99 protein-coding genes, 12 pseudogenes and 1 riboswitch (2 of these 112 running past the window's edge) are annotated in these 115,343 nt (G+C 72.9%); of the genes and pseudogenes, 55 read left to right on the top strand and 56 right to left on the bottom strand.

The genetic code is table 11. The features are described 5' to 3' along the window. A protein-coding gene (locus BJF80_RS07595; protein ID WP_143554027.1) for a carboxyl transferase domain-containing protein crosses the window boundary here: on the top strand, positions 1-432 show its 3' portion. 366 nt of this gene lie to the left of the window's left edge; 432 of the gene's 798 nt are visible here — the last part of the coding sequence; its start codon lies beyond the left edge, outside the window; it ends in the stop codon at positions 430-432. Between the two features lie 57 nt (positions 433-489). Here BJF80_RS07595 and BJF80_RS07600 read toward each other — a convergent pair whose 3' ends face one another. Both BJF80_RS07600 and BJF80_RS07605 read right to left on the bottom strand, forming a co-directional pair. After that, positions 490-2,439 (bottom strand): ABC transporter ATP-binding protein, encoded by a 1,950-nt coding sequence (locus BJF80_RS07600; protein ID WP_143554028.1) that lies wholly within the window; start codon positions 2,437-2,439, stop codon positions 490-492. Beyond that, on the bottom strand, positions 2,436-4,394 hold the full coding sequence (locus tag BJF80_RS07605; RefSeq protein WP_083673522.1) for an ABC transporter transmembrane domain-containing protein: 1,959 nt from the start codon (positions 4,392-4,394) through the stop codon (positions 2,436-2,438). The genes BJF80_RS07600 and BJF80_RS07605 overlap by 4 nt, the downstream gene beginning before the upstream one ends. 106 nt (positions 4,395-4,500) lie before the next feature. Between BJF80_RS07605 and BJF80_RS07610 the strand changes: the two genes are divergently transcribed. The 7 genes from BJF80_RS07610 (at position 4,501) to BJF80_RS07635 (ending at position 13,112) form a co-directional block, all read left to right on the top strand. Continuing rightward, the gene (locus BJF80_RS07610; RefSeq protein WP_075812630.1) at positions 4,501-4,722 is read left to right on the top strand and encodes a hypothetical protein; all 222 of its coding nucleotides are present in this window, start codon (positions 4,501-4,503) and stop codon (positions 4,720-4,722) included. 43 nt (positions 4,723-4,765) lie between these two features. Then, on the top strand, positions 4,766-5,605 hold the full coding sequence (locus BJF80_RS19970; RefSeq protein WP_237767486.1) for a DEAD/DEAH box helicase: 840 nt from the start codon (positions 4,766-4,768) through the stop codon (positions 5,603-5,605). Beyond that, positions 5,602-9,939: an Lhr family ATP-dependent helicase gene (locus BJF80_RS07615; protein WP_237767487.1), complete on the top strand. Its 4,338-nt coding sequence runs from the start codon at positions 5,602-5,604 to the stop codon at positions 9,937-9,939. Before BJF80_RS19970 ends, BJF80_RS07615 begins: the two co-directional genes overlap by 4 nt. A 159-nt stretch (positions 9,940-10,098) precedes the next feature. Next, a complete protein-coding gene (locus tag BJF80_RS07620; RefSeq protein WP_075812632.1) occupies positions 10,099-10,947 on the top strand; it encodes a phosphotransferase in 849 nt (282 codons plus the stop codon). Between the two features lie 44 nt (positions 10,948-10,991). Continuing rightward, positions 10,992-11,255 (top strand): hypothetical protein, encoded by a 264-nt coding sequence (locus BJF80_RS07625; RefSeq protein ID WP_075812634.1) that lies wholly within the window; start codon positions 10,992-10,994, stop codon positions 11,253-11,255. Beyond that, on the top strand, positions 11,252-12,262 hold the full coding sequence (locus tag BJF80_RS07630; RefSeq protein ID WP_075812636.1) for a hypothetical protein: 1,011 nt from the start codon (positions 11,252-11,254) through the stop codon (positions 12,260-12,262). The genes BJF80_RS07625 and BJF80_RS07630 overlap by 4 nt, the downstream gene beginning before the upstream one ends. Further along, positions 12,255-13,112: a DNA-formamidopyrimidine glycosylase family protein gene (locus BJF80_RS07635; RefSeq protein ID WP_022924933.1), complete on the top strand. Its 858-nt coding sequence runs from the start codon at positions 12,255-12,257 to the stop codon at positions 13,110-13,112. The genes BJF80_RS07630 and BJF80_RS07635 overlap by 8 nt, the downstream gene beginning before the upstream one ends. Here BJF80_RS07635 and BJF80_RS07640 read toward each other — a convergent pair. Further along, on the bottom strand, positions 13,106-14,500 hold the full coding sequence (locus BJF80_RS07640) for a DUF6395 domain-containing protein (RefSeq protein ID WP_075812638.1): 1,395 nt from the start codon (positions 14,498-14,500) through the stop codon (positions 13,106-13,108). The two genes, BJF80_RS07635 and BJF80_RS07640, sit on opposite strands and share 7 nt — an antisense overlap. 86 nt (positions 14,501-14,586) lie before the next feature. Here BJF80_RS07640 and BJF80_RS19245 point away from each other — a divergent pair, with 86 nt between their 5' ends. Together BJF80_RS19245 and BJF80_RS19250 are read left to right on the top strand one after the other, a co-directional pair. Continuing rightward, positions 14,587-15,000 carry an alpha-amylase family protein gene (locus tag BJF80_RS19245; protein WP_075812640.1) on the top strand — a complete coding sequence of 138 codons (414 nt, stop codon included), beginning with the start codon at positions 14,587-14,589 and terminating at the stop codon, positions 14,998-15,000. Between the two features lie 150 nt (positions 15,001-15,150). Next, on the top strand, positions 15,151-15,390 hold the full coding sequence (locus BJF80_RS19250) for a hypothetical protein (RefSeq protein ID WP_527251116.1): 240 nt from the start codon (positions 15,151-15,153) through the stop codon (positions 15,388-15,390). A gap of 58 nt (positions 15,391-15,448) precedes the next feature. Here BJF80_RS19250 and BJF80_RS07655 read toward each other — a convergent pair whose 3' ends face one another. From BJF80_RS07655 to rimO, 4 genes and pseudogenes are all read right to left on the bottom strand, one after another. Then, positions 15,449-15,784, bottom strand: a complete 336-nt coding sequence (locus BJF80_RS07655) for a helix-turn-helix domain-containing protein (RefSeq protein ID WP_033418823.1) — start codon at positions 15,782-15,784, stop codon at positions 15,449-15,451. A gap of 2 nt (positions 15,785-15,786) precedes the next feature. Then, entirely contained in the window at positions 15,787-16,383 is a 597-nt protein-coding gene (locus tag BJF80_RS07660; RefSeq protein ID WP_237767488.1) for a CinA family protein, read from the bottom strand. Positions 16,384-16,390: 7 nt separating this feature from the next. Continuing rightward, the gene (gene pgsA / locus BJF80_RS07665; RefSeq protein ID WP_321166370.1) at positions 16,391-17,038 is read right to left on the bottom strand and encodes a CDP-diacylglycerol--glycerol-3-phosphate 3-phosphatidyltransferase; all 648 of its coding nucleotides are present in this window, start codon (positions 17,036-17,038) and stop codon (positions 16,391-16,393) included. Further along, positions 17,016-18,512 (bottom strand): annotated as a pseudogene (gene rimO, locus BJF80_RS07670) (30S ribosomal protein S12 methylthiotransferase RimO); the annotation flags it as partial. The gene pgsA and the pseudogene rimO, both read right to left, overlap by 23 nt. Positions 18,513-18,587: 75 nt before the next feature. Between rimO and BJF80_RS07675 the strand changes: the two are divergent. Continuing rightward, positions 18,588-19,730 carry a dipeptidase gene (locus BJF80_RS07675; RefSeq protein WP_075812907.1) on the top strand — a complete coding sequence of 381 codons (1,143 nt, stop codon included), beginning with the start codon at positions 18,588-18,590 and terminating at the stop codon, positions 19,728-19,730. 43 nt (positions 19,731-19,773) lie between these two features. Here the strand turns inward: BJF80_RS07675 and BJF80_RS07680 are convergent. Together BJF80_RS07680 and BJF80_RS21545 are read right to left on the bottom strand one after the other, a co-directional pair. Beyond that, positions 19,774-22,429, bottom strand: a pseudogene (locus tag BJF80_RS07680) (DNA translocase FtsK). Between the two features lie 20 nt (positions 22,430-22,449). Continuing rightward, positions 22,450-22,635: a hypothetical protein gene (locus tag BJF80_RS21545; RefSeq protein ID WP_143554029.1), complete on the bottom strand. Its 186-nt coding sequence runs from the start codon at positions 22,633-22,635 to the stop codon at positions 22,450-22,452. 295 nt (positions 22,636-22,930) lie between these two features. Here BJF80_RS21545 and BJF80_RS18780 point away from each other — a divergent pair, with 295 nt between their 5' ends. From BJF80_RS18780 to BJF80_RS07695, 4 genes are all read left to right on the top strand, one after another. Continuing rightward, entirely contained in the window at positions 22,931-23,074 is a 144-nt protein-coding gene (locus tag BJF80_RS18780; RefSeq protein WP_158068495.1) for a hypothetical protein, read from the top strand. Positions 23,075-23,076: 2 nt separating this feature from the next. Further along, a complete protein-coding gene (locus BJF80_RS07685) occupies positions 23,077-23,463 on the top strand; it encodes a M91 family zinc metallopeptidase (protein ID WP_075812646.1) in 387 nt (128 codons plus the stop codon). Continuing rightward, on the top strand, positions 23,463-24,230 hold the full coding sequence (locus BJF80_RS07690) for a hypothetical protein (RefSeq protein ID WP_075812648.1): 768 nt from the start codon (positions 23,463-23,465) through the stop codon (positions 24,228-24,230). The genes BJF80_RS07685 and BJF80_RS07690 overlap by 1 nt, the downstream gene beginning before the upstream one ends. Positions 24,231-24,347: 117 nt before the next feature. Continuing rightward, entirely contained in the window at positions 24,348-24,722 is a 375-nt protein-coding gene (locus BJF80_RS07695; protein ID WP_075812650.1) for a 2TM domain-containing protein, read from the top strand. Positions 24,723-24,908: 186 nt separating this feature from the next. Here the strand turns inward: BJF80_RS07695 and BJF80_RS07700 are convergent, their stop codons facing one another. Together BJF80_RS07700 and BJF80_RS07705 are read right to left on the bottom strand one after the other, a co-directional pair. Beyond that, positions 24,909-25,871 carry an endonuclease/exonuclease/phosphatase family protein gene (locus tag BJF80_RS07700; protein WP_075812652.1) on the bottom strand — a complete coding sequence of 321 codons (963 nt, stop codon included), beginning with the start codon at positions 25,869-25,871 and terminating at the stop codon, positions 24,909-24,911. A 22-nt stretch (positions 25,872-25,893) separates the two neighbouring features. Beyond that, positions 25,894-27,578, bottom strand: a pseudogene (locus BJF80_RS07705) (ribonuclease J). A gap of 58 nt (positions 27,579-27,636) precedes the next feature. On the opposite strand from BJF80_RS07705, the gene BJF80_RS19255 reads away from it, so the two are divergent. The 4 genes and pseudogenes from BJF80_RS19255 (at position 27,637) to BJF80_RS07720 (ending at position 30,395) form a co-directional block, all read left to right on the top strand. Then, positions 27,637-27,990, top strand: coding sequence for a DMT family transporter (locus tag BJF80_RS19255; RefSeq protein ID WP_202817167.1), 354 nt, complete (start codon positions 27,637-27,639; stop codon positions 27,988-27,990). A 93-nt stretch (positions 27,991-28,083) separates the two neighbouring features. After that, on the top strand, positions 28,084-28,473 hold the full coding sequence (locus BJF80_RS19260; RefSeq protein ID WP_202817168.1) for an EamA family transporter: 390 nt from the start codon (positions 28,084-28,086) through the stop codon (positions 28,471-28,473). 70 nt (positions 28,474-28,543) lie between these two features. Further along, positions 28,544-29,364 (top strand): annotated as a pseudogene (locus BJF80_RS07715) (thymidylate synthase). Then, the gene (locus BJF80_RS07720) at positions 29,361-30,395 is read left to right on the top strand and encodes a dihydrofolate reductase (protein WP_083673527.1); all 1,035 of its coding nucleotides are present in this window, start codon (positions 29,361-29,363) and stop codon (positions 30,393-30,395) included. The pseudogene BJF80_RS07715 and the gene BJF80_RS07720 overlap by 4 nt, the downstream one beginning before the upstream one ends. A gap of 36 nt (positions 30,396-30,431) precedes the next feature. Here the strand turns inward: BJF80_RS07720 and BJF80_RS07725 are convergent, their stop codons facing one another. From BJF80_RS07725 to BJF80_RS18785, 5 genes are all read right to left on the bottom strand, one after another. Further along, positions 30,432-31,157 carry a DUF6177 family protein gene (locus BJF80_RS07725; protein ID WP_143554030.1) on the bottom strand — a complete coding sequence of 242 codons (726 nt, stop codon included), beginning with the start codon at positions 31,155-31,157 and terminating at the stop codon, positions 30,432-30,434. Between the two features lie 388 nt (positions 31,158-31,545). Next, positions 31,546-35,649: a type VII secretion protein EccCa gene (gene eccCa, locus BJF80_RS07730; RefSeq protein WP_075812656.1), complete on the bottom strand. Its 4,104-nt coding sequence runs from the start codon at positions 35,647-35,649 to the stop codon at positions 31,546-31,548. Continuing rightward, positions 35,646-36,398 carry a hypothetical protein gene (locus BJF80_RS07735; protein ID WP_075812658.1) on the bottom strand — a complete coding sequence of 251 codons (753 nt, stop codon included), beginning with the start codon at positions 36,396-36,398 and terminating at the stop codon, positions 35,646-35,648. Before BJF80_RS07735 ends, eccCa begins: the two co-directional genes overlap by 4 nt. Beyond that, on the bottom strand, positions 36,398-37,699 hold the full coding sequence (locus BJF80_RS18350) for an EsaB/YukD family protein (protein WP_075812660.1): 1,302 nt from the start codon (positions 37,697-37,699) through the stop codon (positions 36,398-36,400). Before BJF80_RS18350 ends, BJF80_RS07735 begins: the two co-directional genes overlap by 1 nt. Beyond that, positions 37,696-37,935, bottom strand: a complete 240-nt coding sequence (locus BJF80_RS18785) for a hypothetical protein (protein WP_158068496.1) — start codon at positions 37,933-37,935, stop codon at positions 37,696-37,698. The genes BJF80_RS18350 and BJF80_RS18785 overlap by 4 nt, the downstream gene beginning before the upstream one ends. A 269-nt stretch (positions 37,936-38,204) precedes the next feature. Between BJF80_RS18785 and BJF80_RS07750 the strand changes: the two genes are divergently transcribed. The 14 genes from BJF80_RS07750 (at position 38,205) to BJF80_RS07815 (ending at position 49,187) form a co-directional block, all read left to right on the top strand. Then, complete coding sequence (locus tag BJF80_RS07750; RefSeq protein WP_075812664.1) at positions 38,205-38,540, top strand: hypothetical protein; 336 nt, start codon at positions 38,205-38,207, stop codon at positions 38,538-38,540. A gap of 39 nt (positions 38,541-38,579) precedes the next feature. Beyond that, positions 38,580-38,888 (top strand): pore-forming ESAT-6 family protein, encoded by a 309-nt coding sequence (locus BJF80_RS07755; RefSeq protein WP_075812666.1) that lies wholly within the window; start codon positions 38,580-38,582, stop codon positions 38,886-38,888. An 82-nt stretch (positions 38,889-38,970) separates the two neighbouring features. Then, positions 38,971-39,321: a DUF6507 family protein gene (locus BJF80_RS07760; protein WP_075812668.1), complete on the top strand. Its 351-nt coding sequence runs from the start codon at positions 38,971-38,973 to the stop codon at positions 39,319-39,321. Then, on the top strand, positions 39,321-40,967 hold the full coding sequence (locus BJF80_RS07765) for a restriction endonuclease fold toxin-2 domain-containing protein (RefSeq protein ID WP_075812670.1): 1,647 nt from the start codon (positions 39,321-39,323) through the stop codon (positions 40,965-40,967). Before BJF80_RS07760 ends, BJF80_RS07765 begins: the two co-directional genes overlap by 1 nt. Continuing rightward, on the top strand, positions 40,964-41,392 hold the full coding sequence (locus BJF80_RS07770; protein ID WP_075812672.1) for a hypothetical protein: 429 nt from the start codon (positions 40,964-40,966) through the stop codon (positions 41,390-41,392). The genes BJF80_RS07765 and BJF80_RS07770 overlap by 4 nt, the downstream gene beginning before the upstream one ends. Before the next feature lie 102 nt (positions 41,393-41,494). Beyond that, the gene (locus tag BJF80_RS07775) at positions 41,495-42,526 is read left to right on the top strand and encodes a Tox-REase-5 domain-containing protein (RefSeq protein WP_143554032.1); all 1,032 of its coding nucleotides are present in this window, start codon (positions 41,495-41,497) and stop codon (positions 42,524-42,526) included. 786 nt (positions 42,527-43,312) lie between these two features. Beyond that, positions 43,313-43,765 (top strand): TNT domain-containing protein, encoded by a 453-nt coding sequence (locus BJF80_RS07785; protein WP_075812678.1) that lies wholly within the window; start codon positions 43,313-43,315, stop codon positions 43,763-43,765. A gap of 38 nt (positions 43,766-43,803) precedes the next feature. Further along, positions 43,804-44,202: a hypothetical protein gene (locus tag BJF80_RS18355; protein ID WP_143554033.1), complete on the top strand. Its 399-nt coding sequence runs from the start codon at positions 43,804-43,806 to the stop codon at positions 44,200-44,202. A gap of 13 nt (positions 44,203-44,215) precedes the next feature. Next, positions 44,216-44,782 (top strand): glycohydrolase toxin TNT-related protein, encoded by a 567-nt coding sequence (locus BJF80_RS07795; RefSeq protein ID WP_158068497.1) that lies wholly within the window; start codon positions 44,216-44,218, stop codon positions 44,780-44,782. 323 nt (positions 44,783-45,105) lie between these two features. Further along, a complete protein-coding gene (locus BJF80_RS07800; RefSeq protein ID WP_075812684.1) occupies positions 45,106-46,182 on the top strand; it encodes an IS110 family RNA-guided transposase in 1,077 nt (358 codons plus the stop codon). Between the two features lie 23 nt (positions 46,183-46,205). Then, positions 46,206-46,628 (top strand): hypothetical protein, encoded by a 423-nt coding sequence (locus BJF80_RS07805; protein WP_075812686.1) that lies wholly within the window; start codon positions 46,206-46,208, stop codon positions 46,626-46,628. A 206-nt stretch (positions 46,629-46,834) separates the two neighbouring features. Next, positions 46,835-47,191, top strand: a complete 357-nt coding sequence (locus BJF80_RS18790) for a hypothetical protein (protein ID WP_158068498.1) — start codon at positions 46,835-46,837, stop codon at positions 47,189-47,191. A gap of 231 nt (positions 47,192-47,422) precedes the next feature. Beyond that, on the top strand, positions 47,423-47,848 hold the full coding sequence (locus BJF80_RS18795) for a TolB family protein (protein WP_083673531.1): 426 nt from the start codon (positions 47,423-47,425) through the stop codon (positions 47,846-47,848). 91 nt (positions 47,849-47,939) lie between these two features. After that, on the top strand, positions 47,940-49,187 hold the full coding sequence (locus BJF80_RS07815) for an alpha/beta hydrolase family protein (protein ID WP_158068499.1): 1,248 nt from the start codon (positions 47,940-47,942) through the stop codon (positions 49,185-49,187). A gap of 463 nt (positions 49,188-49,650) precedes the next feature. Here BJF80_RS07815 and BJF80_RS07820 read toward each other — a convergent pair whose 3' ends face one another. From BJF80_RS07820 to BJF80_RS07850, 7 genes and pseudogenes are all read right to left on the bottom strand, one after another. Further along, complete coding sequence (locus tag BJF80_RS07820; protein ID WP_075812690.1) at positions 49,651-50,088, bottom strand: SRPBCC family protein; 438 nt, start codon at positions 50,086-50,088, stop codon at positions 49,651-49,653. Continuing rightward, the gene (locus BJF80_RS07825; protein ID WP_075812692.1) at positions 50,085-50,426 is read right to left on the bottom strand and encodes an ArsR/SmtB family transcription factor; all 342 of its coding nucleotides are present in this window, start codon (positions 50,424-50,426) and stop codon (positions 50,085-50,087) included. Before BJF80_RS07825 ends, BJF80_RS07820 begins: the two co-directional genes overlap by 4 nt. Before the next feature lie 74 nt (positions 50,427-50,500). After that, positions 50,501-52,450, bottom strand: coding sequence for a GNAT family N-acetyltransferase (locus tag BJF80_RS07830; protein ID WP_075812694.1), 1,950 nt, complete (start codon positions 52,448-52,450; stop codon positions 50,501-50,503). Beyond that, a complete protein-coding gene (locus tag BJF80_RS07835) occupies positions 52,447-53,046 on the bottom strand; it encodes a GNAT family protein (RefSeq protein ID WP_075812696.1) in 600 nt (199 codons plus the stop codon). Before BJF80_RS07835 ends, BJF80_RS07830 begins: the two co-directional genes overlap by 4 nt. Before the next feature lie 139 nt (positions 53,047-53,185). Continuing rightward, entirely contained in the window at positions 53,186-53,365 is a 180-nt protein-coding gene (locus BJF80_RS07840) for a hypothetical protein (protein ID WP_075812698.1), read from the bottom strand. Positions 53,366-53,424: 59 nt separating this feature from the next. Beyond that, positions 53,425-54,994 (bottom strand): annotated as a pseudogene (locus tag BJF80_RS07845) (acyl-CoA carboxylase subunit beta). A gap of 24 nt (positions 54,995-55,018) precedes the next feature. Then, positions 55,019-56,203 (bottom strand): acyl-CoA dehydrogenase family protein, encoded by a 1,185-nt coding sequence (locus tag BJF80_RS07850; RefSeq protein ID WP_075812700.1) that lies wholly within the window; start codon positions 56,201-56,203, stop codon positions 55,019-55,021. Between the two features lie 126 nt (positions 56,204-56,329). On the opposite strand from BJF80_RS07850, the gene BJF80_RS07855 reads away from it, so the two are divergent. Then, complete coding sequence (locus BJF80_RS07855) at positions 56,330-56,716, top strand: MerR family transcriptional regulator (RefSeq protein WP_075812702.1); 387 nt, start codon at positions 56,330-56,332, stop codon at positions 56,714-56,716. Positions 56,717-56,802: 86 nt separating this feature from the next. Beyond that, on the top strand, positions 56,803-58,584 hold the full coding sequence (locus BJF80_RS07860) for an acetyl/propionyl/methylcrotonyl-CoA carboxylase subunit alpha (protein WP_075812704.1): 1,782 nt from the start codon (positions 56,803-56,805) through the stop codon (positions 58,582-58,584). Here the strand turns inward: BJF80_RS07860 and BJF80_RS07865 are convergent. Beyond that, the gene (locus BJF80_RS07865; protein WP_083673533.1) at positions 58,574-60,151 is read right to left on the bottom strand and encodes an NAD(P)H-quinone dehydrogenase; all 1,578 of its coding nucleotides are present in this window, start codon (positions 60,149-60,151) and stop codon (positions 58,574-58,576) included. The two genes, BJF80_RS07860 and BJF80_RS07865, sit on opposite strands and share 11 nt — an antisense overlap. A gap of 31 nt (positions 60,152-60,182) precedes the next feature. Here BJF80_RS07865 and BJF80_RS07870 point away from each other — a divergent pair, with 31 nt between their 5' ends. The 9 genes and pseudogenes from BJF80_RS07870 (at position 60,183) to BJF80_RS07910 (ending at position 69,539) form a co-directional block, all read left to right on the top strand. Beyond that, positions 60,183-61,022, top strand: a complete 840-nt coding sequence (locus tag BJF80_RS07870; RefSeq protein WP_075812706.1) for a purine-nucleoside phosphorylase — start codon at positions 60,183-60,185, stop codon at positions 61,020-61,022. Positions 61,023-61,062: 40 nt separating this feature from the next. Continuing rightward, complete coding sequence (locus BJF80_RS07875) at positions 61,063-62,760, top strand: phospho-sugar mutase (protein ID WP_414899286.1); 1,698 nt, start codon at positions 61,063-61,065, stop codon at positions 62,758-62,760. 39 nt (positions 62,761-62,799) lie between these two features. Next, positions 62,800-63,411, top strand: a complete 612-nt coding sequence (locus tag BJF80_RS07880) for a hypothetical protein (RefSeq protein ID WP_075812708.1) — start codon at positions 62,800-62,802, stop codon at positions 63,409-63,411. A 44-nt stretch (positions 63,412-63,455) separates the two neighbouring features. Then, positions 63,456-64,022: a uridine kinase family protein gene (locus tag BJF80_RS07885; protein WP_237767489.1), complete on the top strand. Its 567-nt coding sequence runs from the start codon at positions 63,456-63,458 to the stop codon at positions 64,020-64,022. Between the two features lie 172 nt (positions 64,023-64,194). Beyond that, complete coding sequence (locus tag BJF80_RS07890) at positions 64,195-65,238, top strand: hypothetical protein (RefSeq protein WP_075816535.1); 1,044 nt, start codon at positions 64,195-64,197, stop codon at positions 65,236-65,238. Positions 65,239-65,252: 14 nt separating this feature from the next. Continuing rightward, complete coding sequence (locus BJF80_RS07895; protein ID WP_075812714.1) at positions 65,253-65,933, top strand: DUF4129 domain-containing protein; 681 nt, start codon at positions 65,253-65,255, stop codon at positions 65,931-65,933. Beyond that, positions 65,930-67,195 (top strand): DUF4350 domain-containing protein, encoded by a 1,266-nt coding sequence (locus tag BJF80_RS07900; RefSeq protein ID WP_075812716.1) that lies wholly within the window; start codon positions 65,930-65,932, stop codon positions 67,193-67,195. Before BJF80_RS07895 ends, BJF80_RS07900 begins: the two co-directional genes overlap by 4 nt. Beyond that, positions 67,192-68,216 (top strand): annotated as a pseudogene (locus tag BJF80_RS07905) (AAA family ATPase). The gene BJF80_RS07900 and the pseudogene BJF80_RS07905 overlap by 4 nt, the downstream one beginning before the upstream one ends. 12 nt (positions 68,217-68,228) lie before the next feature. Beyond that, positions 68,229-69,539: a DUF58 domain-containing protein gene (locus tag BJF80_RS07910; RefSeq protein WP_075812718.1), complete on the top strand. Its 1,311-nt coding sequence runs from the start codon at positions 68,229-68,231 to the stop codon at positions 69,537-69,539. A 104-nt stretch (positions 69,540-69,643) separates the two neighbouring features. Here the strand turns inward: BJF80_RS07910 and BJF80_RS07915 are convergent, their stop codons facing one another. Further along, on the bottom strand, positions 69,644-70,639 hold the full coding sequence (locus BJF80_RS07915) for a stage II sporulation protein M (protein WP_075812913.1): 996 nt from the start codon (positions 70,637-70,639) through the stop codon (positions 69,644-69,646). 48 nt (positions 70,640-70,687) lie between these two features. Here BJF80_RS07915 and BJF80_RS07920 point away from each other — a divergent pair, with 48 nt between their 5' ends. Continuing rightward, positions 70,688-71,494: an RDD family protein gene (locus BJF80_RS07920; RefSeq protein ID WP_075812720.1), complete on the top strand. Its 807-nt coding sequence runs from the start codon at positions 70,688-70,690 to the stop codon at positions 71,492-71,494. Here BJF80_RS07920 and BJF80_RS07925 read toward each other — a convergent pair. Both BJF80_RS07925 and BJF80_RS07930 read right to left on the bottom strand, forming a co-directional pair. Further along, a pseudogene (locus BJF80_RS07925) lies at positions 71,482-72,623 on the bottom strand (adenosine deaminase). The gene BJF80_RS07920 and the pseudogene BJF80_RS07925 sit on opposite strands and share 13 nt — an antisense overlap. Next, positions 72,616-72,966 (bottom strand): cupin domain-containing protein, encoded by a 351-nt coding sequence (locus BJF80_RS07930; RefSeq protein ID WP_022924970.1) that lies wholly within the window; start codon positions 72,964-72,966, stop codon positions 72,616-72,618. Before BJF80_RS07930 ends, BJF80_RS07925 begins: the two are co-directional and overlap by 8 nt. A gap of 24 nt (positions 72,967-72,990) precedes the next feature. Here BJF80_RS07930 and deoC point away from each other — a divergent pair. Then, positions 72,991-73,602 (top strand): annotated as a pseudogene (gene deoC / locus BJF80_RS07935) (deoxyribose-phosphate aldolase); the annotation flags it as partial. Positions 73,603-73,874: 272 nt separating this feature from the next. Here deoC and BJF80_RS07940 read toward each other — a convergent pair. Together BJF80_RS07940 and BJF80_RS07945 are read right to left on the bottom strand one after the other, a co-directional pair. Further along, positions 73,875-75,164, bottom strand: coding sequence for a thymidine phosphorylase (locus BJF80_RS07940; RefSeq protein WP_075812722.1), 1,290 nt, complete (start codon positions 75,162-75,164; stop codon positions 73,875-73,877). 15 nt (positions 75,165-75,179) lie between these two features. Further along, positions 75,180-75,929, bottom strand: a complete 750-nt coding sequence (locus BJF80_RS07945) for a hypothetical protein (protein WP_075812724.1) — start codon at positions 75,927-75,929, stop codon at positions 75,180-75,182. Positions 75,930-75,998: 69 nt separating this feature from the next. Here BJF80_RS07945 and BJF80_RS07950 point away from each other — a divergent pair, with 69 nt between their 5' ends. Next, positions 75,999-76,664: a hypothetical protein gene (locus BJF80_RS07950; RefSeq protein ID WP_143554035.1), complete on the top strand. Its 666-nt coding sequence runs from the start codon at positions 75,999-76,001 to the stop codon at positions 76,662-76,664. A gap of 404 nt (positions 76,665-77,068) precedes the next feature. Here BJF80_RS07950 and BJF80_RS07955 read toward each other — a convergent pair whose 3' ends face one another. From BJF80_RS07955 to BJF80_RS07985, 7 genes and pseudogenes are all read right to left on the bottom strand, one after another. Next, entirely contained in the window at positions 77,069-77,467 is a 399-nt protein-coding gene (locus BJF80_RS07955) for a cytidine deaminase (protein WP_022924975.1), read from the bottom strand. 14 nt (positions 77,468-77,481) lie between these two features. Continuing rightward, positions 77,482-78,788: pseudogene (locus BJF80_RS07960) on the bottom strand (ABC transporter permease). Continuing rightward, on the bottom strand, positions 78,785-80,119 hold the full coding sequence (locus BJF80_RS07965; protein ID WP_075812728.1) for an ABC transporter permease: 1,335 nt from the start codon (positions 80,117-80,119) through the stop codon (positions 78,785-78,787). Before BJF80_RS07965 ends, BJF80_RS07960 begins: the two are co-directional and overlap by 4 nt. Continuing rightward, positions 80,116-81,789 carry an ABC transporter ATP-binding protein gene (locus tag BJF80_RS07970; RefSeq protein ID WP_075812730.1) on the bottom strand — a complete coding sequence of 558 codons (1,674 nt, stop codon included), beginning with the start codon at positions 81,787-81,789 and terminating at the stop codon, positions 80,116-80,118. Before BJF80_RS07970 ends, BJF80_RS07965 begins: the two co-directional genes overlap by 4 nt. A gap of 162 nt (positions 81,790-81,951) precedes the next feature. Beyond that, entirely contained in the window at positions 81,952-83,118 is a 1,167-nt protein-coding gene (locus BJF80_RS07975; protein WP_075812732.1) for a BMP family lipoprotein, read from the bottom strand. A 144-nt stretch (positions 83,119-83,262) separates the two neighbouring features. After that, the gene (locus tag BJF80_RS07980; RefSeq protein ID WP_237767490.1) at positions 83,263-84,519 is read right to left on the bottom strand and encodes an amidohydrolase; all 1,257 of its coding nucleotides are present in this window, start codon (positions 84,517-84,519) and stop codon (positions 83,263-83,265) included. Positions 84,520-84,646: 127 nt separating this feature from the next. Next, positions 84,647-85,747: a quinone-dependent dihydroorotate dehydrogenase gene (locus BJF80_RS07985; RefSeq protein WP_083673536.1), complete on the bottom strand. Its 1,101-nt coding sequence runs from the start codon at positions 85,745-85,747 to the stop codon at positions 84,647-84,649. Positions 85,748-85,771: 24 nt separating this feature from the next. Here BJF80_RS07985 and BJF80_RS07990 point away from each other — a divergent pair, with 24 nt between their 5' ends. Together BJF80_RS07990 and BJF80_RS07995 are read left to right on the top strand one after the other, a co-directional pair. After that, positions 85,772-86,875 (top strand): mannose-1-phosphate guanylyltransferase, encoded by a 1,104-nt coding sequence (locus BJF80_RS07990; protein ID WP_075812734.1) that lies wholly within the window; start codon positions 85,772-85,774, stop codon positions 86,873-86,875. Further along, positions 86,872-88,164: a glycosyltransferase family 4 protein gene (locus tag BJF80_RS07995; protein WP_321166362.1), complete on the top strand. Its 1,293-nt coding sequence runs from the start codon at positions 86,872-86,874 to the stop codon at positions 88,162-88,164. The genes BJF80_RS07990 and BJF80_RS07995 overlap by 4 nt, the downstream gene beginning before the upstream one ends. A gap of 51 nt (positions 88,165-88,215) precedes the next feature. Here the strand turns inward: BJF80_RS07995 and BJF80_RS18365 are convergent, their stop codons facing one another. Then, positions 88,216-88,911: a hypothetical protein gene (locus tag BJF80_RS18365; protein WP_075812736.1), complete on the bottom strand. Its 696-nt coding sequence runs from the start codon at positions 88,909-88,911 to the stop codon at positions 88,216-88,218. Positions 88,912-89,012: 101 nt separating this feature from the next. On the opposite strand from BJF80_RS18365, the gene BJF80_RS08005 reads away from it, so the two are divergent. Then, positions 89,013-89,561, top strand: coding sequence for a 2'-5' RNA ligase family protein (locus BJF80_RS08005; RefSeq protein ID WP_022924985.1), 549 nt, complete (start codon positions 89,013-89,015; stop codon positions 89,559-89,561). 3 nt (positions 89,562-89,564) lie between these two features. Here BJF80_RS08005 and BJF80_RS08010 read toward each other — a convergent pair whose 3' ends face one another. Next, complete coding sequence (locus BJF80_RS08010; protein WP_075812738.1) at positions 89,565-89,855, bottom strand: LysM peptidoglycan-binding domain-containing protein; 291 nt, start codon at positions 89,853-89,855, stop codon at positions 89,565-89,567. 202 nt (positions 89,856-90,057) lie between these two features. Between BJF80_RS08010 and BJF80_RS08015 the strand changes: the two genes are divergently transcribed. Further along, positions 90,058-91,044 (top strand): malate dehydrogenase, encoded by a 987-nt coding sequence (locus BJF80_RS08015; protein WP_022924987.1) that lies wholly within the window; start codon positions 90,058-90,060, stop codon positions 91,042-91,044. Between the two features lie 48 nt (positions 91,045-91,092). Here the strand turns inward: BJF80_RS08015 and BJF80_RS08020 are convergent, their stop codons facing one another. From BJF80_RS08020 to purN, 6 genes are all read right to left on the bottom strand, one after another. Beyond that, a complete protein-coding gene (locus tag BJF80_RS08020) occupies positions 91,093-91,401 on the bottom strand; it encodes a DUF3017 domain-containing protein (protein WP_075812740.1) in 309 nt (102 codons plus the stop codon). A 70-nt stretch (positions 91,402-91,471) separates the two neighbouring features. Further along, positions 91,472-92,260, bottom strand: a complete 789-nt coding sequence (locus BJF80_RS08025) for a tetrahydrofolate dehydrogenase/cyclohydrolase catalytic domain-containing protein (RefSeq protein WP_414899287.1) — start codon at positions 92,258-92,260, stop codon at positions 91,472-91,474. A gap of 49 nt (positions 92,261-92,309) precedes the next feature. After that, positions 92,310-92,846 (bottom strand): glycine cleavage system transcriptional repressor, encoded by a 537-nt coding sequence (locus BJF80_RS08030; protein ID WP_075812742.1) that lies wholly within the window; start codon positions 92,844-92,846, stop codon positions 92,310-92,312. Positions 92,847-92,851: 5 nt separating this feature from the next. Next, positions 92,852-93,883, bottom strand: a complete 1,032-nt coding sequence (locus BJF80_RS08035; RefSeq protein ID WP_075812744.1) for a DMT family transporter — start codon at positions 93,881-93,883, stop codon at positions 92,852-92,854. After that, positions 93,873-95,474 carry a bifunctional phosphoribosylaminoimidazolecarboxamide formyltransferase/IMP cyclohydrolase gene (gene purH / locus BJF80_RS08040; RefSeq protein ID WP_075812746.1) on the bottom strand — a complete coding sequence of 534 codons (1,602 nt, stop codon included), beginning with the start codon at positions 95,472-95,474 and terminating at the stop codon, positions 93,873-93,875. Before purH ends, BJF80_RS08035 begins: the two co-directional genes overlap by 11 nt. A 50-nt stretch (positions 95,475-95,524) precedes the next feature. Next, positions 95,525-95,602: riboswitch (ZMP/ZTP riboswitch) on the bottom strand. 1 nt (position 95,603) lies between these two features. Further along, complete coding sequence (purN, locus tag BJF80_RS08045; RefSeq protein ID WP_237767491.1) at positions 95,604-96,203, bottom strand: phosphoribosylglycinamide formyltransferase; 600 nt, start codon at positions 96,201-96,203, stop codon at positions 95,604-95,606. 823 nt (positions 96,204-97,026) lie between these two features. Here purN and BJF80_RS08055 point away from each other — a divergent pair. Then, positions 97,027-99,276 (top strand): HNH endonuclease signature motif containing protein, encoded by a 2,250-nt coding sequence (locus BJF80_RS08055; RefSeq protein ID WP_075812750.1) that lies wholly within the window; start codon positions 97,027-97,029, stop codon positions 99,274-99,276. On the opposite strand, the gene BJF80_RS08060 is transcribed toward BJF80_RS08055, so the two are convergent. From BJF80_RS08060 to pcrA, 4 genes and pseudogenes are all read right to left on the bottom strand, one after another. Continuing rightward, positions 99,277-100,572 (bottom strand): cell division protein PerM, encoded by a 1,296-nt coding sequence (locus BJF80_RS08060; protein WP_143554037.1) that lies wholly within the window; start codon positions 100,570-100,572, stop codon positions 99,277-99,279. Positions 100,573-100,713: 141 nt separating this feature from the next. Then, positions 100,714-101,603, bottom strand: a pseudogene (sucD, locus tag BJF80_RS08065) (succinate--CoA ligase subunit alpha). Positions 101,604-101,643: 40 nt separating this feature from the next. Further along, on the bottom strand, positions 101,644-102,825 hold the full coding sequence (sucC, locus tag BJF80_RS08070; RefSeq protein ID WP_022924997.1) for an ADP-forming succinate--CoA ligase subunit beta: 1,182 nt from the start codon (positions 102,823-102,825) through the stop codon (positions 101,644-101,646). Between the two features lie 171 nt (positions 102,826-102,996). Continuing rightward, the gene (gene pcrA, locus BJF80_RS08075) at positions 102,997-105,570 is read right to left on the bottom strand and encodes a DNA helicase PcrA (RefSeq protein ID WP_075812754.1); all 2,574 of its coding nucleotides are present in this window, start codon (positions 105,568-105,570) and stop codon (positions 102,997-102,999) included. A gap of 73 nt (positions 105,571-105,643) precedes the next feature. On the opposite strand from pcrA, the gene BJF80_RS08080 reads away from it, so the two are divergent. From BJF80_RS08080 to BJF80_RS08090, 3 genes are read left to right on the top strand one after another with little or no spacing between them, the layout of a single operon-like run. Further along, on the top strand, positions 105,644-106,081 hold the full coding sequence (locus BJF80_RS08080; RefSeq protein ID WP_022924999.1) for a hypothetical protein: 438 nt from the start codon (positions 105,644-105,646) through the stop codon (positions 106,079-106,081). Next, positions 106,078-106,557, top strand: coding sequence for a hypothetical protein (locus tag BJF80_RS08085; RefSeq protein WP_075812756.1), 480 nt, complete (start codon positions 106,078-106,080; stop codon positions 106,555-106,557). The genes BJF80_RS08080 and BJF80_RS08085 overlap by 4 nt, the downstream gene beginning before the upstream one ends. Next, positions 106,554-107,630 (top strand): lysylphosphatidylglycerol synthase transmembrane domain-containing protein, encoded by a 1,077-nt coding sequence (locus BJF80_RS08090; RefSeq protein WP_158068500.1) that lies wholly within the window; start codon positions 106,554-106,556, stop codon positions 107,628-107,630. The genes BJF80_RS08085 and BJF80_RS08090 overlap by 4 nt, the downstream gene beginning before the upstream one ends. Here BJF80_RS08090 and BJF80_RS08095 read toward each other — a convergent pair. The 8 genes and pseudogenes from BJF80_RS08095 to guaB all read right to left on the bottom strand — a co-directional run. Further along, positions 107,603-108,400 (bottom strand): type 1 glutamine amidotransferase, encoded by a 798-nt coding sequence (locus BJF80_RS08095; RefSeq protein ID WP_083673540.1) that lies wholly within the window; start codon positions 108,398-108,400, stop codon positions 107,603-107,605. The two genes, BJF80_RS08090 and BJF80_RS08095, sit on opposite strands and share 28 nt — an antisense overlap. After that, the gene (locus BJF80_RS08100; protein ID WP_033418826.1) at positions 108,397-109,719 is read right to left on the bottom strand and encodes a Mur ligase family protein; all 1,323 of its coding nucleotides are present in this window, start codon (positions 109,717-109,719) and stop codon (positions 108,397-108,399) included. The genes BJF80_RS08095 and BJF80_RS08100 overlap by 4 nt, the downstream gene beginning before the upstream one ends. Further along, positions 109,710-111,334 (bottom strand): annotated as a pseudogene (gene guaA / locus BJF80_RS08105) (glutamine-hydrolyzing GMP synthase). The gene BJF80_RS08100 and the pseudogene guaA overlap by 10 nt, the downstream one beginning before the upstream one ends. Next, positions 111,331-111,666, bottom strand: a complete 336-nt coding sequence (locus BJF80_RS08110) for a DUF3817 domain-containing protein (protein WP_022925005.1) — start codon at positions 111,664-111,666, stop codon at positions 111,331-111,333. Before BJF80_RS08110 ends, guaA begins: the two are co-directional and overlap by 4 nt. Further along, positions 111,663-112,457, bottom strand: a complete 795-nt coding sequence (locus BJF80_RS08115) for an SURF1 family protein (RefSeq protein ID WP_075812758.1) — start codon at positions 112,455-112,457, stop codon at positions 111,663-111,665. Before BJF80_RS08115 ends, BJF80_RS08110 begins: the two co-directional genes overlap by 4 nt. Positions 112,458-112,486: 29 nt before the next feature. Then, positions 112,487-113,878, bottom strand: coding sequence for a YncE family protein (locus tag BJF80_RS08120; protein WP_075812760.1), 1,392 nt, complete (start codon positions 113,876-113,878; stop codon positions 112,487-112,489). Further along, positions 113,865-114,986: a GuaB3 family IMP dehydrogenase-related protein gene (locus tag BJF80_RS08125; protein WP_022925008.1), complete on the bottom strand. Its 1,122-nt coding sequence runs from the start codon at positions 114,984-114,986 to the stop codon at positions 113,865-113,867. The genes BJF80_RS08120 and BJF80_RS08125 overlap by 14 nt, the downstream gene beginning before the upstream one ends. Before the next feature lie 59 nt (positions 114,987-115,045). After that, a pseudogene (gene guaB / locus BJF80_RS08130) lies at positions 115,046-115,343 on the bottom strand (IMP dehydrogenase); it runs 1,216 nt beyond the window's last position.

Consider the following 115,343-nt stretch of genomic DNA (forward strand, 5'->3'; position numbering starts at 1 on the left):
GCCTCGATCCTCTACAGCGTCGCCAACCCCTCCGTCGAGCAGGTCGGCATGACCCTTGAGACGATGAAGGCCTCCGCGCTCGACCTCAAGGCCCAGGGCCTGGTCGACACCATCGTCCACGACGCCGACAACCCCGAGGCCACCGTCCGCGAGCTCCGCGCCGCGGTCGTCAAGGGCTACAACGCTCAGCACGGCCTCAACCCACGACGCCTGCGCCGTCAGGCCGACGACCGCCTCCGCCCCCGCACCCTCGGCAAGCTCGCGACGACGGACGAGCGAGGCCCCGGCGGGCACGAGGAGCAGCCGCAGCAGCAGCACCAGTTCGCCGACCGGCCGGACTCCGAGCCTGCGGCTGCGCCGGCGCCCGACCTGAAGGCGGATGCGGACACGGACGACGCTCCCGCGACGCCGCCGGAGCCGGCGTCCGACTGATCCTCCGGAGCCCCTGACCGGCCGTCGGCCGGTCAGTCGCACCGGCCCCGCGGGCGATCAGCTGGTCCAGGCACGCCAGAGAGCGGCGTACTCCCCCTCGGCGGCCATGAGCTCGTCGTGGCTGCCGAGCTCGACGACGCGGCCGTCCTGCACCACCGCGATGCGGTCGGCGTCGTGCGCCGTGTGCAGCCGGTGCGCGATGGCGACCACGGTGCGCCCGGTGAGCAGGGCGTTCATCGAGCCCTCCAGATGCCGGGCGGTGCGCGGGTCGATGAGGCTGGTCGCCTCGTCCAGCACCAGGGTGTGCGGGTCTGCCAGGATGAGCCGGGCCAGCGCGATCTGCTGCGCCTGCGCGGGCGTCACCTCGTGGTGGCCCGACCCCAGGACGGTGTCCAGACCTTGCGGCAGCGCCCGCACCCAGCCGAGCGCGTCCACCGTGGCGAGCGCGCGCCATACCCCGTCTTCGCCGGCGCCGTCGCGCGCCAGCTCGACGTTGTCGCGCACCGACCCGCGGAAGACGTGGTGCTCCTGCGTGACCAGCGCGACCTCGGTGCGCAGCAGCTCCAGCGGCAGCTCGGTCAGCTCGACGCCGCCGACCCGCACCGTGCCGCCGGTGGGCGCGTGGATGCCCGAGATCAGCCGGCCGAGGGTCGACTTGCCCGACCCCGAGGGCCCGACGATCGCCAGCCGCTCCCCCGGCTCCAACCGCAGGTCGATGCCGTGCAGCACGTCGTGGCCGGGGCGGTAGGCATACCGCAGCCCCTGCCCGACGAGGGTGCTGCCCTCGGGCCGGTCCTCGCCCGCGGTGCGGTCCGGCGGCACCTCGGCGATCCCCAGCAGGCGGGTCGTCGAGGCGACGCCGACCTGCAGCCGGTCGATGGTGCCGACGAGCCGGTCGAACGGGCCGTAGAACGTCTCGATGTAGAGCATCGCCGTGGTGATGTCGCCGATCGTCACCGCGTCGCGGGAGTAGAGCCAGGCGCCGACGACCAGCGTGATGACCCGCGGCAGCGAAAAGGCCATGTCCATCACGGGGAAGAGCACGTTGCGCAGCACCAGCCCGTAGCGCTCGGCCTGCGAGGAAACCTCGATGTCGTCGACGCCGGCGGAGCGCCGGTCCTGCTGCATCCGGTATGCCTCGACCGTCCGGGCACCCTCCACCGTCTCGGTGAGCGTGGTGTTGATGTCGCTGTAGGTGGCGCCCTCCAGCAGGTAGCCGGCCGGCGCCTGCTGCAGGTATCGCCGGATCTGGAACAGCGACAACGACGCGGTCACCAGGGTCGGCAGCGCCAGCGCCCACGAGTTGAGCACCATGAAGACCACGGTCAGCAGCACCGTGACGACTCCGATGATGAACTCGGGCAGCGCCCAGCGCACCGCCCCGCTCATCGAGCCGACGTCGCGGGTGACGCGGGTGACGAGGTCGCCGGTGCTGGCCGACTCCACCTTGCCCAGCGGCAGCCGCAGCACCGCCCGGATGACGTGCTCGCGGGCCTGCGCGAGCACGCCCTGGCCCAGCACCGCGGCGAGCCCCTTGGCGGCGTAGGTGAGGACCGCCTGCGCCACCAGGACCACGACGACGAGCAGCACGAGGTCGCGCACCACGCCCGACGCCGGGTCGCCGCCGGCGAGGTCGACCTCGTCGACGAGGTTGCCGAGCAGCCTGGGCACGGCGAGCGCGGTGGCTGCGGCCAGACCGTTGGCGAGGATGACGAGCGCGACGAGCCGGGAGCGCTCCCGCAGCAGCCCGCGCAGGTAGTCCACGACCGTGCGCGACCTCGCCACGGGCAGGCCGCGGTCCGGGTCCAGCGCCGTCATGAGGTGCGCCTGGGCCCGCTCGCGGCGCAGCGCGTGCCGCTGCCAGAGCAGCCGGTGCCGGTCCCGGAGCCTGGTGGTGCCGGGGTCCGGTGGGTGCAGGAGGTCCGGCACGACCGGGGGCCGGTCGTCCGCGTCGCGCCAGGTGCGCGCGGAGCGCGCGCGCAGCTCGGGGTCGAGCAGGTCGCTCACGGGGTCACCTCCCTGTTCTTGGCGGTCGTGCCGGTCGTCGTCGTGCCGGTCGTGCTGCCGGCCGCCGCGGCCTCGGCGTCGCCGCGCAGCACGGTCGAGCGGTATGCCGGGTGCCCGGCGACGAGCTCGTCGTGCGTGCCGGTGGCCACCACCTCGCCGTCGACCAGGAAGGCCACCTCCTCGGCGTGGTGCAGCAGCAGCGGGGAGGCGGTCATCACCACCGTCGTGCGGCCGCGCCGGTGCTCGGGCAGCCGGTCGGCGACCCGGGCCTCGGTGTGGGCGTCCACCGCCGACGTGGGCTCGACGAGCACGAGCACCGGCGGGTCGGCCGCGAGCGCCCGGGTGACCACGAGCCGCTGGCGCTGGCCGCCGGACAGGCCGCGCCCGCGCTCGTCCAGCACGCCCTGCCAGCCGCCTGGCAGGATGTCGTAGACGTCCTCGGCAGCAGCGGCGTGCAGCGCGGCCTCGGCCTGCTCGCGTCGCAGCGTGCGGTGCGGGTCGACGGCGTCCTGCAGGGTGCCGGCGAAGACGTGAGCGGCGGTGTCGCTCACGAGCACCAGGGAGCGCACCTGGTCCAGCGGCAGGTCGGCCAGGTCGGTGCCGCCCAGGGTGACTCCCCAGGCGCCCTGCGCGCGCTCGGCGTCACGGCTCTCGAGGTCGGCGCGGACCCGGGAGCGCTCCGCGGTGGCCCGGCGGGCGGCGCGCCCCGTGGCCTCGTCGTCGCCGGAGGGGACGGTGTCGCCGGCGGGCAGGTAGCGGCCCAGGCGGTCGGCCAGGCGGGCGCTCTCGTCGGGCAGCGCGCTGACGACCATCGTCAGCCGGCCGGGCCGCACCCGCAGCCCGGAGGACGCGTCGACGAGCTCGCCCTCGGCCAGGGCGCGGAGCTGGTCGGGCTCCAGCGGGGCCCGCTCCGGCCACGGGTCGGTGGTGCCGAAGACGCCGATCGTCTTGCGCGCGGAGACCACCGAGCGGGTGATCTGCTGGGCCGCCTCGAAGACGACGCGGATCGGCTGGACCAGGAAGAGGGCGTACCCGAGGAAGGTGATGAGCTCGCCGATCTGGAGGTCGCCGTCACGCACCCGCTGCACGCCCAGCACCATGAGCGCGACGACGAACAGGCCCGAGAGCAGCACGCCCACGGCCTCGACGAAGGCGCCCCACGAGCCGGCCTGCACCCCGGCCTGGCGCACCCGCTGGCTCTGCCGGGCGTAGTTGGCGCCGAAGATCCGCTCGCCGCCGATCCCGCGCAGGATGCGCAGGCCCGCGACGATGTCGGTCGCCATCGAGGTCAGCTCGGAGTCGCGGCTGCGCTCCCGGGTCTGGGCGGCGGCCATCGGGCGCAGCAGGACCGAGGAGACGAGCGCCAGCACCGGCGCCACGAGCAGCACGACGAGGCCGAGCGGCACCGAGATCTGCAGCACGATGACCGCGACGAGGACGTAGGCGACGACGTTGCCGACGAGGCGGGAGAAGATCTCGATGAAGTGGCCGAACTGTTCGCCGTCGCTGCCGTTGACGCTGAGCACCTCGCCGGTGGGCGCGCGCCGCGTCATGACGTGCCCCAGCCGGGTGACCTGGTGGGTGACCAACCGGGTCTGGCCGTAGGCGGCATACAGCCAGGAGCGCACGACGACCGTGTGGTAGAAGACGCCGCTGCTCGCGCCGACCAGGGTGATGAGCAGCAGGACGCCGCACCACAGCGCGGTGCGGCCGGCGTCGCCGGCGCGGATGCCCTCGTCGACCGCCTGCCCGAAGACCCAGGGGGTGAGCGCCGTCGGCAGCATCCAGAGCAGGCTGCACAGGCACCCGGCGAGGACGAGGTCGCCCTGCTGGCGCAGCAGCCACCACAGGAAGCGCACCGGCCCCCGGGTGTCGGGTATGCCGATGCCGGCCCGGTGACCAGACCCGTCGCGGGCCTCGGTCCAGGCGGTGACGGTGGGTGGGAAGTCGCGCATGGCGTCGCTCAGGGTATGCGGCGGGTCTGACACCGGACCAGCGAATATCGGTCGGGATGAGAGGATGTGAGCCGACTCACCGTCCCGGCGACCTGGAGGAACCCTCGTGAGCACTCGTGCGGACCTGGCCTGGTGGCAGAAGCTGCTGGTCGCGCTGAAGCTGTGGCGCCCGGAGCACCGGACCGACCATCACGCCAAGAAGGAGATGGAGCGGCCGGAGATGCCGCCGGTGACGGGGGCCTACGGCAACCGGGTCGTCACCGAGACGCGGCGCCGCCTGGTGCCGCAGCGCGGCGACGACAGGCCGATCACCAGCACGATGGACTGACGGACCACGCAGGTCTGTCGGTGCCCCGTGGCACAGTGACCGGGTGAGCGAACCCGACCCCGGCAGCGGCACCGGCACGTCCGCCGTCGACGGCGGCGTGACGGGGCAGACCATCACCGACGACACGGCCGGCTCCGACGACACCGTCGTCCCTGACGCCGCCGAGGTGCTGAGGCGCTTCTCCCCCGCCACCCGGGCCTGGTTCGACGCATCCTTCGCCGGACCGACCCCCGCGCAGCTCGGTGCGTGGGACGCGATCAGCCGCGGCGAGCACACCCTCGTCGTCGCCCCCACCGGCTCCGGCAAGACGCTCTCGGCCTTCCTGTGGGCCATCGACCAGATCACCGCCCACCCGCGCGCACCGCGACCGGCACGCCCCACCCGCGGTCGACGAGGGAAGGGCCAGGAGCCCGCCGCTCAACCGGAGGAGCCGGGCCGCTGCCGCGTGCTCTACGTCTCCCCGCTCAAGGCGCTCGCCGTCGACGTGGAGCGCAACCTGCGCAGCCCGCTGGTCGGCATCGGCCACGCCGCACGCCGCCTGGGCCAGGACGCGCCCTCGGTCAGCGTGGCGGTGCGCTCCGGCGACACCCCGGCCGCCGAGCGCCGCGCCTTCGCCAAGGACGGCGCCGAGATCCTCATCACCACCCCCGAGTCGCTCTTCCTGCTCCTCACCTCCCAGGCCCGCAGCGCCCTCACCGGGGTCGAGTCGGTCATCGTCGACGAGGTGCACGCCGTCGCCGGCACCAAGCGTGGGGCGCACCTCGCGCTGACCCTCGACCGGCTGGACCACCTCCTCCCCCGCCCCGCGCAGCGATCGGCCTGTCGGCCACGGTGCGCCCGGTCGAGGAGGTGGCGCGCTACCTCGCCGGCGGTCGCCCGGTGAGCACCGTGCAGCCGCCGTCCACCAAGAGCTGGGACCTCGAGGTCGTCGTCCCGATCCCCGACATGGCCGACCCGGGCGCCACCGAGCGGCCGGACGCACCCGGGGGCGGCCCGGCGCAGCGGGGCACGGCGTCCGACGACTGGACCGGACAGAAGGTCGACGCCGCGGACGACGACGCCGAGGGCGACGACACCGGCGACGCGACGCTCGACGAGGGTCTCGATGACACCGGGGGTGCCGACTCCGGCGACGACCTCCCCCTCGGCACCGGGCCGGTGCTGCCCGACCTGGAGAGTGGCGGGCAGCTCGAGGAGGGCGTCTGGGCACCAGCCCCCGACCCGGAGGAGCGCGCCTCGATCTGGCCGCACATCGAGCGCCGGGTGACCGACCTGGTGTCGGCACAGACCTCGACGCTGGTCTTCACCAACTCCCGGCGGGTCGCCGAGCGCTTCACCTCCCGGCTCAACGAGGAGTGGGACGAGCGGCACAGCGAGGACGAGCCGGAGGAGGAGGACGCCGGGGCCGGCGACCGGCATACCTCGCGCTCGCCCGCCCAGGTGATGGCCCAGTCCGGCTCGGGCGGGGCAGCCCCGCCGGTGCTCGCGCGGGCCCACCACGGGTCGGTGAGCAAGGAGCAGCGCGGCGAGATCGAGGACGCGCTCAAGACCGGGCAGCTGCCCGCCGTGGTCGCCACCAGCAGCCTCGAGCTCGGCATCGACATGGGTGCCGTCGACCTCGTCGTGCAGGTCGCGAGCCCGCCGAGCGTCGCCTCCGGGCTGCAGCGCGTCGGCCGCGCCGGGCACCAGGTCGGCGCCACCAGCCACGGCGCCTTCTTCCCGACGCACCGGGCCGACCTCGTGCAGACCGCCGTCGTGGTCGACCGCATGCGAGCCGGCGCGATCGAGCAGCTCTCGGTCCCCAGCAACCCGCTCGACGTCCTCGCCCAGCAGGTCGTGGCGATGCTCGCGATGGAGGACTGGTCGGTCACCGACCTCTTCGAGCTGTTGCGCCGCAGCGCCTCCTACGCCGCACTGCCCCGCTCCCTCTTCGACGCGGTGCTCGACATGCTCGCCGGGCGCTACCCCGGCGAGGACTTCGCCGACCTGCGCCCGCGGATCGTGTGGGACCGCGTCACCGACACCCTCACCGCGCGTCGTGGCGCCCAGCTGCTCGCGGTCACGTCCGGCGGCACCATCCCCGACCGCGGGATGTATGCCGTCATGCTCGCCACCGGCGAGGGCCCCGGCCGCCGGGTGGGCGAGCTGGACGAGGAGATGGTCTACGAGTCGCGCGTCGGCGACGTCTTCACGCTCGGCACGACGAGCTGGCGGATCGAGGACATCACCCACGACCAGGTGCTCGTCACGCCCGCACCGGGTCAGATCGGCCGGCTGCCGTTCTGGAAGGGCGAGTCGCTCGGGCGGCCCGCCGAGCTGGGCGCGGCCGTGGGCGAGTTCGTGCGCCGGATCGCGGGCCAGCCGCAGGAGGCCGCCCGGGGCGAGCTCGCCGAGCGTGGGCTGGACCGCTTCGCCGCCGACAACCTCGTCACCTACCTCGCCGACCAGCGCGAGGCCGTCGGACACCTCCCGGACGACCGGACCATCGTCATCGAGCGCTTCCGTGACGAGATCGGCGACTGGCGGGTCGTCGTGCACTCACCCTGGGGCAGCCCGGTCCACGCCCCCTGGGCGCTGTGCCTGGCGGCCCGGATGCGCGAGCGCTTCGGCACCGAGGTGCAGGCGCTGGCCGCCGACGACGGCATCGTGCTGCGCCTGCCCGACCTCGGCGGCTGGGACGACCCGGGCGAGGGCATACCGTCTGGCGGGACGCCGGGAGAGGGCATGCCCTCCGGCGGCGACGCACGGCGCGACGGCGGCGACGCCGCGCGGCTGGACGCCGAGATCGCCGAGCTGCTGACCCTCGACCCGGACGAGGTCGCCGACCTGGTGACCCAGGAGATCGGTGGGTCGGCGCTCTTCGCCTCGCGCTTCCGCGAGTGCGCCGCGCGGGCGCTGCTGCTGCCGCGGCGCAACCCGGGCAAGCGGCAGCCGCTGTGGCAGCAGCGGCAGCGCTCGGCCCAGCTGCTCGAGGTCGCCGCGCGCTACCCGACCTTCCCCATCGTCCTGGAGGCGGTGCGCGAGTGCGTGCAGGACGTCTACGACGTCGACGCGCTGCGGGAGCTCATGCGCTCCCTGGCCTCCCGCCAGGTGCGGCTCGTCTCGGTCGCCACCCCGCGGCCCTCGCCCTTCGCGTCCTCGCTGCTCATGGGCTACATCGCGCAGTTCCTCTACGAGGGCGACTCGCCGCTGGCCGAGCGGCGAGCGGCCGCCCTCTCCCTCGACGCCGGGCTGCTCGCCGAGCTGCTCGGCCGGGGCGAGGGCGCGGCGCTGCGCGACCTGCTGGACCCCGAGGTCGTGGCCCGGACCGAGGCCGAGCTGCAGCGGTTGGCGCCCGACCGGCAGGCGCGCGACGCCGAGGAGGTCGTCGACCTGCTGCGCGTGCTCGGCCCGCTGAGCCGCGAGGAGGTGCGCGCCCGCACCGTCGAGGAGCAGCGCGCGCAGGTGGACGGCTGGGTGGACTCGCTGGTCGAGGGGCGGCGCGTCATCGAGGTGCGGGTCGCCGGGGAGCAGCGCCTGGCGGACGCGCAGGACGCCGCCCGGCTGCGCGACGCGCTGGGCGTGGCGATGCCGGTGGGGGTGCCCGCCGCCTTCCTCGAAGGGGTGGAGGACCCGCTCGCCGACCTCGTCGTGCGGCACGCGCGCACCCACGCGCCCTTCACGCTGGAGTCGCTCGCGACCCGGCTGGGGCTCGGCAGCGCCGTCGTGCGGGACGCGGTGCGGCGGCAGGTCTCGTCGGGCCGGCTCGTGATGGGGGCGCTCGCGCCGTCGGGCACCGGGGAAGACGACGTCTGCGACGCCGAGGTGCTGCGGCTGCTGCGCCGCCGTTCGCTGGCGGCGCTGCGGCAGGAGGTCGAGCCCGTCACCCAGGCGGCGTATGCCCGCTTCCTGCCCCGCTGGCAGTCCGTCGGCGAGCTGCGTGGGCTGGACGGCACGCTGCGCGCGGTCGAGCAGCTCGCCGGGGCCCGGGTGCCGGCCTCCGCGCTGGAGTCGCTCGTGCTGCCCGCCCGCGTGGTCGACTACAGCCCGGCGCTGCTGGACGAGCTCATGAGCTCCGGCGAGGTGCTCTGGCAGGGGCACGGCTCGCTGCCCGGTGACGACGGCTGGGTCTCCCTGCACCTCGCGGACACCGCGCACCTCACGATGGCGGTGCCAGAAGGAGAGGTGGTGGAGTCCGACGGCGCCGCGGCCCCGGAGGAGGGTCCGGCCGCTGCCGTGCTCGAGGTCCTGGAGCGGGTCGTCGGCGGCGCCTACTTCTTCCGCGCGCTGAGCGACGCTGTCGGCTCGTTGGACGACCAGCGGCTCGCGGGCACGCTGTGGGACCTCGTCTGGTCCGGGCGGGTGAGCGCCGACACCTACGCCCCCGTTCGCGCGCTGCTCGCCGGTGGGCGCACCACGCACAAGGCGCGGCGGACCCCGTCCCGCGGCGGCCGCTGGTCCCGGACCTCGGTGGCTCTCTCCGCCTCCTCCGGCTCCTCAGTATCTTCGCGCCCGGGGCGTCCCTCCCGTTCCGGGCCACCGACCACGGTGGGCCGGTGGGCCCTGCTGCCCCCGGTCGAGACCGACCCGACGGTGCGCGCGCTCGCGGGGGCCGAGCAGCTGCTCGACCGCTACGGCGTCCTCACCCGCGGCTCGGTCGTCGCCGAGGGCATACCGGGCGGCTTCGCGGGGGTCTACCGCGTGCTGTCCGGCGCCGAGGAGGCCGGCCGCGTGCGCCGCGGGTATGTCGTCGAGGGCCTGGGCGCCGCACAGTTCGGCAGCACCGGCGCCATCGACCGGGTGCGGGCGCTGGACCGGCAGCGCTCCGAGACCCCGGCGCCCGGCGAGGCCGAGTCAGTGCTGCTCGCCGCCACCGACCCGGCGAACCCGTTCGGCGCGAGCGTCCCCTGGCCGACGCTGGAGGAGGAGGTCACCCACCGGCCCGCCCGCAAGGCGGGCTCGATGGTCGTCCTCGTGGACGGCTCGCTCGCGGTCTACCTCGAGCGCGGCGGCCGCAGCGCCCTGACCTTCCCGCCCCCGCCGGAGGCCCAGCCCGAGCAGGTCTGGCGCGCGGTGGCCGGGGCGCTGGTCACCGCGGTGCGTCGCGGCACCCTCGGCGGCATCACGATCGCCAAGATCGACGGTGACGGCGCCCTGTCCTCGACGCATCCGCTGACCGGGGCCCTGGCGGACGCCGGCTTCCACACCGCCCCGCAAGGCCTGCGGCTACGCCGCTGACCCGGGCGCCACCCCGGCGTGGCCCCGGTCATGCACGCCAGAGCCGGGAACTCGCCCGACCCGAGCGGCCCTGGCGTTCACGTGAACGCTGGAGCCGTTCGCGGCCCGCGAGTCGCCGGCACGATCAGTGCGCCTGAAAGGCCGCCCTAGCCTGGGGCCATGCACGAGCCGCCGCAGGACGTCAGCACCGACGAGGTGCTGCAGCGGGTGCGGACCCTCTGGGATCCCGAGGTGACGGCGCTGGAGCACCTGGCCGTCGGTTTCGGCGGCTGGCACTGGCGGGCGGACGCACAGGGAGAGCCGCGGTGGTTCGTGACCCTCGACCCGCCGCTCTGGCACACCGTGGAGTCGGCCGAGGCGACGTATGCCGCGGCCGCCTCCCTCGCGGCCACCCTGACCTGCGTGCACGCGTCCGTGCCCTCCGCGCAGGGGCGCTTCACGAGCACGCTCGGGCCGGGATGGCTGAGCCTGACCCCGTGGGTGACCGGGCGCCGACCGACGACGATCGACGCCGACGCGGTGCGGGCCGTGCGCGACCTGCACGCGGCACCGGCACCCGAGGGCATCCTGACCTGGGAGCCGGCCGTGCGCCCCGAGCTCGTCGACGAACTCGGGGCCTGGACAGCCGAGCCGTGGACCGCGGGGCCGCTCGGCGAGCCAGCCCGGCGCGCGGTGCGCGCCGGGCTGGCGGACGTCGGGCGCGGGCTCACGGCATACCTGCGCCTCCTCGACCGGCTCGACCCCTCCGCCTATGTCCCCACCCACGGCGAACCCGGCGTGCACAATCAGTGGCGGGCCGACGACGGTCGCCTGCTGCTCCTCGACTGGGAGACGCTGCGGCTCGCACCTCGAGAGCGCGACGTCCTCGCCGGGTATGCGACCTCCTCCCGCACGACCCGGCGTTGCTGGACCTCGTCCGGCTGGAGTGGCAGCTGGGCGAGGTGGGCTCCTACGCCGAGTGGCTGCGCGGCCCGCACCAGGACGACGCCGACACCCGCACCGCGCTAGGCGGGCTTCGGGAGGAGCTCGCCGGGCTGGCTGCGACGCGATGAATGCGTGGCGGCGAGCCGCCACGGCACGTAGGGTGCGGCCCATCTGGAACCGCAGGGGTCCGCGACCCCGTCGTCCAGGTCGAACGCGCCGTCGAGGCGCTGGCGCGCGGCGACGACGGCGCCAGTGCTGCCCTCGCCACCGCGCTCGAGCTCGGCCTGCCCGACTTCCCGGGCGCCGTGGTGGTGGCCAGCCACGACCGGTGGCTCGGCGAGGACTGGGTGGGTGAGCGGCTCGAGCTGTCCGGCGAGACACTGGAGCGGTGACCACGACCCCCATCACCCGGCGCACCGGGCTGAACCGCACCGTGCTGCTGCGGGCGGGTGCGCCGTGGCACGAGCACCGGGCGGGACGGGTCCTCGGTGCGACCGGGCTGTCCGGCATCGTCGCGGACGCCGCGGCCGGGGCGGCGGTGGCCCTCGACGACACCCCGCTGGTCACCCTCGACCGCGCGCTGCTGGCCGGGGAGCAGTGGGCCGAGGCCGTCGCGGAGCAGTGGACGGACGCGCTGGCGCACCTGCTGCAGACGTTGCGCTCCCCCACCGACGACGACCGGGCGGCACGGGAGGAGTGGGGTGAGGAGGACTGGGCGCGCTGGGCGTCGGTGCGGCAGGTCGTGCTCTGCGGCGGGGTCGTCGCCGGCGAGCTCGGGCGGCGGGCATCCCGAGACCCGCGCGTCGTCGCGCAGCGCGCCGAGCTGGCCCCCGAGCCCGCCCGCGCACCCCTGCTGGGTCTGGCCGCCGGGCTGGCCGACGGGCTCGTGCTCGACCTGGGTCACAGCAGCATCAAGGCCGCGGCGGTCCGCGACGGTGTCCTCGCGAGCACAACGGGTATGCCGGTGCCCTGGCGGCCGTTCGACACCAGCACGTGGCCGTCGCCGGACACCGTCCTGGGTCTCGTGGTCGAGGCTGCGCGGGACGCCATGGACCCATCCGCTCCCGACGACAGAGACCTGGAGGTGCGCGTGGCGATCGCCAACTACGTCGTCGACGGCCTGCTTGACGACGACCCGACCTACGGCACCCTGCGCTCCCGCGGGCCGGACCCGCGCCGGGTCCTCGGGCACTCGCTGACCCGGGGCCTGCGTCGCCCCTGCGCGGTGACCGTCCTCCGCAACGACGGTGCCGCCGCCGCACTCGGGGTGCGGAGCACGCAGCCCGCAGCGGACGCGCGAGAGGGCCCCGGCCGCCACGACGACCAGGGCCGGGGGGAAGCGACGACCGCCGTCATCAGCATCGGAACCTCGCTCGGTCTGGGGTTCGCCGATGCCTGAGGGTGACGCGGTGTGGCGCACCGCCCGACGGCTGCACCAGGGGCTGGCCGGCGTGGCCCTGGAGGGATCGGACCTCCGGGTGCCGGCGCACGCGACCGCCGACCTGTCCGGCCGCCGCACCCTCGAGGTCGTCCCTCGCGGCAAGCACCTGCTGCACCGGGTGGAGGGGGACATCACGGTGCACAGCCACCTGCGGATGGAGGGCTCCTGGCGGGTGCACCCGGTGGGGCGGCGGCACGCGCTGGGGCGACGGCATACCGTGCGGGCGCTGCTGTGGACGCCGCAGCGGGTCGCGGTCGGCGACTCCCTCGGGATGCTCGAGCTGGTGCGGACCAGCGAGGAGCACCGGGTCGTGGGGCACCTCGGCCCCGACCTGCTCGACCCCGCGTACGACGCGGACACGGCCCTGGCCAACGTGCGCGCAGACCCGGGCCGCACCATCACCGAGGCCTGCCTGGACCAGCGCAACGTGGCGGGCATGGGCACCATCTTCACCGCCGAACCGCTCTTCCTGCTGAGGATCAACCCCTGGACGCCCGTCGGCGACCTCGCCGAGGAGCAGGTGGTCGAGCTGCTGGCGACCGCCCGGCGGCTGCTGGTGCTGAGCTGCCGGACCGGCCGCACGACCATCACGGGCCGTGGGGACGTCAACGACGACGACGCGTGGGTGCACGGCCGGATGGGGCTGCCGTGCAAGCGCTGCGGCACGACGATCCGGCTCGCCCCGATCGGCCAGCAGCCGCAGCAGCGGGTGATGTTCTCCTGCCCGACCTGCCAGGGCGGCCTCGCCCCCACCGACGACGGTCGGCCCCAGTCGCCGCTCGGCCACGGCCGGCGCCCAACCTACTGAGGCCCGCGCCCGACACGCCCCGCGAGCGCCCGTCGCGCCCGGGCGCGCACGACCCGGCGCACCCGACCGACGGCACGCGGCACCAGGTCCTGCGGGGGGTGGGCGGCGAACCACGCCTCCAGCTCGGCCTGTGCCCGCGAGCGGTCCAGGCCGCGCACGTCGTAGGAGCGCACGGCGGCCTCCTCCTCGGCGCTCATGGGCGGCGCGACCCGGTGCAGGCGCTCGGCCACCTCCCGCCGATAGCGCTCCGGCACGAGCGCCAGCGCGGGCTCGTAGGACCGGTCCAGCCAGTCCATCGGGTCCGGGCCGGTCTTGGCCGCGACCAGCCGCATCAGAGCGCTGTCGCCGCCGTCGGCGAGGTAGCGGTGGACCGTGCGGGCGATCACCGGCTCGACCTTGATCGGGTCGGCCAGCAGATGGCCCCGCGGCTCCTGCCCCCGCCACTGCCGCTCCAGCGCCGGGGCGGAGGGCCAGGCGCCGGTGACCGCGCCGGCGAGCAGGGTCTTGCGGGCGCACTTGGCGCACCGCCCACAGGGACGCCCGAGCCGACGGCCGCGCACGCACGACTGCGCCGCCTCCCCGAGCGGATGGGTGTGCACGATGCGGCTGGTCACGACCTCGGACACCCCGGCGACCGGCACGCACACCTCCAGCCCCACCGCGGCGAAGACCCCGCCCCACTCCTTGAGGAAGGGCGAGTCGGCGAAGTCGCGGTAGTAGCCACGCTGCAGCCGGTAGGTCGCCTCCAGCGGCGCGCCCCAGGCCACGGCGTCCAGCCGGTCGCGGTCGGCGTGGAGCAGCAACGGCACCGCCGTGGTGAAGTCGTGCGGGAACCCCATGGCGGCGCGGAGGTACTCCACGTCGCTGCGGACCACCTCCACCGGCCACCCCTGGGCGCGCAGCCGCTCGCACGACTCCTCGGCTGCCCGGGTGACGAACATCGTGGCCCGCGCGTCGCCTCGCGGGGCCCGCCGCAGCAGGTGGTAGGACCGGGTGCTGCCCGGCATGACCGCGAGCGTCGCGACGCTGTCGGTGCCACCGCTGAAGCACAACCCGGGCGCCCCGTCTCCCTCGGCGGGTCTCACGCGCGGCGCCACGTCGCGGTCCACCGACGTCAACCGCAGGCCCGGCCCCTCGCGCAGCGCCCGGGCGAGGACAGGACTCGCCGGCACCGAGGTGGTCACCGGGACCTTCCGGACGATCCAGGGCCGGGCCGACAGGACGGCCGAGAGCACGAGCAGGTCGGGGTGCACCTCGCCCGGGCGCACACCCACCTCGAAGCACGCGGTATGCCGCGCCAGGGCGCCCTTGCGCTCATCCGGCTCCCCCGCGCCGGGCACCAGCCGGACCTGCACGCGGCCGGGCTCGTGCGTGATGTCGAGGTGCATCAGCGCGCTCGGGCGACGGTGGCGGGCATGGCCCCGGAGCGTACCTGCCCCGGCTGTACGACCTCGGCGTCGACATCCTCTGGCTCATGCCGATCAACCCGATCGGCGAGCAGAACCGCAAGGGCGGGCTCGGCTCCCCCTACGCCGTGCGCGACTACCTCGCGGTCAACCCCGAGTTCGGGACGCTGGAGGACCTACGCGGCTTCGTCGACTACGACCAGCCCGGGCTGCGGGAGTACATGGCCGACGCCATGGCTCACTGGGTCCGCGAGGCTGACGTCGACGGCTTCCGCTGCGACGTCGCGGGCTACGTGCCGGTGGACTTCTGGGAGGTGGCGCGGGCCCAGCTGGAGCAGATCAAGCCGGTCTTCCTGCTCGCCGAGTGGGAGAACCGCGACCTGCACGCGGGTGCCTTCGACGCGACGTATGCCTGGTCCTGGAACGAGACGATGCACCACATCGCGCACGGCCGGGCCAGCGCCACCGACCTCAAGGTCTAGGCCGGCAACGACCGGCGGCTCACCTTCTTCGACAAGGACGAGATCGTCTGGCGCGAGGACCCGCAGGGCGAGCTCTACCGTCGCCTCTTCGCGCTGAAGAAGCAGCACCCGGCGCTGTGGAACGCCGCCTGGGGCGCGCGCATGGTGCGGGTGCCCCACGACGGCGAGGACCGGGTCATCGGCTTCGTGCGGGTGCACGAGTCCGGGGATGCCGTCGTCGCGGCCTTCAACCTCAGCGACGCCCCGGCGTCGGTCACCCTCGGGGTGGCGCCGGGTCAGGACCTCGCCTACGTCGACGCCACGGACGGCAGCACGGTCGAGTATGCCGAGGGCTCGGTCTGGCAGCTCCCGGCCCGGGGCTACCGGGTGGGGGTCACTCCGCAGGAGTGAGGCACCAGCGGTCGCTCCGGCGAGGGCCGGTCAGACGAGCGTGGTCAGGTGACGTCGCTCAGGCGGCGGAGACGACCGCGTCGCGGCGCGGCATACGCCGGGTGTCGATCGTCGTGGCCAGGCCCTCGGTGAGCACCGTGGTCATCTGCGCCTCGGCCGTCTCGGTCAGGCTGACCCGGTCGGCAACCGTCGACAGCATCTCGGACAGCGGCACGTCGAGCGCCCGGCAGATGGAGGCGAGCAGCTCGGAGCTGGCCTCCTTCTCCCCGCGCTCGATCTCGGAGAGGTAGCCCAGCGAGCAGGACGCCGAGGAGCTGACCTCGCGCAGGGTGCGCCCCTGCGTCTGGCGCGTCTCGCGGAGCGCGTCACCCAGCTCACGTCGAAGTAGCACCATCGTCAACCCTCCTCGTCCTCTCTCCGGGTGTCCGTGTCGGTGGTCATCCCGTCGCCGTGCCTGCCCGGTGCGGCGGATGCCGTCGCGGCAGGTCGTGTCTCTACCGTACCCCGTGCGGCCGACAGACCCTCGGTCAGCCGTCCTCGCAGCAGCTCCAGCGCCGCCGTCACGGTGCCGGCGCGGATGTCGTCACGGTGTCCACGCAGGGTCAACACCTGGTGACCCACGACCTGTTCCCCGTGGGCGAGCGCGAGGTGGACGGTGCCGACCGGGTGGCCCTCGCTGGGGTCCGGGCCGGCGACGCCGGTGGTGGCGACGCACCAGTCGACGCCCAGCGCCCGCGCCCCGCCGAGGGCCATCGCCTCGGCGCACTCCTGGGAGACGGTGCCGTGCTCACGGACGACCTGGGCCGGGACGCCGAGCACCGCCTCCTTCACCGCCGCGGCGTAGGCCACGACCGCGCCGCGGACCGCGGCGCTCGCGCCGGGCACGTCGGTGAGCGCGGCGCAGACCAGGCCGCCGGTGAGCGACTCGGCGGTGCCCACGCTCTCGCCCCGCTCGCGCAGCGCGGCCACCACCTGGGCGGCCGGGCTCCTCACGACCCGCTCACGCGCCGGGCCGGGCGAAGGCCTGGCGCACGTAGTCGATGCCGGTGACGACCGTGACGACGGCCGCGGCATACATCACCCAGAGCCCGAGGGTGTCGAGCACGCCGCCCAGCGGGGCCAGCACGACGGCGATGCCGATCGCCTGCAGCACCGTCTTGAGCTTGCCGCCGCGGCTGGCGGGGATGACGCCGCGGCGGATGACGACGAAGCGCATCAGGGTGATGCCGATCTCCCGGACGAGGATGACCACGGTCACCCACCAGGGCAGCAGGGCCAGCAGCGAGAGCCCGATGAGGGCCATCCCGATGAGCGCCTTGTCGGCGATCGGGTCCATGAGCTTGCCGAAGGCGGTGATGAGGCCGTGCTTGCGGGCCAGGTGCCCGTCCACCCAGTCGGTGCCGATCGCGACGAGGAAGACGACCAGCGCCCACCACCGCAGGCCCACGTCCTCGCCGCCCTCGGCGAGCAGCAACCAGCCGAAGAGTGGGACGAGCAGGATGCGCAGCACGGTGAGCGCGTTGGGGAGGTTCCAGGACGAGACCCGCTCCGGCGCCGCCGCGGTCGCGATCTCCGGGCCGTCGGGGTCGTGGGGGCCGATCACTGCGCGCCCCTGCGGGTCCCTGCGGCACGGCCACGAGGTCGACACCCTCGGACCCCACCACGAGGGCGGTGACGAGGTCGCCGGGGGCGAGGTCGGGCAGACCCCCGTCGCCGGTGACGAGATAGGTCGCGCCGTCGACGTCCGGCCCCTGCTGGCCGGCGCGCCCCACCAGCCGCGGCTCGCCCTCGGGGTCGGCGTCGTCGGTCTCCACCGACTCCACGAGCACCTCGACGACAGTCCCGACGCGGTCGGCGGCACGCTGGGCGGTGAGCTCCTCGACCAGCGCCTGCACCTGCTCGACCCGCTCTCGGACGACACCCTCGTCGAGCTTGTCGGCATACCCCTCCGCCTCGGTGCCGTCCTCGTCGGAGTAGCCGAAGACCCCGACGACGTCCAGCCGGGCCTCCACGAGGAAGGCGGTGAGCTCGGCGAGGTCCTCCTCAGTCTCGCCGGGGAAGCCGACGATGACGTTAGTGCGGATCCCGGCCTCGGGGACCCGGGCGCGGACCTGCTCCAGCAACCCGAGGAAGGACGCGCGGTCGCCGAAGCGGCGCATGCGCCGCAGCAGCGGGCCGGAGGCGTGCTGGAAGGAGATGTCGAAGTAGGGCACCACGCCCGGGGTGCCCGCCATCGCGTCGAGGAGGTCGGGTCGGATCTCGGCCGGCTGGAGGTAGGAGACGCGCACCCGCTCGACCCCGGGCACCTGCGTCAGCTCGGGCAGCAGCGCGTCGACGAGGCGCAGGTCGCCGAGGTCCTTGCCGTAGGACGTGGTGTTCTCGCTGACGAGGAAGACCTCCTTGACGCCGCGCTCCCCCAGCCAGGCGGCCTCGGCGAGGATCTCCTGCGGCGTCCGCGACACGAAGGCGCCGCGGAACATCGGGATCGCGCAGAACGCGCAGCGCCGGTCGCAGCCGGAGGCGATCTTGAGCGGCGCCCAGGGGCGGCCGTCGAGCCGCGCCCGCACGACGCGGGGCCCGGTGGCCGGGGCGACCTGCTCCAGCGGGACGTCGGGCTCCGCGACGGTCCGCTCGGGCCGGGCGGGCTGCTGGTGGCCGGGCAGCGCCACGCCCGCGGCGGAGGTGTGCCGGTCGCGCGGCGTGATCGGCAGCAACCGACGGCGGTCGCCGGGCACGTGCGAGGGCACCGTCTCCCCGGCCAGGATGCTGCGCAGGTGCGTCGACATGTCGCGGTAGGAGTCGAAGCCGAGCACCGCGTCGGCCTCGGGAAGCTCGGCGGCGAGCTGCTCGCCGTAGCGCTCGGCCATGCAGCCGACGGCCACGACCTTCTGGGTGCGGCCGGTCTCCTTGAGGTCGCCCGCCTCCAGCAGCGCGTCGATCGAGTCCTTCTTGGCCTGCTCGACGAAGCCGCAGGTGTTGACCACGGCGACGTCGGCCTCGGCGGCGTCGTCGACGAGCGTCCAGTCCTCGGAGGCCAGGCGGCCGGCCAGCTCCTCGGAGTCCACCTCGTTGCGGGTGCACCCGAGGGTGACGACGGCGACGCTGCGGGTGGACGTGGACATTCCTCGAGTGTAGGTCGGCGCGGGGGTCGCGACCTAGCGGCGACGCCGTCGCGCGGGGCGTGGTCTGATGGGCCGGTGACCGACCCCACCCTCCCCGACCTGCCGGTCCTCGATGGCCACAACGACCTGCCGTGGGCGCTGCGCGAGCTCGTCGGCACCGAGCGTGCGCTCGAGGTCGACCTCGCGACGGACACCTCGGCGCGCGGCCTGCACACCGACCTGCCGCGGCTGCGGCGCGGCGGGGTGGGCGGGCAGTTCTGGTCGGTCTACGTCCCCTCCGCGCTGCCCGAGGCGGACGCGGTAGTGGCCACGCTGGAGCAGGTCGACCTGGTGCACCGCATGGTCGCGAGGTATGCCGACCGCCTCGCGCTCGCGACGACCGCGGCACAGGTGGAGTCGGCGATGGCGGGCGGCCGGGTGGCCTCGCTGCTCGGGGCCGAGGGCGGGCACTCGATCGGTTCCTCCCTCGGGGTGCTCCGGGCGCTGCACCGGCTGGGGGTGCGCTACCTGACGCTGACGCACAACCACAACACGCCCTGGGCGGACAGCGCGACCGACGAGCCGGAGCACGGCGGGCTGACCGATCTCGGACGCGAGGTCGTGCGCGAGATGAACCGGCTCGGCATGCTGGTCGACCTCTCCCACGTCGCGGCCACGACGATGCGGGACGCGCTCGCGGCGTCGGCCGCGCCGGCGATCTTCAGCCACAGCAACGCGCTCGCCCTGTGCGGCTCGCCGCGCAACGTGCCCGACGACGTGCTGGTCACCATGGCGGGCCAGGGTGGGGTCTGCATGGCGACCTTCGTGCCGCAGTTCGTGGCGCAGGACTGCTGGGAGTGGAAGGTCGAGTCGCGCGAGGCCGCCCGGGCCGCCGGCGTCGACCCCAACGACCACCCGGTGATGACCGCCTTCAGCCTGGCCCGGCAGGAGCGGCACCCCCGGCCCGAGGCGACCTTGGCGCAGGTGGCCGACCACCTCGACCACCTGCGGGAGGTCGCCGGGGTGGAGCACGTCGGCCTCGGGGGCGACTTCGACGGCACCGAGCAGGTCGTCGTCGGGCTCGAGGACGTCTCGACCTACCCGGCGCTGCTCGCCGAGCTGGCCCGACGCGGCTGGAGCGAGCACGACCTGCGCGGCCTCACCCACGGCAACGTGCTGCGCGTCCTGCGGGACGCCGAGGCGGTGGCCGGTCACGAGGGGTGTCCGGTCGGGTCCTGACCTCGCACCGGGTCACCGGGTGCGCTCGGTCCCGCCCGTGCGCTCAGTCCCGGCCGGTGAGGCCCCAGGCGTCCTCGCTCTCGGGCTCCTCGTCGTCCTCGACATAGCTGCCGCTGATCGGGTCGCCGTCGTAGCGGTCCTCGCGCGGCGCTCGCCCGGCGCCGGGCGCGGAGCCGCCGGCCGCGGCATACCGCACCTCGTCGCTGTCGTCGCCCTCACCGTCGGCGACCTCGGTCGGGTCGGCGTCGAAGGGGGAGCTGTCGCTCTCGACGTCCGGGCGCGGCGAATCCTGGCCCTGCAGCAGCGCGAGCGTGGACTCCAGGTCGTCCGGCTTGACCAGGACGTCGCGGGCCTTGCTGCCCTCGGAGGGCCCGACGATGCCGCGACTCTCCATGAGGTCCATGAGCCGCCCGGCCTTGGCGAAGCGACGCGCAGCTTGCGCTGCAGCATCGAGGTCGACCCGAACTGCGTCGTGACCACCTGCTCGGTCGCCTGCAGCAGCAGGTCGAGGTCGTCGCCGATGTCCTCGTCGATCTGCTTCTTGGCCGGGGTCGCGAGGACCTCCTCGACGTACTTCGGCTTGAGCTGACCGGTGACGTGCGCGACGACGTCGTGGATCTCGGACTCGCTGACCCACGAGCCCTGCACCCGCATCGTCTTGCTCGCGCCCATCGGCAGGAAGAGCGCATCACCCATGCCGATGAGCTTCTCCGCGCCGGGCTGGTCGAGCACGACGCGCGAGTCGGCGAGCGAGGAGGTCGCGAAGGCCATCCGGCTCGGCACGTTGGCCTTGATCAGGCCGGTGACGACGTCGACGCTGGGTCGCTGCGTCGCCAGCACGAGGTGGATGCCGGCGGCGCGGGCGAGCTGGGTGATCCGGACCACCGACTCCTCGACGTCGCGCGGCGCGACCATCATGAGGTCGGCGAGCTCGTCGACGACCACGAGCAGGTAGGGGTAGGGCTGGAGCACCCGCTCCGAGCCCGGGGGCGGGGTGACCTTGCCGGCCCGGATCGCCTTGTTGAAGTCGTCGATGTGCTTGTAGCCGAAGGCAGCCAGGTCGTCGTATCGGTGGTCCATCTCCTTGACCACCCAGGCAAGCGCCTCGGCCGCCTTCTTGGGGTTGGTGATGATCGGCGTGATGAGGTGCGGGATCCCCTCGTAGGCCGTCAGCTCGACCCGCTTGGGGTCGACGAGGATGAGGCGCACCTCGTCCGGCGTCGACCGCATGAGGATCGAGGTGATCATCGAGTTGACGAAGCTCGACTTGCCCGAGCCGGTGGCCCCGGCGACGAGCATGTGGGGCATCTTCGCGAGGTTGGCGATGACGTAGCCGCCCTCGACGTCCTTGCCCACCCCCATGACCATCGGGTGCGTGTTGTTGCGTGCCGCCTGGCTGCGCAGGACGTCGCCCAGGCTGACGTTCTCGCGGTCCGCGTTGGGGATCTCCACACCCACCGCCGACTTGCCCGGGATGGGCGAGAGGATGCGCACGTCGGCGCTGGCGACGGCATACGCGATGTTCTTGGAGAGCGCCGTGATCCGCTCGACCTTGACGCCCGGCCCGAGCTCGACCTCGTAGCGGGTGACCGTCGGGCCGCGGGTGAAGTCGGTGACCTGGGCGTCGATGTTGAAGTCCTCGAGCACGCCGGTGAGCGCCTCGACCACCTTGTCGTTGGCCTCCGAGCGCTCCTTGTGCGGGGTGCCCGGCTTGAGCAGCACCGACTCCGGGAGGGTGTAGGTGACGTCGCCGGCGAGCTGCAGCTGCTCCACCCGCTGCGGGAGCTGGGTCGTCGGAGGCGCCTCCAGCTCGGGCTTGGCGGTCTGCTTGGACTTCTCGACGACCGAGGGGGCCGCGGGACGCTTCTGGCCCGGGCGCAGCGCGGGGATCTCCTCGGTCGAGTCACCCTCGGCACGCGCGCCGCGCCGGCGGGAGCCGGCGCCGGCGGCGGGCTTCGAGGCGGGCTGAGGGGCCTCGACGGTGCGGTCGGGGTCCTCCGCCGGGCGCTGGCGAGCAGCGGCACCGCGCCGGGGCCTGCGCCCCTTCGCCGCCCGGTCGACCTCGGCAGCCTGCTCGAAGGCGACGTCGCCGTCGCGGGGGCCGTCGAGGTCGCCGGCGCACGCCGGCCGCGTGGCAGCGGGTTGCCGTCCTCGTCGACCCGGTCGAAACGGGCAGAGTCGAAGAGCTGCTGCTCGACCTCGCGGAGGCGGTCGGGGATCCGGTGCACCGGGGTGCGGGTGAGCACGAGCAGACCGAAGACGCCCAGCAGGCTGAGCACGATGTATGCCCCGGTCACGGTGATCGCCGAGGCGGGGATCGAGGAGGCGATGAAGCCGAGAATGCCGCCGGATCGCTGCAGCACGTGCGAGCCCTCGGCGTAGTCGGGGTTGCCGGTGGCCAGGTGCGTGATGCCGCTGGCCGCGACGAGCATGGCCGTGGTGCCGATGCTCATCCGGTTGGTGGCCTGCTGCTCGTCCGGCGCGCGGAAGAGGCGGACGGCGAAGAAGACGAGGACGGCGGGCAGGATGAGCGCCACCCGCCCGAAGGTGCCGGCCGCGGCCACGTGGATGACGTCCCCCACGAAGCCGTCCAGGCCCCACCACTCGCGCAGGGCGACGACCAGGGCGAGCGCGAGGAGCAGGAAGCCGGCGCCGTCGCGCCGGTGCTCGGGCTCGAGGTCGTGGGCCGTGTCGGTCATGGCACGCACGGTGCCGCCGGTCACCCCGCGATGCCGCGCATCGCCCGCCCGGGCAGCGACCGACCCTCGGAGGCGCGGGAGCGCGGCGCCGAGCTGCGGCCGGAGCCGGAGGTGCTCCGCCCCTTGGTGGACGTCGTCCGGCTCGCCGGGCGCCGGGAGGCACTGCCGGAGCCGGCACGGGTCGAGGTCGTCGCAGTCTTGGCCACGATCGCACCGTACCCAATGTTCACCTGCGTCACAGGGGTCCCACGCCGGGTTCGTTGATACAGTGACGGCACGTCGTGCAGGGGCCGCGGCGTATGCCACCAGCTCACGCCGAAGGGTTCAGATGACGGTCTACGGGGATCCTGCCGTGCTCAACGCGGTCGGTGACGACCGGATGCAGGACGGCAAGGGTGTGAGGGAGGCGCTCGGCCGCGGTGGCGAGGTGGCCACCATGCCTGCCAGGGCCACCGGCCCGGCAGGTGAGGGTCCGGCGTCGAGGCGTCCTGGAGCGAGGCGATGGACACGCTCACCCGCACGATGGACCACCTGTCCTCCACGCTGGAGAACGACGGCTACCACCTGCAGCGGGCCTCGCTCGAGATCGACGAGGCCATGAACGAGTGCAGCCCCAGCGGCTCCGCCGGACCGGCCGCCGTCTGACGATGGGCAGCACGACGGTCACCGACCTCTGGACCTTCCCCGTCGCCGGGTCGGTCAACTACAACGACACCAACCTGCTCATCAGTGGGGATGCCTCGAAGCCGTGGTACGAGAACGGTCGACCGCCGACGATCGGGCTCTACCACGAGCTCGGGCACCTCAACCAGTACGAGCAGCCCGACGCCTGGGAACGCTGGAAGGACGAGAACCGTGACTCCTACACCGACGACCAGGGCCAGCCGTTGCTCGAGCGGCAGAACGTCGGGCTCGAGTGGGACCACGACGACGACGACAGCACCAACGAGGCGATCGACCCGGACCACGACTACCGGTTCACGGAGAACGCGGTCCGCGAGGAGTGGGGCCTGCCACACCGGGAGAAGTACTGATGCGCGAGAGTCAGTCCCGTCCGGCCCTCGCCCGGCACCGCGCGGCGACGACGGTGCCGGCGACGATGCTGCTGGCGACGGCGGTGCTCGCGGCCTGCGGGCAGGAGGGAGACACCATGTCCGGCACCCCCACGAGCGGGACCGCGGCCACCACGTCGGGCCCCACGGGGTCGGAAGCCACCGGGTCCGCTGACGCCGGTTCCGCGAGCGCGGCGACCCGCGCCGCGTCGGCGCCGGTCACCGTCGAGGCCAGTGCCACGCCCGGGTCACCGACGGAGCCGGGCCTGGATTCCGCGAGCCAGGGGCTGGCCGTGGAGTACGTCGTGCGCAACGACGGCGACCGACCGGTCCTCGTGGCCCGCGACCGTGGGCACGGTCAGCACACCGGCTCCTTCGGCCCGAAGAACGACGAGGCCGTGTGGGTGGGCGTCGAGGGCGAGGTCCTCCGGCTGCGCAAGGAGCTGCTCCCGGCCCCGGACCGGATCGACGAGGAGACCGAGACCACGCTCGGTGCGGTGCAGGTCGAGCCAGGCGGGTCGATCACCGGCACCGCCTTCGTGCGGGCACCGCTCTCGGTGGACCTGCCCGACGACGCGCAGGACGGCGAGCCGGTCGGGCCGGAGGTCACGCAGTGGCAGCTCTGCCTGAGCGTGGCCGACGCCGACGGGCGTCAGGACGGGCGGACCGATGTCATCGGTCGGCTCAGCGCCGACCCGGGCACCGTCTGCACCGACCCCGCAGCACTGCCCGACGTCACGGGTCGGTGACCGCGCCTCCCCCCTCTGGCGCGCCACCCGGCGACCTGCTGACATCTGTCACGCCGCTCGGCGAGCCTGCGGGCATACCGTCGGGATCACCGCAGCCGAGGAGATCGAGGAGCCGTCATGGACACGCAGGTGCCGCGCAGCCACCCCGTCAGCCCGCTCGAAGGTTCGAGCACCCCGCCGCCCTTGCCCACCCCGGGCACCGGTGGCCGCGAGGAGCTGCCGCAGCAGAGCACTCCGACGCAGGACACCCGACCGGCCGGGTGCGGGGGCGGCCGGCTAAAGCACGGCCATGGCGGCCACGACCTCGCCTCCAGCCGGTCCCGCGTGATCCGCGCGGCCGCCTTCATCGGCATGCTCGTCGCGGTGTGGGCGCTCAGCGGTGGCGGCCACTTCTGGCCGGGCTGGGTCATGATCGGGTGGGGCATCTGCCTGGCTCCCGACGTCACGCGGCTCGTCGAGGGTCGTCACGGCCGTGGCGGCGCAGCCCGCTGAGTACGCTATCGCTGTGAGCCAGCCACCGTAGGGACCGCACGACCCGGTCGAGGGCGGTTTCCCGCTGCAGCCCTACCGAGCCCACGGAGAAGGAGATCGCCGACGAGGCCGCCAAGCTGCGCAAGCGGCTCGGCCGCCCCGACCAACCGGAGGACTGACCCGGCTGCTCCGGCGCGACCGCGGTCATCAGGGCAGACGCAGCCGCGCCCAGACCGCCGCGTGGTCCGAGCCGGTGACCGTCGCCGCGCCGGCGTCGACGACGTCCAGGCCGCGCACGAGCACATGGTCGATCTGCACGAAGGCCGGCAGGAGCCCGTCCGTCGGCCAGGTGCGCACCCACCCCGACCCCGACGCCTCGTGCGCGTCCCGCAGCCCGGCGTCGTCCTTGACCTGGCGCAGCGCGGGGTGCCCGGTCGAGGCGTTGAGGTCACCGACCACGAGCAGCGGACCCTCGATGCCGGTGGCGTCCTCACCGAGCCACCCCAGCTCCTCGCGCCACGCCGCGGAGCCGGCCAGCGCCGGAGGCCGGGTGTGCGCCCCGAGCAGCGTCACGGTCTGCCCGCCCCGGGTGATCGGGAGACGGACCTGGTCGAAGAGATACGGCTCGTCGATGACGTGCGCGCCGTCGGCGCCGGTGTCGTCGTCAGCGGACCCGACCATGCCCTCGCGGGTGAGCACGAGCGTCCCGCCCGCGTCGGACCGGAGGGTGCCGGCGCGGACCGGCAGGGCGCGGTCGAGGGCCGACCCTTCGAGCCGCGCCTGCGCCTCCGGTGTCATCTCGACCAGCACGAGGGCGTCGACCTCGCGCTCGTCGACCAGCGCGGCGAGGTCCTCCAGGCTCCCCCGCCCGTACTCCAGGTTGGCGGTCGCGATCACGAGGTCGTCGCGACCGGCGGGCACGGTGTCCGGCAGCAGCCAGGGCGCCGCGAGGGCAGCGTGCCCCAGCCCCAGCAGCACCGCCGCGCCGAGCAGCAGCCGCCGGGCCAACGCCCAGGCGAGGACCGCGAGCGGCACCAGGCTCAGGCCGACGAGCACCAGACCGGACTGCAGCACCGGCACCGGACCGGTGGCGTCGACCCAGCGCAACGCGGTGAGGCCGACCGCCGCCAGCCACCACGCCCAGGCGAGCGCGACGAGGACCCGGCGCACGGCATACCCCCCGGAGCCGGCGTCAGGCGTCGACGACGATCGGGATGATCATCGGGCGGCGGCGCAGCTTGTTGCCGACGAACGACCCGACCGTCCGACGGATGACCTGCTGGAGCTGGTGGCTGTCCTGGACGCCGTTGCGCCGCGCCTCCTCCAGCGCCGCGACCAGCTTGGGCTGCACCCGCTCGAAGACGTCCTCGCCCTCGGCGAAGCCACGGGTCTGGATCTCCGGGCCGGCCGCGATGGCCCCGGTCGAGGAGTCGCGGACGACGATGATCGTCACGAAGCCCTCGTCGCGCAGGATGCGGCGGTCCTTGAGCATCGTCTCGTCCGCCGCCCCGACGAGCGAGCCGTCGACGTAGACGTACCCGCAGTCGACGCGCCCGAGATGCGCGCCCGGCCGTCGACGAGGTCGACGACCACGCCGTCCTCGGCGATGACGACGTTGTCGCGCGGGACGCCCGTCTGGACGGCGAGGTCGCCGTTGGCGACCATGTGCCGCCACTCGCCGTGGACCGGCATGACGTTGCGGGGCCGGACGATGTTGTAGCAGTAGAGCAGCTCGCCGGCGCTGGCATGGCCGGAGACGTGGACCAGGGCGTTCTCCTTGGAGACGACCGTGGCACCCAGCCGGGTGAGGCCGTTGATGACGCGGTAGACGGCGTTCTCGTTGCCCGGGATGAGGGAGGAGGCGAGCAGGACGGTGTCGCCCTCGCCGACGTCGATCTTGTGGTCGCCGTTGGCCATCCGCGACAGGGCCGCCATCGGTTCGCCCTGGGAGCCGGTGCAGATGAGCACCTGCTGGTCGTCGGGCAGCTGGGTCAGCTTGCCGAGGTCGACGAGCACCCCGTCGGGCACCCGCAGGTAGCCCATGTCGGTCGCGATGCCCATGTTGCGCAGCATCGACCGACCGACCATGGCGACCTTGCGGCCCGACTCCTCGGCCGCGTCGAGCACCTGCTGCACGCGGTGCACGTGCGAGGAGAAGCAGGCGACGATGATCCGCCGCTCGGCGTTGTGGAAGACCCGCTCGATGGCGGGGGTGATCTGCCGCTCGGGCGTCGTGAAGCCGGGGACGTGGGCGTTGGTGGAGTCGGTCATGAACAGGTCGACCCCCTCCTCCCCCAGCCGGGCGAAGGCGCGCAGATCGGTGATCCGGCCGTCCAGCGGGAGCTGGTCCATCTTGAAGTCGCCGGTGTGCAGGATCGTGCCGCCGGAGGTGCGGATGAAGACCGCCAGGGCGTCCGGGATCGAGTGGTTGACCGCGACGAACTCGCACTCGAAGGGACCGAGCTGCTCGCGGTCGCCCTCCTTCACGCCGAGCGTGATCGGGGTGATCTTGTGCTCCTTGAGCTTGGCCTCGATGAGGGCCAGGGTCAGCTGGGAGCCGATGAGCGGGAGGTCCGGCTTGAGGCGCAGCAGGTAGGGCACCGCGCCGATGTGGTCCTCGTGGCCGTGGGTAAGGACGACGGCGACGATGTCGTCGAGCCGGTCCTCGATGGGGCTGAAGTCCGGGAGGATGAGATCGACACCGGGGTGGTGCTCCTCGGGGAAGAGCACGCCGCAGTCGACGACCAGCAGCTTGCCCCGGTGCTCGATGACCGCCATGTTGCGGCCGACCTCGCCCAGACCCCCGAGAGGTATGACGCGGACGCCCCCGTCCGGGAGGGGCGGGGGCGCGGTCAGCTCAGGGTGGGGGTGGCTCATGGGCGACAGCGTAACGGGGGAGGATGGGTCTCCCCGACTGCACCAAGGAGACCTCTGCATGGGTGTCGCGCTCGCGCTCGCCGCCGCCGTGGCCTACGGCCTGTCCGACTTCATCGGCGGCGTGGCCTCGCGCCGGACCTCGCCGTGGCCGGTGGCCGTCATGTGCGCGGTCGGGGGCATGGCGGGAGCGGTGCTCATCGCCCTCGGCCGTCCCGGGGAACCTGCCGCCGCCGACCTGGCCTGGGGCGGCCTGGCCGGGATCGGCAGCGGGCTGGGCGGCGCCTTCCTCTACCGCGGGCTCGCCGCGGGGCGGATGGGGGTGGTCGCGCCGGTGTCGGGCGTCGGCGCTGCCGTGCTGCCGGTGGCCGTCGCGCTGTTGACCGGCGAGCGCCTGGTGCGCTCGTCTGGGTAGCATCGCGGCGGCGCTGCCGGGGATCTGGCTGGTGAGCCGCGAGCGACCGGCCCCGAGGGGCCGGGTCGGCTGGCCGACGGGCTGGTCGACGGCGTGCTGGCCGGGATGGGCTTCGGGCTGCTCTTCGCCGCCATCGGGCAGGTGCCCGAGGTGGCCGGGTACTGGCCGCTCGCGGTGACGCAGTCGGTGGCGCTGGTGAGCGTGATGGTGACCGCCTCGCTGCTGGGCGACAGCTGGCGACCTCGCACCCCCCTCGAGGTCGGCGGAGGGGTGGTCGCCGGGGCCATGGCGACGGTCGCCGCGCTGTGCTTCCTGCTCGCCACCCAGACGGGCTTGATGACGGTCGCCGCCGTGCTGACCGCCCTCTATCCAGCAGTCACGGTGCTCCTGGCGGCGCTGCTGCTGCGGGAGCGGATGCAGGCCGGCCAGGCGGTCGGCCTGGCGCTGTGCCTGCTCTGCGTCGCGCTGGTGTCGGCCGGCTGACACGGACTCCTGCTGACCCACGCTCTTCCGCCGACCACCCGTGTCGGTGGCCGCGGCTACGCTGTGCGGCATGCAGGCATACCTCGATCTCCTGGAGCGGATCCGCGCCGAGGGGGTGCGCAAGGGGGACCGCACCGGCACGGGGACGCTGTCGGTCTTCGGGCACCAGATGCGCTTCGACCTGACCGAGGGGTTTCCTGCGCTGACGACGAAGAAGTTGCACCTGCGCTCGATCATCGGTGAGCTCCTGTGGTTCCTGCGCGGCGACACCAACGTGCGCTGGCTGCAGGAGCGCCGGATCACGATCTGGGACGAGTGGGCCGACGAGCAGGGCGACCTCGGGCCGGTCTACGGCCACCAGTGGCGTTCCTGGCCGGCCCCCGACGGCGGGACGATCGACCAGATCCAGCGGCTGGTCAGCGGGCTGCGGAGCAACCCGGACTCGCGGCGACACATCGTGTCGGCGTGGAACGTCGCCGACGTGGACTCGATGGCGCTGCCGCCGTGCCACACCCTCTTCCAGTTCTACGTCGCGCCCGCGGCCGAGGCGACCCGGACCAGCGTGGGTGGCTGTCGTGCCAGCTCTACCAGCGCAGCGCCGACACCTTCCTCGGGGTGCCCTTCAACATCGCGTCCTACGCCCTGCTGACGCACATGGTGGCGCAGGTGACCGACCTGCGTGCCAAGGACTTCGTGCACACGCTCGGCGACGCGCACCTCTATCTCAACCACCTCGACCAGGCGGCCGAGCAGCTGACCCGAAGCCCTGGACCGCTGCCGACGCTGTGGCTCAACCCGGAGGTGCGCGAGATCGACCGTTTCGAGCTGGAGGACGTCGAGGTGCGCGACTACGTCGCCGCGCCGACGATCACGGCGCCGATCGCGGTATGACGCAGCCGTCGACCCCGTCGTCGGTGACGGACGCCGGGCAGGGTGCACACCGCGACGAGGCGGCACGTCGGTCCCGTCCGGGTGCGCTCGTGCCCGCGACCTACGTCGTGCTGCGTCGTCAGGGACCCTCGGGGACCGAGGTGCTGCTGCAGCTGCGCCGGGGCACGCCCTACATGGACGGCTGGTGGGCCTGCGGGGCCGCAGGCCATGTCGAGCCGGGCGAGAGCTTCTGGCGCGCCGGGGTCCGCGAGGCCGCCGAGGAGATCGGCGTCGAGCTGGTCGAGGACGACCTCGAGCACGTCGCGACGGTGCACCGGACCATCGCGCTGTCAGACCCTTTCGAGCAACGGGTCGACGTCTTCGTCGGCACCGACCGGTGGGTGGGCGAGCCGCACGTCGCCGAGCCGCACCGGGCCGCGCGCTTGCAGTGGTGGCCCCTGGACGACCTGCCCGACCGCGTCGTGCCGCACGAGCGGCTGGCGCTGGAGGCGCTGGCCGCCGGTCGGCGTGCGACCCTGCTCACGCACGGCTTCGACCAGCGGCTCACGCTCGTCGCGGCCGTCGGCCGCAACGGCGTCATCGGTGACGGCGCGTCGATGCCGTGGCACCTGCCGGAGGACCTGCGCTTCTTCAAGGAGACGACGATGGGCGGGGTGCTGCTCATGGGGCGCGGCACCTGGGACTCCATCGGCCGGGCGCTCCCGGGCCGGCGCACCATCGTCGTGACCCGGCAGCACGACTGGTCCGCACCGGGCGCCGAGGCCGCGCACTCCCTGTCGGAGGCTCTGCTCATGGCCGGGGACCGTGAGGTCTTCGTCGCGGGTGGTGGCCAGATCTACGCCCAGACCATCGAGCACGCCCACCGGCTGGTGCTCACCGAGGTCGACCTCGAGCCGGAGGGCGCCACGCACTTCCCCGAGGTGGACCAGGCCCTGTGGCGCGAGGCGGCCCGGGTCGCGGGGCCTGCCGACAGCGACATCACGGCCTGGGTGACCTGGGAGCGGCAGGAGGACTCGCCCGCACCCAGGTGACTCCCGGCGCGTGGTGCCGGACCCCGACGCCGTGGGTCAGGGCAGGCGCTCGGTGACCGGCGCTTCAGCCCCGTGCGTCACCACGGACACGTAGCCACCGCCGATGTCCCGCGTGGTCAGCTCCACGTCCGGGAGGACGGTCGGATGCAGCACCGCGCCCGTGAGCTCACCGCCGCGCGTCGTGAGCATCATGAGCGGGAGCAGGTCGGACACCGCCGGCCACACCGTCTCGACGACGGCATCGACCTCGAGCGAGAGGTCCTCCAGCACGCCCCTGGGGCTCGACGTAAGCGTCACGGTCCCGGAGGCCTCACCCATTTCCACGACCCAGGTCACCGGCTCCGGGGCCGAGCTTCGCGCCGTCTGCGCGAGCAGCCCCGCATCCCACGGATGCAGAGCGGGTTCGGTCAGCCCGACCGACGCCGGGTGCCCGTCCAGACTCTCGATCACCCTCGAGGTCAGCAGGCCGATGTCCTGGGTCTCGTCGAGCGGGTGCAGCACCTGCACGCGCAGGCTCGCCGTGTCCCGGTCGGGGCGGCCGGCTGCGCGGCGGTCAGGGACGAGTGTCCCGTCCTGCCAGCGCATCGGCAGCCCGCTGAGACCCTCCACCGGTCCGCCAGGCTCCTCGCGCACCCAGATGGCCCAGTGGTCCCGCAGCAATCGACGCAGCACGGCGCTGGGCCGGCTGCCTGCGGGGGTCCGCAGCACCAGCGGGCGTTCGTGACTGCGTCCTGCGTCACGGCGTGGAACGATCTCAGCCACGGCCCCAACGTGACGACCGCCAGAGGCACCTCCAGCACGAGCAGCTCATCCGCTGGGATCTCGGCCCGCCCTGCCCACGTCTCGTCGCCACCATGGTCGAGCTCGCGGTATGCCGTGCCGCTGGCAGCTCCGAGCGTGGACCCGACCGACCTGGCGAGGTCCGGCGAGCCCACGACCTCGACGACGCCTCGGCCCGCACACGCCGGCGGTCCTGCGTCGACACTGACCCACACGTCCTGGTCCTCGTCGTGCCGGGCGAGCACGACCGTCTCGCCGGGGCCGGCAACGATCCTGAGCGCGGGGTCCGCAGCCGCGGCTGCCCGCAGCACGTCTTCCGGGGATGGGGGATGGTCGAGGATCAGCTGCACGTGGACCCGGTCGACCGGGCTCATGAGGAGCCCCCGAAGCCCACCCCTGACAGTTCCTCGTCGTCGGAGGAGGCGTCGCCATCGACCACCTGCACGGTGACGGCCGGTTGCCCGGTCCGCAGCAGAAACGCCCGGCCGACCGGGAGCGACTGCGCGCGCTGATTGCCGAGCAGTGGGCCCTCGGCTCGGTCGCCGGAGAACATCAGGCCGGTCGCGCCCGTCTCGCGCACGGTCGTCAGCACCGGTTCGTGCAGGCCCCGCGACGCTCCAGCGGTGCGCCGTGCGATGAAGGAGGACACGTTGATCTCGTGGCTCATCGCGACGAACGGCTGGAGGGGGGCCAGGGGGCTGATGCCGCTCGCTGTGAGGACGTCGTAGTCGTCGGCGAGCAGCACGATACGGGGCAGAGGTGGCGCTGAGTCTGGCTGACCGTCCACGGAGTCCGGGACACGCTTCTGCAGCTCCGGGAGGATCGCCGCCACGAGTCGCTCAGCCAGACCGGAGCTCGGCGCATACCCGCCGAGGTACTCCTCGGGCACGACGCCCTGGAAGGTGCGGCGAGGATCGAAGACCGCGAAGACCAGGTCGTCCGGGCTGTGCCGGGCGATGAGCTGGCGGGTGAGGTGCCGCAGAAGCCCCGTGCGACCGGTGCCGTTGTCGCCGAGGACGACCAGGTTGCGGTCCACACCGTCGAGATCGAGGACCGCGGTCCTCAGGTCTCGTTCGTACAGACCCAGCGGGATCATGCCTTCGCTCGCCGGCTCCAGGTCCTCCCCGCGCACCACGGCCGGCAGCAGGCGCACCTTGGAGGCCTGCTCGCGGCTGCCCTCCGCGACAGCTTCGACCAGCGCCACCAGGCCGGCTGCCGCGGTGGTCCTGCTCGCCTCACCGTCCAGACGGGGCAACGCGAGCTGGCCGAAGAGGCCTCCGGAGGTGAGGAACTGCCCGGGCCGATCCGCGCTCAGGGTCTCGGACAACTTGCGGCCCACCACCGATTCCCCCGGATCCGTCATCCGGAGCTCGAGCCGCTGGCCGAAGTAGGTCTGCAGGTTGACCCGGACCTCGTTCGCGCGGGAAGCGGTCGCCACGACGTGCACCCCGAAGCCGGCGCCGCGCCGGATCAGGTCACGCACCTGATTCTCCAGGTCCCCGAACTCCTCGGTGAGCTGCCCGAAGCCGGCGCCGCGCCGGATCAGGTCACGCACCTGATTCTCCAGGTCCCCGAACTCCTCGGTGAGCTGCCCGATGCCGTCCACCAGCAGCACGACGTCGGCCATGTCCTCGGCGGCCCAGGGGACCTCCTCGTGCCTCGCACGCTCTCGCGCGGTGGCCAGATCCGGCAGCCGGTGCTGCTGCAGCAGGCTCTCGCGGGCGTGCATGGCGACGTGCACCTCCTCCACCGTTCGACGCACGATCTCCCGGTCGAGCCGGGTCGCGACCCCGGAGACGTTGGGCAACCGGGAGATCGCGGCCAGGCCGGAGCCGAGCAGGTCGAGCCCGTAGACGATGCACTCGCGCACCCCGTGGGTCAGTGCCAGCGAGCTGGCCACCGTCAGCAGTGCGGTCGTCTTGCCTGAGCGTGGGGCGCCGATGACGAGCACGTGGCCGCCGGCCGAGGCGAGGTCGAGGTGATGCAGGCCATGCCACTGCCTGGCCGGGTCGTCGAGCAACCCGACCGGGATGGCCAGTGGCCGGTCGCGACCGAGCCGCAACCCTCTGCGGGTCGGCATCGGCTGTCCCGCTGCCTGGTCCAGGGTGAGCACATCGGGCATCGGCGGGAGCCAGATGGGCCGGGTCTCGCGCGGTTGACGGGCGAGCTGGTCGACCACGGTGCCGAGGATGGTGGGTCCTTCGTCCTCCACCTCCATGTCGCCCTCGTCCGCCGCCTCCCGCTGGACCACGACCGGTTCCTCGGGCTCGCTGAGGTCGGCGTAGTCGGGGACCGGGTGCACCTCGGGTGCGACGTCCTCGAGCAGACCCTCGTCCTCGGTCGGCAGAGCGCCAGAGACGTAGCCGGCACGGAAGCGCGTGTAGGTCGTCGTGTCCACCTTGAGGTAGCCGAAACCGGGCACGGGCGGCAGCGAGAAGGCGTCCGGCGTCTCCAGCACGGTGCGCGACTCAGCCTCAGAGAGCGTCCGGAGGCCGAGGCGGTAGGACAGGTAGGTCTCCAGGCCCCTGAGCTTGCCGCCCTCGATCCGCTGGCTCGACAGCAGCAGATGCACTCCGATGGAGCGACCGATCCGACCGATGGACAGGAAGAGATCGATGAAGTCCGGCCGTGCCGTGAGCAGCTCGCCGAATTCGTCGATGACGATCACGAGGTGCGGCAAGGGCTCGGTGGTCACCTGGCCGCGGGCCCGGGCCTGACGGTATGCGGTGATGTCGGCGAGGTTGCCCGCGTCCTTGAGGAGCTGCTGGCGTCGTTGCACCTCACCCGCGAGACTGGCGTAGACCCGCTCGACCAGGTTGGCGTCGTCGCCGAGGTTGGTGATGACGCCCGCGACGTGCGGCAACGACTCGAAGGGCGCGAAAGCGGCACCGCCCTTGTAGTCGATGAGGACGAGGTTGACGTCGGACGGCCCGTGGCCGGTGCACAGGCCCAGCACGAGGGTGCGCAGCAGCTCGGACTTGCCCGATCCGGTGGCCCCGATGGCCAGCCCGTGGGGGCCCATTCCGAACTGCGCGGACTCCTTGAGATCCAGCATCACCGGGTCACCCTGGTCGTCGGTGCCGATCTGGACGCGCAGGAAGCTCGAGCGTGGGCGAGGCGCCCACGCGCGGCCCAGGTCGATGTCCTCCAGGTCCGCCACGTCGAGGAGGTCGGCGGCACGCAGCGCCTGTCGGGACGAGTCGTGCTCGAGCGAGTCCGGTGAGAGTCGAAGCCCTGCCAGGTAGCGGCACAGCGCCTCCGCCGAGGATGCGCTGAACTCGTCGAGCACCGCGGTCCGCTCCGTGGGTGCTTGGTCCCGCCGGGCATACCGCTCGATCCTCACCACTCCCGGCCGGGCCCCGTCTTCGGTGATCCGCACGGTGATGTCATCAGGCTCGTGCTGGCGGTCGGAGAGCAGGTGCACCACGGTCAGCGCGAGTGCTCCGGGCCCGATCTCCCGGTCGCCCAGGGGCAGTTCAGCGGGCCGCGCGTCGTGGGTGTCGAGCACCACCCACAGCCGGGAGAGGACACCAGCCACGTCGGCTCCGCGCAGGTTCCGCCGCATCTCGGCCGCGGTCGAGAGACGTCGGTGCAGCTCGGGGCGGAGCACCTCGGCCAGACGGGATCCGTCAGGAGCGATCCGACGTAGCGGCCCCTGGTCGGTGACGCGGTTCTGGTCGGCCAGGTGCGGCAGCCAGGTCATCCAGTCCCAGCCACGTCGGCGCTCGGGGGGTGCGAGGAGAGCCATCCCGAGGTCCTCCGGCGAGGAGAGCGCGGCCGCCTGGCAAGTCAGGGTTCGCGCGACGCGCCGGCAGAAGTCGAGGTCACCCACCACGCTGACATGGCCGACGCTGTCGAGAGCGACCGAGATGGGGGCGTCCGGGGTGCTGTCGTAGCGCTGCTCGACCCGTTCCAGCTCCGCCGTCATGAACTCGTCGTCGGCGCTGAGCGGGCTGTCGTCACCGACCCGGACGAAGCTGCGGGCCGGTGCGTCACCGGTGCCGATCCGCAGCCGGAGGAAGTCCTGGTCGTCGCGTCGCCGCTCCCACAGGCGACGCGGCGAGCGCACCAACCCGAGCAGGGCATCGGGGTGCGGGTCGGCCCCGCGGCTCACCGCGCCCCTGCTCCCCTCCCCCTCGGACAGCTCGGCCCCCTGCCGGTCCAGGTAGGTGAGGTAGCGGTCGCGCAGCATCCGGCGCCGACGCGCCGCCTTGCCCCGCTGGCTGAAGATAAGGACGACGAAGGCGACGACCGTGAGGATCATCATCAGTGCGCCGACGGCTGCCAGACCGGACCCACGGAACAGCATCATCACCGTCATCGAGGCGCCCGCACCCAGCATCGGCACGAGCATGAGCAGGTTGCCTGCGCCATCGTCCTCGGGCAGCTGCGGCGGGCGCTCCACCTCCCGTTGCTCGACCTCCGGAGCGCTGGGTGACGACCGCGCCGGTCGGTGGACGATGCGGGTGCTCACGCGCCCACCGCCGACCTGACGACGGTGCCAGCCAGGTCGTCGACGGCGAGCCGGGTCGGCTCGGACACCAGGTCCAGGGACAGCCCGGCCTCACCGGCGACGTGTCGGTCGTGCGGGAGTCGCAGCCGCTGGTCGACCCGCCGGAGGAAGAGGGAGATCCCGCTGTCCGGCACCTCGCGCAGCACCGGGACGACACGCTGCCGCTGACCCACCGCTCGCGTCGTGCGGTCCAGCTGCTCCAGGCCCCGGACGGTATGCCGTGCCACGAGGACCAGGACGTGCGGGGTGATGGTCTGGGCGAGGGGCAGCGAGGTCCCGCAGTCCACGACGGTCACACCATGGGTGCGGGACACCTCGGTCACGGTGGTCCCCAGCGCGCCGTCCAGCTCCTCGTCGAGGACGGTGAGCGGACCCCGGGGACCGGCCTGGCCGTTGAGCCAGCGCAGCGCCCCTGCCTCGGCTCCCCCGACGAGCGCGACCCCGCCGCCGCGCGAACGGGCCAACGACTGGGCGAGCAGCACCGAGGTGGAGCTCGCACCCGCGCCGCCACCGACTCCCACGACCGCCACCCGGCGGCCGGTGGAGACGTGGAGCTGGGCATCCCGGCGGGCGCTGAGTGCGCGGTCCGGTGCCTCGTCAGCGCTGACGAGGGAGGCGCCGGCCCGCAGCACCCGGCGCAGCGGCCCCTCGGCGTGGCGACGGGTGAGGCGGGTGATGTCGCGCACGAGGCGGGACTCGGTGGCGCGCATCAGAAGGTCCCCAGCAGGTCGGCATAGACGCCGAAGGCCCCGATGAGCACGGGCAACGACGCCAGCACACAGACCCGCTCGACGGCTGACGCGGCTCGTCGTCCCTGGGCGGCCCAGACGTCGCTCCCTCGGGGCAGCAGGGGCACCCCGAGAAGCCCCGCCGCGACGACGACGCAGGCAGCGGCGACCCAGAAGGCGCTGGCCGGGTCTGACCGCGCGATCTCGGCGCCGAGAGCCACCCCTCCGGCGATCGCGGCGCCCCAGATGGCGAGCCGGTGAGCTGCCATCGGGAAGTGCCGGGCGCGCACCACCGCCCCGAGCGCGAGCAGTCCACCGAGGACCGCGATCCATCCCCCGTCGACAGCGGCGGCGCCGAGCACCCACAGCGCGCACCCGAGCACGGTGCAGGTCACCACGACGGTGAGCGTGAGCGCGGCATACGCCTCGGCGACCGTCGCCTCGACGCTGCGCACCTGCACCTCCGCCCCGTCGACGATCCGGTCGTCCACGGCATACAGACCCGACCCGATCATGCTGACCCGCGGGAGCAGGCCCAGGAGGAGCAGGGTGACCACCCCGACGACACCGGCGGTCTGGACCGGATCGGCACCCAGCGCCCTGCTGAGCCAGGCGACCCCGGCGAGCGCCAGGAGCGCGATCACCGCCGTGACCGCGGCACGCAGGTGGCGGGTGAGCATGCCTGCGAGGAGCAGTCCGGCCGTGGCCAGTCCGACCACCGCGACGGCGAGAGCTGCCCCCCTCGAGCCGGTGGTGACGAGCGCGGTGATCCCCAGCACCGCGGCGACGACGCTCAGGCACCAGGCGACGGCCCGCGCGGCGAGAGCGTGGGCCACGACCGCCCCTACCAGGCCACCGAGGGCGATCCAGGGGAGCAGACCCGGAGGGTCGTCGTGCAGCCAGGCTGCGACGAGCACCAGGGCGGAGGCGAGCACAGCGGTCACCCAGCGCGCGCTGGTCGGGGTCCACAGCCCGGTGACGTCGGCCCCGCTGATCCGATCGACGAGGTCGTGCACGACGGGCTCGGCGGGCGCATCCGTGACGGGGGCGATCCGCACCCGCTGACCGTCTCGTAGCCCTTGCTCGGCCAGCGGTTCGTGGCTGGACAGCTCGTGACCGACGTCGGTGTAGAGGCGCAGCCGCACGGCCTCGCCGGGCTCGGTCAACAGGTCGAGCAACTCGGGGAGCAGCGCGGCCGGCGGCTGGTCGGTGGGCAGGACGACATCGGCGGAGCGGACCCGTCCGACCACCGTGAGCCGCACGTGCGGGTCGGCCGTGCTCACGGCGAGTCCTGGATCGTCGGCGAGGTCGGCGCACCGGGACGCTGGAGAGCCCCGTCGCTCGAGAGCAGGTTGATGACGAAAGAGACGGCGACGCACGCGGCGCAGGCCAGCACGGCGAGGAAGGCGCTGGCGAGGAAGGCACCCAGCCGTTCGGACCACTGCCGACGCAGCCGCTGGTCGCGGTGCAGCAAGGCGTGCGCCAGCCGCTGCCGACGCACGCGAACGGCATCGATCACCTGGTCGTCGTACGTGTACACCCCGTATACCCCTCTGCAGGTCGCCGAACGGGAAAGCCCTCGACCCTGCATGATGACACGTCGCGGCCCTGGGTTCACGTTGCTCAGGTCGGGGTATGGAGTTGGCAAAGGTCTGGTCAAGACGTTTGGCCTCGTGGGTCACCTGTGCTGTGATAGGTGGTGTATGTCGGTCGGGTCGAGGGATCCGACCGCTGGGGGTCATCTGGTCCGTGAGGCACCCCCGGCAGAACGAGACAGGAGGGTGAGACATGAAGTTCGACATGGGCAACGCGACGTTGTCGACGCTGACGACCAACACCTCGGGTTCGCACCAGGATCTCGGCGCTCTGGTGAAGTCGCTCATCGCGGCGGCCGAGCCGCTGGAGGGCAAGTTCAACGGTGCCGGCCGGGCGGCCTTCGACCAGTTCAAGGCACGCACCGACGAGATCAGTGCCGACCTCAACTCCTCGCTGGGCCGCATCCTCGAGGGCCAGGCGGGTATGGACACCGCGTTCCAGACCGGTGACCTCGAGGCCTCGGACAACGCCACGGCCGCTTCGGCGCAGGCCAACTTCGACGGTGCCCGCTTCGGCGCCAACCGCTGACGCACACCACTTCGATTCTCCAGGAAGAGGGGAAGCAGCATGCCCACCACCGACCGTATTTCGTACGACACCGGCGTCTCCGCCTCGGTCCAGTCCGACATCGCCGGCATCATCGGGCGCCTCGAGTCGCTCATGGCCCAGCGGGACGCGCAGGTGTCCGCGGCGATGAGTGACTTCCAGGCCGATGGGGTCTCGGAGGAGTACCACACCGTCGAACAGCGCTGGCGCAAGGCCTCGGCGGAGGTCCGCTCCATCATCGACCTCGTCAAGACCACCATGGCGCGCAACGACGAGACCGCGATCGGCTCGCAGGGGCGCGCCCGCACCGCGGTGCAGAACATCGGCTGACCAGCTGACCGCATGACGCCTGACCCACGGGCAGCCCCAGGTGGCTGTCCCGGGCGTGGCGTGCCACAGGGAGGTAACCCACATGAGCAGCTGGGACATCGACGTGCGGGCCTCGGCCGGGACGATCGAGCGGTCGATGGCCACCGCCAACAACTACACGCTGGTGCACACCAGGCTGGCGGACGTCGCGAGTCGTGTCGGCGGCGACCTGGCCAACAGCCAGCCGGTCTTCGTCGCGCTCAACGAGCTCTTCGCCGAGGTGGTGCAGCCCGACACCGAGGCGGTCGACAACCGCACCGGTTCAGCCATCACCCAGACCACGCTCGCGCTGCAGCACTACCGCGAGGGCGACCTCACGATGGCCGCGCAGGCACAGGAGGCCGCGGGCGAGGCCACCACGCCGGCGTCGCTGCCGGGTGAGGGTAGCGACTGATGCTGTCCTCGTCCGATCTCCCTGTTCTGGATGTCCCGGAGCGGGTGGAGGCGCTGGGTGAGGATCTGGCCCAGGCCGGCAGGGACCTGTCGGGCACGGCTGAGCACGTGCATGCGGACTGGGCGGCGTTGGCGGGGCAGTACGTGGCGCCGGAGCAGGAGCTGGTGCTCACCGCGATGGACACCCCGCGGCAGGTCGCTGGGGAATTCCTCACCAAGATGGGCACCGCCTCCTCGGCGCTGTCCACGTATGCCGCCGAGCTGCGCACGCTGCGGGAGCGCAAGCGCGACCTGCAGGCCGACATCGCCCGGTCGCACCAGTTGTGGGCCACGGCCGATGCGACCTCGGCCCCGGCCCAGGAGTGGCACGGCAACGGCGCGGTGACCGTGGACCACGCCAAGGAGCAGGCCGAGCAGGAGGCCGCCGACTTCGAGCTCGCGGTGACCGACCGGATGGCACAGCTGCAGGCTGACGTCTTCACCGCGCAGAACGCCTGCGCGAACGCGATCATCGGCATCTACGGCGGGCAGCCGTTCAAGATGGTCGGGGAAGCCCGCGTGGACTACGCCCGGCTGCACGGCATGGACGCCGAGACGATCCTGGCCGGTGTGGCCTCCGAGCAGGTGGGGTGGTCCCGGCCGCGGGCATACCACCACACCGGGACCGTGCTGGGGCGTCTTCCCGGTGGCGCGTGGAACTCGGTCACCGGCTTCTTCGCCAGCATCGGTGACCTGAGCGGCCTCAACGGCGACGGGCCCGCTGCCGCCTCCCGTTCCGGGTTGGCCCAGTTCGGTGGTGACCTGCTCCACTACGACCCGACCGGGTGGTTCAGCGACTCCGATCGAAGCGCCGAGGCGAATCAGCGCATCCACGGCATGGCCAGCGGCGGCTGGAACTCCCTCATCAACGACCCCGGGCACTTCCTGGGAGGCCTCGCCCCGGACATCGCGGCCGGCGCTGTGACCGCCGGGGCCGGGACCGCCGCCAGCCGTGGCGTGCGTACCGGCCTGCGCGCCGCCGACGGTGGCCCCCTGGCAACAACCCTGCGCAACCTGGGCGTGCCCACCATCCGGTACCAACCCCACTACGCCTACGCCGGCACACCCGGCAACCCCAGCAGTATCGGCGGCCGGTTCATCACCGGCAACACCACCATCGGCGACCTCCTCGACCAGCTCCATCCCACGTCCCGACCGACGATGCTCATGTCGCAGGCGGACATGCAGCACTGGATCGACACCGTCCCCGAACAGAAGCACTCCACAGGTAGCGGACCCGCCTACGACTACCAACGCGCCACCGTCGGAGACACCGAGTATCGACTCAGACCCCCCGGGGAGCGACCCATCTGGGCCGATGGCCTAGAGGCCGCCGAGGACGGAGTCGTGGTCGCCGAAGCGAAGTACGTCCTCGAACCTGGATCGCCGCGGTCTCTTTACGAGGGGCGTGGTCCTGACTTCCTCTGGAGGGACTTTGACGACGAGATGAGACGATACGGGTTGGTCATGGACGACCCCTCGAACCCGGTATCACGCCTGCAGCTCGTCACCAACACGGAAGCCTCAGCCGAGATGATCTACCAGCGCGCCCGGCGGATACTTGGCCCGGATGTGGACATTCAGATCAGAGTCGAGAGGTCACCGTGAAGTATCTCAATCGCGATGCGCTGGGGCTGCCCAAGAACCTGCCGCATGACATCGTGCCCGCTCTGAGGGCAGCATTCCCCAGCGCCGAAGTGGACTTCTTCGGCGGTGACGATCCGATCGCCGTCGAGGTGGAATCGGCAGTTGACCCAGGATTCGAAGTGGCCTTCTTTATGCCCGAGATGGCCACATGTGACGGCCTGCCGGAGCAGCAGGCAATGGTCGCGTTGTGCATGGCCCAGGAGTGCCGCAATCACGGGGTCCGTATCGTGATGACCAGCGATGACGCCGCACAGGCGTGCACGGTCGAAGAAGGCGACACCGTCGCCGACCTGCTCAACCCGGACCGGTGGAGTTTCATCGACCCGAACCTGCTCGGCCACGGCGACATCATGCACAGCTACCCCAGCCCGGACCAGGACGACTGACCTCCCCCGGGGCTCCCTGGAAGGGTTCACCCGTACGCGCAGCCGTGGACCACGAGTGAGGGTTCCGCCAGCCAGCCGCGGGCGTACCACCACACCGGGACCGTGCTGGGGCGTCTTCCCGGGGGCGCGTGGGACTCGGTCACCGGCTTCGTCGCCAGCATCGGTGACCTGGCCGGCCTCAACGGCGACGGTGCGGCCGCCGCGTCCCGTTCCGGATTGGCCCATTTCACGGGAGACTTGTGGAACTACGATGTTCTGCAAGGCATGCTCGGGGGATCCGATCGAAGCGCCGACGCGAATCAGCGCATCCACGGCATGGCCAACGGGTCCTGGAACTCGCTTGTCAACGACCCCGGGCACTTCCTGGGAGGCCTCGCCCCGGACATCGCGGCCGGCGCGCTCACCGCCGGGGCCGGGACCGCCGCCAGCCGTGGCGTGCGTACCGGCCTACGCGCCGCCGACGGTGACCCCCTGGCAGCCACCCTGCGCAACCTGGGCGTGCCCACCATCCGGTACCAACCCCACTACGCCTACGCCGGCGCACCCGGCGGTGTCGGCGGCCGGTTCGTCACCGGCAACACCACCGTCGGCGACCTGCTCGACCAGCTCACCCTGCAATCCCGCGCCGACCGCGGCGACAGCGGGTCCGGTGGCGGGGGCACGTCGGGACAGGACAGCCCTGGCGCACGCGCTGGGAGTCCTGACAACCGCGGCGGGGTAGGACCGGGGCTACCGCGCGATCCCGATGGTCTCGGGGACTGGGGACCAGTGACGGAGAGCATGTCCGCCCGGGCAGAGGTCTACCAGGAGCAGATCACCGGCCAACCAGTCAACATCGGCTACGTGGTCGACGGCACGAAGTTCGACGGGTACGCCAACGGCGAGTTCATCGACGCCAAAGGCCCCGGTTACAACAGCTTCTTCCGCGCCGACGGCACCCCCTACGAGTGGTGGGCCGTCTCCCGCACTGGAGGGCCAAGCATGCTTCGACAGGCCCGAACCCAGCTACGCCTTGCACACGGCCACCCGGTGGTCTGGTACGTCGCAGAAGCGCATGCTGCGCGCGGCATTGAGGACTGGCTCACCCTGAACGGTATCTTCGACATCGAGATACGGATCCAACCTCCACGTTAGGAGTGATAAGCGCATGTCGTGGTACTTGGGACTGTACTGGGGGCCGTCTTCCGAACCTGCCTCGGTCGAGGTGTCGGCGAACCAGGTCTGGGACAGTCTGGCAATGCTGCGTGACGAGTTGGGATGTGCGTCGTCCTGGTCCTCAGGCGACGTCATCTTGGACGGTGCGGACTCGCTTGCTACGGCGTTGGCGACCGGTGTACACACGAAGGACACGACCGGTGAAGTTATACCAACCCTGGGTCAGACCATCGGAATCCAGTCGCTAGACCAGCATGACCTCGTGGTCAACGTGAGCGTCGGGGGAAGCGCAGATACATGGACCGGGGTCTTTGTCTGTCAGACCCGGCTTCTCGCCAACCTTGATCGTTCCAGGGCAGGGCGCTTGCTTGGTCGTCTAGTGGAAATCTGGTGTCCGGCCCATGCGGCCTTAACTACGAGTCAGTTGCGCCGGGCGGGTTGGCAGGCCGGCCTGTCCAAGAAGGGACCTGCCGCCGGGTGGTTGACGTGGGTGTCCCCGGACCTGCACGATCCGTTGCCCGGGCCGGTCGAAGAGCTCGGCGGAGGCCGCCTGCACGTGCTCGCCCCCACCGCTGATGAGGCCACCGTGGACCGGGTCCTTCACGTCCTGGAAGGCACAGGTCCCACCAGCACCCCCTGACCCACGCGCGGCAACCTGCTTGACCACCCCCGCAGGGCACTGGCATGCCCGGCCGCCCGAGGCCGGCATACCCCGCGTGTCACCCTCCGAGAGCTGAGCACCGGAACACCGGGCTCAAGGAGTGGATGCAACCGAAGGAGGGCCTGGACCGCACCGGCCCTGACGGGGACCTGTACCCCAGCGGCTACCGCCGCTACGGGAACCTGAGCGTGCGACAGTTCTACGACAAGTACATCGACACCGACACCGGAGAATGGATCTACCCACCCCACGACGGGTTCGACGGACCCCGCATCCCCAGCACTCTCGAACCGGGAGACATCATCGACCGCTTCGGCTTTGACAGCGGTGAGTACGCCGCGCCGGACAGAACCGCGTTCGACGCCCGGGCGATGCCACCATCGAGCACGAACTTCTCCTACGGCCGCTACCGTGTCCTCAAACCCCTCGACGGTGTCCTCGAAGGACGCACCGCGGCCTGGTTCGAGCAACCAGGCGGCGGCACCCAATACAAGTTCCCCGAGGGTCGAGGATTGAAATGGTATCTAGACAACGGGTATCTGGAGAAGGTGCCATGACACGAGATGGGGACCAGACCGGCGAGCAGCCCACAAGAGTGACGACCATGGCAAAACTTCGAGAGCTTCGTCAAGAGTTGGGGTTACCCCGAGCCGCAGTCGGATATCTCAGAGGCGACCCAGAGGTTCATGCTGATGGTGGCGCGGCCCTCTTGGCGGAAACTGCCCACGGGACGTGGCTGCTGCGCTATAAGGACCGTGGGAAGCTGTATGGCGACCGCTACTTCAGAACTTTGGAGGCTGCGCTGGAATATCTCGCGACCGACGCCGTGAAGGAGGCCAACTACCCGAAGGCTGATCTGTCGCCGGAGGAGCTGGCTGAGTTGGACGCGACCGCGGATGAGCGGCGGCGCAAGATCGAGGAGGACTTCGACCGGTGGCAGAAGGCTGAGATCGAGCGTCGGGCGCGTGCCGCCCAGACCGACGGCCCCCAGTGAGCGAGGGCCGTTGATGAGCAGCCGTGAGCAGGCCATGGCCGCAGTGGCCGCGGCGGTACAGCAGGCAGGATTCGACCCCACTCACGTCCTGGTCGCGGACGCGGACGGGCCGCCACCGCCACCGGGGCCCTGGGTGCTGGTCCGGCCCCCGGGCACCGACGGGGCGTGGACGGTGGGCGGGGTCTCCCGCGGACAGTTCCGCCCCTACGGCCACGCCCGCGGCGAGCAGGCCGCGACCGACCTGGTCATCCAGCTCCTGGCCCCACCGGCACACTCGATCCCGGCGACCGAGGAGCTCACCGCCCGTGGCCAGGCTACCGGTGAGGCGATCCTGGCGCGCACCCGGGCCCGGGACGGGGCACCCGGACCCGCCGGCACCGTCCCCGGAGACGTGCTCGACGTCATCGGCACCGACACCGGGCACCACCTGTTCGCGCTCGGCACCCTGTTCCCGCACCGGTCCCAACCACCCACCGACGCCGGTGGACCCTACACCCGCTACCAGGTCAGCGCCCCCCTGAGCAACGCCCAAGAAGGCGTCGTGACGCCTGGTTCGACCAGCCCGGCGGCGGGCCGATGATCGTGCTACCCCACCCCATCCGGTGGCACATCGACCACCACCAACTCACCCCCCTGACCTGACTGTGAGGATTCCCTTTGCAGCCTGATGGTGATGGGCTGTGGCTGATGACTACGAGCGTGACCCCTGACCTGACTGGCTTCGTGCCTTCGGGTGGACTTGTCCGCTCGCGGTCGTCGGCCCCGGCCCGGTCGGAGCAGCTGGCCTGATCAGGAGCTTGACCGTCCTGGCGTTGATGGCGCCTGGACGTGTCTCATCACAGTCCTGCCGAGTCTCCGCCCCGGACCGGAACCACGTCCCCGTTCGGCAATGAGGAGAACGCAATGCCCAGTCTGACCGATCTGCGCGAGGTGGTCGACGTCATCATCGGCGTCGACACCCACGTGCACACCCACTCGGCCGCCATCATCGAGACCCGCACCGGTGGAGTGCTCGATGAGGTCACCGTCGAGGCCACCGCGGACGGCTACGCCCGACTGGTCGAGTTCGCCGACGAGCACGCGGTGCTGCGGGCGTGGGCGATCGAAGGCACCGGCGGGCACGGCGCCGGCCTGGCCCGCCACCTGGCCGACCGCGAGGAGCTGGTGGTCGAGCTGGACCGTCCCGAGCGTGCGCACCGGCGCAACGGAGCCAAGTCCGACCCGCTGGACGCGGTCCGGGCTGCCAGGGAGGCCATGTCGCGGGCCCGGCTGGGCACCCCACGGGCGGGCGGTGACCGGCAGGGGTTGTCGGTGCTGCTGGCCGCGCGACGCTCGGCGGTGCAGGCCTCCGCCGACGCTCAACGTCAGGTGTTCAGCCTGGTCATCGCCGCACCGGAGCACATCCGGGACCGGTTCCGCGGACAGAAGCTGCTCGCCATGGTCCGCATCGCCTCACGGTTACGCGTCCAGGGCGGCTGGGACGTAGAGACCCTCAGCACGGTCACCGCGCTGCGCTCACTGGCCCGCCGTGTCCAGGCGCTGACCGTGGAGGCGAACGAGCACGAGAAAGCCATCCTGGTCATCGTCCGCTCCTGGCGGCCCGACCTGCTCGCACAGCCTGGCGTCGGCCCGATCGTGGCCGCCACGGTGCTGTGCTCCTGGTCCCATCCCGGCCGCATCCACTCCGAGGCTGCCTTCGCCATGCTCGCAGGTGCCGCTCCGATCCCCGCCAATAGCGGCCAGGTCACCACCCGCCACCGGCTCAACCGCTACGGCGACCGACAGCTCAACCGCGCCCTGCACACCATCGTGCTGTCCCGACTTCGTTCCCACGAGAACACCCGCGAGTACGTCGCCCGCCGCACCACCGAGGGCAAGACACCGCGCGAGATCAAACGCTGCCTCAAGCGCTACGTCGCCCGCGACCTCTACCGACTCCTCGAGCACAGGCCAGCCCAGACAGCCCTTGACAGACCATAGGAGCGTCCCCCCGAAACTGACCCGTGCTCTACCTCAACCGCGACCAGATCGGCATACCCGAAGACCTCCCCACCGCCATGCTGCCCGCCCTGCACTCCACCTTCGCCGGCGCACAGATCCAGCTGCTCGAGCAGCCGCCGATCTTCATCGACATCACGCCAGTCGATGAGCCCTCCTTCAGCGTGTGCTTCTACTTCCCTCACATGGCCAGTTGCGATGGCACTACCGAGCAGCAGGCGCTGGTCGCATTGTGCATGGCCCAGGAGTGCCGCAAGCACGGGATCCGCATCGTGATGGCCAGCGACGACGCGTCGTTCGTCTGCGCGGTCGAAGAAGGCGACACCGTCGCCGACCTGCTCGAGGAGGACCGGTGGAAGCTCATGGACACCGAGTTCGGTGAAGGTGACGTCATGCAGAGCCCCACCCGCACAGATCAGCGTGACTGACACAAGCGATGGCAGCAGGTTCGGCCGCTGGTGATGCGATGCGCCAATTCGGACCGGTCACCTATCCTCGACGCATGATCCGAGACCGTCGTCGCAGACTGGCTGTAGTTGCCGCCGGGACCGTGCTCCTTGGGGGATGTGGCCAGGGGGGCCCGGTCGACTATGTCACTCCGGTCGACGGAGTCGCGACAACGTATGCCGTCACCGTGGATGAGGTCACCGATCCTGCGCCGCCGCCGGAGAACTACCTGACACAACCACCCGAGGACAGCAGGCTCGTCGGGGTCGAGGTCACGGTGACGGCGACCCCGCAAGCGCAGTCGTCCGTAGCCCTCGCATCCACATGCTTCACCGGTCACGACTCAGCCGGCGCAGAGGCGCAACGGTTGGATGGCTTCACCTCACAAGGCGAACAACAGCTCAACGGGGTGCTCACCCAGGATTCCTCTCTGTCGGGGCAAATCCTCTTCCGGGTGCCCGACGGCGAGACCCTCTCCACCCTCAGCGCAAGGTGTGACGCCACAGGGAGCGACGAGACCGTCATCGAGCTAACCACCGAGTAGACCGCCACCCGCCTGCTCGAGGAGGCCGCTCCCACCGTCAGATCCCCCGCGTAGGGTCAGGAACGTGAAACCTGGCGACCTGACGAAGATCCGCACGCTCTCCTCCCCCACGGTGCACCCCGACGGCCGCGACGTGGTCTTCGTCGTGAGCGGCCGGACGTCGAGGACAACCGCTACCGCACCAGCCTGTGGCGGCTCGACCTGAGCACGGACGACGCCCGGCCCACCCGGTTGACCAGCAGCACGCGGGACTCGGCACCGGCATACTCCCCCGACGGCACGCAGCTGGCCTTCCTCCGCGCCGGCGACGACGGACCGCCGCAGCTGCACGTCATGCCTGCCGACGGCGGCGACGCTCGACGCCTGACCGACCAGCCGCTGGGCGTCGGCTCCGTCTCCTGGTCCCCCGAGGGCACGCAGCTCGTGTATGCCACCCGTATCCCCGAGCAGGTCGCTACGGCACCGACGACGCCGTCAAGCCCGACCAGGAGGCGCCGCGGCTCATCGAGCACAGCGCCTACCTGGCCGACGGGCTCGGCTACGTCCTCGACCGCCCGAGCAAGCTCTTCCTGCTCGACCTCGCCGACCTGCCCGATCCCGATGGCCCGGACGCGACGAGCTCCCGCCCAGCACGCAACTCACCTCGGGTCGAGGTGACGACAGCGCGCCCGTCTTCCTGCACGCCGGCACCCGGATCGCCTTCGTCGCCTCGCGCGACCGGCGCGGCGCCTGGACCCCGGACACCCTCGTGAGCGACGTGTGCTCGGTCGACCTGCGCGGCAAGGGCTTCCGCCGGCACACCGACGGCACCGGATCGGTCGGCAGCGTGCACGTCGGCCCGGACGGCACGGCCGTCTACGGTGCGGCCGACCTCGGCAGCTCGAAGCAGGACTTCGTGGCTCGCAACGCGGTGCTGCGCCGGCTCGACGGCCCGGGGGTCGCGCTCACCGACGCCGAGACCGACCACCTCGCCTGCGCCCCGGTCATCGGCGGCGACGGCGCGGTCGTCGCCGCCTTCGAGGTGCGCGGCGACACCGTCGTGCGTGACCTGACGGCCGACCGGGTGCTGCTCGAGGGTCACGTGGGCGTGACCGCCCTGGCCGCCGGCGGCGACGTCGTCGTCGCGGTCGCGGGCACGCGCGAGTCATACTCCGAGCTCTTCGTCGGCCGCTCCGGCGAGACGCTCACGCAGCGCACCGACTTCGCCCGCCACCTCACCGGCACGGCGGCGCCGATCGAGACCGAGGAGCTGGACGCGACCTCGGGCGACGGCTACCCGGTGCACGGCTGGCTGGTCCGGCCCACCACCAAGCCGCGGCGCAAGGCGGGCCACCCGGTGATCCTCATGATCCACGGCGGCCCCTACGCGCAGTACTCCGGCAACCTCTTCGACGAGGCCCAGGTCCTCGCCGGCGCTGGGTATGCCGTCGTCATGGGCAACCCGCGAGGCGGCTCCGGCTACGGCGCGGCGCACGGACGGGCGGTCAAGGAGGCGATCGGCACCGTCGACGTGGCCGACCTCACCGCGCTGCTGGACCACGCGCTGACCCTGCCGGGTCTCGACGGCTCTCGGCTCGGCGTCATGGGCGGCTCCTACGGCGGCCTCATGACGACCTGGCTGGTCGGGCACACCGACCGCTTCACCGCGGCGATCAGCGAGCGCGCTGTCAACGCCTGGGACTCCTTCGCTGGCACCAGCGACATCGGCTGGTTCTTCGCCGACGAGTATGCCGGCGCCTTCCAGCACGAGCAGTCACCGCTGACCTGGGCCGACCGGATCACCACACCGACGCTGGTCATCCACTCCGAGCGCGACTTCCGCTGCCCGCTGGAGCAGGGCCAGCGACTCTTCGCGCGGCTGCGCAAGAACGGCGTGCCCAGCAAGCTGCTCGTCTTCCCCGGCGAGGGGCACGAGCTGTCGCGCTCGGGCCAGCCGCGGCACCGGCTGCAGCGCTTCGAGCACATCCTCGACTGGTGGGCCGAGCACCTGCGCTGAGGGATAGAGCAGTGGCACGCTGGTGCCGTTCTGTGTGTCACATCTGTGCTCCTGAGCACGCATGTGACACACGTTGACGGACCAAGAGATGTACAGGCGTCTCTCTACTCCGCCGGAAGCTCGGCGTCGCCCTCAAGCGGTCGGCCCACTCCAGCAACGGCTCCAGGCCGAAGGCCTGCTCGTCGATCCCCCCCGGCCGACCCTGTTGGGACCGCCAGTGACGACGAGCCTCCTCCACCCCGGTCAGCGGGGTGCCGGCAGCCTCCAGCGCGTCTGCGAGCCGGGTGATCGTCGCCGGACCGACGCCCTAGAGGTCGGCGACCTCGAGCATCGCCACGCCTGCCAGGTCGGCATAGCCCGCCGCCTCCAGCGACCGCCGCGCCCGGGCAGGTATCCCCTCCGGCCAGGGGTCCGTCGTTCCCGTCATACGACCATCCTGCCCTGCCCGGTGGGCACGACGGACTCAGCCGGACAGGTGCCCGGGCAGCCGGTCCAGCACGTCGTTCCAGCCCTGCTCGGCGCCGCCACCCTCGACGTGCTCGGTGGAGGTATGCCGCACCGTCACCTCGGTGCCGTCCGACCCCTCGTCGAAGACCACCTGCACGGTGTCCACCACCGGCTCTCCCTCCACCTGCGCCTCGGACCCGTCGCTGATCCAGACCCAGGTCATGGCGAACTTGCGCGGCCGGTCATAGGTGGTGATGGTGCCGGTCACCCCCATCCCCACCTCAGCACTGTAGATCCGCACCGCTCCCCCCTCCCGGGGCTCGATCGCGTAGGTCGTGTCCGGCCACTGCGGCCACCACCACCTCGCCAGCTCCTCGGGATCCATCCAAGCGGCGAAGGCCCGTGCGGCGTCGACCGGCACGTGCCGGCTGATGGTGATCGTCGACTCGCTCATGGTGTCTCCCCTGCCGTGGTGGTGCCGGGCCGCTCACCGAGGTGCGCGGCATACCGGTCGAGGTGGTTGCCCCAGAAGAGGCGGGTGCGCATCGCCCACTGCGCGAGCGGCTCGAGCGCGCCCGGGACCAGCCGCACGTGGACGGTCCGGCCCCGCTTGCTGCGGCTGACGAGCCCGCCGTCCTCCAGCCGCTCGAGGTGGCGGAGCACGCTCGGCAGGCTCATGCCGACGTGGTCGGCGAGATCGGACACCGTCGCGGGACCCTCGGCCAGCCGCTCCAGGAGCCGGCGTCGCGGCTCGCTCGCCACGGCTGCCGCGGCGGCCTCCAGGGTGTTCATGCCGCGAGGATAGCAGACACTTAGTTGTCGTGCTAAGTGTTGTGAAGCACACCGGCGCGGTGCGGCGAGCTCGCTCAGTCCAGGTCGGGCCCGTGCACCCGCTCGTCCGGGGTGCGGTGGTGGTAGGTGACCAGCTCGCTCACGCTGCGGCGGCCGATGGCGTACCGCCCCTGCTCCGGGTCCCAGAGGCGGTACTCCGCGAGCGCCGCCTTCTTGGCCGCGCGGGCGGCGTCGGCGAGGGTGACCCGGTCGGCCCGCTCGTCGACCACCTGCGGCACGGGGAGGTAGAACCCGGCGTCGCGGACGAGGCCCTCCCGGTGCGCGCGACGCAGGGCGCGCCCAGCGGTGGCGTGGTCGGTATGCGGGTCGAGGTAGCTCATCGTCCGGTGCGCGGCCCGCGGGTGCCGGCGGGCGTGCCGCCGGATGACCGCGAGCACGGCGTCCTCGGACAGGGCGCCGTCCGGCAGCCCGGCGCGGTACACGTCGGCGGGGTCGACGCCCAGGCGCTGCACGGCGGCGACGAACTCGCGGTCCCGGGCGGCGACGAACTCCTCCAGCCCGATGTCCTGCCCGAGCCGGCGCCGCAGGCTGTGGATCGCCTGCGACCCCTCCCCCGCGGTGAGCAGCACGAGGACGTGCCGGTGGTCCGGGAGCGCGGCGATGGAGCCGCCCATGAAGATCGACTCGTCGTCGGGGTGCGGGACGTACCAGACGCTCACCTCGCGACGCAGCCGCCGCGTGCGCGCGACCCGCTTGGCCTGTGCGGCGGCGGGAGCGGGCATCCGGGCGATGGCGGCGCGGGCCCCCCGGCGCACGGCGCGTCGCCACCGCGGCTGGCTCTGCGCCGCCAGCTGCGCGGCGGTGGGTCCGGGCGGCGCCTCGGGCGCGGGCGGCGGCTTCGGGGCCGCCGGTTTCTTCGCCGGGGGTTTCTGCGCCAGGGCGGGGGACGCATCCTTCCCGGTCGCGGGCTTCGCCGGCGCGGGCTTCGGTGGCGCGGGGCGCGGCGGTTTGAGCAGGTAGCGGTAGGTGGGTCGCTGGTGCGGGGTCCACTCGAACTTCCAGGGATACTTCCCCGCGCCGAGGTCGAACTCGTCGGCGAGGTCGTGCTGGGTGACGTGCTCCAAGATCGCCAGTTGCAGCACCTTGCCGAGGCGGTAGCGCTCCAGCTCGGGCAGGTAGGCGCTGTTCCACGACAAGAGGCGGCGTCCGTCGCGGAAGACGGTGCGGTAGCCGAGCACGCGGCCGGTGGCCGGGTCGGCCGAATCGAGGTAGGCGAAGGTGAGCGCGTCGTCGGTGGTGGTGAAGACCTGCCGGATGTGCTCGGTGCGCCGGTCGTCGTCGTAGAGCGAGTGCCGCTCGGACCGCCCTCGCGCCTCAACGAGGTGGTTCTTCTCCGCCCGGTGGACCTCGGCGATCCGGTCCAGGATGCCGTGCTCGTCACCGGCGAAGGTGTGCAGGTGGACCTCGTGCTCGCGCTCGAGCTTCCCGCGGTACTTCCGGGCGTGCGAGGGGACGGCATACGGCTCGCGCAGGTCGATCCACGGGTTCTCGATGAGGAAGGCGAGCCGCTGGTGGTGCTGCTGCGAGGTGCGGATGTGCCAGGCAAAGTCAGACTCCGACGGTATGCCGGTGAGCTGGACCACCTGCGCCTCGTCGTCGTCGACGACACGCTGGAGCTCGTCGAAAATGAGCCCGGAGACGGTCTTCGGGTTGGCCACGCCCTCCCCGCGCGCGTGGAGCGCGGCCATGTAGTCGCCGTGGCTGGCCCAGCGCAGGACGGTGACCGGCTGGCCCTCCCGCTTCTCGGGGCGGAACGCGAACGGCCCGACGCCCACGAGCTGGCCCTCCTGGCGGACGAGCACGACGTGCAGCCGGTAGCCCGGCGCGTGCCGGTAGCTCTCCCACCAGGCGGAGACGAAGCGGTGCGAGGTGTAGTAGGACTCCCCCGGCCGCTCCAGCGCCTCCCACTCCTCGCGCAGCGCGGCGAGGTCCTCCGTGGTGCGGCAGATCGACGTCTCGATCATCGGGCGGGGATCTCCACCCAGGTCGGGAAGGTGAGGGTGCGCTGGCGGTCCTTGAGGAACACGTGCTGCCGGGTGCGGCGGGCGCCGAAGGCGCCGTAGGACGCGCGGGAGGCGGTGTTCTTGCGGGAGATCATCGTCACCCCCTGCGTCCGTCCGTCCTCGGCCAGCAGCTCCAGCCGGCGGGCGATGGAGAAGGCGTGCAGGCCGCGCCGACGGTGGGCGATGAAGACGTGGTCGTCCCAGAGGTATGCCTGTCGCCGCCCGACCCTGAGCCTGAGGTGGATCCGGGCGTTCTCGGTGTCACCGGTGGTGATGTGGCAGTAGCCGCAGGGCTCGCCGTGCTCGTCGCGGATGACCAGGGTACGGTCCGCGGGGTGGGACAGCCGCTCCACTAGGAGAGCGTGCTTGCGCTCGTTGAGGTCGTCCGGGTAGTCCCGCCGCATCTGGTCCAGGACCTCCTCGGTGGCGTCCTCGAGCGAGCGTGCAGGGTCGGGCGCCGGTCCGGGCCCGTGGACCGGGAAGACGTAGGTGTCGAGGACCTCCCGCTTGCGCCAGGACTTCTGCCACGAGTCGGGGACCAGGGACGTCAGCGGCATGGCGCCGATGCTAGCCGACGGCCACTCCCACGCCGGGTGGCGTCCACGTGCTCGCCCCCGGCCGCGCCGGTGAGGCGTGTCGTCGGCCCCAGCGTTCACATGAACGCCTGAGCCGATCAGCCCGGGCGCATCGCCGGCCTCAGCGCGTTCTGCCCCAGCGGTAGCAGGCGACGCCCAGCACGACGGCGCCGAGGCCGACGAGGACCATCGCGGCGACGTCCTGCCAGAGGACGATCCGGGCGGGCTCGATCGGCTGGTCGGCGAACCACCCGAAGCTGCGCGGTGTGAAGAGGATGATGGTCAGCCCCGCCAGGATCATGAGCGTACCGATCCCCGCCGCAACCCTGGTGCGGCCCGCCGGGCGACGCCCCGCAGCCATCAGACCGGGGGGATGCTGCGGTGGCGGGCGGAGAAGTGCCGGTCGCGGCGCGCGGCATACCGCAGCCGGTGCACGACCTCGGCGCGCAGGTCCTCCGGCTCGGTGATCGCGTCGATGACGAGGTCGGCGGCGAGCCGCTCGAGGTCGACGTCCTCGAGGTAGTCCGCACGCCTAGCGTCGATGAAGGCCTGCCGCTCACCCTCGTCCTCGATCGCGGCGATCTTGTTGGCGTAGACCGCGTTGACCGCGGCCTCGGGGCCCATCACCGCGATCCGCGCCGTCGGCAGCGCGATCGTCGCGTCCGGGCCGAAGCCGGGGCCACCCATGGCATACAGCCCGGCGCCGTAGGCCTTGCGCAGCACCACGCACAGCTGCGGCACCGTCGCCTCCGAGACCGCGGAGACCATCTTGGCGCCGTGCCGGATGATGCCGCCGCGCTCGACCTCGGAGCCGATCATGAAGCCCGGCACGTCGGCGAGGTAGATCAGGGGGATGCCGTAGGCGTCGCAGAGCCAGATGAAGCGGGCGGCCTTGTCAGCCGAGTCGGTGAAGAGCACCCCACCCTTGACCGCCGAGTTGTTGGCGACGATCCCGACGCTCTGCCCGTCGACCCGTCCCAGCCCGACGACCAGCTCGGCGGCGAAGAGCGGCTTGATCTCGAAGAAGCTGTCGTCGTCGACCAGCCCCTCGATGACGTCGTGCACGTCGAAGGGCACCGACTCCGCCTCGGGGACGGTATGCCTGCCCAGCGGCACCGCGGGCTCCTCGCCCTCGTAGGCGGGCGCCGGGGCGCGCCACGACTCGGGCAGGTAGGAGAAGAAGTGCCGGGCCAGCTCGATCGCCTCGGTGTCGTCCGAGGCGAGCAGGTCGCCGACCCCGGAGACGGTGCAGTGCATCCGCGCGCCACCCATCTCCTCCAGCGAGACCCGCTCCCCCACGACCATCTCGGCCATCCGCGGGCTGCCGAGGTACATCGAGCGTTGCCCTCGACCATGATGATCAGGTCGGTGAAGCTCGGGATGTAGGCGCCGCCCGCGGCGCTCGGCCCGAAGAGGCAGCAGATCTGCGGCACCTTGCCGGACAGGGCCACCTGGTTGTGGAAGATCCGCCCGGCACCGCGACGCCCCGGGAAGAGGTCCACCTGGTCGGTGATCCGCGCCCCCGCCGAGTCGACGAACCAGAAGACCGGCAGCTCCTCGCGCAGCGCGGCCTCGGTGGCGCGGATGATCTTCTCGACCGTCCGGGCACCCCACGACCCGGCCTTGACCGTCGGGTCGTTGGCGACGACGATCGCGGCGCGCCCGTCGACCTCGCCGCGGCCCGTGACCACGCCGTCGGCCGGCAGACCCTCGGCGGTGGCGTTGGCATACCGACCGTCCTCGACGAAGCTGCCCTCGTCGAAGAGCAGCGCGATCCGCTCGCGGACGTAGAGCTTGCCCTGGCCGTCCAGCTTGGCCCGGGCCCGCTCGCTGGGCTCCGCCGAGGCCTGGTGTGCCGTCGCGAGCCGCGAGCGCAGGTCGCGACCCGGGGGTCGCCGGCGGAGGCGGCGTCGTCGCTCATGCCGGTCATCGTGTCAGCACCCACCGACGGCTGTCAGCGGGCGGGGAGCCCGAGACCGCGGGCGATGACCATCCGCTGCACCTCCGAGGTGCCCTCGCCGATCTCGAGGATCTTGGCGTCGCGGTAGAAGCGGGCGACCGGGTACTCCTCCATGAAGCCGTTGCCGCCGAAGAGCTGGGTGGCGATCCGGGTCGAGCTGACCGCGGCCTCGGTGGAGTAGAGCTTGGCGACCGCCGCCGCCTGCTTGACCTCGGCGACCGAGCGGCGCCCGGCCTCCTGCTCGTCCTTGAGCCAGGCCGCCTTGTAGGTGAGCAGCCGCGCCGCCTCGACCATGACCGCCAGGTCCGAGATCTGGAAGGAGACGCCCTGGTTGACCGCGATCGGCTTGCCGAAGGCGGTGCGCTCCTGGCTGTAGGCCGTGCACTCCTCGAGCATCCGCTGGGCGCAGCCGAGCGCGAGCGCCGAGATCGCGATCCGGCCGTCGTCGAGGGTCTTGAGGAACTGCTTGAAACCCTCGCCGCGCTCGCCGAGCAGGTGGTCCTCGGGCACCCGGCAGTCCTCGAAGCTCAGGCCGTGGGTGTCGGAGATGTGCCAGCCGAGCTTGCGGTAGGACGGCTCGACGACGAAGCCGTCGGTGCCGGCGGGGATCATGATCGCGCTGATCTCCGGCCGGCCATGCTCGTCCTCGCCGGTCTTGGCGGTGACAGTGACCACGGAGGTGATGTCGGTGCCGGAGTTGGTGATGAAGGCCTTGGCGCCGTTGACCACCCACTGGCCGTCCTCGACCCGGGCGCGGGTCTTGCTGGCGGCGGCGTCCGAGCCGGCGTCCGGCTCGGTCAGCCCGAAACCCGCGAGGGTCTTGCCGGCGAGCAGGTCGGGGAGCCAGCGCTCCTTCTGCTCCTGGGTGCCGTAGGACAGGATCGGGTTGATGCCCAGACCGACGCCGGCGGACAGGGTGATGCCGATCGACTGGTCGACGCGACCGAGCTCCTCGATCGCGAGGCAGGTATACGTGAAGCCGCCGTGCTCGGTGCCCGCGCCGCCGAACTCCTCGGGGGCGTTGAGACCGAACAGACCCAGCTCGCCCATCTTGGGCACGAGCTCGGTCGGGAAGTGGGAGTCCATGTCCCACTTCTCCACGTGCGGCACCACCTCCCCCTGCGCGAACTCGCGGACCAGGCCGCGGAACTCCTCATGATCCTGGGTCAGTTCGAACATCGCCGTCCGCATCCTCGCTCGCGCTCGGGGGGTGACGGGGGCTCCCGGCACCGTCCCTCCATCGTGCTTGACGTTGACGCGAAGGTCAAGCAAGATGGTCCCGGACGACTTGACGTAAGGACAACCATGACCGACGCCACCACGACGTGGACCATCGCGCAGATGGCCGACGACTACGACGTCACCCACCGGGCGCTGCGCCACTACGAGCACCTCGGCCTGCTCGGGCCCGACCGCGAAGGGCAGCGCCGCATCTACCACCGCCGCGAGCGCACCCGCCTCGCGCTCATCCTGCGCGGGCGCCGACTGGGCTTCTCACTCGAGGAGATCGCCACCATCCTCGACATGTACGACGACCAGCCGGGCGAGGTCGGTCAGCTGCGCTACCTGCTCTCGCAGATCGGCGACCGGCGGGCCGACCTCGAGCGCCGCCGCCGCGACATCGAGGACAGCCTGCGCGAGCTGGGCGAGCTGGAGCAGCGCTGCGCCGAGGACGTCGCGCGGCTGTCCTGAGCAGCGGCGACCGCTGCCGGCGAGGTCTGCGGGCGCGCGCCGGAGTCGCGCGCGTCGGGCATACCCCTGGGGCTAGGGTGACCCCCATGCCGATCAGCAAGGTCCTCATAGCCAACCGCGGCGAGATCGCCGTGCGCATCGCCCGCGCCTGCGCCGACGCGGGCCTGGGCTCGGTGGCGGTCTACGCCGAGCCCGACCGCGACGCGCTGCACGTGAAGGTGGCGGACGAGGCCTACGCGCTGGGGGGCAGCACCCCCGGCGAGTCCTACCTGCTGCAGGAGAAGCTGCTCGATGTCGCGCGGCAGGCGGGGGCGGACGCGGTGCACCCGGGCTACGGCTTCCTCGCGGAGAACGCCTCCTTCGCCCAGGCCGTCATCGACGCCGGGCTGACCTGGATCGGCCCCTCCCCCGAGGCGATCGACTCGCTCGGCGACAAGGTCAAGGCCCGGCACATCGCGCTGGAGGCGGAGGCGCCGCTCGTGCCCGGCACGACCGACCCGGTCGACGGGCCGGACGAGGTCGTCGCCTTCGCGACCGAGCACGGCCTGCCGGTCGCGATCAAAGCGGCCTACGGCGGCGGGGGCCGTGGCCTCAAGGTCGCCCGCACGATGGAGGAGATCCCCGACCTGTTCGACTCCGCCGTGCGCGAGGCGGTCACCGCCTTCGGCCGCGGCGAGTGCTTCGTCGAGCGCTTCCTCGACCGTCCCCGGCACGTCGAGACCCAGTGCCTGGCCGACCAGCACGGCAACGTCGTCGTCGTCTCGACCCGCGACTGCTCGCTGCAGCGGCGCAACCAGAAGCTCGTCGAGGAGGCGCCGGCACCGTTCCTGAGCGAGGAGCAGCACGCCGAGCTGGTGCGGGCGAGCAAGGCCATCCTGCGGCAGGCGGGTTACGTCGGCGCCGGGACCTGCGAGTTCCTCGTCGGGCCGGAGGGTGACATCTCCTTCCTGGAGGTCAACACCCGGCTGCAGGTGGAGCACCCGGTCACCGAGGAGGTCACCGGCGTCGACCTGGTGCGCGAGCAGTTCCGCATCGCCGACGGCGAGGAGCTTGGCTACGACGACCCGGTGCCGCACGCGCACTCCTTCGAGTTCCGGCTCAACGCCGAGGACGCCGGTCGCGACTTCATGCCCGCGCCGGGGACGGCGCTGGTCTTCCGGCCCCCGTCGGGACCTGGCGTGCGGCTCGACTCCGGCGTCCTCGAGGGCGACGCGGTGGCCGGAGCCTTTGACTCGATGCTCGCCAAGCTCATCGTCACCGGGCGGACCCGGCAGCAGGCGCTGGAGCGCTCGCGCCGGGCGCTCGCCGAGTTCGAGCTGGAGGGTATGCCCACCGTGCTCGCCTTCCACCGGGCCGTGGTCGACGACCCCGCGTTCGCCCCGGAGGACACGGACCAGCCCTTCACCGTGCATACCCGCTGGATCGAGACCGACTTCGACAACACGATCGAGCCCTACTCCGGGCCGACCGCCGAGGACCCGGGCGAGCAGGGCGAGCGGCAGAACCTCGTCGTCGAGGTCGGCGGCCAGCGGCTCGAGGTCTCGCTGCCGGCCGGGCTGTCGCTCGGCGGTGGCGGCGGTGCCTCGTCCGGCGGCGGCCGGCGCAAGGCGCCCAAGCGCTCCCGCGGCGGCGGTGGCGCGGCGGCGGCCTCGGGTGACGCGGTGACCGCGCCGATGCAGGGCACGATCGTCAAGATCGCGGTCGAGGAGGGCCAGAGCATCGCCGAGGGCGACGTCGTCGTCGTGCTGGAGGCGATGAAGATGGAGCAGCCGATCAAGGCGCACAAGGGCGGCACCGTCACCGGTTTGTCCGCCGCCGTCGGCGACACCGTCACCAACGGCGCCGCCATCTGCGAGCTCAAGGACTGACCGGACACCCCCGTCCGACCGTCCGCCCTCCCCCACCGAGCGCCGCCCATGGTTGCCCAGGACAACCACACGCGACGCCCGGTGGTATGCCTCGGGCCGGGTCAGTCGGCGATCTCGTGCAGCTGGCGGGCGCCTCGGACAGCGAGCCGCTCATCGACGGGTAGACCGTGAAGGTCGCCGAGAACTGGTCGACGTTGAGCCGGTTGGCGACGGCGAGCGCGATCGGGAAGATCAGCTCGCTGGCGCGCGGAGCCACGACCACTCCCCCGACGATCGTCGCGCTGCCGCTGCGCGCGAAGAGCTTGACGAAGCCGTCCTGCAGGTTCTGCATCTTGGCCCGCGGGTTCTTGGTCAGCGGCAGCATGACCGCGCGCGCGTCCACCCGCCCCTCGTCGACGTCGGCCTGGCTCACGCCGACCGTGGCGATCTCGGGGTCGGTGAAGATGTTGGAGCTCACCTTGCCCAGCGACAGCGGCGCCACCGCGTCACCGAGGGAGTGCGCCACCGCGATCCGGCCCTGCATCGCCGCGATCGAGGCGAGCGGGAAGACGCCGGTGCAGTCCCCCGCGGCATACACCCCGGGCGCGCTGGTGCGCGAGACCCGGTCGACCTCGATGTGCCCGGACGGGCTCACCCGGACACCGGCCTCCTCCAGCCCCATGTCCGAGGTGTTGGGGATCGAGCCGACGGCGAGCAGCGCGTGGCTCCCCCTCACCTCGCGCCCGTCCTCCAGGGTCACGACCACGCCGTCCCCCTCGCGGCGCACGGCTCCGGCGCGCGACCGGTTGAGCACCGTCATCCCCCGGCGCCGGAAGACCTCCTCCACGACGTTGGCCGCGTCGGCGTCCTCCCCCGGCAGCACCCGGTCGCGCGAGGAGATCAGCGTGACCTGGCACCCGAGCCCGAGGTAGGCGTGCGCCAGCTCGGCGCCGGTGACGCCGGACCCGATCACCACCAGGTGCTCGGGCAGCTCCTCGAGGTCCCAGATCTGCTGCCAGGTGAGGATGCGCTCGCCATCCGGCTGCGCCGAGTCCAGCACCCGCGGGCGGGCACCGGTCGAGACGAGCACGAGGTCGGCCTCCACCTCACGCCGGGTATGCGCGTCGCCGCAGTCGTCGTCGTGCGGGGCCGGCTCCTCGCCGGACTCGACCTCGTCCACCCCCTCGACGATCAGCACCCGGCCGTCCGGAAGCAGGCTGCCGGCGCCCTGCACGACCTCGACCCCGGCTGACTCCAGCCGCTCACCGATGTCGCGGCTCTGCGCCCGGGCGAGGTCGAGGATGCGGGAGTTGACGTCGGCGATGTGCGCGGTGACGCCCTGGTCGCCCGGCACCTGGGCGCCGTCGAAGTGCACGCCGATCCGCTTGGCGGCGCTGAACCGGTCCATGAAGTCGGCCGTCGCGATGAGCGCCTTGCTCGGCACGCAGTCGGTGAGCACCGCGGCCCCGCCCAGCCCGGAGCGTTCGACGACGGTCACCTCGGCACCGAGCTGCGCGGCGGCCAGGGCGGCTTCGTAGCCGCCGGGGCCACCACCGATGACGACGACGGACTTGTTGCCAGCACTCACACCCCTATCCAACCATCGCTACCCTGGGCCCGTGACTACTGGTGCAGCCCGAGACCTCGCCCTCGAGGACCCCGCGACCGACCCGCTGGAGGTGGCGCAGGCGGCGGCCGACGTCATCGCCGAGCGGACCGGGGTGCCGCAGCACGACATCGCGCTCGTCCTCGGCTCCGGCTGGAAGCCCGCCGCCGACGCGCTCGGGCAGGCCGACGCCGAGATCGACCACGCCGACGTCCCCGGCTTCGCCGCGGCGGCGGTCGCCGGGCACTCCGGCACGATGCGCTCGATCCCGCTGGCGAACGGCCGGCGTGTGCTCGTCTACGGCACGCGCACCCACTTCTACGAGGGCAAGGGGGTGCGCTCCGTGGTCCACGCCGTGCGGACCGCCGCGGCCGCGGGCTGCTCCACCATCGTCCTCACCAACGGCTGCGGCGGACTGCGGCCGGAGTGGGCCCCGGGCACCCCGGTGCTCATCAAGGACCACATCAACCTCACCGCGACCTCGCCGGTCGAGGGGGCGAACTTCGTCGACCTCACCGACCTCTACTCCCCCCGCCTGCGCGACCTCGCCCGTGAGGTCGACGCCGACCTCGACGAGGGCGTCTACGTCCAGTTCCCGGGGCCGCACTACGAGACCCCGGCCGAGGTCCAGATGGCCAAGGTGATGGGGGGTGACCTCGCCGGTATGTCGACCGCCCTGGAGGCGATCGCGGCGCGGCAGTCCGGGCTCGAGGTGCTGGGGGTCTCCCTGGTCACCAACCCGGCCGCGGGGATCAGCGAGACCCCGCTGGACCACCAGGAGGTCATCGACGCCGGCGCCGCGGCGGCGCAGCGCTGCGGCGAGCTGCTGGCACGCATCGTCGAGCGCATCTGAGCGCCACCGCCCCGACGCGCCCCACCCACACGCACGAGAGGTGACCCCCGTGAGCGACCCGACCGACCTGCTGCGCACCGCCCGCACCTGGCTGGAGGACGACCCCGACCCGGCGACCCGCGAGGAGCTGCAGCAGGTGCTCACCGCCGCCGAGGGCGGCGACGACACCGCGCTGGCGGACCTCGAGGACCGCTTCAGCGCCTTCCTCGAGTTCGGCACCGCCGGCCTGCGCGGCCGGCTCGGGGCCGGGCCCAACCGGATGAACCGCTCGGTCGTCATCCGCACCGCGGCCGGGTTGACGGCCTACCTCCGGGCGCGGCTGGCGGAGTCCGGCGACGCGACCCCGGGCCCCGCCGTGGTCGTCGGCTTCGACGCACGCCATCACTCCGACGTCTTCGCCCGCGACACCGCTGCCGTCGTCACCGCGGCCGGCGGGCGGGCGATGGTCCTGCCCCGGCCGCTGCCCACGCCCGTGCTGGCCTTCGCGATCCGCCACCTCGGGGCCGACGCCGGGGTCATGGTGACGGCGAGCCACAACCCGCCGGAGGACAACGGCTACAAGGTCTACCTTGGCGACGGCTCGCAGATCGTGCCTCCCGCCGACCGTGACATCGCCGAGCAGATCGACGCGGTCACCGCGACCGCCGACGTGCCGCTCGCGCAGGACGGCTGGGAGACCCTCGGCGAGGAGGTCCTCGAGTCCTACCTCGCGGCCGCGGTCGCCGTGCTCGACCCGACCAGCCCGCGCGAGCTGTCGGTGGTGCACACCGCGCTGCACGGGGTCGGGTCCGAGGTCGTGCGCCGGGCCTTCGAGCAGGCCGGTTTCCCCGCCCCCGCTCCCGTGGCCACCCAGGCCGAGCCGGACCCGGACTTCCCGACCGTCGCCTTCCCGAACCCCGAGGAGAGCGGGGCCATCGACGCCGCCCTGGAGCTCGCCGAGCAGGTCGGCCCCGACCTCGTCATCGCTAACGACCCGGACGCCGACCGGTGCGCGCTCGCGGTCCGCGACGGCGACGGCTGGCGGATGCTGCGCGGCGACGAGGTCGGTGCGCTGCTCGGCCAGCACGTCGTCGACCGCGGGCGCGCCGGCGGCGACCGCCCGGTCCTCGCCCGCTCCATCGTCTCCTCCCGGTTGCTCGGCGCGATGGCCCGGTATGCCGGGCTGCGGGGCGAGGAGACGCTCACCGGGTTCAAGTGGATCGGCCGGGTCCCGGGGCTGGCCTACGGCTACGAGGAGGCCCTGGGCTACTGCGTCGACCCGGCGACCGTGCCGGACAAGGACGGCGTCACCGCGGCGCTCCTGGCCGCCGAGCTGACCGCCACCCTCGCGCAGCAGGGCCGCACTCTCGCGGACCTGCTCGACGACCTGGCGCAGCGGCACGGCGTGCACCAGACCGACGCCTTCTCGGTGCGGGTGAGCGACCTGGCGCAGATCCCGCCGGTCATGGCGCGGCTGCGAGAGCAGCCGCCGCAGGAGCTGGGCGGTGTCCCGGTAACCCGGGCCGAGGACCTCGCGGACGGTGTCGACGGGCTGCCGCCGACCGACGGGCTGCGCTTCCTGCTCGAGGACGACACCCGGGTCATCGTGCGGCCCAGCGGCACCGAGCCCAAGCTCAAGGTCTACCTCGAGGCCGTCGTGCCCGTCGAGGACCGGGCCGCGCTGGCGGCGGCCCGGGACGAGGCGGCCCGACGGCTCGCGTCCGTGCGCGCCGGCATGGAGGAGCTCACCGCCGTCTGAGACCACGGGAGCCTGCCCCCACCGGGCTAGGATCGGTGCGTGGAGCAGGACGACCAGGGACTCACCGGTGAGGTCATCGGTGTCTACCGAACCCTTCCGGCCCGCATCCTAGGCTGGCTCATGGTGGCCGGTGCCGCGGTCCTGGCCGCCCTGACGATCTGGGACGTCGGGTCGGGCCGCACCGAGGGACTGCTGGGGGCGGTCGCCCTCGTCCTCGGCATCGCCGCCGTGGCCTGGGCGCTCTTCCTGCGACCGCACGTCGTGCTGCGCGAGGACGGCGTGCTGCTGGCCAATGTCGTGGCCGACACGTCCGTGCCCTTCGCCGCCGTCGACGAGATCACCCACCAGTGGGCGCTGGAGCTGCACGACACCGCCGGCCGGCGGCACAGCGCCTGGGCCGTGCCGGCCAAGCGGGAGCGCGTCCGGCGTCAGCAGATCGACGACTTCGCCGAGACCACCCGCCGGCGCGGCGACGCGGGAGCGACGGCACAGGGGGTGGCCGACGAGGCGCAGCGCGCGCTGCAGCGCTGGCGGCTGGACGGCGGAGCGCTGCACGGTGGCCTCGAGGCGGCGCGGACGCGGCTGGCCTGGCCGGCGATCGTCGTCCTCGGGGCGGCGATCTGCCTGGCGCTCGTCGCGATCCTCGCCTGAGCAGCCGTCGGGTCCCGTCGGGCACCCTCCTAGACTGTCCGCCCATGGACCCGGCCCCTCCTCCTGCCCGCGTGCTCGTCCTCGCCGGCCCCAGCGGCGCCGGGAAGTCGCGGCTCGCCTCCCGCCTGCACGCCCGCCACGGCTGGCCGGTGGTCCAGCTCGACGACTTCTACCGCGAGGGCACGGACGCCGGTCTGCCGATGAGTCCTCTCGGCCTGCCGGACTGGGACCACGTCGACTCGTGGGACGGCGAGGCCGCCCTGGACGCGCTCGAGCAGCTGTGCCGCCAGGGCACCGCGCACATGCCGGTCTACGACATCAGCCGCTCGGCCGTCAGCGGCACCCACGAGGTGCGCCGCGACGGGCATACCGTCGTCGTCGCCGAGGGGATCTTCGCCGCCCACGTCGTGGCCGGGCTGCGCGAGCGCGGCCTGCTCGCGGGCGCCTGGTGCATCCGCAACCAGCCTGGAAGACCTTCGCCCGGCGCCTGGCGCGCGACCTCGCCCAGCGCCGCAAGCCCCCGCTCACCCTGTGGCGGCGGGGTCACGTCCTGCGCCGCGCCGAGCCGGGTATCGTGGCCGCGCAGCAGGCGCTCGGTGCCGCACCGATGACCGCACGCGAGGCAGAGGCTCGGGCCGGGGGACTCCAGCGACCACCGGCGACGCAGCCACGAGAGACCGACCGAGGAGCAGGGGGATGACCCAGCCACCCTTCGGCCCGCCGCCCGGCGGCCAGGGACCACCCGACCGCACGCCCCTGCCGCCGCCGGTACCCCCGGGCCCGATGGACCCGCCCCCGGGACAGGCGCCGGGCGCGCAGCAGTGGCAGCAACCGGCTCCCCCGCAGCAGTGGCAGCAGCCACCGCAGCAGCAGCCGCAGTGGCAGCAGCTGCCGCCCGAGCAGCTCGCCCGGATGCACCAGCCCGGCGTCGTGCCGCTGCGCCCGCTCACCCTGGGCGACATCTTCGGTGGTGCGCTGCAGACGATGCGACGCAACCCCGAGGCCACCATCGGCATGGGCTTCATCGTGCTCGCTGTCCTGCTCGTCCCCTCGCTGCTGCTCTCCCTGCTCCTGGGCAACGTGCTGACCGGCATGAGCGACCTCGACGTGCAGGCGCTGCAGCTGACGCTCGGGGCGATCTTCTCGGGCCTGTCCTCCATCACGCTCACCGGCATGATCGTGCACGTCGTCGGGGAGGCCGTCCTCGGCGACCGCGCCGGTCTGGGCGACACCTGGCGGGCCGTCCGCAGCCGGCTGCTCGCGCTCGTCGGCACCGTGCTGCTCATCGGCCTCATGACCGTCATCGCCGCCGTGGCCCTGGTCCTGCTGATCGTGCTGATCGTCGCGGCGCTCGGGGACAGCGCGCTGTCGGTCCTCCTCGTCGTCCTGCTCAGCCTCGGGGCGCTGGTCGGTCTCGTGTGGGCGGCCTGCCGGCTCAGCCTCGCACCGGCACCGGTGGTGCTGGAGCGGGTCGGCCCCTGGCGGGGCATCGCCCGCGCCTGGACCCTCTCCACGGGCGGCCAGGGCTGGCGCATCGTCGGGATCACGATGCTCGCGGGCATCGTCACCGCGATCCTGGCCGGCGTGATCCAGGTGCCGATCACCGGTGCCCTCATCGCGGCCCTCGGACCCGCCTGGCTCGACCCGCTCAGCCCGGCCGCGCTCGTCACCGACCACGCGCTCCAGCTCGTGGTGGGTGCCCTGACCATCCCGTTCACCGCCGGCGTCACCGCGCTGCTCTACCTCGACCAGCGCATCCGGCGTGAGGGTCTGGACGTCTCGCTCGTGCGGTCGGCGCAGGCGCGGGCCGCCCAGCGGTCGGGCTGACCAGGAAGACAGGTATGCCCTGGCCCCGGCAGGCGGGACACACCCTGCCCGCCGCTCCGCTCGACCCGGACCGGGACGAGGCGCGACGCCTGCTGACCGAGGAGCTGGAGTCCGGCGACTACCGGCTGCAGGAGCCCTGGCTGACCCGGGCCTGGAGATGGTTCGTCGAGCAGCTGCCGGACGTCCCCGACCTGGGCGCGCTGCCCCCGTGGACGACCTGGGCGGTGCTCGGTCTGGTGCTCTGCGCGGTGGCGGCCGTCCTGGTCTTCGCCAGCCGCGACCGGTGGCGCGCGGGACGGCTCGCCCCGCAGACCGCTGCGGGACCGGTCCTGGGCGGTGTGCGGCGCTCCGCGGCCGACTACCGCACCAGCGCCCGGGAGGCGCTGTCGGCGGGACGGGTCGACGAGGCCGTCCTCGACGGCTACCGGGCGCTCGCCGCCGGAGCCATCGAGCGCACGCTGCTCGACGACCGCCCGGGCCGCACCGCGCACGAGGTGGCCCAGGAGCTCTCCCCCGTCTTCCCGGTGCACGCCGACGACCTGCGGCGGGCCGGTGACGTCTTCGACGCGGTCCGCTACGGCGACCACCGCGCGAGCACCGAGCAGGCGCAGGCCGTGCTCGCGCTCGACGAGCGGCTGCTGGACTCACGACCCGAGCTCGCGGCGGCTGCACCGCGCTCGACGGTGCCGTCGTGAGGGCGCTGCGCCGGTATGCCCCGTGGGCCTTGCTCGCCCTCGCCGCCGTGGTCGTGGCAGCGATGCTGACGACCCCACGCTCAGGTGAGCTGCTGCACCCGATGAACCCCGGCCCGGACGGGGCGCAGGCGCTGCACGAGGTGCTGGTGTCCCAGGGCGTGGAGGTGGATATCGTCGCCGGGACCAGCGAGCTCGACCCGGCCGACCTCGGTCCCGGCACGTCGGTGCTGCTGCCGCACACGGCATACCTCGGGCCGGAGAGCGGGCCCGACCTGCTCGCCGAGCTGGCGACCGCGGGACTCGACCGCCTGGTCGTGCTCACCGACGACCCGGGCCGCGACGTCGGCGCAGCGCTCGGGCTCGACATCGACACGAGCAGCGGGTCCGGCATCTCCGTCGCCGCGGACTGCTCGCACCCGCTGGTCCGCGAGGGCGACCGGGTCGTCGGGTGGGACGTGCTCTTCTCGGCCGGCGGCGAGGACCGGGCGGGGACCACGGCGTGCTACCCGCCTGGGGCGGGTCACAACGCCGGCGGCGCGCGCGAGGGCGCCCTGCTCGTCCTCGAGGCGCAGCCGGACCGGCCGGTCACGGTGATCGCCGGCACCGGCCCGGCCTGGACCAACGCGCAGATCACCGAGGAGGCCAACGCGGCGCTGGCGCTGCGTGCGCTGGGTGCCAGCGACCGGCTGCTCTGGGTGCTGCCGCAACCGGGCGACGCCGGGCTGGACGCCGCCTCCTCGCTGTGGGACGTGCTGCCCCGCAACCTCACCGCCGCGCTGTGGGTCGTCGCCGGCGGTGTGCTGGCCCTCGCCCTCTGGCAGGGACGACGCCTCGGGGCGGTGGTCACCGAGCCGCTGCCCGCCGTGGTGCGTGCCACCGAGACCACCCTCAGCCGCGGCCGGCTCTATCACCAGGCGCACGACCGCGACCACGCGGCCCGCGCCGTCCAGGCCGGGGCGCGACGCCGGATCGCGCCGGTGCTGGGGCTGCCGACCGGTGCCGGCCCGGACGCCCTGGTGCGGGCGGTGAGCGGGGCCACCGACACCGACGACGCCCGGGCCCGCCGGCTGCTCGTGGACCCGCCCGCGCTGCCCGACGACACCTCCCTCGTGCGCCTGGTCCGGGAGATCCACGACCTCGAGGCGCAGGTGCGGCGACCCACGACGCGGGCAGCCGCACCGGCCGTCTCCGGACCGGCGACCCCCGAACCCGCTCCTGGTGGCGCACCAGCGCCCCGACCGACTCGCGAGAGGACACCATGACCGACCAGCACGACCCGACGACGCCGCCGGAGGGGCCCGCCCCGACCTCGCCCGGCCCCTCCGCCGACCGTGCCGAGGCCGCCCGCACGGCGCTCCACGCCGTCCGCGCCGAGGTCGCCAAGGCCGTGGTCGGGCAGGACCAGGCCGTGTCCGGTCTCATCGTCGCGCTCCTGGCCCGCGGCCACATCCTGCTCGAGGGTGTGCCCGGCGTCGCCAAGACCCTGCTGGTGCGCACGCTGGCCGCGGCCCTGTCGATCGACACCAAGCGGGTGCAGTTCACCCCCGACCTCATGCCCGGGGACGTCACCGGGTCGATGGTCTACGACAGCGGTCGCGGCGAGTTCGAGTTCCGCCCCGGCCCGGTCTTCACCAACCTGCTGCTGGCCGACGAGATCAACCGCACCCCGCCCAAGACGCAGTCGTCCCTGCTCGAGGCCATGGAGGAGCGCCAGGTCACCGTCGACGGGACATCCCGTCCGCTGCCCACCCCGTTCCTCGTGGCGGCGACGCAGAACCCGGTGGAGTACGAGGGCACCTACCCCCTCCCCGAGGCCCAGCTGGACCGCTTCCTCATGAAGGTCACGCTGCCGCTGCCGCCGCGCGAGGACGAGACCAAGGTGCTGGAGCGGCACGCGGCCGGCTTCGACCCGCGCGACCTCGCTGCCGCCGGGGTGCGCGCGGTCGCCACCCCCGAGGACCTCGCGGCGGGTGCGGCCGCCGTCCGGGAGGTGCAGGTCTCCCCCGAGGTCATCGGGTATGTCGTCGACCTCGCCCGGGCGACCCGCGAGGCGCCCTCGCTGCAGCTCGGCGTCAGCCTCGCGGGGCCACCGCCCTCATGGGCACGGCCCGGGCCTGGGCGTGGCTGTCCGGGCGCGACTTCGTCACGCCGGACGACGTCAAGGCGCTGGCCCGGGCCACCCTGGCGCACCGGGTGGCGCTCCGCCCGGAGGCCGAGCTCGAGGGCGTGACCAGCGACTCGGTGCTGGACTCGGTCCTCTCCAGCGTCCCCGTCCCTCGCTGACCAGGCACTGCGATGGTCGTCCGTGGTCCCGTCGTGGCACTGGCCCTGCTCGGGCTGGTGCCGGTCGTGCTGTGGCCGGACTCCGCCGGAGCCGTGGCGGCGGCGTGGCTGCTCGGGGTCGCGGTGCTGGTCGCCGCCGACGTCGCCCTGGCGCCCGCGCCGCGATCGCTGCTGCTCGAGCGCGCCCCGGTGCCGCAGGTGCGGCTGCTCGAGGAGACGCGGACGACGCTGACGGTCACCAACCCCGGCTCGCGACGTGTCCGGGGGCTTCTCCGGGACGCGTGGGTCCCCTCGGCCGGTGCCCAGGAGCCGACCCGGCACCCGCTGGACCTGCCGGGCGGTGAGCGGCGGACGGTCCATACCGCGCTGCGGCCGACCCGCCGCGGCGACCGCCCTGCGGTGGGGGTGACGGTGCGCACCTTCGGCCCGCTGGGCCTCGGTGGACGCCAGCGGACCACGCCCGTGCCCGGGGTGGTGCGCTCGCTGCCGCCCTTCCGCTCGCGACGGCACCTGCCGGCCAAGCTCGCCCAGCTGCGCCAGCTCGATGGTCGGTCCGCGGTGCGCACCCGGGGTCAGGGCACCGAGTTCGACTCGCTGCGCGACTACGTCGAGGGCGATGACGTGCGCTCCATCGACTGGCGGGCCACGGCGCGGCGCCAGCACGTCGTCGTGCGGACCTGGCAGCCCGAGCGCGACCGGCGCGTCATCCTCGTCCTCGACACCGCCCGCACCAGCGCCGCCCGGATCGGTGACGAGCCGCGGCTGGACGCCGCGATGGACGCCGCCCTGCTCCTCGCGGCGCTCGCCTCCCGGGCGGGCGACCGCGTCGACCTGGTCGCCGGGGACCGCAGCATCCGGGCGAGAGTCGGGTCGGGCACCACGGCCGGCCGCTCGGGGCTGCTGCACCAGCTCGTCACGGCGATGGCCCCGCTGGAGCCGGTGCTGCTCGAGGCAGACTGGCCCCTCCTCGCCGGGGCGGTGACCTCACTGACCCGCCGCCGCGCGCTCGTCGTGCTGCTCACCCCGCTCGAGCCCGCCGCGCTGGAGGAGGGCCTGCTGCCGGTGCTGCCCGGCCTCACCGCGCACCACCGGGTCGTCGTCGCCTCGGTCGCCGACCCGGCCCTGGAGGACATCCGGACCGGCACCGACCGGGTCGAGCAGACCTACGCCGCCGCCGCGGCCGAGCGCACCGAGTCGCTGCGGCACCGCACCGCCGTCGCGCTGAACCAGCTCGGCGTCACCGTGCTCGACGAGTCGCCCGAGGACCTGCCCGTGGCCCTGTCCGACCACTACCTGGCGCTCAAGGCCCAGGGCCTGCTCTGACCCTCCCGCTCCCCCGACCGGCCCCACGGTCTGCGTCGACCGGCGGCACCGCCTCGGCCTCCCGGTCACGGACTGCCTCGTCCTACGCCTGGGAGGTGTGCCGGTCAGGCCGAGGTGGGCGCGGAGGCCGCCTGCAGCTCCTCGCCGACGTCACCGTCCGCACCCCGCAGCGCCGCCCGCCGGCCCAGCGTGAAGACATACACGAAGAAGAGCAGCAGGGCGAGGACACCGATCCCGACCCGCGCCCACGTCGGCAGCGGCGAGGGCGTGACAAAGCCCTCGATGACGCCCGAGAGCAGCAGGACGAAGACCAGCCCGATCGCGACACCGGCCGCGGTGCGCCCCTCGGCCGCGAGGTTGGCCAGCCGGGTCCGGCGCCCGGGCGCGACCCAGGCCCAGAACAGCCGCAGCCCGACCCCGGCCGCGACGAAGATCGCCATGAGCTCGAGCAGACCGTGCGGCGTGATGAGCCCCCAGAAGACGTCGGCGCGCCCGTGCCGGTGCATGAGCGAGCCGATGACCGCGACGTTAGCGATGTTCTGCCACAGCAGCCAGATCACCGGCACACCGAGCACGCCCATGCCGATGCAGCGCGCCGCCACCCAGGCATTGTTGACCCAGACCAGCGTGGAGAAGCTGCTCGCCGCGTGCTCGGAGTAGTAGGACTCGAAGCTGACGTTGACCAGCTCGGTGACCTGCTCGGTGCTGAGCAGGGACTGCTCGACGACCGGGTTCTGCACCAGCCACCACCCCAGCACCAGGCCGACGACGACGTTGGCCGCGGCGGTGATCCCCCACCACCACCGCAAACGATAGAGCGCGGCCGGGAAGTCCTCGGCGAAGAAGCGGCCGATGCCCGCCCAGGACATCGTCGGCACGCGCGCCGCGCGGGCCCGGGCACGTGCCACCAGGGTCGACAGGTGCGTCACGACCGTGGCGTCGGGGGCGCTGGAACGCACGACCGACAGGTCGGTGGCGGCCCGCTGGTAGCCGTCGAGCAGCTCGTCGGCCTGCGCGCCGTCCAGCCGGCGCTCCCGCGAGAGCCGGTCCAGCCGCTCCCACGCCGCGCTCCGCCGCCCCACCAGCGCATCAAGGTCCACGGGACCACGGTAGGCCATCACCGCCGGACCCAGGGATAGAGTGCGGCCATGGCGACGCGGGGGATCTTCGAGGCCCAGCGCTTCGTGACCAGCGAGGCGGTCGAGATCGAGCTGCCCGCCGCCCAGGTCCCGACCCGGATGGTCTCCGGGATCATCGACCTGCTCCTCGTGGCCGTCGGCGTCTTCCTGCTCGTCTGGCTGGTGCCGGGCGAGGTCTTCGCCGCCGACGCCGCCCTCGGGCAGGTCTTCGTCATCGTCGTGGTGGCGTTGGTCATGGCCGGGGTGCCGATCACGCTGGAGACCCTCACCCGTGGCCGCACCGTGGGCAAGATGGTCATGGGGCTACGGACCGTCCGGGACGACACGGGCCCGATCGGCCTGCGGCACGCGATCATCCGCGCGCTGGCCGGCACCGTCGAGCTCTGGATGACCCTCGGCAGCGTCGCGCTCATCACCGCCATGACCAACGAGCGGGCCAAGCGCCTGGGTGACTTCCTCGCCGGCACCTACGTCGTGCACGACCGGGTGCGGCTGCGCATGCTCACCCCTCCGCAGACGGCCCCCGAGCTGGCCGACTGGGTGGCCGGTGCCGACATCGGGGTGCTGCCCGACAGCCTCGTCGTGGCGACCCGGCAGTTCCTGGCCCGGGCCGGGACGCTCACCCCGGCCGCCCGGGCACAGACCGGCAGCGAGCTGTATGCCGCCGTGCTCGGCCACGTCGCTCCCCCGCCGCCGGCCGGCGCCCACCCGGAGCAGGTCATGGCCAGCGTGCTCGCGCAGCGGCGGCGCCGCGACGAGGAGCGGCTGGAGCGCGCCGACGCCCTGCGCGCCCGGGTGCTCGGTCAGCCGTCGTAGGCGGGCTTGAGCACGTCCTCGATGATCGTCAGCCGCTCGTCGAAGGGCAGGAAGGCCGACTTCATCGCGTTGACGGCGACCCGCCGCAGCTCGGTCCGGCCCCAGCCGCCGCGCTCCACGAGGAGCTGCGCCTCGCGGCTCATCGACGTCGCGCTCATCAGCCGGTTGTCGGTGTTGAGCGTCACCCGGAAGCGCAGTGCGTCCAGCAGCCGGATCGCGTGCTCCTCGATCGAGGGCGCCGCACCCGTCTGCACGTTGCTGCTCGGGCACATCTCCAGCGGGATCCGCCGTCCCGGACGTAGGCCGCCAGCTCGCCGAGCGCGAAGGCGCCCGGCTCCTCCTGCGCCCGGGCGATGGCCGCCGCGAGGTCGTCCGTGACCGGGGAGCCGTCGAGGGTGATGTCGTCGACGATCCGGATGCCGTGCCCGAGCCGCTCGGCCCCGCACCACTGGATCGCCTCCCAGATGCTGGCCAGCCCGAAGGCCTCGCCCGCGTGGATGGTGAAGTGCGCGTTGGCCTGCCGCAGGAACTCGAAAGCGCCGAGGTGCCGGGTGGGCGGGAAGCCGTCCTCGGCGCCGGCGATGTCGAAGCCGCAGACCTCGCTGTCACGGTGCCGGACCGCCAGCTCGGCGATCTCCCTGCTGCGCGCCGCGTGCCGCATCGCGGTGAGCATCGCCCGCGCCCGGATGCGTCCGGCCGGTGCCTCCGCCTCACCCTGCGCCACCTCGCGCTCGCCGTCCCGCAGCCCCTCGTTGACCGCCGCCACGACCTCGTCGAGACCCAGGCCCCCCTCGAGGTGCTGCTCGGGGGCATACCTGACCTCGGCGTAGACCACGCCGTCCGCCGCCAGGTCCAGGACGCACTCGCGGGCCGTGCGCCGCAGGGCGTCTGCCGTCTGCATCACCCCGACGGTGTGGGCAAAGGTCTCGAGGTAGCGCACCAGGGAGCCGCTGTCCGCGGACTCGGCGAACCACGCCGACAGGGACGCCACGTCGTCGGCCGGGAGCGCGGCATACCCCTGCTCCTGCGCCAGCTCGAGCACCGTCGCCGGGCGCACGCCGCCGTCGAGGTGGTCGTGGAGCAGCACCTTCGGCAGCGCGCGGATCTGCTCGGCGCCCAGCTCACTCATCGCGGTGCGCCCGCTCGGGGGTGAAGGCGGGGGCGCAGACGGCGAGGTATTCCGCGCCGCCGGGTCCGACCGAGTAGCGGACCCACTCCCCGGCGCGGGTCAGCACGCACTCCCCCGCGCCCACGTCGATCTGACCGTCCTCGTGCTCGACCACGAGGTGACCGGCCAGGACGTAGGTCACCTCGTCGAACTCGGGCCGCTGGCCCGGCTCGTCCCACCCCGCCGGGGCGGTCATCCGCGCGACCGAGACACCGTCGTGCCCGGTGCTCGCGGAACCGGCCAGCTCCTGGATCAGCTTCTCCCCGGTCCCGGGCACCCGGACCGGCCGCAGCATCGTCGGCATAGCAGTGATCCTAGAGTGGTGGTCATGTCGCACATCATCGCCCCCGGGACCAGCCTGACCGCGCAGGACGTCGCCGACCTCATCGACCACGCGCTGCTCAAGCCCGAGCTCACGCCGCAGGAGGTCGAGCAGACCTGCCGCGAGCTGGCCCAGGACGAGATCTGGTCGGTGTGCGTCCGGCCCTCGGACGTCCGGCTGGCGCTGCAGGCGGTCGAGGGGCACCAGACCCGGGTATGCACGGTCATCGGCTTCCCGCACGGCACCACCTCGACCGCCGCGAAGGTGGCTGAGTCGCGCCAGGCGCTGGCCGACGGCGCGACCGAGCTGGACATGGTGCTCAACATCGGGCGGTTGCGCGGTGGTGACGTCGAGGCGGTCAAGCAGGACATCGCCGCGGTCGTCGAGACCGGCCACGCGGCCGGAGTCCTGGTGAAGGTCATCTTCGAGACCGCCCTGCTCGACGAGGCGCAGAAGGAGGCGGCCTGCCGGGCGAGCGAGGACGCGGGGGCGGATTTCGTCAAGACCTCGACCGGCTTCGCCGGCGGTGGCGCGACGTTGCCGGACGTGCGGCTCATGCGGGCCACGATCCCGGACACGATGCAGGTGAAGGCCTCGGGCGGGGTCCGCGACATCGACACCCTGCTGGCGATGGTCGCCGAAGGCGTCACCCGGATCGGGACCTCCTCCACCGAAGCCCTGCTCGCGGGAGCGCGCGAGCGCGAGGAGGAGGGGACGCTGGTCGTGCCCGAGCCGGGCGCGAGGCTCCCGGCGCCGACGGCGAGGGTTACTGACCGTGCGGTTGGGTCGACCGACCGCGCACGTGCATCGACCGACCGCGGCCAGCGCGTGCATACCGCGCGGCCGGTCCGTGCATACCGTGCGTCCGGTCGCAGTGACCGGGCGGCGGGTCAGCTCACGCGGTCGATGACGATGCTGTCGGCGGTCTCGACCTGGTCGGCGGTGCCGATGGCCCAGGACCCCTCCAGCGCCTCGGTCGCCCGGCCGAGCCGCTGCTCCTCATCGGTGTGCAGCGTCAGGAGCGGCTGACCCTTCTTGACCTCCTCGCCGGGCTTGGCGTGCAGCACCACGCCGGCGGCGGCCTGCACCGGGTCCTCCTTGCGGGCGCGACCGGCGCCCAACCGCCATGCCGCGACGCCCACGGCGAGCGCGTCCAGCCGGGTGAGCACCCCGTCGGCGTCCGCGAGGACCTCCTGGCTCTCCTTCGCCTCCGGCATCGGGGCGTCCGGGTCGCCACCCTGGGCCTCGATCATCCGCCGCCAGACGTCCATGGCGCGCCCGTCGGCGAGCGCGTCCGCGGGGTCGACGTCGGTGACCCCGGCGCCTTCGAGCATCTCCCGGGCCAGTGCCACGGTGAGGTCGACGACGTCCTGCGGGCCGCCTCCGGCGAGCACCTCGACCGACTCGGCGACCTCGACGCCGTTGCCGGCGGTGAGCCCGAGCGGGGTCGACATGTCGGTGAGCAGGGCGACGGTGTGCACGCCGGCGTCCTGCCCCAGCGCCACCATCGTCTCGGCGAGCTCGCGCGCGTCTTCTTGGGTCTTCATGAACGCCCCGGAGCCGACCTTGACGTCCAGCACGAGCGTGCCGGTGCCCTCGGCGATCTTCTTGCTCATGATCGAGGAGGCGATGAGCGGGATCGCCTCGACGGTCCCGGTCACGTCGCGCAGGGCGTAGAGCCGCTTGTCCGCCGGGGCCAGGCCGGACCCCGCCGCGCAGATGACGGCACCGACATCCTCGAGCTGGTCCATCATCTCTTCGTTGGACAGCGCCGCCCGCCAGCCGGGAATGGCCTCGAGCTTGTCCAGCGTGCCGCCGGTGTGGCCCAGACCCCGCCCGGACAGCTGCGGCACGGCCACGCCGCATGCCGCGACCAGCGGCGCCAGGGGCAGCGTGATCTTGTCGCCGACGCCCCCGGTCGAGTGCTTGTCGGCCGTCGGCCGGGACAGCGAGGAGAAGTCCATCCGCTCCCCCGAGGCGATCATGGCGCTGGTCCAGTCGCCGATCTCGCGGCGGTCCATGCCGTTGAGCAGGATCGCCATGGCCAGGGCCGCCATCTGCTCGTCGGCGACGACCTCCCGGGTATACGCGTCGATCACCCACGCGATCTGCTCGGGGCTCAGCTCGCCCCGGTCGCGCTTGGTGCGGATGATGTCGACGGCGTCGAAGGACTCACTCATGCAGGCCAGTGTGGCCTATCGACGATCCTCGCCGCCGCCGGGTAAGCCGAGCCGGTGGGCTCGGGCATACCGCCCGGTCTGCCCGAGCGCGCTGCACGTCTGGACCACGCGCGCTACCTTGCCGCCGGGCGGCTGCTCCCCGCGTGCCGCCGAGACCTCCCGCTCCAGCCGGCGCAGCCCCGCCTCGAACTCCTTGCGCCCGCTGCCCGGCACGCCGCTGGCCCCGTCGAGCATCATCAGCGAGCGGCGGGTCATCTCCTCGATCTCGCCGAGGAGTCGCTGCGTGTCCGCGTCGGAGCCGGTGCGCGCCGCGGCGTCGAGCTCACGGGCGAGGCGGCCCAGGTGCAGCTGCCCGAGGGAGACGACCGGATCGGTCGACGTGCTGGAGGGGTATGCCGCGGCGCCGGGCGTCGGCGAGGCAGCGGGTCGGGTGGGCGGCGGCTCGGACGTCGGCTGGTCCGCGCCGCTCGGGCCCTGGCCGGGCAGCGGAGGGGGCGATGACTCTCCGGGGAAGCGCGGCACGTCGATCCGGGGCAGCCGGCCGTCGTCCTCGGCTCGTGCTGCCGGGTCCTGCTGCGGCGCGGGCGGCTGCTGCCCCTGCGGCCGTCCACCGCCGACCTGCCGCGCCCGCCGCGGGCCGGTGACCATGCTGAAGATCACCGCGCCGATGATGATCGGGATGACCGGGAGGTCGAGGTCGGTGAAGATGTTGAGCAGGATGATCGCGAAGATGATCCCGGCCCACGGCACCTGCTTGCCCTTCATGGGGCACATCGTGCCGCTCCCTCGGTGCGACCGGTGGTCGCACCGACCTCGTGTGACATCCTGAGCGGCGTGCTCGTGGCTGACCTCATGACCCTCGTCGCTCCTCCGGTGACCGATCTTCTGCGGCGTTCCCAGACTGGGACGCCGTCACCGCAGCCGATGTTCCCGACGATGGTGGCGGTCCGCAACGACCGCGTCGTGGCGATCGTCTCGACGCCGCGCATCGAGGCCACGATGTCGGCCGCCACCAGCCTGGCCGTGGGGCTCGACCCGCAGGCGCTCGTCGTCGCGACGGAGGCACGCTTCGACGGTGAGCAGCCGGCGCTGACGTATGCCGTGATGACCCGGCAGCGGACCGCCCGATGGGTGCTGCAGGAGATCATCGGGTCCGGCGACGAGGTGCGCTTCTCGGTGCCGGTCGACGGGGGCGAGCCGACCGGGCAGGCGGCCGGGACGCTACGGCTGCTGGCCGAGGCGATGGGTCAGCGACCCGTCGACGTCACGACCGTGGCCCGCACCGACCGGGGTGGCACCTTCGGCGAGCAGCCCTTCCTGCCGCCCGAGCAGGGGCGGGTCGTGGTCGACGCCGGCACCCTGGCCACGCTGCAGGAGCGGGTCGCCCAGATCGGCGGCCGGGCGCTCTACGTCGCCCGCAGCCCCGAGGCCGGCCGGCTGGCCATGTCCGCCGGCCTCCCCCGTGCCTGCCTGCTCGGCGGCTATCCCGGCTCCGCCTGAGCCGCGCCCGCGCATACCCGGGGGTCGCGCGCTGCCAGTCCCGCCGGCACCCCACACGCGTCCACCCGGCAGTCGCGCGCCTCCCACCCTCGGCCACGCGGCAGCAGTCACACGCCCCCCACCCGCATCGCAGCGCCAGGAAATCCCCGTATGCCGGGCTCATAGGCCCAGCAGATGAGCATTTCCCGGCAGCCGGTGACCACCGGGGCGCACGTTATGTGCGGTGTCCAGTCGCCGCCGGGACCCGGAACCAACGTTGGGATAGCCCGACCTTCATCGGCATATTTCCTCATGCAAGTCGGGCTAGCCTGACGTTGGTCCCCAGAGCCGGGGAGCCGAGCATGTGCGGGCCCGGGGGCGGGGGGCCGGGCCCGTGAGTCAGGGGAGGCCGCGAAGGCCGGGCGTCAGGAGCGGTCGAGGTCCTCGGCGCCGAAGGCCTGGGGCAGCACCTCGTCCATGCGCAGCACGCCCTCGGGCGTCTGCAGCAGGCACTCCGCTCCCCCGTGCTCCCACACGAGCTGCCGGCACCGGCCGCAGGGCATGATGGTCTCGCCGCGCCCGTCGACGCACCACACCGCCACGAGCCGTCCGCCGCCGCCGGCCACCAGGTCGGAGACCATGCCGCACTCGGCGCACAGCGTGACGCCGTAGCCGGCGTTCTCGACGTTGCACCCGGCGACGACCCGGCCGTCGTCCACCAGGCCGGCGACGCCCACGGGATAGCCAGAGTACGGCGCATACGCCCGCCGGGTCATCTCCACCGCCCGGTCGTGCAGCGGCTGCCAGTCGATCTGCTCCGGCACGGGGTATGCCCCTCTCAGCTCTTGGTGTAGGGCACGCCCTCGGCGGCCGGCGGGCGGACCCGTCCGACGAAGCCGGCGACGGCCAGGATCGTGATGACGTAGGGCAGCATGAGCAGCAGCTCGGAGGGGACGCCGCTGCCGATGGTCGACAGCACGTTGCCGAGGTTCTTGGAGAAACCGAAGAGCAGCGCCGCCATGACGGCGCCCCACGGGTTCCACTTGCCGAGGATCATCGCGGCCAGCGCGATGTAGCCCTGCCCGGCGGACATCTCGCGACCGAAGGCCAGCCCGGAGCCGACGGTGAAGAAGGCGCCGCCGAGGCCGGCGACCGCCCCGCCGAGGATGGTGTTCCACACCCGGCGCACGTTGACCTTGATGCCGACCGTGTCCGCGGCCTTGGGATGCTCGCCCACGGCGCGCGTCCGCAGGCCCCAGCGGCTGCGGAAGAGCATGAACTGCAGCCCGATGACCAGGACGTACATGAGGTAGACCAGGATCGTCTGGTTGAACAGCACCGGCCCGATGACGGGGATGTCGGCCAGCAGCGGGATCCGGATGCGCGGTAGCGGCATCCGCGTGTTCCACAGCGCCTTGTCGTCCGACAGCACCGTGGAGAAGAGGAAGCCGGTGAGCCCGATGATGAGCGTGTTGAGCACGACACCGACGATGATCTGGTTGACCCGGAACGACACCGCGAACCACGCCAGGGCCGCCCCGACCAGACCGCCCGCGATCGGCGCCGCGACGAGACCGAGGTAGGCCGAGCCCGCCGCCGAGGCGACCACGGCACCGGCGAAGGCACCCATGAGCAGCTGCCCCTCGATGGCGATGTTGATGATGCCCGAGCGCTCGCAGATCACGCCGGACATCGCGCCGAAGACCAGCGGCACCGACAGCGCCAGCGCGCCCGCGAGCAGCGAGACCATCGGGATGACCGTGCTGCGGCCGGCGCCGACGAAGGTCAGGAAGGAGATGACGAAGCTGCGCCGACGACGACGTGCAGCCACACCGGGACCGGCCGGCGGGCGCGGTAGCGCACCCACGCGAAGGCCGTCGCGGCGAGCATGACGACGAGCAGCACGACGAGGGTGGCCAGCGCCGGCAGCGGGATGTTCGGTATGCGGAACAGGTCGCCGCCGGTGCCGAACTGGAACGTCGTCCGGGCGTCCGCCGGGGTGTCCAGCACCCAGGCGAGCAGCGTCACCAGGGCGGCGAGGGCATACACGACGGTCGTCTTGATGCCGACCTTCGGGCGACCGCGGGCCGGACCCTCGCCCTCGGAGGGGGTGGTCGGTGCCGGGGCCTGCGTGGGGGTGCTCATGCCGTGGCCTCCTGGGTCTTCGCGTCGCCGCGGGAGACGCGTCTGCGTCGCGGCTTGTCGGGGTCGGGCAGCCGGAAGACGCTGCGCACCAGCGGCGGGGCCGCGATGAGCAGCACGATGAGCGACTGCACGACGAGCACGATGTCGATGGGGGTCGCGGTCAGCGACTGCATGAGGAAGCCGCCGGCCTTGAGCGCGCCGAAGAGCAGGCCGGCGAAGAAGGTGCCCCACGGGCGGGAGCGCCCGAGCAGCGCCACGGTGATGGCGTCGAAGCCGAAGGAGGCGGCGACCCCGGCCGTGAGCGAACGCTCGGTGCCGAGCACCTGCGCCGTCGCGGCGAGCCCGGCGAGCGCGCCGGCGAGCACCATCGTGATGACGGTGATCCGACCGACCGACATGCCGGCCGTGCGGGCGGCGGCCGGGTTGGCCCCGACGGCGCGGATCTGGAAGCCGACGGTGGAGCGCTCCATGAGCCACCACACCGCGATGGTGGCGAGGATGGCCACGACGAAGCCCCAGTGCAGCCGGAAGCCGTTGTCCGGCCACAGCCACTGCGGCACCAGGAGCGGGTAGGTCGCGTCCGCCCCGACCGCCGGGCTGCGCTGCCCGGTCCGCCCCGGGTTGAAGCTCGGCTGCTTGAGCATGTAGCTGATGAGGTAGACCGCGATGTAGTTGAGCATGATCGTGACGATCACCTCGTTGGCGCCGAACCGGGCCTTGAGCACACCCGGGATCCCGCCCCAGACGGCGCCGCCGACGAGGCCGCCCATGATCGCCACCAGCAGGTGGATCACCGGGGGCAGGTCGAAGGCGAACCCGAGCCAGGCGCAGACGATGGCGCCGACGATGATCTGCCCCTGCGCGCCGATGTTGAACAGGCCCGCGCGGAAGCCGATCGCGATGCCCAGGCCCGCCAGGATGAGCGGGACGGCGAAGACCATCGACTCGGTGAGCGGGTCCACCATCCCGGCGAGGGTGTCGGCCCGCCAGTCGAAGACCGAGCCGCGGAACATCGCGACGTAGGCCTCCCACATGGCGGTCCACCCGGCCGAGATCGTGTCCAGCGGCCGGGCGAAGAAGTAGGTCGCGGCCTCGCGGGTGTCCTCGTCGGCGAAGGCGATGAGCAGGCCGCCGATGAAGAGCGCGAGCACGACGGCGAGCACCGACATCAGGGCGCTCCCGGAGAGGATCTGGTGCAGGACCGAGGGGCGCTCCTGCTCGCGCAGCGTCGGCCCGCTGCCGCCGGTGTCACCGGGTGGCGTGGCGGTGACCGACTGCTCCTCCCCCGCGTCGGGCCCGTGGGACTGGCTGGCGTGGGGCTGGTCGCTCACGGCTGCTCCTCCGTGGTCGTCGGGGCAGGGTCGGCGTGCTGATCGTGGTCCTCGTCCCTGGGCCGGCGCTGCTGCGCGTCAGGTATGCCGTCGCCGTCCAGGTCGGCCCGCCCCAGCACGGAGTGGTGCTGGGCGGCCTGCTCGCGGGCCTCCTCGAGCGGCACGCCGGCCATCATGAGGCCGAGGACGTCACGGTTGACCGGCGTGCCGTCCTCGCCGACGGCGTCGACGACGCCGATGATCCGACCGCGGTACATCACGGCGATCCGGTCGGCGAGACCGAGGACCTCGTCGAGCTCGGTCGAGACGATGATGACCGGGGTGCCGTTGTCGCGCTCGGCGACGATCCGTCGGTGCACGAACTCGATGGAGCCGACGTCCAGGCCCCGGGTCGGCTGTGAGGCGACGAGCAGGCGCAGCGGCCGCGACATCTCGCGGGCGAGGACGACCTTCTGGGCGTTGCCGCCGGAGAGGGTGGAGATGGGGTCGTGGATCGAGCTGAGCCGCACGTCGAACTCCTCGGTGCGCTGCTCGGCGTTGCTCGCCACGGTGGCCGGGCTCATGGAGATGCCCCGGGCGAAGGGCTCGGTGTCGTAGAGGTCGAGCACGAGGTTCTCCGCGATGGAGAAGCTGGGGACGACGCCGTCGGTCGAGCGGTCCTCGGGGACGAAGCCGATCCCGGCGCGGAGCCGCTGCTTCACTCCCTTGCCCGCGAGGTCCTCGCCGTCGAGCCGCAGGGTGCCGGAGTCGGCCTCCTCCAGGCCGAGGATGACCTCGGCGAGCTCGGTCTGGCCATTGCCCTGGACCCCCGCGACGCAGAGGATCTCGCCGGCCCGGACGTCGAAGGAGATGTCGTCGACGAGCACGGTCCCGGCGTCGTTGGCCACGGAGAGCCCGTCGACCTCGAAGGCGGCGTCGCCCGGGGTGGCTGCCTCCTTGTCGACGGTCAGGCTGACCGAGCGCCCGACCATGAGCGAGGCGAGCTCGGTCTCGGTGGAGCTGGGGCTGGCCTCGCCGACGACGGCGCCGCGGCGGATGACGGTGATCCGGTCGGCGATCGCGCGGACCTCACGCAACTTGTGCGTGATGAAGACGATGGAGGTGCCGGACTCCTTGAGCTCGCGCATGATGCCGATGAGCTCGTCGGTCTCCTGCGGCGTGAGCACCGCGGTCGGCTCGTCGAGGATGAGCACCTTGGCGTCCCGGGAGAGCGCCTTGATGATCTCGACCCGCTGCTGCACCCCAACGGGGAGGTCCTCGATCTTGGCGTCCGGGTCGACGTGGAAGCCGAAGCGGTCGGAGATCTCGGTGACCCGGCGCCGCGCCTCGTCCAGCTTGAGGGCCCCGACGGCCCCGGTGGGCTCGTAGCCGAGCGCGACGGACTCCGCCACGGTGAAGACCGGGATGAGCATGAAGTGCTGGTGGACCATGCCGATGCCCGCGGCGACCGCGTCGCCCGGCCCCTTGAAGGTGACCGGCTCGCCGTCGAGCAGGATCTGCCCGTCGTCGGGGTCGTAGAGGCCGTAGAGGACGTTCATCAACGTGCTCTTGCCGGCGCCGTTCTCTCCCAGCAGCGCGTGGATCTCGCCGGGTTCGACGACGAGGTCGATGTGGTCGTTGGCCACCAGGGATCCGAAGACCTTGGTGATGCCCTGCAGCTCGAGCTTCATCGCGGTTCCTGCTTCATGGCACCTCACGGGGACGGGCCGAGGGAAGGTGGGGTATGCCTGCACCTCGGGTGATGCGGTGGACAGCGTAGCGGCCCGACCCTGTGGGGTCGGGCCGCTACCCGATGTGTCAGCCGGCCGGCTGCTGGCCGGACCGGCGCACGGTCACTGCTGCGGGCTGTTCTCGGACTCGACGGTCAGGTCGCCGGAGATGATCATCTCGCGAAGCATGTCGATCGCCTCGTTGAGCATCATGGTCTCGCCGTCGGGGCCGGTGACCTCCTTGGCGGCGACGTCGCCCTCCATGTCGTGGTAGGGCGCCAGGCCGACGCCGTCGTTCTCGAGCGTGCCGACGTAGGGCTCGTTGGAGAAGCCGCCGTCGACGGTCTCGGTGATGGTCTGCTCGACGGCCGGGCCGATCTGCTTCATGACCGAGGTGAGCATGAGGTCGGAGTACTCCGTCGCGGTGAGGTAGCCGTCGGAGTCGACCCAGACGATCTTGACGTCGTCGCCGCCCTCGGCCGCCGCGGCGGCACCGAGGCCGACCGGGCCGGCGACCGGCATGACGATGTCGGCGCCCTGGGAGATGAACTGCTCGGTGAGCGTCTGCCCCTGGCTCTGGTTGTCGAAGTCACCGGAGAAGGCGCCCTCCTGGGCCCCCTTGTCCCAGCCCAGCAGGTTGACGTCGGTGCCGTTGTCCTCGTTGAACTTGTCGACGCCGTCGGCGAAGCCGTCCATGAAGACCGACACCGACGGGATCTGCAGGCCGCCGAAGGTGGCGACGGTGCCGGTCTCGGTCATGCCGGCCGAGAGATAGCCGGCGAGGAAGCTCGCCTCGGCGGTGTTGAAGAGGATCGGCTTGGCGTTGTCGAGCTCCACCGGCGCGGAGTCGGCGTCGCTGAAGGCGGAGTCGATGAGCGCGAAGTTGGTGTCGGTGTTGTCCTCGGCCGCGGTCTGGATCGCGTCCTCGAGGAGGAAGCCGACGCCGATGGTGATCGAGCAGCCCTGGTCCACCAGGCCCGCGACGTTGGTGGCGTAGTCGGTGTCGGCCTGCGACTCGACCTCGACGGTCTCGATGCTCAGGGCCTCCGCCGCGGCATCCAGACCCTCCTTGCCGGACTGGTTGAAGGACTGGTCGTCGAAGCCGCCGGCGTCGGAGACCATGCAGGCCTTGAAGTCGCTGGCCGCTTCGCTGTCCCCGCCTCCTTCGCTGCTCTCGGCGTTGTCGCCGCCTCCGGCGTTCGACTCGTCTTCGGTGGGGGCCTCGCCGCACGCGGCGAGGAGGAGGGTGGCCGCCGCACCGGCGGTGGCAAGCTTCAGGACCCGACGCACGGGAAACTCCTTTGTCCTGTGGGTATGACGCGAAGATGGTAACCCTCGTGACCGGCGAGTAGGCGTCAGGTGACGCGCACGTCAGCCACAACGTGATGCAAGCGTGACCTGGACCGTCACATCAGCCACAGCAGTGCTGGAGCGTCACGTCCGTGACTCGCCGAGGGCGGTGAAGACCGACCCGGCGAGCAGCTTGGCGGCGACGAGGACCGAGCGCTCGTCCACGACCAGGTCGCCCTGGTGCAGCTCGTAGGTCGGCCCGCCGGGGGTGCGGGTGCCGAGCCGGGCCATCGCCCCCGGCACCTGCTGGAGGTACCACCCGAGGTCCTCACCGCCCATCGACTGCTTGGTCGGCTGCACCGCTCCCGCGCCGAGGAGCAGCATCGCCGCCTTGGACATCGCCATCACCGAGCTGTTCTCGTTGTCGACCGGCGGCACACCCTTGGTGTAGTGCACGGTGGCCTTGACCCCGTAGGGCGCCACGACGGCGTCGACGGTCTCGGTGAAGATCGGCTCCACGACCTCCCACAGCTCGGGGTCGAGCATCCGCAGGGTGCCGAGCGCCTCTCCCTGCGCGGGGATGACGTTGGCCGCCGCCCCGGCCCGCACCACCCCCCAGACGAGGACGGCCGCGGCGCGGGGGTCGAGCCGGCGGGTCAGGGCGGCCGGGACCTCGGTGACCACCTTGGCGAGGGCATACGTGATGTCCTGGGTGAGGTGGGGGCGGGAGGTATGCCCTCCGCGCCCGCTGATGACGACGTGCACCTGGTCCGAGGCCGCGGTGATCGGGCCGACGCGCAGCCCCACGCTGCCGACGTCGACCGAGGGGTCGCAGTGGACGGCGAGCATGCGGTCGACGCCGTCGAGGACGCCGTCGTCCATGACCTTGAGCGCGCCGCCCGGATGGGTCTCCTCGGCGGGCTGGAAGACCAGCCGCACCCCGACGCCGCGGGCGTGCAGCTCCTCGTCGAGGGCCAGCAGCGCGAGCCCCGCGCCGAGCAGGCCGATGGTGTGCACGTCGTGGCCGCACGCGTGGCAGGCCCCGGGGGTGCGGGAGGAGTAGGGCAGACCAGTGACCTCCTCGATCGGCAGCGCGTCGAGGTCGGCCCGCAGGGCGATCCGGGTGCGCGGCTCGGGGTGGCCGAGGTCGACCACCGCACCCGTGCCGGGCAGCGTCCGCACCCGCGCACCGGTCTCGGAGAGCACCCCGGCGACCAGCTCGGTGGTGCGGTGCTCCTCCCAGCAGATCTCCGGCTGCTGGTGGACCTCGCGGCGCCAGGCCAGCAGCTCCTCGGCCCGGGCGTCGACCTCGTCCTCGACCCGTCGCAGCACCTGGGCCAGCGAGCTGGGCTCGGGAGCGGCGGCGCTCTGGTGCAACGGGCGGGTCAGGTCGGTGGTCAACGGCTCTCTCCGGTCGGGTGATGGATCACCCATCAGGATACGCAGCCCCGCCCCACGCTCCCCTCACCCCCACCGGGCGTCGCGCATGGTCGCCCTCAACCCCACCGGGCGTGGCGCATGGTTGCCCTCAACCCCACCGGACGTCGCCGATGGTTGCGGCGACCGCCTCCGCCACCAGCGCGGGCCCGGCATACACCAGGCCGGTATACAGCTGGACCAGGTCGGCGCCGGCGTCCACCAGTGCGGCGGCGTCCGCCCCCGTCATCACCCCGCCGACGCCGATGAGCGGCAGGTCGGTGAGCGATCGGACCTGGCCCACCACCTCGCGCGCCCGGACCGTGAGCGGCGCCCCCGACAGCCCGCCGGTCTGCCCGTTCGCCAGCGCCATCTCCCCCGGTGCGACGCCGTCGCGGGCGAGCGTCGTGTTGGTGGCGACGAAGCCGGCGACCCCGGCGTCGAGGCCGACCCCCACCGCCTCCTCGAGCGCGGACCGGGTGAGATCCGGCGCGAGCTTGACCAGCACCGGGACGTCCCCGGCGGCCCGCACCACCGCCGTGAGCAGGGCGCGCAGCGGCTCGGCGTCCTGCAGCGAGCGCAGCCCGGACGTGTTGGGGCTGGACACGTTGACGGCGAGGTAGTCGGCCAGCCCGTCCAGCGCGGCCACCGACGCGAGGTAGTCCGGCACCGCCTCCTCCACCGGCGTGACCTTGGACTTGCCGATGCTCACGCCCACGGGGATGCGCACCAGGCCGGCTCGTCGCGCGTCCCGCAGTCGCCGCGCCAGGGCGTGCACCCCCTCGTTGTTGAAGCCCATCCGGTTGATGACCGCTCCGCTCTCCGGGAGCCGGACCATCCGCGGTCGCGGGTTGCCAGGCTGGGCCCGGGCGGTGACGGTGCCGAGCTCCACGTGGCCGAGGCCGAGCGCCGGCCAGGTGGGCACCGCGCGCCCGTCCTTGTCCATGCCGGCCGCCAGCCCGATGCGGTGGTCGAAGCGCAGCCCCAGCAGGTCGACCGGGCGTGCCGGGGGGACGGCATACCCCGTGGCCGCGACCAGGGCGCGCGTCGGAGCCACCCTCCCGAGGACGTCAGCGGCGACGAGGGTCGCGTGGTGGGCGCGCTCGGCGTCGAGGCGCCACAGGGCGGGGCGCGCCAGCCGCCGGTATGCCGTGCTCCCGGCGGCGGCGAGCAGGCGCCGGGTGGGCGGTGCGGGGACCGAGGACGCGCGCATGCCGGCAACCCTAGACTGACGCGGATGAGCACCCTGACCACCTCGCTGGACGGCTTCACCGCCGTCATCCCCGCGGGCGGGTCAGGGACCCGGCTGTGGCCGCTGTCGCGGCAGAACTCGCCGAAGTTCCTGCACGACCTGACCGGGACCGGCCGTTCCCTGCTGCAGGCCACCGTCGACCGGGTGCGCCCGCTGGCCGGTGACCGGGTCATGGTGGTGACGGGACGACGGCACGCCGACGCGGTGCGCGCGCAGCTGCCCGGCCTCCGCGCCGAGGATCTCCTGCTGGAGCCTTCCCCGCGCAGCTCGATGCCGGCGGTCGGGTGGGCCGCCGCCGTCCTCGAGCGTCGTGACCCCGAGGCGGTGCTCGGCTCCTTCGCCGCCGACCACGTCATCGACGACGAGGCGGCCTTCGCCGCCAGCGTGCGACAGGCGGTCGTCGCCGCCCGGGCCGGGGCCCTGGTCACCCTGGGGATCCGGCCCCGCTACGCCTCGACCGGCTTCGGCTACATCGAGCTCGGTGAGGCACGGCCCCTGCCCGGCGCGCCGGACGCGCACCAGGTCCGGTCGTTCGTGGAGAAGCCGGAGCGCGAGGTCGCCCAGGGCTACCTCGAGGGTGGGCGCCACCGGTGGAACGCGGGGATCTTCGTCGTCCGGGCCACGGTGCTGCTCGACCTCCTGGCCCAGGAGCGGCCCGAGATGGTGCGCCTGCTCCGGCACCTCGCGGCCGACCCCGGGCAGCTGGAGCAGGTCTGGGGCTCGCTGGACGCGCTCGCGATCGACCGTGCCGTCGCCGAGCCGGCCGCCCGCTCGGGTCACGTCACCGTCGTGCCCGCCGACGTCGGCTGGGACGACGTGGGCGACTTCGCCTCGCTCGCGAGCCTGCTCGAGGAACGGCCCGAGCACGGCGGCGTCCGGGTGCTGGGACGGGCCGGTGACGTCGTCGCCCGCGACTCCACCGGGGTCGTCGCGGCGCACGGCGAGCGCGTAGTCGTCGTGCTGGGGCTCGACGAGGTGGTCGTCGTGGACACCCCGGACGCCCTGCTGGTGACCACCCGCGAGCGCTGCCAGGACGTCCGCGGCGTGGTGGCGACCCTGCAGGAGCTGGGACGGGAGGACCTCACGTGAGCGACCGATCCGGCCTCGGTCCTTCTCGCCGCACGCTGCGCGACGGCGTGGGCCACCCGCTCGTCACCCGACGGCCACCCGACACACCCTCGCCGTCCGCCGACGGCATACCCGAGGCGCCCAGGCTGGACCACGTGCGCGTCGCCATCGTCACCGAGTCCTTCCTCCCCGCCCTCAACGGCGTCACCACCAGCGTGTGCAAGGTGCTGGAGTGCCTGCGCGAGCAGGGCCACGACGCCCTGGTCGTCGCCCCCGGCACCAGCCCGTGGAGCCCGGTCATGACCCCGGAGCACTACGCGGGCTTCCCGGTGCACAGCGTCACCAGCGTCCCGGTCCGCAAGTTCCGCGTCGGCCTGCCGTCGTACGAGATCGAGACCGTGCTGCACCGGTTCCGCCCCGACGTCATGCACGTGGCCTCCCCCTTCGTCCTCGGCGTCCGCGGCCTCGTCGCGGCCCGGGCGCTCGGCATCCCCTCGGTCGCGATCTACCAGACCGACATGCCCTCCTACATCCGTCAGCACGCCGGTCCGGCCGGCGACCTCACCGCCCGGGCGGCGTGGCGCTGGATCCGCCGCATCCACGAGCAGGCCGACCTCACCCTGGCACCGTCCACGGCGGCGCTCACCGACCTCGCCGAGCACCAGGTGCCCCGGATCGCGCTCTGGGGCCGTGGCGTGGACGCCGACCTCTTCCACCCCGACCGCCGCACCGACCCCGGCGCCCTCGCGCTGCGCGACCGGCTCGCGCCCAGAGGCGAGACGGTGCTTGGCTACGTCGGGCGGCTGGCCCCGGAGAAGGAGCTGCACCGGCTCACCGAGCTGTCCTCGCTGCCCGGCACCCGCCTCGTGCTCGTCGGGGAGGGGCCGAGCCGGGAGATCCTGCAGGCGCAGCTGCCCGAGGCGGTCTTCCTCGGTCGACGCGAGGGGGCCGAGCTGGCGCAGGCGTATGCCGCCTTCGACCTCTTCGTGCACACCGGCACCCGGGAGACCTTCGGCCAGACGCTGCAGGAGGCCTCGGCCGCCGGGCTGCCGGTCGTGGCGCCCGCACGGGGCGGCCCGCTGGACCTCATCCAACCCGGCGTCACCGGCGAACTCTTCGACCCGGACGTGCGGGGCGCGCTGCGCGCCGCCGTGACCCCCCTCGTGGGGCCCACCGCTGCCGAGGTCCGGGAACGGATGGGTGCCGCCGGTCGGCAGCGGGTCCAGGAGCGGTCCTGGCCGGCGCTGGTGGACCAGCTCGTCGACCACTACTCCGCGGTGGTTCACGCCGGCTCGCGCTCGGTGGCCTGACGGGCATACCCCTGGAGCGGAGCCGGGATCGTGCAGACGTGAGGCGCAGGGCTACTCCTGAACCGGGTAGCGCTCCAGCCGCTGCACGAGCGACTCACCCGGGTGAGGCGTCAGGCGGTCGACACGCAGCGCGGCGGCGTCGACCTGCTGGGCGAGATGGCTGATGTCCACCCGCCCGGCCGCACCGGCGAGGCTGATCTGCCCCTCCTCCAGAGCCGAGACATGCAGCAGCGTGAGGACCTGCTCGTCGTCGACCACGTCGTCGGCGAGGAACACCACGCCGGGCTGACCCAGCTCCAACCGGCTCCGGCCCTCCTCGACCGCGGGGACCAGCTCTCCCTCACCCTGGACGTAGGCCGGGTACTCGTAGAACGTCGAGCGCTGGCCCTCGCCCAGGGAGGTGATGGCGTCCGCAGCCGTCCAGATCACCTCGTCGACCTCCACCGTGACGTCCCGGCCGACCTCGGGCGCCCCACCATGGTCTCTGGGCTCCTCAGACCTCGGCGTCACGACCAGCACCTGGGACGCCCATCGGGCGATCTCGTCCTGGCTGTCGAGGTGGACGATCGTGGTCCCTGACCCGACGACGACCAGCGTGGCTGCCGCCGATGCACCGGTGCTCGGAGTCGTGACCGGGGGGGTCGGCTCCTCCCCGCCGGAGGCGCACCCGGCCAGGAGCGCGCATCCGAGCGCGAGCAGCATCACCCCGGCGCGGCACCGGGCGTGGTCGACCTCGCGCCGGATCACGGGCGAGCACCACTGCGTCGATCCGGCCATGTGCCTGCGACGCCTTCGTTCCGACCCGGGTTCCGCCGGAGCGGTGCGCCTCCCCCACTAGGCTGGAGCCGATGAGCCCTTCGGAGCACGACGAGCACGAGAAGGCGTCCCTCGTGGTCGGGGTGGCGCTTCCGGTCCCCGAGCCCTGGGGCAGCCACCTGCAGCGGCTGCGCATCGGCTACGGCGAGGAGCGCGCGGCCGCCATCCCGACGCACATCACCCTGCTGCCCCCGACCCCGTGCAGCGCGCCGGAGCTGGAGGCCCTGGAGGCCCACCTGCTCTCGGTGGCTCGGGACCACGCCGCCTTCGAGGTCATGCTGCGCGGGACGGGCACCTTCCGGCCGGTGTCGGAGGTGGTCTTCGTGCAGGTGGCCAAGGGGGTCGCCGACTGCGAGCGACTCGAGCGGGCCGTGCGGCGCGGGCCGCTGCAGCGCACGCTGGACTTTCCCTACCACCCCCACGTCACGCTCGCCCACGACCTGCCGCTGGCCGCCCTGGACCGCGCCTTCCGCGACCTCGGCGCCTTCAGCTGTACCTACCCCGCGGACGCCTTCCGGCTCTACGTCCACGACGGGGACGGCGTCTGGCGCACCCGCGCGGACTACCCGCTCACCGGGTGAGGATCAGCGGCGCGGGAGCTTGAAGACCTGCCCGGGGAAGATGAGGTCGGGTCGCTCGATCCCGTTGAGCCGCACCATCTCGTCGAGGTCCACGCCGCGCTCCTGGGCGATTCTGGACAGTGTCTGACCTGGCTGGACGGTGACCGTGGCATGACGCGGCTCCTCGGCCGGCACCGGACCGGTCGTCCCCGACGCCGGCGACGCCGTCGAGGCCGGACGGCTGCCCTGCTGCCCGCCCGCTCGCGCCTCGCGGACGCCGTCGATCGCGCCCTTGATCCGGTCGAACAGTCCCATGTCTGGCTCCTCCACGTGCGGGCACTCGGGGCCGGTCCGCCACGGCCGGGCAGTGGCCCGGACGATGACGCGGCACCGGCTCGCTGGCACGCTAGCCCAGGGTGCGGACCGGGAGCCACTCGACCGTGGTGACGCTCGTCCAGGGTGCTAGCGTCGAGCGCGTCAGCGCACCGCAGTCCCGCCTCGAAAGAAGGTCCCTCTCGTGAACACCCCCGTCAAGGTCGCGGTCACCGGCGCGGCCGGCCAGATCGGCTACAGCCTGCTCTTCCGCATCGCCTCCGGCGAGCTGCTCGGCAAGGACACCCCGGTCGAGCTGCGGCTGCTGGAGATCACGCCCGCGCTCGGGGCGCTCGAGGGCGTCGTCATGGAGCTCGACGACTGCGCCTTCCCGCTGCTCGCGGGGGTCGAGACCGGGGACGACGCCGACGTCGTCTTCGACGGCGTCAACGTCGCGCTGCTCGTCGGCGCGCGCCCACGCACCAAGGGGATGGAGCGCGGCGACCTGCTCGAGGCCAACGGCGCGATCTTCACCGCGCAGGGCAAGGCGCTCAACGACCACGCGGCCGACGACGTGCGGATCACCGTCACCGGCAACCCGGCCAACACCAACGCGCTCATCGCGATGAGCAACGCCCCCGACATCCCGGCCGAGCGGTTCTCCGCGCTCACCCGGCTGGACCACAACCGCGCGATCGCCCAGCTCGCGGCCAAGGTCGGCGCCCCCGTCACCGACGTCTCGCACATGACGATCTGGGGCAACCACAGCGCGACGCAGTACCCCGACCTCTTCCACGCCCAGGTCGGCGGTCGCAACGCCGCCGAGGCGGTGGGCGACCAGCAGTGGATCGAGGACACCTTCATCCCCACCGTCGCCAAGCGCGGCGCGGCCATCATCGAGGCGCGCGGCTCCTCCTCGGCCGCCTCCGCGGCGTCGGCGACGATCGACCACGCCCGCGACTGGCTGCGCGGCTCCCCCGAGGGCGACTGGGTCTCGATGGCGGTCCGCTCCGACGGGTCCTACGGCGTCGAGGAGGGCATCATGAGCTCCTTCCCGGTGACCACCCGCGACGGCTCCTACGAGATCGTCCAGGGCCTGGACATCGACGACTTCTCCCGGGGCCGGATCGACGCCTCCGTCGCCGAGCTGGTCGAGGAGAAGGCTGCGGTCACCGAGCTCGGCCTCATCTGAGCGAACGCGCGGGCGGCCTCGGCGGTATGCCGGGGCCGCCCGTCCGGTTCAGACGATGCGCAGCGTCGAGGCGAGCACGGCGACCGCAGCGCCCAGCAGCAGGAGGGTCGCGACGTCGACCCACCGCCCCCGGACCGCCAGCCCGCCGGCACGGGCGGTGGGGAGCACTGCGCGGAGCAGCGCGAGCGCGCCCAGGGTGGCGCCCAGGGCATACCCGTAGGCGCGCAGGTTCGAGGACAGCAGGAGCAGGGCCGCCACCAGCAGGCCGAGCAGGCTCAGCCACCACACCCCGAGCACCGGTCCGGACGGGTCGACGCCGCCGGGCAGCTCGTCGGAATCCTCAGCGGCGGGCGTCATCCGGCCGACGAAGAGCCCGACGCGGACCGCTCCGCCGCCTCGACGACGTTGGTCAGCAGCATCGCCCGCGTCATCGGCCCCACCCCACCCGGTTGGGGGTCAGCCACCCGGCGACCTCGGCGACGCCCGGGTGGATGTCGCCGGCGATCTTGCCGCCGCGCCGCGCCACGCCCACGTCGAGCACGGCCGCACCGGGCTTGACCATGTCAGGGGTGATCATGTCCGGCACCCCGGCCGCCGAGACGACGATGTCGGCCCGACGGGTGTGCGCGGCCAGGTCGCGGGTGCCGGTGTGGCACAACGTCACCGTGGCGTTCTCGCTGCGCCGGGTGAGGATGAGCCCCAGCGGGCGCCCCACCGTGAGACCGCGCCCCACGACGACGACCTCCGCTCCGGCGATCGGGACGTCGTAGCGACGCAGCAGCTCGACGCACCCGACCGGCGTGCACGGCAGCGGCGCCGGCTCGTTCATGACCAGGGCGCCGAGGTTGGTCGGGTGCAGCCCGTCGACGTCCTTGGCCGGGTCGACCCGGGAGAGGATCGCGAACTCGTCCAGCCCGGTGGGCTGCTGCACCAGGAAGGCGGTGACGCCCGGGTCGTCGTTGAGCTCGTCGACCACGGCCAGCACCTCCTCGAGGCTTGAGCCAGCGGGCAGCTCGCGGCGCACGGAGGTGACCCCGATCTGCGCGCAGTCCTTGTGCTTGGCGCCGACATACCACCGGCTGGCCGGGTCGTCCCCGACGAGGACGGTCGCCAGCCCCGGCACCACGCCCCGCTCGGCCAGGGCCTCCACCCGGCTCCGCAGCTCGTCCTGGATCGTCGCGTGCACGGCCTTGCCGTCGAGCATCGTGGCGGTCATGGGGGCAGTCTAGGGCGGCGGTCCCGGGCGATCGGACCGACAGGCGGCCTCACTCCCAGTCGACGTCACCGCCCGGCTCGAAGCTGAGGTCGACCAGCAGCTCGGTGGCGATCCGCTCGAGACCGGCGCGCAGACCCGGCAGATCCGCGCCCGGCGGCACCCGGAGCCGCGCGCGGGCGGCGAAGAGATCCCCGCCGGCCTGCGGTGTCGGGACCACCTTGGTCTGCAGGTCCTCCACCGACACCTGGTGCTCGGCCAGGGCCGCGGTGATCTCCTTGATGATGCCCGGCCGGTCGTTGCCGACGAGGTCGAGGTGCAGCAGGCCGCCGTCGTCAGGCTGCTCCGGCTGGGGGTGGGCGGTGTGCACCGTCGTGTCGAGCACCCCGGTGAGCCCGGCGAGGGAGTCCGCCAGGGCCTGCGCCGACGCCTCCGCGACGTCGACGGTGGCGATGCCGGCGAACTTCCCGGCCAGCTCCGCGAGCTGGCTGCGCTCCCAGCTGCCGCCGTGCTCCGCGATGACGTCGGCCAGCGCGCTGACCAGACCCGGACGGTCGTCGCCGACGACGGTGATCACGAGGGTCGCCATGACGCCTACCCTACCGGTGACCTGCCCTTCCTCGTCGCCGCGGCACTCGCGACCCGCCGGCGCGACAGGGCCGCCCAGACCGCGCCCAGGACCGCCAGCAGCACGCCGGTCACCACCCGCGGGCCGAGCACGTCGTCCGCGGCAGGGTGGAGCGCGTCGATGAGGATGCCCGTGGCGAGCTGGGTGGTCACCGCCACCAGGGCGAAGACCAGGACCGGCAGGTGCTGGACGGCGAAGGCCGCCGCGGCGATGTAGCCGATCCCGATCACGCCGCCGGTCCAGACCCACCACGGCAGACCCGACCCGGCGGCACGCAGCGGCGCGTCCTGCGTGGCCGCCACCACCCCGCCCAGCGCGAGCAGCATGAGCGTCCCGGTGAGGAAGTTGACCCATGCGGTGGCCAGCGTGGCACCGCCGACGACGGTCAGGACACCGTTGAACCCCTGCTGCACCGAGGTCAGGGCGCCGACGAGCGCGACCAGGAGCAGGGGCAGCACGACGGCGGGGCCCGCTGCCGCGGCGTCTGCGCCGTCGGGTCCGCGTGGGGCGGTCGCCGCGACTGCCACCCCCAGGACGGCGAGTCCGGCCGCCAGCACCCTGCCCCGCCGCAGCCGCTGCGCCGGGCGCGGGCCCAGACCGAGCCGGTCCACGAGCAGAGCCCCGGCCGACTGCCCGCCGACCAGCGCCACGAGGAAGGCGGTCACGCCCACCAGCGGGACGGCATACGTCTGCCCCGCGACGAGCAGCGCCCCCGCCGTGCCACCGAGCACCTGCCACCACCGCAACCGGCCGGACCGCACGGCCGCCCAGACCCTCGCCGCGCTCCGCCGCAGCGTCGGCACGGCGAGCAGCAGGGTGAGCAGGACCAGCCCGCTGCCGAAGGAGATCGTGGCGGCCGGGAGCCCGCCCAGCTGCTCGGCGAGGGTGCCGTTGACCCGCGACTGGAGGGCGAGCGCGGCCCCGCAGGTGGCGGCGGCCAGGAGGGCGGGGGCGACCCGCTCGGGAGCCCCCGCCGAGGCGGAGGCCTCAGTGGGCAAAGTGGCGGGTCCCGGTGAAGTACATCGTCACCCCGGCGGCCTGCGCCGCGGCGACGACCTCCTCGTCCCGGATCGACCCACCGGGAGCGACGACGGCCCGGACCCCCGCGTCGAGCAGCACCTGGAGGCCGTCCGCGAAGGGGAAGAAGGCATCGGAGGCGGCGACCGAGCCGGCGGCGCGCTCATCCGCCCGGCTCACCGCGAGGTGGCAGGAGTCCACCCGGTTGACCTGACCCATACCGACCCCGACGGAGGCGCCGTCGTCGGCCAGCAGGATGGCGTTGGACTTCGTGGCGCGCACCGCCCGCCAGGCGAACTGCAGGTCCGCCAGGGTGGCGTCGTCGGCAGGCTCGCCCGCGACCAGCCGCCATCGCGAGGCGTCGTCGCCGCCGTCCTCGACCTCGGCGTCGACGGCGTCCACGGCCTGCACGAGCAACCCGCCGGAGATGCTGCGCGTCTCGATGCCGCCCGAGGACGGCGAGGGGACCCGGAGCAGCCGCAAGTTCTTCTTGGCGGCGAGCACCTCCAGAGCTGCCGGCTCGAAGTCGGGGGCGACGACCACCTCGGTGAAGACCTCGGCGACCTGGCGCGCCATCGCCTCGGTCACGGGCAGGTTGGTCGCGACGATCCCGCCGAACGCCGAGACCGGGTCGCAGGCGTGCGCCTTCGCGTGGGCGTCGGCGATGTCGCTCCCGACCGCGATGCCGCACGGGTTGGCGTGCTTGATGATCGCGACCGTGGGCAGGTCGCCGTGGTCGTGGGCGGCGCGGCGGGCGGCGTCGGCGTCGACGTAGTTGTTGAAGGACATCTCCTTGCCGCCCAGCTGCTCGGCCTGCGCCAGCCCCGGGACGGTCGCGTGTCCGTCGGTGTAGAGCGCCGCGCGCTGGTGCGGGTTCTCGCCGTAGCGCAGCACCGCCGCCCGGTCCCAGGTCGCGCCCATCCAGGCGGGGAAGCCGGTGCCCGAGCTGGTGTCGATCAGCACGTTGCCCATCCACGAGGCGACGGCCACGTCATACGTCGCGGTGTGCACGAAGGCGTCGGCCGCGAGCCGCTGACGCTGCTCCAGCGTGAAGCCGCCGGCGGTGATCGCGTCGAGCACCTGCGGGTATGCCGAAGGGCTGGTCACGACGGCCACGCTGCGGTGGTTCTTGGCCGCGGCGCGCACCATGGACGGGCCGCCGATGTCGATCTGCTCGACGCACTCCTGCGCGGTGGCACCGGAGGCGACGGTGTCCGCGAAGGGGTAGAGGTTGCACACCACGAGGTCGAAGCCCTCGACGCCGAGGTCGGCGAGCTGGTCGACGTGCTCGGGGTTGGTCGTGTCCGCGAGCAGCCCGGCGTGCACGCGGGGGTGCAGCGTCTTGACGCGGCCGTCGAGGCACTCGGGGAAGCCGGTGAGCTCCTCGACGCGGGTGACGGGCAGCCCGAACCCTTCGATCCGGGCGGCCGAGCCGCCGGTGGAGACGAGGGCGACACCCTGGTCGTGCAGAGCGGTCACGAGCTCGTCGAGCCCGCTCTTGTCGAAGACGGACACCAGCGCCCGGCGGACCGGGCGGCGCTCGTCGGTAGTGGTCGTGGTGGACGACGTCATGGGATCGCTCCTCGGGGGTTCGACGGATCTGCCTGCCGTCGGTCGACGGGTGCGGGCACCCAGGCGGGCGATGCCCACGATCGTCACTCCCCGGTGGTTGCCCACCCGCGCCAGTCGTGTGCGGCCAGTCTAGCCAGCCGCGGTGATCGGCGAACCACTCGCGACGACGGGCAGCTCGTGCACGAGCATCTCGCGCTCGACCACCTTGATCCGCTCGTGCAGGGACTCCTCGGTGTCGTCGGGGAGCACCTCGACCGCGCGCTGGGCCAGGATCGGTCCGGTGTCGACACCGGCGTCGACGAGGTGCAGCGTCGCGCCGCTCACCCGGACCCCGTGCGCGAGCGCGTCGCGCACCGCGTGCGCGCCGGGGAAGCTCGGCAGCAGGGCCGGGTGGGTGTTGACGACCCGGTGCGTGGCCAGGACCTGCGGACCCAGGATCTTCATGAAGCCGGCGCTGAGCACCATGTGCGGGCGATGCTGCGCGAGCCGGTCGGCCAGCGCGGCGTCCCAGGCGTCGCGGTCCGGGTGGTCGGCCACCCGCTCGACGAAGGTCGGTATGCCCCTGGCGCGGGCCCGCGCCAACCCCTCGATGTCCTCCCGGTCGGCGCCGACGGCGACGACGGTGACGGCATACCCCGGGTCGGCGCACGCGTCGAGGACCGCCTGGAGCAAGGTGCCCGAGCCGGAGACGAGGACGACGACGCGTGCCTGGCGCGAGGAGATGGTCACCGTGCCAGCGTAGGGGCCGTCGGGGATGAGGCGACCGAGGGAGGTGCTGCCGACCTTCCGTGACGTCCAGGGACAAGACGGAGCTGTCGACCCTTGGGGCTGGGTGTCCAGGACCGTAGGCTCATGCCTCCGGTCATCTTCGCGCACTTGGACCATCGGGCGGTCTGGCGAGTCCGTTGGTCCGGTGCCCACCTGGGCGATTCCGTGATCGGGGAGGGAAGGGTCCCGCGTGGGTAGTGCGGAAGAAGTAGTAAGCGTGAAGTTGGTGGCTCAGCAGGCTGAGGTTGAATCGGCTGCTTTCGGTGCGTTGCGCGAGTGGGTCGCTGAGGTGCTCGGGCGCGGTCTACGGGCTGATCAGTTCTGGGGTAGGGAAGGGGCTGCGGGCGCAGATGTCGCCCGGTCATACGGCGCAGGGAGCTCGAGCGTCTCAGTTGCTCCTTGGGATTGTGGTGCGTGACAACTTTGGTCCTGATGGGCCAGCAGGGGAACGCGAATATGTGGTCGAGACGGTTCCCGAGGTGTTTGGCACTGTGACACAGATAGGTATCAAGACTGTCCGCGCCGGCGCGACCGGCCTGACGCTGCACATCTCGCTGGTGCCCCGGGTCGACTCTGATGGACTCCATCCTTCTCTGGAGTGGTGGCGGGAGCGTACGGCCCGGTTGCAGGCCGACATACAGGAGCTGGGTCACTGATCTCGGTGCGGGGCGAGACCGGGGGTGATCGGTGCCTTGACCCGCGCAACGTGGGCTCTTGATATTCGTACACACGTTCGACTAGACTGGGGCCCAGGAGCAACGCTTCATCTGAGGGGGTGAGGGGCATGGCGGTCACGGCGATCGAACCGGAGGGGCGCGCGGAGGGCGCCGCGCTCGATGCCCTGGGTGTCGTGGCGGCGACCCGGGCGGGACTGGACGCACGGCTGGTGGAGGCTGCCCGGTTGGTCGTCGCGGTGACCGGTGCTGCCGTCCTGGCTCAGAAGGACTTCACCTCGGTGGACGAGCTGACCGAGGGCCAGCGCACGACGTGGCGGGCGGAGACCAAGCGGGCCGCCTGCGCCGAGGTGCAGGCACGCCTCGGCATGGGCGTCACCGAGGCGCGGCACCTGGTGGGGATGGCCTGCGCACCGGACGGGGTGCGCACCGCGGTGCTCGGTGCGTTGGACCGTGCGGAGGTGACGTGGGACATGGTGCGATCCTTCTGGACTCGCTGCGGCTCGCTCCAGGTCGACGACGCACTCCTGGTCGCCGAAGGCCTCTTCGGGTGTGACCCTCATGTCGTCGTGGCCGAGCGGCTGACGCCGGAGGGTGACCTGCGCGAGCGTCCCTGGCACGAGGCGGACTACGCGGCGGCGCTCGCGCGGGAGGCCGCCCGGGCCGAGGGCGTCGACGTGGCGGCCGAGCGGGAGCGCCGGAGCAAGGCCTACCAGGCCCGCCGGGCGACGATCACCGTGCACGACGACGGCACGGCGACGCTGGAGACGACCGGCCCCGCGCTCTCGCTCATCGCCGCGCACAGCAGGGTCGAGCGGGCCGCTCGCCTGCTGCGCAAACAGGGTGATCCGCGCACCCTGGACCAGCTGCGCTCCGACGTGCTCATGGCGCTCGTCGTCCACGGACAGCTCCCGGTGCCGCAGGACGAGCCCGGCGGAGGCTACCCCCGCCCGCAGTCATCAGGCAGGGGTGCCCCGACCCTGGGCGGGCCAGACGAGTCCGGTGGGAGCAACCCCGGCTCCGGTCCCTCGCCCAGGGACGAGGTGGCCGGACCTCCCGAGGGGTGGGCGGACCTGCTGACACCCGACCTCGAGGCCGTCGCGCGGGTCGTGAGCGGTATGCCGACCGTCGAGCTGCAGGTGATCGTCCCCTGGGACGCGCTCTCCGGCAGGCCTGCCTGCACCACCTGCGCCCCAAGGATGAAACAGGGACCGAGGGACGTGAGCAGCGACCCGGCAGACACGTGCAATGGAGAGGACTCTGACCACCCGACCGGCCCGGACCACCATGTCCCGCATCCGACAGACACGTGCGACGGGCAGGACACTGCCTTCGCCGGCGCCGACGATCATGGCCCCGGCGGACGACAGGGGGTGGGATTGGTGCTCGGGCGGCATCCGGCCTACCTCTCGCCCGGGCAGATCCGGGAGCTGGCGCTGACGCCTGACACCACCCTGGCCCGACTGCTGACCGACCCGGCCGACGGGCGGCTGATCGAGCGGTCCATCGCCGCATACCGGCCCGACGCGGCCATGCGCCGACAGGTCCTCGCCGCCGACGTCTTCTCGCGGGCACCGGGCACGCGCCAACCGGGCGCCGTGTGCGAGCTGGACCACGTCACACCCTGGGCTCCGGAGGGGCCCGGCGGACCGACGTCAGAGACCAATCTCGTCGCGCTCGCCAAGTCGCCGCACCAGCTCAAGACGCTCGGGAGGGCGCTCGCCCAGATCAACGACCTGCGCGACCTCACCTGGACCACGCTGCTCGGCCAGCGCGAGACCACCCGGGTGCACGACTACCGACAGCACGGCGCCGGCCCGGGCCGTGTCTCGACTGCATCCCGCACCGGCCAGCCGGGCGACAAGGGTGCCGATCGGTGGGCGACGGGACAGACGGCGTCGGCGGGGACTGCCGCACCTGACCTGGCCGCTGCGCTCGACCGGGCCGCACCGCTGGACGCTGCCCGCGGTGACGAGCACTCGGCGCAGCGGGACGACCTGGACGCACGGCGCGACCTGCTGAACCGCGCCGTCTATGCCGCTCTCGCGCACCGCGGCCCGGGTGCCTTCCTCACCGACGCCGACGACCACCCCGGGACCGGCGAGCACGGCGGCCCGCTGTCCGGCTGGATGTGGGTCACCCGCACCCAGTCCGGTCGCCGCCGGGACGGCGCAGCGCCCGACACCCCGACGACAGAGGCTGTCCTCGGCCTGGACGGGACAGACACAGCGCATCTGACGTCGGGAGCCGACCAGGGCGTCCGCGCCGAGGACCGGCGCGGACCCGGTCGACCCGGCGCGAACCGCGCGACCGGCGCGACCGGATGGCGCACCTCACCCGGAGAGCCCCCACCCTTCTGATCAGAGGCGGCGACGGCTCAGGTGGAGCACGGTCAGCACCAGCAGGCCGCCCGCGACCAGCTCGGCCAGCAGCAGGCCGGAGGTGCGCCACGCCTCGACACCGATCGTGCCGAGCAGCCCGGGCGTGAGGCCACCCGTCGCCAGCCAGGACAGGACGAGGACCACCAGGGCAACCGTTGTGCACGAGGCGAGCATGATCTGCGCCTTGGTCCACCAGGTCGCCAGCCGCGAGGCCGAGCCCGCCGCGCGGTAGCCCAGCCACCCCCCGGCGACCAACGGCACCAGCGCCATGGCCCAGATCCCCGGCGGCATGGCCCCGGGCTCGGGCAGCGCACCGAGGACCGGGAGCACCGGCAGGTCGCCGGCGGTCGTCTCGCCCCAGCCGACGTGCACCGTGCCCACGGTGACCCCCGACCCGGTGGTCCACCCCAGCGCCCACACCATGAGGTTGGGCAGCGCGAGCAGCTGGCCCACCGTGAGCACGACCGTGCCGACCAGCCCGGCGTCGAGCGAGCCGTAGAGGGTGAGGATGCGCTCGCCCCGCAGCAGGAGCAGGCCGAGCACGAGCAGGAAGGAGACGGCGACCAGCCCGACGAGGACCTCCACGACGGGCGGCAGTGCGCGGCGCACGAGCACCGGGGTGCGTGCCTCGAGGAAGGCGAGACCGGCGTCCACCACCGGATGCTCCTCGCGCCGGTGCTCCCCCCACCAGACGAGACCGAGGGCCACGAGCGGCACGAGCACGACGCCGGGCACCAGGGTGGCCAGGCGCACCGGCGCGAGCCCGAAGCTGGCGGTGTGCGCCACGATCAGCCCCGCGGCGACATAGCCCACGACGAAGGCCGTGCCGTCGGACCCGCCCAGCGCGCTCCACGCCGTGCGCCACCCGCCGATCCGGGGCACACGGGCGGTGAGGTGGTGCCGGCTGAGGACGACCTGGCGCGCGGCATACCAGCAGAGCGCGAGGAAGAGCGCCGTGAGGAGCAGCGGGGCGATCACGACCTCGGCGGCGGGCGTGCGCACCGCGGCGCGATGCGCGAGCGCCCACACGTCGACCCCCACGCCGACCGTCTGCCAGAAGCTCGCGGTGCCCCGTTGCTCGACCACCCACGCCAGGGCCGTCGGGAGCACGACGACGAGCACGCCCAGCAGGACGCACACGACCCCGGCCACCCCTGCCCCGAGCAGCTCCCCGAGGCGCCGGACGGTCAACGTCGGACCGCGCCCCGGGATCTCCTCCCGCGACGCGGCACCCTCGGATCGCCCGCCGCTCCTGGCCCGCTCCACCACAGTCATCGCCTCCATGGTCACGGACGGGGCGCGGAGCCACGGGGAGGCGCGCCGACCGGACAGCCTTGCGCCTGCCTCCGCCATGACAGAACACCCCTTGCGTCCGGTCGGCGCCGGACCCAAGGGGTGTTCGTTCGAGCAGGTGCGTCAGCCCAGGCCGGCGATGATCTCCTTCATCAGCTCGGCGGTCTCGGAGGGCGTCTTGCCGACCTTGACCCCGGCGGCCTCGAGGGCCTCCTTCTTGGCCTCGGCGGTGCCGCTGGAGCCGGAGACGATCGCGCCGGCGTGGCCCATCGTCTTGCCCTCGGGCGCGGTGAAGCCGGCGACGTAGCCGACGACCGGCTTGGTGACGTTGTCCTTGATGTAGGCCGCGGCCCGCTCCTCGGCGTCGCCACCGATCTCACCGATCATGACGATCGCCTCGGTGTCGGGGTCGTCCTGGAAGGCCTGCAGGCAGTCGATGTGGGTGGTCCCGATGATCGGGTCACCGCCGATACCCACCGCGGTGGTGAAGCCGATCTCCTTGAGCTCGTACATCATCTGGTAGGTCAGCGTGCCCGACTTCGACACCAGGCCGATGCGGCCGGGCCCGGTGATGTCGGCGGGGATGATGCCGGCGTTGGACTGTTCCGGGCTGATGAGCCCCGGGCAGTTGGGGCCGATGATCCGGGTGCCGCCCTGCGCCTGGGCGTAGGCGAAGAACTCCGCGGTGTCCTGCACCGGCACGCCCTCGGTGATCACGACGGCCAGCGGCATACCGGCGTCGACCGCCTCGATCACGGCCGCCTTGGTGAAGGCCGGCGGCACGAAGAGCACGGAGACGTTCGCGCCGGTCGCTCCATCGCCTCGGACACCGAGCCGAAGACCGGCACCTGCACGCCGTCCTCGAAGTCCACGGTCTGCCCGGCCTTGCGCGGGTTGACCCCGCCCACGACGCGGGTGCCCGAGCGCAGCATCCGCTGCGTGTGCTTCATGCCCTCGGAGCCGGTCATGCCCTGCACGATGACGGCGGAGTCGTTGTTCAGAAAGATCGCCATGGTGGTCTCTTCTTCTTCCTTCGTATGTCGTTGTCGCAGGTCAGCCGGCGGCCAGCTCGGCGGCCTTGCGGGCGGCGCCGTCCATGGTCTCCTCGATGGTGACCAGCGGGTGGGCGGCCTCGGCGAGGATGGCGCGGCCCTCCTCGACGTTGTTGCCGTCGAGCCGGACCACGAGCGGCTTGGTGGCGTCGTCGCCGAGGATCTCCAGGGCCTTGACGATGCCGTTGGCCACCGCGTCGCAGGCGGTGATCCCGCCGAAGACGTTGACGAAGACCGACTTCACCTGCTCGTCGCCGAGGATGACGTCGAGCCCGTTGCTCATGACCTCCGCGGAGGCACCGCCGCCGATGTCGAGGAAGTTGGCCGGCTTCGCCGTGCCACCGGTGTGGTCCTCACCGGCGTACGCCACGACGTCGAGGGTCGACATGACCAGGCCGGCGCCGTTGCCGATGATGCCGACGTTGCCGTCGAGCTTGACGTAGTTGAGGCCCAGTCCCTTGGCCTTGTTCTCCAGCGGGTCGGCGGAGGCGGCGTCCTCGAGAGCGGCGTGGTCCTCGTGCCGGAAGTCGGCGTTGCCGTCGAGGGTGACCTTGCCGTCCAGCGCCAGGATCGTGCCGTCCTCGGTCTTGACGAGGGGGTTCACCTCGACGAGGGTGGCGTCCTCGTTCTTGTAGACGTCCCACAGCCGGATGAGGACCGGGGCGATCGCGTCGACGTCACCGGTGTCGAAGCCGGCCTGCTCGGCGATCTCGCGGGCCTTCGCGTCGTCGATGCCAGTGTTGGCATCGACCGCGACCCGGGCCAGGGCCTCGGGGCGCTCCTCGGCGAGCGTCTCGATGTCCATGCCGCCCTCCTTGCTGCACATGGCGAGCAGCGAGCGGTTGGTGCGGTCGAGCAGCAGGGAGAAGTAGTACTCCTCGGCGATCTTGGCGCCCTGGGCGATCATCACCGCGCCCACGGTGTGGCCCTTGATGTCCATGCCGAGGATCTGCTCGGCGGCCTCGACGGCCTCCTCGGGGCTCTTGGCGAGCTTGACGCCGCCGGCCTTGCCCCGGCCGCCGACCTTGACCTGCGCCTTGACGACCACGACGCCGCCGCTGTCGGCGCCGACCCGCTCGGCCGCGGGGCCCGCCTCGGACGCCTCGGTCACGACCTCGGCCGCGAGCACGGGCACGCCGTGCTTCTCGAACAGGTCACGTGCCTGGTACTCGAACAGATCCACAGTTGGGCTTCCCGTCTGTCGATGGTGGTTCCGGTATGCCGGTGCTCACCGCTCGACCGCGCCCTGGGCGCCGTCGGCGGCACTGCGTCGCACACTATCGCAGCGGGCAGGTCAGGCCCGCGCCAGCATCGAGCGGATCCTGCGAGCGGCGGGCGACGAGCCTGAGCCCCGTCAGAGCTTGACCAGCGGCGCCACCCGCAGCAGCAGCCGCTTGAGCCCGGCGTCGCCGAAGTCGACATGGGCCATCGTGTGGTTGCCGGTGCCCTCGACGAGCACCACGGTGCCCATGCCGAAGCTGTCGTGCGACACCTTGTCCCCGGCGGCCAGCCCGGCCAGCTCGGCCTCCTGCTCCTGCGTGCGATCCCGCTTCGGCGCGCTCCCCCGGGGGTCGAGCCGCACGGCGGCCGGTCGCCCGCCGCCGGACCAGCCGGACCCGCCGCGCGAGCCCCCGGCATACCCTCCGGACCAGCCGATCCCCTCGGCCGCGGAGCGCCGCCCGGTCATGCTCATCCGGTCGGCGTCGGTGCGCTCCCAGGTCACCAGGTCATCGGGGATCTCGTCGAGGAAGCGCGAGGCGGGGAACCACTGCGGTGCGCCGAAGGCCGACCGGCTGCCCGCGCGCGACAGGTGCAGCTGCTCGCGCGCGCGGGTGATGCCGACGTAGGCCAGCCGCCGCTCCTCCTCCAGCTCGTCCGGGTCATCCAGGCTCCGCTGATGCGGGAAGGTGCCGTCCTCCATCCCGGTGAGGAAGACGACCGGGAACTCCAGACCCTTGGCCGTGTGCAGGGTCATGAGCGTCACGACGCCCTGGTCGACCCCCTCGGCGGCCCCGTCCTCGCCCTCCGGGATCTCGTCGGCGTCCGCCACGAGCGAGACCTGCTCGAGGAAGTTCACGAGACCGCCCTCCGGGTAGTTGTCGTCGAACTCGCGGGCCACGGTGACCAGCTCGGTGAGGTTCTCCACGCGGGTCTCGTCCTGCGGGTCGTGGCTCGCCCGCAGCTCGGCGAGGTAGCCGGTGCGGTCCAGGATCGCCTCCAGCAGCGACCCGATCCCCGAGTCCTCCTGCCCGGCCAGGTCGCCCAGCTCCTCCAGCAGCGCGGTGAAGCCGCCGATCGCCGCGACCGAGCGCGACGCGATGCCCGGCGCGTCGCCGGCGCGGCCCAGCGCCGCGACGAAGGGTATGCGCTCGCGCTCCGCGAGCATCGTCACCGCCGCGACCGCACGGTCGCCGATCCCCCGCTTGGGGGTGTTGAGGATGCGCCGCAGGTTGACGTCGTCGGCCGGGTTGGCGATGACGCGCAGATAGGCGAGCGCGTCCTTGATCTCGCGCCGCTCGTAGAACCGGGTGCCGCCAACCACCTTGTAGGGCAGCCCGGTGCGGACGAGCACCTCCTCCAGGGCACGGGACTGGGCGTTGGTGCGGTAGAAGACGGCCACGTCCCCGGGCCGCACCCCCCGCTCGTCGGCCAGCTCGTCGATCCGGCGGGCGACGAAGGAGGCCTCGTCGTGCTCGGAGTCCGCGACGTAGCCGAGGATGCGCTGACCCTCCCCCGCGTCGGTCCACAGCCGCTTCTCCCGTCGCTTGGGGTTGCGGGCGATGACCGCGTTGGCGGCGGTCAGGATCGTCGACGTCGAGCGGTAGTTCTGCTCCAGCAGGATGGTCCGGGCCTGCGGGTAGTCCTCCTCGAACTCGACGATGTTGCGGATCGTCGCGCCCCGGAAGGCGTAGATCGACTGGTCCGCGTCACCGACGACGCACAACTCGGCGGGAGGCAGCGCGCGGCTGCCCCCGTCGACGATGTCGCCTTCGAAGCCCACCAGCTCGCGCACCAGGGCGTACTGCGCGTGGTTGGTGTCCTGGTACTCGTCCACCATGACGTGCCGGAACCGGCGCCGGTAGTGCTCGCGCACGGCGGGGAAGGCCCGCAGCAGGTGCACCGTGGTGGAGATGATGTCGTCGAAGTCCAGCGCGTTGGCCGCCCGCAGCCGCCGCTGGTACATCGTGTAGGCCTCCGCCACCTTGGCCTCGTAGCTGTTGCTGCCGACGGCCGCGGCGAAGGCCTCGTCGTCGATCAACTCGTTCTTGGCGTTCGACACCTTGGCGAGGAAGGCCCGTGCCGGGTAGCGCTTCGGGTCGAGATCGAGGTCACGGATGACCAGGCCCATCAGCCGTTGGCTGTCGGCGGCGTCGTAGATGGAGAAGGAGCTCTTGAGTCCCGCCGTGGTCGCCTCGCGCCGCAGGATCCGCACGCACGCGGAGTGGAAGGTCGAGACCCACATCGCCTTGGCCCGCGGCCCGACCAGCTGCTCGACCCGCTCGCGCATCTCGGCGGCGGCCTTGTTGGTGAAGGTGATCGCCAGGATCTGCCCCGGGTGGACGTGCCGCTCGGCGAGCAGGTAGGCGATCCGATGCGTCAGCACCCGGGTCTTGCCCGACCCGGCCCCGGCGACGATGAGCAGCGGGCTGCCGTGGTGCGTCACCGCCTCGCGCTGCGGCTCGTTGAGCCCGGCGAGCAGCTCGGCCACCGAGGGGCCCTGCCCCCGCCCCGTGCCCGGCCTCCGCGCACCGAGCCCGTCCGCCCCCGCCTCCCCGGGGTCCTCCCCGGCGACGGCCCACCCCGGCACCCCACGCTCGTCCACCCCACCAGGCCCACCGTCGCCCGGGTCGGCGTGGCCGCTCGCCGCGCGCGCGCTCATGGACGGCACGGGGGCGTCGAAGGGAAGGTGGTCGAACAAGCCGCTCATCGCCTCCCATAGTAGGCAGCCCGGGCGACATGCCCGGTCCGGTCCTCCACAGCCCGCGGCATACGCTGGTGGCGTGACCCCACCCCTCCCGACCGCCGTCGTGACCGGCGGCGCGGCGACCACCCCGAGCTCGGCCTACCTCGACCCGCCCACCCTCATGCTCCTGCTCGGCGGCCTCGCCATCGCCGTCGCCTGCCTGGTCGCCGGTCTCAACGGACGGCCACCGGGCCGGGTCACGGTGGGCCTGAGCTGGCTCCTGCAGGCCGGTGTCGTGGCCTACTGCGCCACCTACGCCGGGCGGCAGCTCGGCGGAGCCTCGCCGGTCGGACCGTCGTGGGAGCTGTGGGCCTATCTCGTCACGATCCTGCTGCTGCCCGCGCTGGCGCTGGTCTGGGCGGGTCAGGAGCCGACGCGGTGGAGCACCTTCGTGCTGGCGGTCGCGGCCTTCGTGGTCGCGGTCATGGGTGCCCGGACGGCGCAGATCTGGTACGGCGTCGGGATGGTCCCGTGAGGCGCCCGACGGCACATCCCGGTGACCGCCGGCACGGACCCGGCCGGGTCATCCTCGCGCTCTACCTCGTCTTCGTCATCGGCACCGTCTCGCGGTCCGCCGCGCAGATCAGCACTCGCTTCGAGGAGGCACCCCTGGCCTACGCCCTCTCCGCGATCGCGGCCGTGGTGTATGTCGTCGCGCTCGTCTCGCTGTCGCTGCGCGGCCGCGCGGCCTGGTGGGTCAGCCTGGTGGCGCTGTCGGTCGAGCTGGTCGGTGTGCTGGTCGTCGGCACGTGGAGCTACCTCGCGCCGCAGATGTTCCCGGACGCGACGGTGTGGAGCCACTTCGGCCAGGGCTACCTCTTCATCCCGCTGGTGCTGCCGGTCGCCGGGCTCTGGTGGCTGCTCTCGGACCGGGGCGCCCGCGCCGTGTCGGCCGGGGACGCCCACACCGGTCCTGCCACCATGGGCCGGGTGGACGAGGGGACGGCGTGAGCGGTGCGGACCGCGCACCGGCGCTGCGTCGCCTGACCTGGCGCGACGGGCTCAGCTCGCTCCTGGGGATCGTCGTGGCGACGCTGCTCATCGCCTACGGCCTGCCGCAGTTCCTGGACACCTCGTGGTCGCAGATCGGGACCCAGCTGGGCCGGGTGCGTCCGGGGACCGCCCTGGTCATGGGGCTGCTGCTCCTCGCGGGGCTGTTCAGCTACACCTGGGTGCTCAGCGGGTCGCTCCCGGGGCTGGGCCACGTGCAGGCGCTCAAGGCCAACGCGGTCTCGGCCACCGCCGCCAACCTGCTGCCGCTGGGCGGCGCCGTGGGCATCGCCCTCATGGCCGCGATGTTCCGCTCCTGGGGTTTCGCCCTGCGGGCGATCTCCACGAGCCTCCTCGTGACCGGGCTGTGGAACGTCCTGGCCCGCATCGCCCTGCCGGTCGTGGGCGCCCTGGTCCTCGTCGCCGGACCGGTCGACGCCCCCGAGGTCGTCGTCCGCAGCGCCTGGGTGGCCGCGGTCCTCGGGGCGCTGCTCGTGGTCGTGGCCGGGGTGTGGGTGCTGTCGGACACGGTGGCCGACCGACTCGCGGCAGGGGTGCGTCGTCTGCTGGGGATGGTCGGCCGGACCACCGTGCGGGGCCAGGCGCCGGACCGGCTGCTCACCGACCAGCGTCACCGGGTGGCCCACGTGGTCCGCACCGGTGGGCTCCCGATGGCCCTGGGGATGACCGGCCAGTTCGTGCTGCTCTTCGGGCTGTACTGGTTCGCCGCGCGGGTCGTCGGGCTCGACCTCCCGCTCGCCGAGCTGGTCTGCGCCTACACCTTCCGCCAGCTCCTCACGGTCGTGGCGGTCACCCCCGGCGGCCTGGGCGTCACCGAGGTGGGCACCGCCGGGATGCTGGTCCTGCTCGGCGGGGACCCGGGAGCGGCGTCGGCGACGGCCCTGCTGTATGCCATCTACGCGCACGTCGTCGTGGTGCCCTTCGGCGTGGCCGCCCTCGTCGCGTGGTGGCTCGGCCCGAGCCGCGCCCTCGCTCCCGGCTCCGCTCAGGAGCCGAGCAACCTGCGCACCTGAGCCTCGTGCGCCCGGGTGGCGACGGTGTCGTCGATCTCCCCGGGCGACCACTGGCCGGTGGCGCGCCGGGCGGCGATCTCCAGCAGCCCGTCGGCCAGGGCCGGGTTGGCCGGCAGGATCGGTCCGTGCAGGTAGGACGCGACGACGTTGCTGGTGCGGGCGCCCTCGTGCCCGTCCGAGCCGTTGTTGCCCTTGCCGTGCCGCACCCGGCCGAAGGGCCTTTGCCCCTCCCCGAGGACGGTCGAGCCGGAGTGGTTCTCGTAGCCCACGACCGACCCGAAGTCGGTGTCCAGCACGACCGGGCCGATCATCCGAGTGGCGTTGCCGCGGGTGGTGACGTCCAGGATCCCCAGGCCGGGCAGGCGCTGGCCCTCCACCGTGATGAAGGCCTCGCCGAAGAGCTGGTACATCCCGCAGATCATGAGCATCGGCAGCCCGTCGGCCGCGAGCTCGCGGAGCCGCCCGGCGTGCCGCTCGAGGTCCTCGGTGACCCGCACCTGGCCGCTGTCCTGCCCGCCCCCGCCCAGCAGCAGGTCGACCCGCTGCGGCCACGGGGCACCCGGGTGGTGGTCGTACACGACGGGCCGGTATCCGTGCCAGCGCAGCCGGGCCGCGAGGCACCGGGTGTTGCCCAGGTCGCCGTAGATGCTCATCTCGCGCGGGTAGAGATGGACGAGGTGGACCTCGCCCTTGTCCGCGGGCACCTGCGCCAGGGCGGCGACGTCGTCGGGCAGGGCGTCCTCGGGTCGCTCACCGGTCCTCTCGCTCATGCGTCCGGGTCCTCTCCGAAGCGGGCCAGCCCGAAGCGCTCGGCCAGCCGTCGCCGCAGGTGCATCATGGCGGTGTAGGTGCAGAAGATGCGCATCGGCTCCCCGGCCGCCTCCCGCAGGAAACGGTCCAGCGCGACGTCGAGGTCGGGCTCGACGTCGCCCACGTCCACGCCGTCGTAGCGCAGCCGCAGGGCCATGTCCCAGCCGCGCACCCCGGAGGTCAGCGCCACGCCGCGATCCCGCAGCGACTCGAAGGAGACGTCGTAGAGCCAGGAGACGTCACGCCCGTCGGCGTAGTTGTCGTTGATCGCCACCATCGTCGCGACCGGTTCGGCGCCATAGGTCCCCAGCGCGACGGTGAAGCCGGCCGGGTTCTTGACCAGGACGAGCTCCAGCGGGCTCCCGCCGGCGTCGACGACCTCGCCCCGGCCGAAGGGCGGCGCGACCCGCGCCAGCGCCGCGCCGGCGTCGGTGGCGCGGAAGTCCTCCCCCAGCAGGTGGCGCGCCATGGCCGTCGCGGCCGTGGCGTTGATCATGGCGGCGAGCCCGCGTTGGCGCAGCCGCACCGGCCCGACGTCCTGCCCGCCCGGGAACCTCACCGTGAAGTCCTGCCCGCCCTCGGCGGGCAGCAGCAGCGCCGCGCGAGACCGCTCCTCCTCGTCGAGCACCGCCCCGCCCTCGTCCTCGGGGCGGACGTCGGCCTCCTGCAGCTCGGGCAGCCGGTCGGCCATGCTCGGGTCCACGCCGAACCACCCGACCGCCACCCCGGTCGCGACACGGCTGCGGATGCGGGAGATGAAGGAGTCGTCGGCGTTGAGCACGACACCCTCGGTCGTCTGCTCCGCCAGGGTGGTGAGCAGGCGCGCCGTGTGGTCGATCTCCGCGAACCGGTCGAGCTGGTCGCGGGCCACGTTGAGCAGCAACGCGTGCGTCGGCGGCACCTGCGCGCTGAAGTGCAGCGCGTGCGCCTCGTCCAGCTCGACCACGGCCACGTCCGCCGCGAGCCGGCCCCGCAGCCCGACCTCGCCGAGCATCGAGGAGATGACCCCCCGGGTGAAGTTGGAGCCGGTGGGATTGGTGAAGACGCGCAGCCCGTGCGCCCGCAGCAGCGCCACCAGCATCTTGGTCGTCGTCGTCTTGCCGTTGGTCCCGCTCACCACGACCACGCCGCGTGGCAACGAGCCGAGGGTATGCCGGAGCACGGCCGGGTCGATCCGCTCGGTCACCAGCCCGGGCAGGGCGGATCCGCCACCGCGCAACCGGGACAGCAGCCGCGCCCCCTTGCCGGCAGCGAGCGCGAGGGTCGTCCTCACTCCCATTCGATCGTCCCCGGAGGCTTGCTGGTCACGTCGAGGGTGACCCGGTTGACCTCCTCGACCTCGTTGGTGATCCGCGAGGAGATGCGCGCCAGGACCTCGTAGGGCAGCCGGGTCCAGTCCGCGGTCATCGCGTCCTCGGAGGAGACCGGGCGCAGCACGACCGGGTGGCCGTAGGTCCGCCCGTCCCCCTGCACGCCGACGGAGCGGACGTCCGCGAGCAGCACGACGGGGCACTGCCAGATGTCCCGGTCCAGCCCGGCGGCGGTGAGCTCCTCCCGGGCGATCGCGTCCGCGCGGCGCAGGACGGCCAGCCGGTCGGCGGTCACCTCGCCGATGATGCGGATGCCCAGGCCCGGGCCGGGGAAGGGCTGGCGCCAGACGATGCCCTCGGGCACGCCGATCTCGAGCCCCACCTGCCGCACCTCGTCCTTGAAGAGGGTGCGCAGCGGCTCGACGAGCTGGAACTGCAGGTCCTCGGGCAGACCGCCCACGTTGTGGTGGCTCTTGATGTTGGCCGCCCCGCTGCCGCCGCCGGACTCCACGACGTCGGGGTAGAGGGTGCCCTGCACCAGCCAGCGGACCGGGTGGTCCCCCTGGTCGCCGCCGCCCCCGTCCGACGGGCCTCCGTCCGAGGCGTGCGCGCGCACGACGTCGCGGGCCGCCTGCTCGAAGACCCGGATGAACTCGCGGCCGATGATCTTGCGCTTCTCCTCCGGGTCGGTCACCCCGGCCAGGGCGGCCAGGAAGCGCTCCCGGGCGTCGACGACGACGAGGTCGACCCCCGTCGCCTGCACGAAGTCGGTCTCGACCTGCTCGGCCTCACCCTCTCGCAGGAGTCCGTGGTCGACGAAGACGCAGGTCAGCTGGTCCCCGACGGCGCGCTGCACCAGGGCGGCCGCGACCGAGGAGTCGACGCCACCGGAGAGCCCGCAGATGACCCGGTCCTGACCGATCTGGGCCCGCGCCTGCTCGACCAGGCTCTCGGCGACGTTCTCGCTCGTCCACGACGGGGTGATCCCGGCTCCCGTGGTGAGGAAGTTGACGAGCACCTCCTGGCCGTGGGCGGAGTGGAGGACCTCGGGGTGCCACTGGACGCCGTAGAGCCGGCGCTCGTCGTCCTCGAAGGCGGCCACCGGCGCGCCGGGGGTGCGTGCGGACACGGCGCAGCCTCGGGGGCCTGGGTCACGGCGTCGCCGTGCGACATCCAGACGACCTGCTGCTCGGGCTGCCCGGCGAAGAGCGTGCTCGGCGGACCGGTCACCGTCGCGTCGGTCTGGCCGTACTCCCGGCTCCCGGTGCGTTCGACCGTCCCGCCGAGGGCCCGCACCATCGCCTGGAAGCCGTAGCAGATGCCGAGCACCGGCACCCCCGCGGTGACGACGGCCTCCTCCAGCCCGGGTGCGCCGTCGGCATACACCGAGGCGGGCCCACCGGAGAGGATGATGGCCGCCGGGTCCTTGGCGAGCATCTCCGCGGCGGGCATCGTGTGGGGGACGATCTCGCTGTAGCAGTCCGCCTCGCGGACCCTGCGGGCGATGAGCTGGGCATACTGCGCGCCGAAGTCGACGACCAGCACGGTGTCGCGGCGCACGTCGAGCGAGGGGGCCGAGGTCACGGCGTCACCCTACCGGCGCCCGCACCGGCCTCCGCGATCCGGGCCGCGGCGTCGCCGGCGACGCGGTGCTCCACCCAGAAGGAGAGGAAGGGCACGCACCCGGCGAGCATGACGCCCACCATCCTGCCCAGCCCCCAGCGCAGCTCGAAGCCCAGCAGGGCGGTCGCGACGAGGTAGACCATGTAGAACCAGCCGTGCGGGGAGGGCCACCACGCCAGGAGGTCGTTGTCGAAGCCGTAGCGCAGCACCATGTGGGCGACGAGCAGCAGCAGCCCGACCCCGACCACGAAGGCCATGACACGGAAGAACAGCAGCTTGGCGCGGGGGGTCATCGTCGGGTCTCCTCGGTGACGGGTGCTGGTGCGGAGTGCGGCAGCGACGGAGGCTGCCTCGGTGTCCGGCCACGCCGGGCGGCGTCGTGCAAGAACCGGAGGTACATGAAGATCGCGAAGGCGGCGAAGACGAACCACTGCAGCCCGTAGCCGACGTTGCGCCACACGATGCCGTCCTCGCCGAAGACCGGCGGCGGCACCCGTTGCACGGCGGGGTCGGTGAGCGCGGGCTGCTCCTGCACCATGAAGATGAAGGCGTCGTAGATGGGGGCGTCCCAGTCGTTGGCCAGATCGGCGGTGTCGATGGAGCCGCGCTGTCCCGCGGGCAGGCCCGAGGGCCCGGGCGACTCCGCCGGCGCCAGCGTGCCGGTCAGGGACACGGTGACGCTGTCGTCGGGCGTGCCGGCATCCTCGGGCGAGGTCACGAAGCCGCGGACCACCGGGAGCAGCGCCTCCTCCGTCCCCGCGTCGGTCCGCACCGGGGTCACCACCCAGTAGCCGCGCTCCCCCTCCAGCAGCCGGTCCGGGACGAGGAACTGCCGGCCGGGGTCGTAGCGGCCCTCCACCGCGACGGGGCGGCCGGCCCCCTCGGCGGGGAAGGTCGACCGGGGGGCGATGAGCTGCTCGACGGGCACCGTGGGGCGGCTCGCCTGCTCCTGCGAGGACTCGCGCGAGGCCGTGCTCGTGCTCACCCCGAGCTGCCACATCCCGAGCTGGTAGAAGGAGATGACCACGACCACGAGCAGCGCCAGCAGGGCCAGCCAGGCGGGCTTGAGCGCGGTGCGGATCACCGCTCCAGGGTAGGTGCTGCGGCTGGGCGTCAGAGCAGGGTGGTCTGGTCGTCGAAGACGTAGATCGACCCGCCGTAGCAGGCCACCCACACCGTGTTGGTGACCGGGTCGTAGTCGATGCCGATGGGGTTGGCGTCGACCGGGGCGGAGTCGATGACCTCCATGTCGGAGGTACGGACCTTGGCGATGCTGGCCTCGTTGTAGTTGACCACGTAGAGCGCGGTCTCGTCCGGGCTGAGCGCGACGCTGCGCGGCTCCACGCCGGGCTCGACCTGGTCCACGATCTCGTCGGTCGCGGTGTCGATCTTGTAGATCGCGTTGCCGCCGCTCGTCGTGAGGTAGAGCGTGCGCCCCTCGTCGGCGAGGTTGAGGTGACGCGGGCGGGGCGCGGTCTCCATGACGACCTCGGCCTCCCCCGAGGCGAGGTCGACCTTGTAGAGCTGGTCGGCATACATCGCGACGACGTAGGCGGTGGTGTTGTCCGGCATGACGACCACGCCGCGCGGCGCGGCGGCGAGCTCGACGACCCCCGTCTCCTCGCCGCGCTCGGTGTCGACGACGGACAGCGTGGCGTCGCACCAGTTGCTCACCAGCAGCGTCTTCTGGTCCGGGCTGAGGGTGAGGTACTTCGGCACCGCACCCACCTCGAAGACCTGGTCCCAGGCCATCTCCTCGGCGTCGAAGCGGTAGACGAAGGACGCGCCGACGCCGCTGTCGCGGGTGCAGGCGTCGAAACCCTCGACGCCGAAGTTCTCGCCGTACATCGTGTACTGCGAGACGTAGGCGTAGCGCCCGTCCGCGGTCCAGGCCGCCTCCACCGGGGATCCCTGGGACAGGCCGGGGTGGCCCTCGATGCCGTAGTCGGCGAGGTCCACCTCGTCGGAGAGCACCTCCACCTGCTCCCGGGTGGTGCTGTCGAAGACGGTGGAGGTATGGCTGTACATCATGTTGTTGGCGATCATCAGCCCGTGCCCGGAGGCCATGACCGACTTCGGGGTGAGCCCCCCGGTGAGGTAGTCCACCTGCTCCAGGGCGGTCAGCTCGCTGGCGTGCTCGCCCGGGACCGGCTCGCGCTGCCACTCCCCGGGCTCCTGCGCGGCGGTCTCGGCGTCCTCCTGCGCGGAGTCGGCCTCCTGCCCGCCGTCACCCTCGCCCTCGCCCTCCCCCTCGGCGTCGTCGTCGCCCGGCGCCTCGGCCTCGGTGGGGCCGGCCTGGCTCGGCGCCGCGCCCTCGCCTCCCGGATCACCGTCCGCGCCGAGGACCCTGGTGAGCCCCCACCCGCCGACGAGGAGGAGGACGAGCAGCACGGCGAGCACGACCCGCCGGCGGCGCACGTGCTCGGGGGCGTGGCTGACGCTCACCTCCGGAAGGCCCGCGCCGCGCTGCCGGGCCGCGGTGTCGCCGGGCTCACCGCTCGCCATAGGGCGCCACCACGACGTCGACTCGCTGGAACTCCTTGAGGTCGGTATACCCCGTCGTCGCCATCGCCCGGCGCAGGGCCCCGGTGAGGTTGGTCGTCCCGTCGGCCGTCCGCGCCGGCCCGACGAGGACCTCCTCCAACGTCCCGACCGAGCCGACGTGCACCTTCTCCCCGCGCGGCAGCTCGGGGTGGTGGGCCTCGCTGCCCCAGTGGTAGCCGGCGCCGGGCGCCTCCTGGGCCCGCGCGAGCGCCGCTCCGAGCATCACGGCGTCGGCGCCGCAGGCCACGGCCTTGACGATCTCGCCGGACTCGCTGGTGCCGCCGTCGGAGATGACGTGGACGTAGCGCCCACCGGACTCGTCGAGGTAGTCCCGCCGCGCGGCGGCGACGTCGGCGATCGCGGTGGCGGCGGGGGTGTGGATCCCCAGCGCCGTGCGGGTGCGGTGGGTGGATCCCCCGCCGAACCCGACCAGCACCCCTGCCGCGCCGGTGCGCATCAGGTGCAGGGCCGCGGTGTAGGTGCCAGCGCCGCCGACGACGACCGGCACGTCGAGCTCGTAGATGAATCGCTTGAGGTTGAGCGGCTCGGCCTGGCTGGAGACGTGCTCGGCAGACACGGTCGTGCCGCGGATGACGAAGAGGTCGACACCGGCGTCCACGACCGCCTTCCAGAACTGCTGGGTCCGCTGCGGCGAGAGCGAGCCGGCCACGGTGACCCCCGACTCCCTGATCTGCCGCAGCCGCTCGGTGATGAGCTCGGGTCGGATGGGCGCGGCGTAGAGCTCGCGCATCCGTGAGGTGGCGTCCTCGCCCTCGAGCCGGGCGATCGCGCCGAGCGCGTCGGTGGGGTCCTCGTAGCGGGTCCACAGCCCCTCGAGGTCGAGCACACCCAGCCCCCCGAGCCGGCCGATCGCGATCGCCGTGTCCGGGGAGACCACCGAGTCCATCGGCGCCGCGAGGATGGGCAGCTCGAAGTGGTAGGCGTCGATCTGCCAGGTGATCGAGACGTCCTCGGGGTCCCGGGTGCGGCGGGACGGGACGACGGCGACGTCGTCGAAGGAGTAGGCCCGGCGGGCCCGTTTTCCGCGTCCGATCTCGATCTCAGTCACCGGCTCAGGCTACCGTCCGACCCGCTGCCGACCGTCCTGCGCCACGCACCGCGCGGGGGTCAGCCGTAGTTGGGCGCCTGGGCCGTCATCTCGATGTCGTGCGGGTGCGACTCCTGCAGGCTGGCCTGGGTGATGCGGACGAACCTCCCCCTGGCCTGCAGCTCCGGGACGGTGCGCGCGCCCACGTAGAACATCGCCTGGCGCAGCCCGCCCGCCATCTGGTGGACCACGGCGCTGGCGGCCCCCCGGTAGGCGACCTTGCCCTCCACGCCCTCGGGGACGAGCTGGTCGTCGCTGGCCACCTCGGCCTGGAAGTAGCGGTCCCTGGAGAAGGACTTCTTGCCGCGCGAGCTCATG

Source organism: Serinicoccus sp. CUA-874 (assembly GCF_001942225.1).
GTDB classification, from domain to species: domain Bacteria; phylum Actinomycetota; class Actinomycetes; order Actinomycetales; family Dermatophilaceae; genus Ornithinicoccus; species Ornithinicoccus marinus.

Coding starts and splice junctions, on each gene's coding strand:
- BJF80_RS08020 (WP_075812740.1), bottom strand. CDS start 91,401: ATGACGCCCGCCGCTGAGGATTCCGACGAGCTGCCCGGCGGCGTCGAC.
- BJF80_RS07985 (WP_083673536.1), bottom strand. CDS start 85,747: ATGCGCGCGTCCTCGGTCCCCGCACCGCCCACCCGGCGCCTGCTCGCC.
- BJF80_RS07695 (WP_075812650.1), top strand. CDS start 24,348: ATGGACACGCAGGTGCCGCGCAGCCACCCCGTCAGCCCGCTCGAAGGT.
- BJF80_RS07945 (WP_075812724.1), bottom strand. CDS start 75,929: ATGAAGGGCAAGCAGGTGCCGTGGGCCGGGATCATCTTCGCGATCATC.
- BJF80_RS08055 (WP_075812750.1), top strand. CDS start 97,027: ATGGCGGTCACGGCGATCGAACCGGAGGGGCGCGCGGAGGGCGCCGCG.
- BJF80_RS07940 (WP_075812722.1), bottom strand. CDS start 75,164: ATGAGTGAGTCCTTCGACGCCGTCGACATCATCCGCACCAAGCGCGAC.
- BJF80_RS07890 (WP_075816535.1), top strand. CDS start 64,195: ATGGACCCGCCCCCGGGACAGGCGCCGGGCGCGCAGCAGTGGCAGCAA.
- BJF80_RS07910 (WP_075812718.1), top strand. CDS start 68,229: ATGGTCGTCCGTGGTCCCGTCGTGGCACTGGCCCTGCTCGGGCTGGTG.
- BJF80_RS08005 (WP_022924985.1), top strand. CDS start 89,013: ATGAGCCCTTCGGAGCACGACGAGCACGAGAAGGCGTCCCTCGTGGTC.
- purH (WP_075812746.1), bottom strand. CDS start 95,474: ATGACGTCGTCCACCACGACCACTACCGACGAGCGCCGCCCGGTCCGC.
- BJF80_RS07655 (WP_033418823.1), bottom strand. CDS start 15,784: ATGGTGCTACTTCGACGTGAGCTGGGTGACGCGCTCCGCGAGACGCGC.
- BJF80_RS08060 (WP_143554037.1), bottom strand. CDS start 100,572: ATGACTGTGGTGGAGCGGGCCAGGAGCGGCGGGCGATCCGAGGGTGCC.
- BJF80_RS07920 (WP_075812720.1), top strand. CDS start 70,688: ATGGCGACGCGGGGGATCTTCGAGGCCCAGCGCTTCGTGACCAGCGAG.
- BJF80_RS08100 (WP_033418826.1), bottom strand. CDS start 109,719: ATGGGAGTGAGGACGACCCTCGCGCTCGCTGCCGGCAAGGGGGCGCGG.
- BJF80_RS07765 (WP_075812670.1), top strand. CDS start 39,321: ATGCTGTCCTCGTCCGATCTCCCTGTTCTGGATGTCCCGGAGCGGGTG.
- BJF80_RS07605 (WP_083673522.1), bottom strand. CDS start 4,394: ATGCGCGACTTCCCACCCACCGTCACCGCCTGGACCGAGGCCCGCGAC.
- BJF80_RS07785 (WP_075812678.1), top strand. CDS start 43,313: ATGCAACCGAAGGAGGGCCTGGACCGCACCGGCCCTGACGGGGACCTG.
- BJF80_RS07735 (WP_075812658.1), bottom strand. CDS start 36,398: ATGCGCGCCACCGAGTCCCGCCTCGTGCGCGACATCACCCGCCTCACC.
- BJF80_RS07855 (WP_075812702.1), top strand. CDS start 56,330: ATGACCGACGCCACCACGACGTGGACCATCGCGCAGATGGCCGACGAC.
- BJF80_RS07850 (WP_075812700.1), bottom strand. CDS start 56,203: ATGTTCGAACTGACCCAGGATCATGAGGAGTTCCGCGGCCTGGTCCGC.
- BJF80_RS19245 (WP_075812640.1), top strand. CDS start 14,587: ATGCCGATCAACCCGATCGGCGAGCAGAACCGCAAGGGCGGGCTCGGC.
- BJF80_RS08030 (WP_075812742.1), bottom strand. CDS start 92,846: ATGGCGACCCTCGTGATCACCGTCGTCGGCGACGACCGTCCGGGTCTG.
- BJF80_RS08095 (WP_083673540.1), bottom strand. CDS start 108,400: ATGAGCGAGAGGACCGGTGAGCGACCCGAGGACGCCCTGCCCGACGAC.
- BJF80_RS08025 (WP_414899287.1), bottom strand. CDS start 92,260: ATGACCGCCACGATGCTCGACGGCAAGGCCGTGCACGCGACGATCCAG.
- BJF80_RS07795 (WP_158068497.1), top strand. CDS start 44,216: ATGAGCAGCCGTGAGCAGGCCATGGCCGCAGTGGCCGCGGCGGTACAG.
- BJF80_RS07860 (WP_075812704.1), top strand. CDS start 56,803: ATGCCGATCAGCAAGGTCCTCATAGCCAACCGCGGCGAGATCGCCGTG.
- BJF80_RS07755 (WP_075812666.1), top strand. CDS start 38,580: ATGCCCACCACCGACCGTATTTCGTACGACACCGGCGTCTCCGCCTCG.
- BJF80_RS07820 (WP_075812690.1), bottom strand. CDS start 50,088: ATGAGCGAGTCGACGATCACCATCAGCCGGCACGTGCCGGTCGACGCC.
- BJF80_RS07800 (WP_075812684.1), top strand. CDS start 45,106: ATGCCCAGTCTGACCGATCTGCGCGAGGTGGTCGACGTCATCATCGGC.
- BJF80_RS07895 (WP_075812714.1), top strand. CDS start 65,253: ATGCCCTGGCCCCGGCAGGCGGGACACACCCTGCCCGCCGCTCCGCTC.
- BJF80_RS08110 (WP_022925005.1), bottom strand. CDS start 111,666: ATGACCCCCCGCGCCAAGCTGCTGTTCTTCCGTGTCATGGCCTTCGTG.
- BJF80_RS07760 (WP_075812668.1), top strand. CDS start 38,971: ATGAGCAGCTGGGACATCGACGTGCGGGCCTCGGCCGGGACGATCGAG.
- BJF80_RS07690 (WP_075812648.1), top strand. CDS start 23,463: ATGCGCGAGAGTCAGTCCCGTCCGGCCCTCGCCCGGCACCGCGCGGCG.
- BJF80_RS07840 (WP_075812698.1), bottom strand. CDS start 53,365: ATGATCCTGGCGGGGCTGACCATCATCCTCTTCACACCGCGCAGCTTC.
- BJF80_RS07835 (WP_075812696.1), bottom strand. CDS start 53,046: ATGCCGCTGACGTCCCTGGTCCCCGACTCGTGGCAGAAGTCCTGGCGC.
- BJF80_RS08010 (WP_075812738.1), bottom strand. CDS start 89,855: ATGGGACTGTTCGACCGGATCAAGGGCGCGATCGACGGCGTCCGCGAG.
- BJF80_RS07635 (WP_022924933.1), top strand. CDS start 12,255: ATGCCTGAGGGTGACGCGGTGTGGCGCACCGCCCGACGGCTGCACCAG.
- BJF80_RS18780 (WP_158068495.1), top strand. CDS start 22,931: ATGGACACGCTCACCCGCACGATGGACCACCTGTCCTCCACGCTGGAG.
- BJF80_RS07990 (WP_075812734.1), top strand. CDS start 85,772: ATGAGCACCCTGACCACCTCGCTGGACGGCTTCACCGCCGTCATCCCC.
- BJF80_RS07970 (WP_075812730.1), bottom strand. CDS start 81,789: ATGAAGCTCGAGCTGCAGGGCATCACCAAGGTCTTCGGATCCCTGGTG.
- BJF80_RS07720 (WP_083673527.1), top strand. CDS start 29,361: ATGACGCAGCCGTCGACCCCGTCGTCGGTGACGGACGCCGGGCAGGGT.
- BJF80_RS07640 (WP_075812638.1), bottom strand. CDS start 14,500: ATGCACCTCGACATCACGCACGAGCCCGGCCGCGTGCAGGTCCGGCTG.
- BJF80_RS07825 (WP_075812692.1), bottom strand. CDS start 50,426: ATGAACACCCTGGAGGCCGCCGCGGCAGCCGTGGCGAGCGAGCCGCGA.
- pcrA (WP_075812754.1), bottom strand. CDS start 105,570: ATGAGCGGCTTGTTCGACCACCTTCCCTTCGACGCCCCCGTGCCGTCC.
- BJF80_RS07830 (WP_075812694.1), bottom strand. CDS start 52,450: ATGATCGAGACGTCGATCTGCCGCACCACGGAGGACCTCGCCGCGCTG.
- BJF80_RS19255 (WP_202817167.1), top strand. CDS start 27,637: ATGGGTGTCGCGCTCGCGCTCGCCGCCGCCGTGGCCTACGGCCTGTCC.
- BJF80_RS07885 (WP_237767489.1), top strand. CDS start 63,456: ATGGACCCGGCCCCTCCTCCTGCCCGCGTGCTCGTCCTCGCCGGCCCC.
- BJF80_RS07685 (WP_075812646.1), top strand. CDS start 23,077: ATGGGCAGCACGACGGTCACCGACCTCTGGACCTTCCCCGTCGCCGGG.
- BJF80_RS07625 (WP_075812634.1), top strand. CDS start 10,992: ATGCGTGGCGGCGAGCCGCCACGGCACGTAGGGTGCGGCCCATCTGGA.
- BJF80_RS07750 (WP_075812664.1), top strand. CDS start 38,205: ATGAAGTTCGACATGGGCAACGCGACGTTGTCGACGCTGACGACCAAC.
- BJF80_RS08120 (WP_075812760.1), bottom strand. CDS start 113,878: ATGGCGAGCGGTGAGCCCGGCGACACCGCGGCCCGGCAGCGCGGCGCG.
- BJF80_RS07930 (WP_022924970.1), bottom strand. CDS start 72,966: ATGCCGACGATGCTGCGGCCGGTCCGGGTGCCCGGGACCGGGGAGAAG.
- BJF80_RS07620 (WP_075812632.1), top strand. CDS start 10,099: ATGCACGAGCCGCCGCAGGACGTCAGCACCGACGAGGTGCTGCAGCGG.